Below are 90996 nucleotides of genomic sequence, written 5' to 3' on the forward strand. Positions count from 1 at the left end.
AGGTTTTGGGTTGGACTTAAAATAAGCCAGTTGATTGTGGCGAGAACGAACAGCTTTCTAGATTACCGAATTTGCTTGGCGACCATAGCGCTTTGGACCCACCTGACTCCATGCCGAACTCAGTAGTGAAACGAAGCAGCGCCGATGGTAGTGTGGGGTCTCCCCATGTGAGAGTAGGACATCGCCAGGCTTTGATTACAATTGATTAAAGCAAAGAGATATAAGTCTTTAGTCATACAGAATTGGTGCGGAGTGGTAGTTCAGTTGGTTAGAATACCGGCCTGTCACGCCGGGGGTCGCGGGTTCGAGTCCCGTCCACTCCGCCACTACTTAGAAACCCTAGCTGAAAAGCTGGGGTTTTTTGCGTTTAAGCACCAGCATCATTGTGTTGGGGCTTTTGTGTTTATCGCATGACATCGAGTAGAGCGTTGAGTAAAGGTTCTTTTGCGCGGGAAGCTTTACAACAAAGGCCTAGTTCGAGAGGTTGCACAATTTCTTGGCGTAATCGCTCAACCTTGTCTTTTACTGGGCTGTTATCAATCACCACATCTGGCGCGACACCAATACCACAGCCCAATGCCACCATACTGACAATCGCCTCATGGCCGGCTATTTGTGCGTAGACGTTTGGCTCGATACCTTTACCGGTCAACCATTGATCAGCGAGTTCGCGCGCTGTCCCTGCTTCGGGCAAGATTAATGGTGTGAGCTGCCAGTCAATGGCTTGTAGGTCAATGCCACTGCTGGCCATTGCCGGTGCGATAACCGACAAACTGACCGTATCAATCGGTTGAAACACCAAGCTGGATGACAAGCGTTTGGGTTTAGCGGCAATAGCAATATCGGCGCTATTGTCTTGCACCTTCTCTTCTGCTTGAGCGGGGTCGCCGGTTAGCAGTTGTAGCTCGATATTTGGGTATTGTTGACGAAACCGCGCGAGGAGCTCAGGTAAATGGCTATAGCTTGCCGTGACTGAACAAAAGAGCGTGAGCTTACCGCCGAGCAAAGAGGCATGTTCATTGATACTGGCTTTAGTGGTGTGCCAAAGCTGCAGGATATCGCGTGCGACGGGAAGCAGCGTTTTACCTGCTGGGGTGAGATCGACCGCTTTATTGGTGCGAATAAACAGAGGCTGACCAATATCTTCTTCGAGACGTTGGATGATTCGGCTCAGCGCAGAAGGGCTGACGTGCATTGCTTGTGCGGCTCGGGTATAGCTTTTGGTGTCACAGAGGTGGAGAAAGCCCGTGAGTTGCTTTGCATTCATGATTTTATTGTTGCTGTAATTGCAATGTTATGTTGTGAATATATCACTTTAGGCAATATAGTGGTTAGGGTAGTATCAAAAATACGCGGTGAAAACACACCCAATCACGGATTTGAATCAATGGAGCACCCCATGGCGAACTACTTTAATACCCTGAATTTGCGTCAACAATTGGAACAATTAGGCGTATGCCGATTTATGGATCGTGATGAATTTGCCACCGAGGCCGAATTTCTCAACGGTAAAAAAGTGGTGATTGTCGGCTGTGGTGCGCAAGGGCTCAACCAAGGCTTAAACATGCGCGACTCGGGTCTTGATGTGGCTTATGCACTACGTCAAGCTGCTATTGATGAAAAACGTCCTTCTTATCAGAACGCGGTCGAAAATGGATTTGAAGTGGGTAGCTACCAAGATTTGATCCCACAGGCAGACTTGGTGATTAATCTTACGCCAGATAAACAGCACTCCAACGTGGTTGAAACCGTGATGCCATTGATGAAAGAGGGCGCTGCGCTCGGTTACTCACATGGCTTTAATATTGTCGAAGTCGGTCAGCGTATCCGTGAAGACATTACTGTGGTTATGGTGGCGCCAAAGTGCCCGGGTACCGAGGTACGTGAAGAATACAAACGCGGCTTTGGTGTTCCGACGCTGATTGCCGTTCACCCAGAAAATGATCCTAAAGGTGAAGGCTTTGAGATTGCGAAAGCATGGGCCGCTGCAACCGGTGGTCACCGTGCTGGCGTACTCGCATCCTCATTCGTAGCAGAAGTGAAATCCGATCTGATGGGAGAGCAAACCATCCTGTGTGGCATGCTGCAGGCAGGCTCGGTCGTTTGCTATGAGAAAATGATCGCAGAGGGCGTTGAGCCAGGTTATGCGGGTAAGCTTATTCAGTACGGCTGGGAAACCATTACGGAAGCGCTGAAGTTCGGGGGCATCACCCACATGATGGATCGCTTGTCCAACCCAGCGAAAATCAAAGCCTTTGAACTGTCGGAGTCGCTTAAAGAACTGATGCGTCCTCTATATAACAAACATATGGATGACATCATTTCTGGCCATTTCTCCGCGACCATGATGGCCGATTGGGAAAACGGCGATAAAGACTTGTTCACATGGCGCGAAGAAACGGCACAGACCGCGTTTGAAAACTATCCCGAGTCGGATGTAAGCATCAGTGAGCAAGAGTTCTTTGATAACGGTATTTTGATGGTTGCTATGGTGCGTGCAGGGGTCGAGCTTGCTTTTGAAGTTATGGTGTCATCCGGCATTATCGAAGAGTCAGCGTATTACGAGTCATTGCATGAATTACCTTTGATTGCCAACACCATCGCGCGTAAGCGTCTTTATGAAATGAACGTGGTCATTTCCGATACGGCTGAGTACGGCAACTACTTATTTGCAAACGTCGCGACACCGCTGCTGCGCGAACACTTTATGCCAACAGTGGGGGCTGATGTGATTGGTAAAGGACTCGGAGAAGCCTCTAATCAGGTCGACAACGCCACCTTAATCGAGGTCAATGATCGTATCCGTAATCACCCGATTGAGTATATCGGCGAGGAATTGCGCGGCTATATGACTGATATGAAGCAAATCGCGATTAATAACCACTAACGACACAGTATGAGATGAAAGCCTGGCCAGTGGTCAGGCTTTTTTAATGATGAATTTAGGCGTCAGTGTCTTGGTTGAGCTTTTTTTCCATCTCTGCGAGTTTGGCTTCAAGCTCGGTCAACTTTTGACGGGTGCGTAGTAGCACCTGAGTCTGCACATCAAACTCTTCACGGCTTACCACGTCGAGCTTGGTCAACTGGCCTTGAATGGCTTGGCGCACACGGCTTTCCATATCCGTGCCTAACTCTTTGACAGGCTGAGGCATGGCGTCGTGAATTTGCTTGGCCACTTGCTCAAGTTTTTTGGGGTCAAACATGGAATACTCCTTCATTAACTGCCTTTATTCTATGTAAATACGGGCAGCTTGTCGAAAGATGACAAAAGAGAAAGGGCCCGAAGGCCCTTTAATTAGTGTGACGCGTGATAGTCTTTATCGAGCTTGTCGAGCTCATCGTCTTCGACAAACACAGGCAGTGGTTTGTGTTTGCTGGCCAGATAGGTGTAAATCACTGGCAAAACGAATAGGGTAAACAAGGTACCGATAGCAAGACCTGCCACGATCACAATCCCGATGCTAAAGCGTTGCTCGGCACCTGCGCCGGTCGCGAACATCAGAGGGATCAGGCCAGCAATCATTGCTGCAGTGGTCATTAAGATCGGGCGCAAGCGAATTTTAGCCGCTTCTTTGACCGCATCCATCCGACTGGCTTGATGATGCAGCTGCTGCTCTTTGGCCACCTCACAGATCAAAATACCGTGTTTGGTAATCAGACCTATCAAGGTGATCAACCCGACTTGCGAGTAGATATTCATCGACGACAGCCCCCATGCGAGTGCAATTAATGCACCACAAATGGCGAGTGGTACAGAGACCAAGATCACCAGTGGGTCGAGCAAGGATTCAAACTGAATCGCAAGGACCAGATAAATGATCGCTAAGGCGAACAAGAAGGTGGCATAGAGTGCGCTACCTTCTGTGACGTATTGGCGAGATTCACCGAGGTAATCGTGTTGATAGCCCTTAGGCAACTCTGCAGCTTTGCTTTCAAACCAGTCAACAGCGGTTCCCATGGTCACGCCAGGCGCTGCCACTGCACTGATTGTGGCGGCATTCAATTGGTTGAAATGCGGCAGTGAACGTGGCTCTGCGGTAATGTCGATATCAATCAGCGAACCGAGTGGAATCGACTCACCATTTGCCGCGCGTACGTAATAACCTTCGATAGACTCAGGGTTGAGGCGATATTTACGCTCAACTTGTGGGATCACTTCATAAGAGCGTCCATCAAAGTCGATACGATTCACATAGCCATCCGCCATCATGGTGCCAATGGTGGCACCGATGTCTTGCATGGTCACGCCGTAAGAGCCCGCCTTGTCTTTATCAATGCTGATGTTCATGGTGGCCGAGTCAAAGTTAAGGTTCAGCTCCGAATAGACGAAATTCGGACTTGATTGAACCTCTGACATGATTTCAGCCGTCACTTGATAGAGACTTTCGAAGTTATTCGGCGTCGTCACCACGAATTGGATTGGCAAGCCAGACGAAGCGCCGGGGAGCTCTGGCATCTCAAAGGTGGTGACCTTCATGCCCGGAATGTCTTTCACTTCCTCGGCCATGCGCTTCACGACTTCTGACTGGCTGGCGTCACGCTCACTCCATGGCACCAGAGAAGCAATACCAAATGCCTGATTCGACTTAGGTACGCCAGAAAAGACTTGAGAGAAGGCCACTTCTGGTTGTTCGTCGAGCTTTTGGTTCACTTCTGCCATGGTGTTTTGGATGTAATCCAAGTTTGCGGTCGAGGGGGCAGTACCCATCATCACGACCACCCCTTTATCCTCTGAAGGCGCAAGCTCGCTGGGGATAAAGCTGAACAGAACTGGCAAGGACGCAAACACGATCACGGCGAAAGACAAGATCACCGGACGACGTTGCATCACCTTATCCAGCATGCCCGCGTAGCGCTCTGTCATACCGTCTAAGAATCGATGGACCGTCAATTCAAAACGGCTTGGCTTTGCGTGGGCTTTTAGCATCGATGAACACATCACTGGTGAGAGAGTGAGTGCCACAATCCCAGAGACAAACACGGCCCCGGCAAGTGTAAGCGCAAACTCCTTAAACAGTGAGCCAGTGATCCCGCCCATCATGGCAATAGGCGCATACACAGCCGCCAATGTCAGTGTCATTGAGATAACCGGCACGGCAATTTCCCGCGTACCAATAATGGCCGCGCGGAAAGGTGATTCACCCAGCTTAATATGTCGGTCGATGTTTTCGAGTACCACGATCGCATCGTCAACCACCAAGCCGATGGCCAATACCATCGCCAGTAGCGTCATCAAGTTCAGCGAGAAGCCAATCATCTCCATGACCAAGGCCACACCAATCAATGACAATGGAATAGTGATGATAGGAATGATCACGGCGCGGAATGAGCCCAAGAACAAGGTAATCACCACCAATACGATAATGGCCGCTTCAATGATGGTTTTTACTACCTCATGAATGGACTCATTAATCGCTTGGGTGGAGTCATACAGTATGTTCATTTGGATATTGCCCGGCATGTTGCGCTCTATTTCGGGGAGCATTGCAGTCACGTCTTCGGCAATATCAATGGGGTTGGCGGTAGGCGCAGCATTGACCGCCGCGACCACTGCCTCTGAGCCATTCGCAATGGCGCGGAAGCGATCGTGGCTTTTCTCTAGCGAGACTTTGGCAATATCCCCAAGGCGCACCACGCGACCCTCTTGGGTCTCGACCACCAAGTTACTGAGCTCCTCTGGGGTCGACACTTGGGTGTCAGCGCTACCGTTGTAAACCATATAGGTACCGATAGCTTGACCGGTGGCGGATTGGTAGTTATTGGCACTCAGTACCGACATGACATCCGTGGCCGTTAGGTTAAACCCGGCCATTTTCTGAGGATCCAGCCAAACACGTAGACCGTATTTCACCCCGCCGTATAAGTCGATTTTCGACACCCCATTCACGGTAAACAGCTGAGGCTTCACGACCCGTTCGAGGTAATCAGTGATCTGGCTTGAATCGAGCTCCGGTGAAGTAAAGCCGATGTACATCACCGCAGTGGTTGAACCCGTCGACATCGATACCGAGGGGTCTTCTGCCTCAGTCGGAAGCTGCGCACGTACCGAATTGACCTTGGCAAGAATATCCGCCAGTGCCGCGTTCGGATCTGTGTTTAGCTTCATGTTGACGGTAATCGTCGAGGTCCCCAGCACCGATTCTGAGGTCATAAAGTCAATATTGTCAGCTTGGGCTACTGCCTGTTCGAGTGGGGTGGTGATAAACCCCTGAATCAAATCAGCACTGGCACCATAGTAGCTGGTTGTGATGGTGACCACGGTATTGGTCATCTCCGGGTATTCCCTGACTTGCATCTTAAAGAGCGACTGCAAGCCTAGCAGCGCAATCAGTATACTGATTGAGGCTGCCAGTACTGGGCGCCGGATAAAAATATCAGTAAAGCGCATCACATCCTCGTCTTACAATTGAGGTAATTGTTCTGGTGGTGTGAGAGCGTCATTTTCGACGATTTTCACTTTTGAACCGTTGCTCAAGCGCACTTGGCCGGACGTTACCACGAGATCGCCAGGTGCGAGACCATCGATGATTCGGACTTGGTGGCCACGACGCTCGCCCACTTTAAGCACTTGCTGATAAGCACGCTTTTCGCCATCTTCTTCACGGATCACGTAAACACTTTCGCCATACAAAGTGAAGTTAATCGCGGTTTGGTCAATCACGATTTGATCTTCAATGGTGGGCAAAATGATGTCTGCACGGGCAAACATTCCTGAGCGCAGTTGCCCATCGTTATTGGGAATGTTGGCTTCCACTTTAATCAGGCCGCTTTGACTGTTGACGGCTGGCTCGATAGCACTAATTGAGCCGATAAACTCCATTTCTGGATACGCATCAACGGTGATACGCAGTGGCTGACTGAGACGGATTTTAGCAATGTCCGTTTGTGGCACGGTAAAGCGAAGCTTCATTACAGAGGTATCTTCTAAACGAGCAATATCGGTACCTGGCTGCAAATATTCACCCATGAAGACATTACGCAAACCAATGACCCCATCAAACGGCGCTTGGAGGTTACGACGGGCGATGGTGGCTTTCAGCGCCGTGATATCCGCTTGTAACGAACGATAATTCGCCTCGGCTTCATCGAGTGCTTCTTTGGAAATGGATCCTTTGGCAAACAGACCCTGGTAGCGTTTAAATTTCGCTTCCGCAGCAGGCAGGCGCGCTTGGGTGCTGGCGAGGTTGGCTTTTTCAACACTGGAGTCAAGTTCCACCAAATTTTGACCCCGTTCGACGGTTTGGCCTGATTCGAAATTGATCACATCGACGACCCCAGCAATCTGCGTGGTCAGGGTGATCCCTTGATTTGGCTCGATAAAACCAATTGCGTCGATGGTGGGGGTCCATGGCTCAGCGTCAACCGCCAAGGCCGTGACCGGATGGGTTGGTTCCGGCATACTTGCCATGTATTCCGCTATCTTTTGCTGCTTGAACAGGTTAAAGCCAATCACACTGCCAAACAGCAGCAGTGCAAGGATCAGCATGACAAAAAACCATTTTTTCATCGAAGTTAGCTCCGAACGTCGTTAGTGAAGAGAAATTGCATCCCAGCAAGCGTGAATTGCATCTGCGATAGCATCATCGCTCAGGGTTATAACACCCCTAACCTGTTTGCGAGCTAAACAAACCGCCGGTTCTAGCCCGAGAGCGATCAAAACTTCATCGTTCATGGGTTTGAATAGCCCTTGGTCTTTACCTTGTTGAATCACATGATAAAGATCAGCAAATGCAATGCGTTCCTGCTGAGTGTGTGCATGGTCATCACGTGGTAGTGCTTCGAACTGATCACGTGATAACAGGAGATGGTCGCGCTGTAACATCATGTGCCACGTATTGCGCCATAGGCGTTCAAATTGGTCGCGCAGTGTTGGTTCATCCTTAACCCCATGTTGAATGTGTGTCGCGCATTGCATCATCAGATGCGCCGATAATTGACGGAGTAAGTCATCCTTGTCATCGAAATAGCGATAAATGGTGCCAGCTGCTACGCCAGCATGCTTGGCGACTTGCTGCATCGAGACTTTATCGAGCCCACGTGTCGCAATGAGTTGCTCAGTGGCTGACAAAATTTGGGTGCGTTTATCCATACTGTGCATGGTATCAATAGTGAATGAACGTTCATTCATTTTAGTCGGTTTTTTGCACGAATGACAAGGGCAAAGTGTAGTCAATCTTTGCGACAATCGCGCGGTAAGATAGACATGTGAGTGTTTCCCTCTACAATGCCAACTCAGGTTAAAAAGAGGCGTTGTCACCATGAAACTTAACCCCGCGCAGTCTGATGCGGTGCGCCATATTTCCGGTCCTTGCTTGGTTTTAGCGGGTGCTGGTTCAGGAAAAACACGTGTTATTACCCACAAGATCGCCTATTTGGTGCAACAATGTGGATATAAAGCGCGTCATATCGCGGCGGTAACCTTTACCAACAAAGCAGCGCGAGAAATGAAAGAACGTGTCGCGCAAACGCTCGGTAAACAAGAGTCGCGCGGCCTGATGGTGTCAACTTTCCACACCCTGGGTCTGAATATAATTCGACGAGAATACAAAACCTTGGGGCTCAAGGCGGGCTTTTCTCTCTTTGATGACCAAGACCAATTAGCTTTGCTCAAAGCCTTGACCGAAGATGAGCTGGATAATGACAAAGATTTGCTGCGTCAATTAGTGCATACCATCTCGAACTGGAAAAATGCCATGCTGGGACCTGATGAGGCGCAGGCACAGGCACAAGGTGAGCGCGATCAGCTATTCGCTGCTTGCTATGCGCGTTATCAAAAACAAATGCGGGCGTATAATGCGTTGGATTTTGATGACTTGATTTTGATGCCGGTGGCGTTACTTAGTCAGAATCAAGCGGTTCGGGAGCGCTGGCAAGCACGCATTCGTTACCTGCTCGTGGATGAGTATCAAGATACCAATACCAGCCAGTATCAGTTGGTAAAACTGCTAGTGGGCGAGCGTGCGCGCTTTACGGTGGTTGGGGATGACGATCAGTCGATTTACTCATGGCGAGGCGCCCAGCCGAAAAATCTCGTTTACCTGCAGCAAGACTTTCCTCGCTTGCATGTGGTGAAATTGGAGCAAAACTACCGCTCAACCAGTCGCATCCTCCGCGCGGCCAACATCTTGATTGCCAATAATCCGCATGTTTTTGAGAAAACGCTTTTCTCAGCATTACCCGATGGGGACATGCTAAAGGTATTGACGGCGAAAAATGAAGAGCATGAAGCCGAGCGTGTGGTGGGTGAGCTGATTGGCCATCGCTTTCTTGGGCGCACCCAGTATAAAGATTACGCCATCCTTTATCGCGGAAACCACCAATCGCGTTTAATCGAAAAAGCGCTGATGCAAAACCGCATCCCTTACAAAATATCGGGCGGCACCTCCTTTTTTGCTCGCGCAGAGATTAAAGACATCATGGCTTATTTGCGCTTGCTGACCAACCAAGACGATGACAACGCCTTTTTACGTATTGTGAATACCCCGCGACGCGAAATCGGCCCTGTCACGCTGGAAAAACTGGGTAGCTACGCAAACCAGCGAGGCAAAAGCTTGTTTGCGGCGAGCTTCGAGTTGGGGCTGACACAGCATTTGTCGGGCCGAGGGTTGGCCTCGTTGCAGGCGTTCACACGTTGGGTTGTTGAGTTGTCAGATCAGGCTGAACGTGGTGATACAGTCGCCGCAGTACGGGCGTTATTGCGCGATACCCATTACGAAGACTGGCTATATGAGACCTCATCCAGCCCCAAAATGGCGGAAATGCGGATGAAAAATGTCTCGGATCTCTACAGCTGGATAGTGGCTGACTTAGAGGGCGATAACCCGGATAATGTCGAGCGCAGTTTACGAGAAGTGGTTCAGCGCCTTACGCTGCGCGACATGATGGAGCGAGGCGAAGACGATGATGATGCCGATCAAGTACAGCTGATGACCTTACATGCGTCTAAGGGGCTCGAGTTTCCCTATGTATATATGATTGGTATGGAAGAAGGCTTGTTGCCTCACCAGTCGAGCATCGACGAAGACAATATCGATGAAGAGCGGCGTTTGGCGTACGTGGGGATCACGCGGGCACAAAAAGCGCTGACTTTTGTAGTCTGTAAAGAGCGTCGCCAATTTGGCGAATTGATAAAACCGCAGCACAGCCGTTTTCTTGACGAATTGCCGTTTGAGGATGTGGAATGGGAGACGAACAAGAAGCCCGTTTCACAACAAGAGCGCATGGAGAAGGGACAAGCCGCGATCGCGAACCTAAAAGCGATGTTAAACCAAAATAAATAAGCGCCGTTGATACGGCGCCTTTTATTACTCAGTCGAACGCAATAACCATTCCGTCTTAGAGCGCGTCTAGCATGTGCTCAATCGCGGCAACGATCTCGTCGTCAGAGCAGTCCATACAGGTGCCTTTAGCAGGCATCGCATTAAAGCCATTGATAGCGTGTTTGGTGAGGGTTTCCATGCCTTTGTCGACACGAGGCCCCCAAGCGGCGGCGTCACCGGTTTTTGGTGCGCCTGCTGCGCCTGTGCTGTGACACGCAGTGCAGTAGGTATTATAAACCTGATCGCCGGTACGCGGACCCGTCGGTTCAGCGGCAGCCGTTTCGACCGGGGCTTGGCCGTCAAGGTATACATCACCCACTGGGGCAATGCGCTCGGCAATGGCGGATTTTTCACTCTCTGAGACTTCAAGCGCCTGTGCGGCTGAAGCAAACATGAAGGCAGCCACAGAGGCAACCATGATATGACGTAGACTCTTTCCCTTTGCGCTCACAATGACACTCCCACATTACTGGTGGCTTACGCCTTTTTCGTCTTATTTTGTCGCCAACCTCAAAGGGTGAATCAATGAAGACGTGATTCGGCCGCGACATTCATATTTCTCTACGGGCTCACCCAAACAGGGTAGGTTAACCCCGTGTAAAGATTAGGTGATTATAGCGCTTTAGATTGTTACGTTAAACCGTTATAGTAGAGACCTAACTGACGATTTCTACGCAATTTGTCCAAAAAGAGACCAGTCAGTAAAAAAATTAAAAAAAGTGCTAGACGGCTGGTAACGATATCCGTAATATTCGTCACCGCCAACGGGGCAAGCGCCCGTAGCTCAGTTGGATAGAGCGTTGGCCTCCGGAGCCAAAGGTCACAGGTTCAAATCCTGTCGGGCGCGCCATTCCGGGATAGAAATAGATGGCAAAAAATCAGTGGTGGCTGTAGCTCAGTTGGTAGAGCCCTGGATTGTGATTCCAGTTGTCGCGGGTTCAAGTCCCGTCAGCCACCCCATTATTCTCGCTGAAAGCGAAAATGTCGGTGAATAGCGCAGTTTGGTAGCGCATCTGGTTTGGGACCAGAGGGTCGGGGGTTCGAATCCCTCTTCACCGACCACTATTACAAACCCTAGCCTAACGGCTGGGGTTTTTTCGTTTCTAGTCCTGCTTATCATGATAGGTGCGTCTGTATAGACCCCTGTCTGATTTACCTACTTTTCCTGCCTATTTATTATGTCGCGATGATGCGGCTTCATGAAGAAAAAGTCAGAAATTAGAGCTTAATCAAGAATCCCACACAGAAAAAAGCATGAATCTGCCCTATATCAGCGGCCACGCGATACTGCTGCTATACCTTAGATTAAGCAGGGTAAAACACTGCTTATTTTGTTATTGATAAAATAGATAACAATTTACGCCGTGATTATCAGCGTAAAGCACTGACAATGTATTATGAGTGTTAATAGGTTGGGCTTTATCTTATGCGTAATTTGTTTTACAACTGTGACACAGTGACGAGTCTGTATTTCACTGATATGAAATGTGTTTTGTATCTTTTGACGTGAATTTACAGAGAGTGGCTGTGAATGATTATTCGACCCTTAAGCAGGATTATGGCATATCCTGCTGTGTTGTTGATTTTTTGTGAAATGTTTGCCAGATTGGAATCCCCCTATTTTTTACTGGGTATCGGTTAAACAGGGCTCAGTCTGGACAAGGAGTACATCGTCACATTCGACGATGCCAAGGATGATAAATGGCACTGCTAGAAGTAAATAACCTACGAATAGAGTATCCGTCTCGTCATGGCGTTCATGCGGCAGTGAAATCACTGTCATTTACCATTGAACGCGGCGAGATCGTTGGTGTGGTCGGTGAGTCCGGTGCGGGTAAGTCGACGGTTGGTAACGCGGTGATTGACTTACTGAGCCCTCCGGGACGGATAGCCAACGGCGATGTATACCTCGACGGCAAAAAGATTTCTGGTCTGACACCCAATGAGATGCGCAAGGTTCGCGGGGATAAGATTGGCTTTATCTTCCAAGACCCCATGACATCGTTAAATCCACTGTTCACGGTGGAGCAACAGCTGACTGAAACCATTCATACCAATTTAAATGTGACTCAGCAGCAAGCCTATCAGCGGGCGTTGACCTTGATGGAGCAAGTGGGGATTCCAGAACCAGAAATCCGCATTAAACAGTACCCCCACCAATTCTCTGGCGGAATGCGTCAGCGTGTGGTGATTGCTATCGCCTTAGCCGGTGAGCCCGACTTAATCATTGCCGATGAGCCCACGACTGCATTGGACGTCTCAATACAGGACCAAATCCTGACCCTCATCCGTGACTTGTGTCAGCAGAAAAACGTTGGCTGCATGTTGGTAACCCATGATATGGGTGTGGTCGCGAATGTCACTGATCGCGTTGCGGTGATGTATCGCGGTGATTTGGTGGAAATTGGCACCACCCAACAAGTACTCGGTGAGCCACAACATCCTTACACGCAAAGTCTGATTTCAGCGGTACCACGCTCAGATATCAAGCTGGATCGCTTTCCGCTGGTTAACTATATCGAAGAAGCTGGCGAAACCGTCGAGCTGGATATTAAAAACCATTGGCTGGGGCAAAGCCAAGATCAACGCGCTTATACCGGGCCGTTATTGCAAGTCAAAGACGTATCGCTGCGTTTTGTTACCAAAGATTCGTTATTTGCCAGCCGCCGCGAATATGTTCAAGCGTCTGATCATGTCAGCTTCGATATCGTCGAAGGTGAAACATTTGGACTGGTAGGCGAGTCAGGGTCGGGTAAGTCGACCATTGCCCGTGCGATTACGGGACTGTATCCGCCCAATACCGGACAAATCATTTTTGAAGGCATTGATCTCACCGCGATTAAAAGCGAACGGGCGCGACGGCCGATTCGTCGTCAAATGCAGATGGTGTTTCAGAACCCGTATTCGTCGATGAATCCGCGGATGAAAATCTATGACATTATCGCAGAGCCTATTCGCTTCCACCGCTTGGCAGACAATGAGTCTCAGATCCGTCAGATCGTGGGGGATTTGTTGGATCATGTTGGATTAGGACGTGGCGCGGGGATCAAATACCCTCACGAGTTCTCTGGTGGCCAACGTCAGCGGATTTCAATTGCCCGAGCACTGGCAACGCGCCCGCGCTTATTGATTTGTGATGAACCTACGTCGGCGCTGGATGTGTCGGTGCAGGCCCAAATTTTAAACCTGCTTAAAGACCTACAAGACGAGCTCAATCTCACCATGCTGTTTATCAGTCACGATTTGCCAGTTATTCGACAAATGTGTGATCGCATTGGTGTGATGCGCAAAGGTCAGCTGTTGGAAGTGGCACCGACCGAGCAATTATTTACCGATCCTCAGCATGAATACAGCCGCAAGCTGATTTCATTGATGCCGGAATTTAAGGGAATGAGCACGGAAGGTTTGCAAACGGCATAGTTAGCCTGTGCCGTCGCGGCCAGATGGCCGAAATTGATTACCGATGCAACACAGCAGGGGACACTCCCCTACGCATAAAGGAGCTATGCAAATGAAAACAATGAAGAGCAAGATTGCCGTGGCGCTGATGGCCGCAGGCCTAAGCTTTAGCGCAGCCGCGGCGGATATCACCATTGCTTACGATGCGGATCCTGTCTCACTTGACCCGCATGAGCAACTGTCTGGCGGCACGTTACAGCTTTCTCATATGGTCTTTGATCCGCTAGTCCGTTTCACCCAAGAGATGGACTTTGAGCCACGCCTCGCCGCCTCTTGGGAGCGCATGGATAACAAAACGGTGCGCTTTAATCTGCGTGAAGGTGTGACGTTCCACTCTGGTAACCCATTTACTGCTGATGATGTCGTATGGACGTTCAAGCGCCTCAAATCCTCGCCAGACTTCAAAGGGATCTTCACCCCGATTGTTGATATCAAAAAAGTCGATGCGCATACGGTAGACGTGATCACGGATGGCACCTACCCATTGGTAGAAAACGTGATGACCTATGTCTTCCCGATGGACAGCAAATACTACAGTGGTAAAACCGAAGACGGGCGTGACAAAGCAGAGCTGAAGAAAAATGGCTCAACCTATGCGTCAACACACCTGTCAGGGACCGGTCCTTACGTGGTTGCCGAGCGTGAGCAAGGCGTTGTCGTGGAATTTAAGCGCAACGAAAACTACTGGGACAAAGAAAGCGAAGGCAATGTCGACAACATCACCCTACGCCCAATCAAAGAAGACGCCACCCGCGTCGCTGCCCTGTTGTCGGGCGATGTGGATATGATTGCGCCGGTGTCACCGAATGATTACCGCCGTATCGAACGCTCTGATAACTTGCAGTTGGTGACCATGCCAGGGACGCGCGTGATCACTTTCCAAATGAACCAAAGTGTTGTTGATGAGTTTAAAGACCCGCGTGTTCGTCAAGCGGTTGCTTATGCAGTCAATAACGAAGGTATCGCGCAAAAAATCATGAAAGGTGCCGCCACACCAGCTAGCCAGCAAAGCCCAGTCGGGTATGCAGGTTACAATGCCGATCTAGAGCCGCGTTATGACTTGGCCAAAGCGAAAAAATTGATGGAAGAGGCAGGTTACCCAGATGGCTTCTCGGTCACCATGATTGCGCCGAATAACCGTTACGTGAACGATGAAAAAATCGCTCAAGCGGTTGCGGCAATGATGGCGAAGATTGGGATTAAGGTCGATCTGCAAACCATGCCAAAAGCGCAATACTGGCCAGAGTTTGATAAGTGCGAAGCAGGCATGCAAATGATCGGCTGGCACCCAGATACCGAAGACTCCGCCAACTTTACCGAGTTCTTGACCATGACCCGCAATGCGGACACAGGTAAAGGCCAGTACAACTGTGGTCACTACTCAAACAGTGAAGTCGACAAACTGGTCACAGCGGCGAACTCTGAGACCGATCTCGAGAAGCGCAGTGCCATGCTGCAAAAAGTCGAGAAGATCCTGTATGACGACGCTGCTTTCCTTCCTCTGCACTGGCAGGATCCATCATGGGCCGCCAAAAATAACGTCAACATCAAACCGATTGTTAACGGTATGAACTTCCCTTATTTCGGCGATTTGGTCGTCGAGTAAGGGTGTAAAAGGGGGCCTGATAAGGCCCCTTCATCTCCAATCGCTTAGAGGCAAACATGGTAACGTTTTTAGTCAAACGTCTGGTTCAGGCACTGGTAGTGATGTTTGTGATCAGTCTGGTGGCGTTTGCTATCCAGGACAACCTCGGCGACCCCTTGCGGGAGCTGGTGGGGCAATCAGTATCAGAAGCGGAGCGTAACGCGCTGCGCGATGAGATGGGACTTAACGATCCCTTTATTACCAAGTACACCCGTTTTATCGGTAAAGCGGTACAGGGCGACTTGGGAAATTCGTACTTCTTTAAACGTCCCGTGGTGGACGTGATTTTAGATAAGCTGGTAGCGACACTGGAGCTCGTCGCTGGGGCGGCGTTAATTATCGTTGTCGTGTCGATCCCACTTGGGGTGTATTCTGCCATTCATCCCAATAGCATTCTCACCAAAGTCATCATGGGCTTCAGTATTGTGGGGATCTCGATACCTGTTTTCTTAACCGCCATCATGTTGATGTATGTGTTCTCGATTGAGTTAGGTTGGTTGCCGTCGTATGGGCGAGGTGAAACGGCCAATTGGCTTGGTTGGGAGTCCGGCTTTTTCACCTTGGATGGCTTGGCGCACTTGGTGCTGCCCGCGGTCTCGCTGGCATCGATCATGTTACCGCTGTTTATTCGCTTAGTGCGCTCTGAAATGCTGGAAGCGCTTGGCACTGAATACGTGAAGTTTGCGCGTGCCAAAGGCTTGCCCCAGAAAAAGGTGTACTACCAGCATGCGTTGAAAAATACCATGTTGCCCGTTGTCACCGTCGGTGGGGTACAAATTGGTACCATGATTGCCTATACCATTTTGACGGAAACTGTCTTCCAATGGCCTGGCACGGGCTTTCTCTTCCTTGAAGCGATTAACCGTGTGGATACGCCACTGATCACCGCTTATGTGATTTTTGTCGGCTTGATATTTGTGGTCACGAATACCTTTGTTGATCTGCTCTATGGCCTTATCAACCCAACGGTCAATCTTACAGGTAAGGAGGCATAGGCAATGACACAAACAACCACTCAGCCAAACCGTTGGCAGCGCTTTTTAGCCTCAGACTTTCTCTATCACTTTAAGCGTGACAAAGTCGCGATGGCGAGTTTTACCGTCTTTGTCCTGTTCGTCTTATTTGCGCTATTTGCCCCGCTTATTGCGCCGACCAATCCTTACGATCTGACCATGATTGATATTATGGACTCAGAATTACCCCCGGCATGGATGGAGTGGAGCGATCCGCGTTTCCTATTAGGGACGGATAACCAAGGGCGCGATATTTTATCGACCATGATTTATGGTCTGCGTATCTCCCTGACCATTGGTCTGTGTGCGGTCGGTTTACAGCTCCTATTGGGTACTGTGATTGGGCTCAGTGCGGGCTATTTTGGTGGACGAATCGACAGCTTTTTCATGCGAATTGCCGATATTCAGTTATCGTTCTCGACCATGATGGTGGCGATCATTGTCTCGGCTATTTTTAAAGCCAGTTTTGGCAGTGAGTTTTATAGCCAATATGCCATCTTAATGCTGGTGGTGATTATCGGTATTGCAGAGTGGCCACAGTATGCCCGCACCATTCGTGCGTCTGTGCTTGCTGAAAAGAAGAAAGAGTACGTCGAAGCGGCGCGAGTGATGGGCTTTCGCTCCCCGCGGATCATGTTCCGCCATATTTTGCCCAACTGTCTTTCGCCCATTTTGGTGATTTCGACGGTACAGGTTGCCAACGCGATTATGTCGGAAGCGGCGCTATCCTTTTTGGGTTTGGGCATGCCGGTCGATCAGCCGTCCTTGGGCTCACTGATCAGTATCGGATTTAACTATATCTTCTCGGGGTCGTGGTGGATCACCGCCTTTCCTGGCATCGTACTGGTCTTGCTGGTATTAGTCATCAACTTGCTGGGCGATTGGCTGAGGGATGTTTTCAACCCCAAAATCTATAAAGGGTGAATAAAATGGCTGCGTTTGCAGCCATTTTTGTTGGAAGCTAACAGGCTGAGCAGCGCTCGCTTGAGTCGCCGCGTCACTTTGCTTAAGCTGACAACATTCGGTTTTCAGGAGAGCAAATCATGAGGTGGTTGCGACGTCTTGCGGTGAGTGCCGTAGCAACATGGGCGATCAGTGCGCCAGTGAATGCGGCGCAAACGCCGTGTGCGGTGATTGACCACCAACAAGGCTGGCCCATTATTGGTGAGCAGTGCGATATTGGTGAAGGATTATGGGGCAACCAAGCGCTTGACCCAAATAGCCATGCGTTTTGGATCCAGTGCGGGGCAACGGAAGGTGTGCCATCGCGCGCGTTTTTCCAGTCGCTGCGTCAAGGGTTGCCAGACTTGCCGTTTCAGGTGCATCTCCGTGATGGGCGCGGGCGTTGCCTGATTGGTCCGTATGATAATCCTGACGTGGCCCGTTTGGTGTTACAGCGTGTGCGCCAGTTCGGACCCACCCAAAAGGCTGTTATGCGTCAAACACGTCAGCCATTATCGGAACCGGCCGTTATTCGCTTACCCCCTTTAGCGACGCAGGCGAAGTCTATGGCGTCATCATCGACGATGGCAAAATCAACCATGTCAGCGAGCGCGTCCACCATTAACCTGAATCATTTTGGCTTGCCTGAGCCGGAAGCCGGCGATCAGCAATATGTGGAAAAGGATATCAATTGGTTGCGTATTGACTATGCAGGCGCGATGGCACGGTGCCAAAAAGAGGGCATGATGCTGGCAAGCCAAGCCGATTTAGCCGCGGTATCTAAGGCCACCGATCAGTTGCCTATGCGTTTACCTTATTGGGTGCAAGGAGCAATGGGCGTGGATGCCCGCACTGGGAAAGTGGTGACGCGTAATGCCGATGCGGCGTTAAACGTATTGTGTAAAAAGCGTTGACGCTCGGATGAAGAATAACAAACGCCCCGCTTGAAGCGGGGCGTTTTCGTTTGCTTGTGTCTCACTTTCCACGATTAAGCGGCAGGTGGTTGCTCGGGTAGCGCAAGTTTGAGTGCGGTGCGAGAGACATCGCTGGCCGCTTTTCCTTGATTGAGCTTATCCAATACATCGGCGAGATACGCGTAGTCGGTCACGTCCGCACGATACTCGAGGGCTTTCTCAAAGTGGCTACGCGCGTCTTGCCACTTCCCTTGTTGCATCAGCAACTGTCCTAACGCGCTATGGGTCACAGGATTACGGGAGTCGTACCTGAGGAGCTCTTCGAGCATGACCACGGCGGGATGAATGTCAGGCAGCTTTAAGCTGGGAAGCAGCGCAATCAGGCTGTCCTCCGGATGTTTTTTCAAGGCTTCTCGCAGCAGAATATAGGCTTCAGAGTCCGCGTTGCGCGCCACTAAGTGGCGTACCAGCCCCACCAACAGAGCGGGTTGGCTGCGTTTGGTTTTCGAGAGTCGATTCCAGTGGGTTAGCAGTCCCTCGGTGCCTTGTTGGCTGGCAATGTGTTCCATGACACCGAGTTCCGCACGCTCACTGAGTGCTTCCAATTGCGTCCCATCTAGAAGCTGAGCTTTTTTCAGCGTGGGCAGCAAATTCAATAACGCCGACCAATCTTCCAGCTGAATATAGGTGTCTTTAAGCAGGGATAGCATCACCGGGTTTCGAGGGTGTTGGCGCTTAATGGCACGCAACGACGCCAGTGCTTCTTCGTACTGACCGCTTTGGCTATGTAGTTGTGCACGGGTCAGGGCAAGTGCCAAGCTGTTGGCGTTAAGGTCGGCGGCTTGCTGGAGGTATTGATCTCTCGCATGAAGATCTTGACGCTGCTGCGCCGCTTCTGCAGCGGCCAGTAAATTATGCATGGGCGCGTCACTGAAAGGACGGGCTTTTGCTAATAGCTTCTCCGCTTGCTTCCATTCGCCTTCGCGTAATTTCATCAATCCCGTTTGGGTTTGCTTGCGTGCTTTGCGTTGTTTACGTCCTGATAACCAACCGCTGGCGGTGCTACTGAGCGAGAGCAGCTTGCGCAGCACCCACTCGAGCACCCATAACACCCCAATCAATCCAATAATGAGGATAATCAGAGTGGTAACACTCATCTCAAGTGTCTGTTCGGCAGCAGAGATCAGCACATACCCTTGTTGACCAGCAAGCTCCGGGCCGACGAGCAGACCGGCAAACAGTGCCAAGACAAGCAGTAGGAGTTTAATCATGACTGACCTCCTGTGAGTGGAGCGATGTCTCGACGCAGTCGAGTGTCGATTTCATCACTGACCAAGGCTTGGCTTTTGAGCTTGTTAGGTAAATCGATGCCGATTCTTTGCTGGTCGAGTGCATCGATTTGCTCGACAAAGCGTTCCGTCACGGTCGCATCTTGGTTATAAAAGCGAAGCGTCCAATCTTTGGCCATACCCAAGGCCTCATGATACAAGGCGTCATTACCTTGATAGACCGCGCGCATCGCTTGATCGAGCTTGTTCTTGACGTTCTCTTGCAAATAGTAGCTTTGCGTTGGCGACAACAGTGGGACAACATTGCCATCACGTTTTCGGTAGGTGACAAAGTTATCGACAAAATCTTTGACGGAGGTGGTGAGGTTGGTTTGCCAGTCATTAACCGATTCGCTCACCACCGGCTTTTCGGTTTCAATCGCGTCAGGGATCACCGCATTGGCAAGCGGTAAGGTTTCGACTTGCTGTTGCATACTGGTTAAACGCAGCACGATGCCGTCGCGATCAATACGTTTCACTGCTTTTAGCGCCGTAATATCGTCGGCCATCGCCTGACGAATGGGCATCAAAGAAGGATCGTTAAGCTGGGCAATGCGATGGTCGGCCGCCTCCATCAGCGCGGTGGCGCTTTGCGCGTCATGCTCGAGCCAAATCTTGCGTCCGGCCATACGAATTAGGTAATCCGCTTCGGCAAGCAGCCAGTCATTCGGACGGCGCCCTTTCACTTCGGCTACCGCTTTTTGCAAGCTCTTCAAGGTATTGTCTTGCTGCGCTAAGCGTGTTCGGGTGTCATCAACCACTTGCGCCCGCGCTTTTTCTGCTGCCTGTTGCTGGTCATTCAGGGCTTGCTCAAGACGTGCAATCTGCGCTTGCTGCGCGGATAGCGTGTTTTGCAGCACGGTGGCTTGTTGGTGGCCGTGGTAGAAAAGCCAACCACTCGAGCCCAGTGCAATGGCGATGGCAACCGCACCTAATACCAGTCCACCTCGGCTGCGTGTGGCAGGTTTAGACTTATTAGGCGCCGCTTTATTGTGCGAGGCGTGCGTATCTGGTGAAGAGGGAGTCGTGGCCTTGCTTTGCTTGGTGTCGGTGTTTTTGTTGTCAGTCATCCGAAAGTCCCGTTTTTCTTAACCTCAGCAGCGTGTAAACCAGTGCGTCATTGGCCACGCTGTCAACGGTCGTAATCGTGTCAAAACCGAGCGCAGTCGCTTGATCTTGAATCCTTTTACTGGGCACCAGTATACGGCATTGGCGCAGCCAGTGCTGTCCGCTCAGTGTGATAAGTTGATCAAAGTGGGCTAATTGTTGACCACTGGTTACCACCACGGTGGTAATCGTGTCTTGTGGCCAGCTTACTACTTGCGATACTAAAGGCTCAATCGCCCATTGTCGTAGATAGGCCTCGCAATAGTGAACTTGCCCGCCTTGCGACTGCAAGGTTTGCCCCATCATATCGCGTCCGCTCTCTCCGCGAAGAATGACCACCTGCTTCCCTTTTATCACGTTAAAAGGCGCCAATGAGAGCATGCCTTCGCTGTCTTCTCGGGTAGGATACTGTACCGGCTGGTTGGCAACCTGCTGCCATTCGTTGGCCGTGCGCTGACCGACGGCCACATAATGACAATGACGCGGCCACGCCATCCCCTGTTGTTGCAGAGCTTGATGGGTAAATGCGACCGCGCGGGGGCTAACGGCCACTAACACACTGCCAGCGGGGAGAGAGGAAAGTAGCGCGGGCAGTGACGGTAAACCTCGCCCCGGCGCAAAGCTAACCAGTGGGCAAGGCAAGGCCGCCAGCTTGTGTTGGGCAAGCTGGTCGACTAATTGGCTGCAATCCGGCTCGGGGCGAACAACAACAATGGTCATGCGTCGTCTTGATAAAGCTTATCCAAGATTTGACGTGCGCCTTGGGCGAGCAGTTGCTCGGCGAGATCGGTGCCCAGTTGTTCGCCTTTTTCGAGCGGTCCTGTAATTTCGCCGCGCAGAATGGTAGAGCCATCGGGCTCACCAACTAAGGCACGTAGCCAGATTTTGTCGCCTTGGATTTCTGAATAACTGCCAATCGGAACCTGACAGCCGCCTTCGAGGCGATTGTTCATCGCGCGTTCGCACAATACGCGTTGAGTGGTGTTGGCGTCAGACAGCGGGGCCAACAAGGTACGAATACGTTCATCATCCAATCGACATTCAATTCCTACCGCGCCTTGGCCAACCGCGGGTAAGATCACTTCTGGCGGGATTTCGCTGCGAATGCGATCGTGCAAGCCCAGTCGTTTTAACCCAGCTGCTGCGAGGATGATGGCGTCATATTGGCCATCGTCGAGTTTACCGAGACGCGTGCCGACATTGCCGCGCAATGTATTGACCACCAAGTCGGGGCGGCGCTCACGAAGCTGGGATTCTCGACGTAAGCTGGAGGTGCCTACCACCGCCCCTTCGGGCAATGCATCAATGCTGTCGTAATGATTAGAGACAAAGGCGTCACGCGGGTCGCCACGTTCACAAATGGTGACCAGCCCCAGTCCTTCAGGAAATTCGACCGGGACGTCTTTCATCGAGTGCACGGCGATGTCGGCGCGACCGTCGAGCATGGCTTGCTCGAGCTCTTTAATAAACAACCCTTTACCGCCAATCTTGGCGAGCGGCGTGTCCAGAATCACGTCACCTTTTGTGACCATCGGCACCAGCTCGACGGATAAACCTGGGTGTGACTGCTCAAGAGCCGCTTTAACAAACTCCGCCTGCCACAAGGCCAGAGGGCTTTTGCGTGTCGCAATGCGTACGGGGGTTGAATACATGATTTGCTTTCCTTCTTACACAATGGCGCCCATCCTATCATTGGCGTTGCGCTGGACGTAATCTCTCCTGACGCGTTTGCGCATTTATGGCGTGCTGGTCGCGATATAGGTGAAAAAATGTGATCAATCGCTTATTATTACAGCAAATTGTTACTTGGAAAGACGGCATTTTTGCTGGTCTACGACTAAGGTTGTAGAGCGAAAAAGATTGATGTTGGTCTCAAAAATCGCCTATAGTGCGGCACAGATACCACCACACAGGCATCGGGGTTATTGGCTTTACCCGAGTTGTCTAGAGTGTTACATTGATCACGTTTTGTTATCTGCAATTGGGCGGATACGGTGAAGACAGTAACGTCGACCTGTTGACCGGGATGTCAACGAATCTGGATGATTGCCTTGCAAACATACGTTGAACAGCAAACTGAACGCATCGAAGCGTTTAACCGTGTGAGAATGGATCGCGCGCGGTCAGCCATGAGCCGACAGGCTCAAGCGGTTTTCGATGTGCTGCCAGTGCTTTTACATCTAAACCATCCGGCTTTACCGGGGTTTTTTGACGACAGCGTGCCCTTTGGCATTGCCGATTACGAGCTTGATGAGACACAACGTCAGTTTGTCTCCGATTGCCTGATCCACACAGACACCCGTTTCTCCTCTCTAACTGCGCGTTTTGAGCACGATCAGCGCCTGCCGATTAAAGGCATGTATACCATGGGCAGTACCGGCTCCATGGGACAAAGCCTTACCAGTGACCTCGATATTTGGGTATGTGTGGATGCCTCCGTCAGCGCGGCGCAGCGCGAGATGCTGGATGCCAAGTGCACCGCTATTTCAGAGTGGGCCCTCAACCAAGGGGTAGAAGCGAACTTCTTTGTGGTCTGCGAGGGGCGTTTTCGCCATCACTTGTCACAGGCGATGACCAGTGACAACTGTGGCACCAGTCAGCATTTTCTTTTGCTGGATGAGTTTTATCGCTCCTCCATGCGACTCGCTGGCCAAAAACTGTTGTGGTACATGGTGCCACCAGAGATGGAGGCGTGCTACGAGGACTATGTGGATACGCTGGTCGCTGACCATGGCCTTGACCGTCGTGATTGGGTCGACTTTGGTGGTCTGCCGACCATCCCAGCCGAAGAATATTTTGGCTCAAGCTTGTGGCAACTGTATAAAAGCATTGATTCACCGTATAAGTCTGTCCTCAAAGCGATTTTGCTCGAAGCCTACTCATGGCAGTATCCCGGCACCCAGCTTCTGAGTGTGGATGGCAAACGCCGTTTCTATGCTGGTTGGGTCGATGTGTATCAGTCCGACGCCTATTATTTGATGCTGGAAAAAGTCACCCGTTATTTGGAATCCATTGGTGACACCCGTCGTCTCGACCTTGTACGTCGTTGTTTTTATCTAAAAACCCATGAGAAATTGACCCAGGCGCCGTCGACTGGCTCGGTCGCATGGCGTCGTGACGTGTTGCGATTGCTAACTCGTGAGTGGGGCTGGGATGAACAGGCGCTGGCCTACCTCGACAACCGCCGTTACTGGAAAGTCGAGGAGGTAAAATACGCGCACAACGAGCTGCTTGACGCCTTGATGCAAAGCTATCGGAACCTGATCCGCTTTGCCCGCCGCAACGATATTACGTCCGCGATTAGCCCACAAGACATCAGTATTCTCGCTCGTAAACTGTATGCCGCCTTTGAAGAATTGCCGGGTAAAGTGACCTTATTGAATCCGCAAATTTCGCCGGATTTACACGAATCGGATCTCACCTTTATTCAGGTCTCGGAAGGGCGCACCAATGCGCCGGGTTGGTATTTGTATAAGCACTCGCTTGACCCGGTCGATATCATTGGTCGCGCGCCGCTAGAGCACAATGCTTATTTATCCAAACTGGTGGCGTGGGCGTTTTTCAACGGCTTGCTGACGGAGTCAACCCATTTGCACACCGTGGTGCGCGATGCGGATGTTGATATTGATACCTTGTATCAGCTGGTCAGTGACATGCGGAACACCTTCTCCTTGCGCCCACCGCGCCCGACATTGGATGCGCTGTCGAGCCCATGTGAAATTCGCCAGCTCGCGCTGTTTGTCAATTTAGAGCAAGACCCGACATCGGCATACAAAAAACCGTCGATGCGTTTTGACTTCAAAAACAGTGATATTTTCAGCTACGGTCCCGAACAAACTTGTTTGGTGGGGAGTGTCGATCTCGTTTATCGCAACTCGTGGAATGAAGTTCGGACCCTGAATTACCGTGGCGATGATGCCATTTTGGAAGCATTGAAAACCATGCTGGGCAAAATGCACCAAGATGCGCTTCCCCCAGAGTCTGTGGACGTGTTCTGCTATTCTAGCAAGATGCGTGGCTTAATTCGTAATCTGGTCTACCAATTGGTCGCTGAGTGCATTGAATTGCGCTTAAAACCGATTGAAAAGGAAAAGCGCCGCCGCTTTAAAGCATTACGCATCGGCAAGCAGACCCATGGTTTGTTCTTCGAGCGCCGTGGCGTGTCAGTACAGCGGTTAGAAAACTCGGTGGATTTTTATCGCTGTATTTCCACCAATAAGGTCAACGGCACGCCGGTGATGGTGGTCGATAACCCACAAGATGTGCATCCGCCTGAAGTGGTTGATGCTTACGCCAGTGAAGGCTTGGTGCAGTTTTTCTTTGAAGATTGTACCAATGGCTACAATCTCTATATTCTCGACGAAAACAATCGGGTGGAAGTGTATCGCCAGTGCAGCGGGGATAAAACCGAAATGGTACAGGGCGTAAACCGTTTCTATACCTCTTCTCATGACCGCTACAGCTACAGTGCCAATTTTATCAACTTTAACTTGCCGCAGTTTTATCAAATCGTGACCGATGAGCAGGGTGAAACCCAAGCCTTGCCGTTTAAATGCGATCCACAATGGCAGCCGCCGCGACAGCCGCCACATCAAGGACTAGCCGGTCAGGTAGCGTCATTTAAATAGTCAACGAGCGCGGCCCGTGTGAGGCTCGCGCTGTGTCGATTGTCCACCAAGATCACCAAGAAACAGGTTCGCCTGCGTGCTTGCTGCACTCTTGCTGCACCAGATCCATCAACACGAGTCCCGTTTTGCTGCAGGTCCATTCGCCGTCTTTGAGGGCAAAGTGGAATCCACCGCTTTTCGACGCGAGCCAGATTTCTTGCATCGGCTCTTGGCGGTTAATGATGATTTGGCTGCCATCATCGAACTCCAGCGTCATTACGTTGCCAACGCTCTCATAATCGATGTCGGCGCCTGAGTCATCGATACCTTCTTCAATGGCCTGCATTTGTAAATCGACCAACTGATGATATTCCGTTGTGTTCATCCCGTTACATCCTATTGCTTTTCATGGTTGTGATGCGATTATAGAGGGCATTGACTCGATAATCACTGGCATTCACTATGCGAAAACTCGTCATTTTACTGATGCTCACTGGCATCATGACACTGACCGGCTGTGGCCAACAAGGGCCCCTGTATTATCCGGACCAACAACCGACGCAAAATCAATAACCAACGACGACAGGGAAGAACACCTTGGATTATTTCAATTATCAGGACGACGGCCAGCTGTGGGCCGAATCATTGCCTTTGACCCAGCTTGCCGATAATCACGGCACACCCTTGTACGTCTATTCACGTGCAACCTTTGAGCGCCATTGGCACGCGTTTGATCGCGCCGTAGGCGATCATCCGCATTTGGTATGCTATGCCGTTAAAGCAAACTCCAATATCGGTGTGTTAAATGTGCTGGCACGCTTGGGGTCAGGATTTGATATTGTCTCTCAAGGTGAACTCGAGCGCGTGCTCGTCGCCGGTGGTGATCCCGCGAAAGTGGTGTTTTCTGGCGTGGGGAAAACGGCCGCAGAAATGCGTCGTGCACTGGAAGTAGGCATCAAATGCTTCAATGTGGAATCACACTCTGAACTCGATCGCTTAAACCAAGTGGCGGGCGAGTTGGGTGTGCAAGCGCCGATATCGTTGCGTATTAACCCTGATGTGGATGCCAACACCCACCCCTACATCTCAACGGGCTTAAAGGAAAACAAATTTGGTATTGCCTTTGCGGAGGCGTTGAATAGTTTTCGTTATGCAGCCAGCTTGCCACACCTTAAGGTCGAAGGCATTGACTGTCATATCGGCTCACAACTGACCGAACTCGCACCTTTTATTGAATCTACCGACCGCTTGTTGGCGTTGATTGATACCTTGGGCGATGAAGGTATTACGATTCGTCATCTGGATGTGGGTGGCGGATTAGGCGTGACCTATAGCGACGAGAAACCGCCTCAGCCATCGGAGTATGCCAGAGCGTTGTTGGCGCGTTTGGACAATCATCGTCATCTTGAGCTGATTTTTGAGCCGGGCCGTGCGATTGCCGCCAATGCGGGGGTGTTGCTGACCAAGGTTGAGTTTCTCAAGCACAGTGAGCATAAAAACTTTGCCATTATCGATGCGGGGATGAACGATTTAATTCGTCCGTCACTGTATCAAGCCTATCAAGAAATCATTCCCGTGGTGCCGCGCCAAGGGGAACCACAAACCTATGATTTAGTAGGACCAGTTTGCGAAACGGGTGATTACTTGGGCAAAGACCGCTCGCTGGTGTTAGAAGCGGGTGATTTACTGGCGGTACGCTCAGCCGGCGCATATGGCTTTGTGATGGCGTCAAACTATAACTCACGCTGCCGCCCCGCCGAGGTCATGGTCGATGGCGACCAAGCACACCTTGTGCGCGAGCGCGAAAACTTGGCGTCGTTATGGCAGCTTGAACAGCGCCTACCAGAATAAGGATTGGCATGCAGGTACAGTTTGCAAAAATGCACGGGCTGGGCAACGACTTCATGGTGGTTGACTGTGTCACGCAAAACGCGTTCTTTTCGCCGGATCTGATTCGGCGTCTGGCCGATCGTCATCGTGGCGTCGGCTTTGACCAGCTATTGGTCGTGGAGCCGCCCTACGATCCTGAGACAGATTTCCATTATCGCATTTTTAACCCTGACGCATCGGAAGTATCGCAATGTGGCAATGGTGCGCGCTGCTTTGCGCGTTTCGTGCGAATGAAAGGGCTGACCAATAAGCATCAGATCAGCGTGAGCACCCAAGCCGGTAAAATGCTGCTGCACATTGAAAACGACAATCAGGTGCGCGTGAACATGGGCGAGCCGGAATTCACGCCGGGGAAAATTCCGTTTCGTGCCAACTCACAAGAAAAAACCTACTTGATGCGGGTGGCGGAACAGACCTTGTTTGTCGGCGCCGTGAGCATGGGCAACCCGCATGTGGTGACCGTGGTTGAGGATGTCGACCACGCCGACGTGGACACCTTGGGACCGCTACTTGAAAGTCACGAACGCTTCCCTGAGCGGGTCAATGCCGGCTTTATGCAGATCCTTTCCCGCAATGCGATTAAGCTTAGAGTGTACGAACGCGGTGCCGGTGAAACCCAAGCCTGTGGCAGTGGCGCGTGTGCCGCGGTTGCGGTCGGGATTATACAAGGCGTGCTTGATGAGCAAGTAACGGTGAGTTTACCCGGTGGAGATCTACGCATTCGCTGGCGCGGGCCGGGCCATCCCTTATCAATGACAGGCCCAGCGACACATGTATTTGATGGACAATTGCAATTATGAATGATGGGGTAGAAGCCTCGACACTGGAAACCATGCCGCTGAGCGAAGAGGCGGTGGCGGCGTATTTAAAAGACAATCCAGATTTTTTTATTCGCCATCGCGATTTGCTGACGCAGCTGACCGTGCCACACGGTGAGCAAGGCGCGGTATCGCTGGTGGAAATTCAACTTAAGCGCCTGCGTGAGCGGGTAGCGGAGTTGGAAGAAGACATTACCCAACTGATGAGCCTAGGGGCGAAAAACGATGCCCTTTTCCGTGCTTTTGCTGAAGCGCATCAGGCACTGTTGCGTGCCAACACGCCACAGGCGGTGCAAGCGGCGTTAACGGCACTTAGCGAGCAACTGCAACTGACCGTTAGCTTACGGGTGTATGCGCCTATCGACGGGCTGCAGACCATGCCGCGTCAGGCGGTGGATCAATTAAAAAGCCATCATTTTGCCGGACGTCGTTGTTATCTCGGGCGCTTGCGCCGTGTGGATGCGGAAGCGGTGATGGCAACGCCACCGGAGCTAGGCTCTTTTGCGCTGGTACCGATTAAAGGGGAAGGCAAAGAGTGGGGACTGTTGAGCTTTGCGAGCGCAGATGGCGGGCACTTTCAGCCAGACATGGACACCCTTTTTATCGAACAGCTGGCTGCACACTTGGCCATCTTATGTAGTCAGTGGACAAACAAGGGTGAGCGTCAGTGACAGCGATAACGCCTGACCAAGCAGCTCCCCGCTCACTGACGGTCCCGCTTGACCGCTTTTATCAATATCAGCTCAGCGAACGGGGCCTCAGTGCCCATACGCAACGCAATTATCAGCGCCAGTTAGATAAGATTGTCGACTTTCTGACCGCGCGGGGCATCGCCCATTGGCAAGATGTGGATGCTGACTGGGTGCGACAAATTTCGAGCCAAGCCAAACGCGATGGCCTTAAACCGGGCAGTATTGCGTTGCGGTTGTCCGCGTTGCGTAGCTTTTTCGACTACCTCGTTCTCACTGAGCAGCTCGCGGCTAATCCGGCCAAAGGGGTCGCCGCGCCTAAGCAAGGGCGCCAGTTGCCGAAAAACCTCGATGTGGATGAAATGAATCAGCTGCTCGAGGTGGATCAAGACGACCCGCTGTCGGTGCGGGATCGGGCAATGATGGAACTGATGTATGGCGCAGGATTGCGTTTGGCCGAGCTGGTGGATCTCGACGTGCGTGATGTCTCGGTACGTAAAGGGGATTTGCGTGTCACCGGTAAAGGGGAAAAAGAGCGCATCGTGCCTTTTTCCGGCATGGCCAAAACTTGGGTGATGAACTGGCTGAAAGTGCGCAACCAGCTCCTCAAAGGGCCAGAAGAGGCGCTATTTATCTCTAAACTTGGCCAGCGAATTTCGCACCGTAGCGTGCAAAAACGTATGGCGGAGTGGGGACAAAAGCAGGCGGTGAATAGCCACATTAATCCTCACAAACTGCGCCACAGTTTTGCCACTCACATGCTGGAATCGTCCGGGGATTTGCGCGCAGTGCAAGAGTTGCTTGGCCATGCCGATTTAAGCACCACACAAATTTATACCCATTTGGACTTTCAACACCTGGCGAAAGTATATGACGCGGCGCATCCCCGTGCCCGCAGCACAGGGGCTAGCAAACCTCGCGCAGGTAAAAAAAACAACTCGGAGTCGTGATATGAAATTTTATCGTCGCTTAAACGCGTTTGATGCGGTGAGTTTTGACTTGGATGATACCTTGTACGATAACTGGCCGGTGATCGCACGTGCGGAGGCGGCGCTAAACGACTATTTGAGTGAGCACTGCCCGCCGCTCGCCGCGCTTGATAAAGCCACCCTTGCGGGATTTCGCCGCCAAGCCCGTGACCAGAACCCTGCCCAACGCTTTGATGTTACCGCGATGCGGGTTGCCCAGCTGACGCTTGCCGGTGAACATGTTGGTTTAACTGCGGAGAAGGCGCGCGCACAAGCCCAAGCGGCAACCACCTTCTTTTGCGGATATCGCAGTGACTTTACTCCGCCGGCGCAAAGTTTGGCTTATTTAAAAGCCTGGTCCGAGAAACTGCCATTGGTGGCCATCACCAACGGTAACGTCGACACCGATGCGATTGGCCTGACGCCGTTTTTCCAGCATATTTTCCGTGCCGGTGAACACGGGGCAGCCAAGCCGAGCCCAGAGATGTTTGATAAAGCCGCGCAGGCCTTGGGCATCGCCCCGGCGCGTATTTTACATGTGGGCGATCACTTAAGTTCGGATGTAGCTGGCGCGCGCCAAGCGGGCATGCAAGCATGTTGGATCCGCCCAGAGCGCCAATCCCCCATGATGCATAAAGGACGCACCTTACCGGATGTGGCGATCGACGATTTATCTGAGCTCGATACCCTTATTCAGCAACGGCACCGCTAATAGGTGCCGCTTGGTTTGCGGGTTAGCCAGTTATCGAGGTTAAGCCAACCCGGCCCCCACACACTGACCACCAACAAGATCACGCCCCACATAATGTGGTCATCATAGCCACGCTCCCATAGCAGTGGGTAGGAGGCGACCGCGACAATGTTGAACACAAATAACGCCAACGTCATTGGCCGTGCGAGCAGGCCCAAAGCAACAAATATCGGCAAAATCAGCTCCGTCGCGGTCCCTAAATAAGCGGCCAGCTGCCACGGCAGCAACGGCACCTGATACTCATACTCGAACAGGTATAGAGTGCTGTCCCAGTTTTGGTATTTGATCAGCCCGGATTGAAAAAAAATCCACGCCACGTAGACGCGACCCATTAGCAGAAGTAACGGCTGCAGTGGGGTAAGCGCGCGGGCGAAGGTGTGATTGATTGTGGTTAGCCACATGGCTTACTCCTTAGCATTGCAGGCAGTCGTTGGGGTGGTAAATGCATTCATAGCCGCGAGCTCAGACACACACGCAAGTTGCGCCTGTGACAGGGCGCCTAATGGAGTGTGTGGGCAGGCGTTGAGCACACTGACATGATGGGTATTGAGCGCGTACCAATGCACCTTGTCTTGGTTAGCAACCAGTAATAAAGCTTGCGGCTTCTCGACCACCAAGCCTTCGAACTGCTCCGTGGCGATCGCTTGCCACACGTCACTGACTGCGTAGTCGCTTTCAAATAGACGCGCTTGATGGTTGAGCGGTAAACAAACCTGCGCTTGTTGCTCAGGGCTTAGCGACGCGAGCGCGCTGCCTTCAAACGTCGGAGAGGGAGGGGTGAGAGTGAGCACCACTTGCGCCCACTCAAAACGGGCAAGTTCGGCGCAACAAGGCACGGGCTCGATAATATTGGGCAGGGCGCGCAAGGTCGCATCGAACTGTGCGCCATAGTCTTCCATCACCCCGGTTTGCGGGGGATGCACCATCGCATGATGACGCGCTACCGCATCAAAACACGCCTCACCCAGTAGTGCACAGGTCTTGGGATACACGCATTTTAGCGTGTCAGTGAGGGTGACCACATAATGGTTGCGATAAATCTGCAATCGCTTGTCAGCGGCAAGGCGACCGCCTTTTATCGGCAGCGGCTGAGGGTCATCTCGCAATGTGGCAGCAAAGGCCTGCTGCAGGACTGCCAGCGTCATACCGCCTCCTTATGTCGAGCCAGTCGATGGTGGGCTTTGGCCGCTTCTGCTAACAATCGCTCGGGTGCGGGCAAGTCAGTATCCCACTCAATGAGGGTGTGGCGAGGGCCGTGGCGGTCAATCCAGTGTTGATAGAGCGTCCATACTGCCTCGCTAACCGGTTGGTTATGAGTGTCTATCCAAATTTCTCCTGCGGGGGTGTGCTTGACGGTAAACCCAGCAAGGTGAATTTCTTTCACCGCATGGGCGGGAATCGCGTCAAGGTAGGTGCTGGCGCTAAAATCATGGTTAAACGCGCTGACATGAACGTTGTTTAAATCGAGCAGTAAATCGCAGCCCGTGCGAGCGTGCACTTCGGCGAGAAATTCCCATTCGTGGTAGTCACCCTGAGCAAAGCTTAAATAGCTCGATGGGTTCTCAATCAGCAGAGGACGCTGCAGCGCGTCTTGAACCTGTTGCACATTGGTGCAAAACACCCGCAATGCCTGCTCGGTGTAGGGGAGGGGGAGTAAATCGTGAAAGTGCTGCCCGTCTATCCGGCTCCAACTTAAATGGTCAGACACAAACAGTGGCTCGACGTGTTTGACCAGTGTACACAGTTTGTCTAAATGGGCCCGATCAAGCGGCTCGTCGCTCCCCAGCGATAATCCCACGCCATGACAGCTGATGGCGTAATCCTCACGTAACCGCATCAGGGTTGAGAAGGCAGGACGGTGGGGACGGAAATAGTTTTCACTGTGAATTTCTAACCAGCCAAGCTTTGGGCGATATTGGTCGAAGTAGGCGAGATGTGGTTGTCTGAGCCCCACGCCGGTCAAAACGGTTGCCTCATCCATGGTTGCTCCTTGTGGTCAAATGACAAAGCCCGGGGTTAGCCCGGGCGCGCCATATCACGATGACGAGGTACTGCCGCCGGCTAAGCGATCGCATAAGCCTTTTGGTACCATCACAAACGCATCTTTTTGGCCGTCTTCGGTGGAGGTGCCCGCGCAGGAGCTGGTGTTGGTGGCGCAGTCATTTTGTCCGGCTTTGGCGACGCCATAGCATTTTTCTTTTTCTGCCGCATGGGCCGGTGCGCTAGTGAGTGTGGTCGCGCCTACGGCCAGCAATCCTGTGACAGCGGCGGCAACCGCTAGGTTAGTATGTTTCATCATGCTTCCTCTTCTTGTTCCGTGTTGGTGTTATCAGCCCACTGATTGGTGGTGGGCCTATAAACCAAGATAGGAAAACACTGCGCAATCTTTCACCACTTAAGCGATTTTTTTGCGTGCTGGTGGCTAACCTGCTGAATTATTGTTTAAAAAAGTTGCGTCGGGATCGGGCGCGCAATTTAGTGGCGAGCTGGTATAATCGCTAACCAGTGTATAAATACCCAGTAAAATGGCAGGTGGCGATGGACGTATCAACTCTTCTTGACGGACTCAACGACAAACAGCGTGAAGCCGTGGCCGCGCCGCTCGGCAACCATTTGGTGTTGGCAGGTGCTGGCAGTGGTAAAACCCGGGTGCTGGTTCATCGTATGGCTTGGCTGATGCGGGTCGAAGAGGCATCGCCGTTCTCGGTGATGGCGGTCACCTTCACCAACAAAGCGGCAGCGGAAATGCGCGGTCGTATCGAGCAATTGATGCAAGGCACCGCCTCTGGCATGTGGTGTGGCACCTTCCACGGCATTTGCCACCGTATTCTCCGTGCCCACTATTTGGACGCCAACCTGCCACAAGACTTCCAAATTCTTGATTCAGACGATCAGCAGCGTTTGCTACGTCGGTTAATTAAAGCGCAAAACTTGGATGAAAAACATTGGCCCGCCAAGCAAGCGAGTTGGTACATCAATGGCAAAAAAGACGAAGGGTTGCGTCCCAAGCACATTGATACCCGCCATGATCCGGTTGAGAGCACTTGGCTGCGGATTTATCAGGCTTATCAAGAAGCCTGTGATCGCGCCGGTTTGGTGGATTTTGCCGAGATCTTGCTGCGAACGTTAGAGTTATTGCGCGATAAAGCGGTGATCCGCGAACACTACCAAGCGCGTTTCCAGCACATTTTGGTGGATGAGTTCCAAGATACCAACAACATCCAATATGCTTGGTTGCGCATGATGGCGGGCCAACAGGCGCATGTGATGATTGTGGGGGACGACGACCAATCCATTTACGGCTGGCGTGGCGCGAAAGTGGAAAATATTCAGCGTTTTCTGGATGATTTCACCACCCCGCAGACCATTCGTTTGGAGCAAAACTACCGCTCAACCAGTACGATTTTGCAAGCGGCGAACACCCTGATTGAAAACAATGCCGACCGGATGGGCAAAAGCCTGTGGACCGAGGGCAAAGAGGGTGAGCCCATCTCTGTGTATGCCGGTTTTAATGAACTGGATGAAGCGCGTTTTGTGGTCGGGAAAATCAAAACTTGGCAGGACGAAGGCGGCGCGCTCACCGACAGCGCGATTTTATACCGCAACAACGCCCAATCTCGGGTGCTGGAAGAAGCCTTAATTCAAGCCGGTCTCCCTTATCGTATCTACGGCGGCATGCGCTTTTTCGAACGTCAGGAAATCAAAGATGCGCTGGCCTATTTACGTTTGATGACGAATCGCAATGACGATGCGGCGTTTGAGCGGGTGGTAAACACGCCCACTCGGGGGATTGGTGATCGCACCCTTGAGACGCTTCGTGGCGCGGCGCGCGATCGTGGACAAACCTTATGGCACACGGCCGAGCAAATCTTGGCAGAAAAAGCACTGGCAGGACGCGCAGCCAATGCGCTGGGCCGGTTTATCGAGCTGGTCAATGCGCTAGAAGATGACACCCGTGACATGGCACTGTATCAACAAACCGATGCGGTGATCCGTCACTCCGGCTTGCGCGCCATGTACGAGCAAGAAAAAGGTGAAAAAGCGCAAGCGCGTGTCGATAACTTGGAAGAGTTGGTGACGGCTACGCGCCAATTTACGCCTCCTGAAGAGGCGGAAGCGGAAGGGATGACACCGCTGTCGGCGTTCTTGGCCCACGCCGCCCTTGAGGCCGGTGAAGGCCAAGCGGACGAGTTTGATGATGCGGTCCAATTGATGACCTTACACAGTGCCAAAGGCCTCGAATTCCCCTTAGTCTTTATGGTCGGGGTGGAAGAGGGTATGTTCCCCAGCCAGATGTCAGCCGAAGAAGCGGGCCGCTTAGAAGAAGAGCGTCGCCTTTGCTATGTCGGCATGACGCGAGCGATGGAAAAGCTCTATCTGACCTACGCAGAAATGCGCCGTGTGTACGGCAAAGACATGTTCCATAAGATCTCGCGCTTTATTCGTGAGCTGCCCGAGGCCTGCTTGGAAGAAGTGCGGATGCGTGCCAATGTCTCACGCCCTGCCGCAAGCGGTGGTCGTTTTTCCAAAACGCAGACTCAGGAGAACTTTAACCAAACCGGGTTTAGTTTGGGTCAGCGGGTTCAACACCCTAAATTTGGTGAAGGCACCATCATCAACTTTGAAGGCAGTGGCGGACAAAGCCGCGTGCAAGTTGCCTTTAATGGGGAAGGGATTAAGTGGTTGGTGACTCAGTACGCCAAACTGGAAGCGCTTTAAGCTCGACCGGTTAACGCCAAAAAACGCCCAGCCTCGGCTGGGCGTGTTGGTATTTATCCTATCACCTGCGTTTTTCAGCTGCATCGTTAGCCGAACACGCCGGCTTGCCAAACGACCGCACCACCTAGCAGCAAAAACAACAGCGCACACAGCCCATCGATAATCGGGGCGACTTTGGTGAGCACTTGCTGTACGCGACTGCCTGATAGCAGCCAGGCGAGTGACGAAAACCAGCCTAATGAGAGCAGAAACACCACCGCCACGGCCATGGCTTTGCCGCTGGCAGACATGCTCGCCGGTACCAAGGTACTCATCAACGAAATAAAAAACACCAAGGCTTTCGGATTAAAAAGGTTGGTCAGCACCCCTTTCCAAAAGGCCTGTTTTTGGCCGCGTACCGCAGGCGCATCATTGGCGGTTTGCACTGGCGATGTGGTGGCGGCGAGCAAACCTTTAATCGCGCTAAGACCTAAATACATCAGCACACTGCCCCCCGCCACCTGCACCCACATAAAGAGTTGTGGGTGCTGATGTACCAACAGGCTGATGCCGGTAATGCTCAGTATTGTGTGCGCCAAAATACTCAGCGATAACCCCAGCGCAATCGCCAAGCCAGTGGCACGGCCATAACGGGTCGCATTTTGGAGCACCAAGGCAAAGTCGGGCCCGGGGCTGAGCAGCGCAATCATATGTACCCCCGCCAGCGTGGCGAGAATAGTCAACTCACTCATCCTGATTTTCCCGCTGACAAAGGTGTGGTCTCTATCTTGGCCTCTTTCTGTCGCTTAGCTCGATAGGCATCAAAGCTAAATATTGCCAAGGCGGCCCAAATAAAGGCAAAGGTAGTGGCTTTATCTGGGGTAAAGGGTTCGTCATACAAGCCGACGGCAAGTAAAAACATTAAGCTGGGGCCGATATATTGGAAAAAGCCCAATACTGTTAAGGGTAAGCGGGTGGCGGCGCCGGTAAAGCACAGTAAAGGCACCGTCGTGATCAAACCGGCAGCGGCCAGTAACATATTCAGGCTGATAGGATTATCGAGCAGGTTGGCGCTGGGTGTATCGGCAAACTGCCACAGATAAATCAGCGCAACGGGCAAGAGTGTGCAGGTCTCCACAAACAAACCCGGCACCGCAGGGAGATTGATTTTTTTGCGCAGTAAGCCGTAAATCGCAAAACTGGTGGCCAGCACTAACGCAATCCAAGGCAGTGAACCAAAGGTGATCAGTTGTACCAATACCCCCGTCAACGCCAGCGCCGCTGCAAGCCACTGTAGACGGCGGAAACGCTCACCAAGAAAGATCATCCCCAGCGCCACGTTCACCAGTGGATTAATGTAGTAGCCAAGGCTGGCATCCAGCATGCGGTTATTGACTATTGCCCAGATAAAAATCAGCCAATTACAGCCAATAAAGCAAGAGGTGAGCATCAACATCAACAGCTTTTTCGGCTCGCGGACAATCGGCTTGAGCTGATAAAAACGACGGGTGAAAAAAAGCAGCAATGCCAAAAAAACAAACGACCACAATACCCGGTGCGCCAAAATTTCCGGCGCCGGAATATGGTTGACCGTTTTAAAGTACATGGGGGCGATACCCCACATAATGTAGGCCGCAAGGGCCAGTAACACGCCTTGGCGTGTGCGTTTTGGATCAGGAATCACAGCGCAGTCTCGTTATAAGTGTCGGTCAGGGATGAACACGAACGTGTGCATGTTGACTAGATGTAACAAGTTGTAAGGGCGGGCGCAAGCACCTTTCTCTGTGCTCAGGGTTTCATCGCTTACGGGGTGTCGGTAGAATGAGCGCCAGTTTGAGTAATGAGCTTGATTATGTCCGCCACTCCCGCCCATGCCGATGCGTCCGAAACTGACGTCGCTACTGCTGATCCTGCCATGAGTCCTGCCCATCAGGTACTCAAAGCGGTGTTTGGTTATCACCAGTTCCGCGAGGGTCAGCAAGCGGTGATTGATGCGGCGATTGCGGGGCGTGACGCCTTGGTGATTATGCCGACCGGGGGAGGGAAATCACTGTGTTATCAGATCCCCGCATTGGTGCGCACTGGCCTGACCGTGGTGATTTCACCTTTGATTTCATTGATGAAAGATCAGGTTGACCAGCTTAATGCTAATGGTGTTGCCGCGGCGTGCTTAAACTCAGCGATGACGCCTGAGGCGCAAGCAGACACCTTGCGCGCGTTAAATCAGGGGGAGGTGAAGCTACTTTATGTATCGCCTGAGCGCGCGTTAGGGCGCGACTTTATCCATCGCTTAACCGAGTGGCAACTGGCGTTGATTGCGGTCGACGAAGCGCACTGTATTTCCCAATGGGGCCATGACTTTCGCCGCGAATATGCCTCTTTAGGCCAGCTCAAACAGCACTTTCCTGATGTGCCTGTGATGGCGCTGACAGCCACCGCGGATGCCACCACGCGCGAGGATATTTTATCCCGCCTTGCTCTGCACGATCCCTTGGTGCATCTGGGTAGCTTTGACCGCCCTAACATTCGCTACACCTTGCTGGAAAAGCACAAACCTTTGGCCCAATTGGTGCAGTTTCTGAGCGGTCAACGCGGCCAATCAGGGATTGTCTATTGCAATAGCCGTAAGCGGGTTGAGCAGGTCACTCAAAAACTGTGTGATAACAATATGCTCGCCGCTGCCTACCATGCGGGAATGAGCACTGAGGCGCGCGGCTCTGTGCAAGAGGCGTTTCAACGTGACGATGTCAACATTGTGGTGGCGACTGTGGCGTTTGGGATGGGGATCAATAAGCCCAATGTCCGCTTTGTGGTGCACTATGATGTGCCGCGCAATATTGAATCTTACTACCAAGAAACCGGCCGTGCCGGACGAGATGGGCTACCTGCTGAAGCGGTGTTGTTGTACGACCCCTCCGACATGGGATGGCTCCATCGCTGCTTGGAAGAAAAGCCGGATGGGCCCCAAAAGCAGGTCGAAAGCCATAAACTGACCGCGATGGGCGCGTTTGCTGAAGCGCAAACCTGTCGCCGTTTAGTGCTCCTAAACTACTTTGGCGAGAATCGCCAAACCCCATGTGGCAACTGTGATATTTGTCTCGACCCGCCCACCCATTTTGATGGCACCGAACAAGCACAAAAAGCGCTGTCGTGCGTGTACCGTGTTAACCAAAGTTTTGGGGTTGGATACGTGGTGGAAGTGTTGCGCGGGATGCAAAATCAGCGCATTAAAGATCATGGCCATGACAAGCTCTCTACCTACGGCATCGGACGAGAGTGGAGCCATGAATACTGGGTAAGCATTATTCGCCAATTGATCCATCGCGGTTATCTGGTGCAAAACATTGCCCGTAGCTCGGTGCTGCAGTTAACTGAACAAGCGCGACCATTACTGCGCAGCGAGATTGCCCTCGAACTGGCGGTACCGCGTATTGGCCTCAGCCCTCGCACCAAAGCCAACAAGCTGAGCCAGCGCCATTACGATAAAAAACTGTTCGCCAAGCTGCGTAAGTTACGTAAAGCCATTGCTGACGAAGAAGATATTCCACCTTATGTGGTGTTTAACGACGCAACCTTGATGGAAATGGCCGAGATGCTGCCGTCATCGCAAGCGGAGCTCCTAGCGGTCAGTGGCGTCGGACAGCGCAAGCTAGAAAAATTCGGCGATGCGTTTTTGGACTTGATTGACGATCACTTGAGTTTGAGCGAGTACGGCTATGGCACCGAGTAATTGGCAATTGATAGCGTCCGACAACACCTTGGCGTTTTATCAGCCGCAGCTTAATGCGGATAATGGCAAAGAAATCTGTCAGCCATTGCTGCAAGCCCTCGAAGCCTCTGTGATTGAGTGCCAACAAGACGCGGACATGATGACTTGGCTGATTGATTTTGAAGGCGCGCGTTTGATGCTCAAAGCAGCACATTACACCCAGAGCGTGTGGTTAGAAGCGTTGGATGAGGAGGGCGATGAGGTGATTAGCTTTTTGCGCCGCTGGTGGACGCGTCATCCGCCTCTTTAAATTGCGCTGGCACCGTTTCTTGATTGCTGTATAATTCGCCACCTCGCGCTGCCTGTAGACGGGTAGCTAAGTATTTTGGGTTCCCTCGCCCCCAATGACAAAAAGGTGCACTATGAGCCACTTTTCTCTTGCTCAGCAGCGTAAAGCGCTGGGTTACCTCGTGATTTTTCATCTACTGATCATTGCCTCCAGTAACTATTTGGTGCAGATCCCCTTTACGGTTTGGGGTTTCCACACCACGTGGGGGGCGTTTACCTTTCCGTTTATTTTCTTGGCCACTGATTTAACCGTCAGGATCTATGGTCCGGCATTGGCACGCCGTATTATCTTGCTGGTAATGGTCCCCTCGCTGCTGATTTCCTACGTGTTATCCGTCTTGTTCTATCAAGGCAGTTACCAAGGGTTTGCGGAGCTGGGCACATTTAACCTCACCGTCGCTCGGATTGCGATTGCCAGCTTTATGGCTTACTTACTGGGTCAGATTTTAGATATTCATGTGTTCAATCGGTTACGCCAGCAGCGCCAATGGTGGGTGGCACCGAGTTGTTCCACTTTGTTTGGTAATGCGTCAGACACGCTCGCGTTCTTTGCGATTGCATTTTACCAAAGCCAAGATACCTTTATGGCCGAGCACTGGGTTGAAATTGCTTTGGTAGACTATGCCTTTAAGCTGATTATTAGCTTGGGGCTGTTTATTCCTATGTATGGGGTATTGCTCAACCTGATTATTCGACGAATCACACAGGTGACGCCGTCGGCGACGGTGCAGCAAACGTCCTAATCAGTAGCAGAATAAAGAGTCGCATCGCGGCTCTTTTTTTACGTCAATGCGGGGAGGTGAGATGGAAATTCGTGCCGGGCACTTAGAGGTGGCGGTAACGGTGCTTAACAGCGTGCCCGAGTTGGATGCGGGTGTATCCTTGGAACAATGCCACGCGCGATTAGCGGGACGCACAGCATTGGTATTGGTGGCGTATCAAAACGGTGAGCCTGTCGGTGCCAAAATAGGCTATGCCACCAGTAAGACGCAGTTTTATAGCTGGCTGGGCGGGGTGACCAAAGCGGCCCGAGGTCAAGGGGTGGCGAAAGCCTTGTTACAAGCACAAGAAGCGTGGGTAGCGGCTTCTGGCTATCGAACGCTTGCGGTCAAATCACGTAATCGCTTCACGGCGATGGTGTGCATGCTGATGCGTCATGGCTATCAGATTGTGGCGTTGGAGCAAAAAGGTCAGCCTGCCGACTATCGCCTTTATTTTGAGAAGCAGATCAATAAATGTACAGCGAGTGGAAAATAAGCGTATTTTTTTCTTGATAAACGATAATGAGAATGGTTATTATTAACTTGCACTCAGGGCCAAGCCCACATGCTCAGCTCTGAAGGCACGACATTGCTCACATTGCTTCCAGTGTATTAGCGGGGCGCTTATCAAACAGTGATTAAGTTAGCCTATTTTTGCTAGGCGACACCTTTCGGGGTGTCGCTTTTTTCTTTTCTGGACACTGGCTTTTCGAACCAGAGTTGTTGGCGTGATGGCGGTGGGTGCAATGACAGTTTGATGACAACGAGTGAGTCTGAGCACAAGATCAATAAATGAAAAAGATTCTCAACTAAGTGTTGAAAGTGGGAATGAGAATGGTTATTGTTAACTTGCGTTCGGGGCAAAGCCCACATGCTCAGCTCTGAAGGCACGACATTGCTCACATTGCTTCCAGTGTATTGGGGCCAGCAAACTGTTCTGATAACAGCTTTGTTTTTGCGCTCACTTGTTATAGCGACGCCCATCTCGGCGTCGCTTTTTTCTTTTTCTCTGCTGCGTTTCTGTGCGGATGAGAGTGTTTTAGGCGAGCTCCACCAATTTTTTCACCATCCGATTGATCCCACCGGCGGCATCCAGTACTGATGTCGCGAGCATATAAGCGGGCGTAGAAAGTAGGTGATGGCGCTGATCTAACACATAATCCGATACCGGACACTCAATGTGCTCACCGCCCATCCGGTTAAAGGCGGCAGCGATATCGGGCTCATTACCAATGGTACCTTTGACGCCTTTTGGATAGATCTGCGGGATCATGATAGGGGCAATACACATGTAGCCGGCGGGCTTTTCTGCACGGGCGAAGGCTTGGCAAACCGCAAACATCTCTTGGTTGACTTGCACCGGATCGCCATTGTAAGCAAAGTCCGATAAGTTTTTCGCCGCGCCAAAGCCGCCGGGAACCAGTAAGGCGTCGAAGTGGTCGACGTTTAAATCCGTTAGCGGAAGAATCTCCCCACGAACAATACGGCTGGCTTCGGTGAGTACATTGCGTGTCTCGTTCATCGCTTCGCCGGTACGATGATCGATCACATGGTGCTGATCGATATCTGGTGCGAAGCATTGCCATTGGGCATCGTTTTGCTCGAGGGCAAGCAGGGATAGGACCACCTCTTGGATCTCGGCACCGTCAAACACGCCGCAGCCAGATAAGATAACAGCCACCTTTTTCATGATGCTCTCCTTGTATCGAGATTAAAATTATCGCAATCAATATGGATAATCGACCAAACGCGTCTACGCTTAATTGCGTTCAACAGTGTCGCATTGGTGCTGGGTTAAGCGAAATAGTAGCCAAGTTCGATAACCAAATTGGTGATTATCTCCGCAGTTTGTGATGACTTTCTCTGCAACCTCATGCAGAGAAAGTGATTTCTTTTTCCACACCTAAGGATCCTTTTTCGATCAAGATCCTTTTTGTGTGTCATGATATAAGTGTTTGTTTTTAATCCATTTAAAAATCAAAATTCATGTTTATTTAGACGAAATCAAAACCCTATAAAATATTTACCAACAAACTTATCCACAGCTCAGGCTATGGATGTGAAAAACCGTGGTTAACAGGAATGACGACTCGTGGCATGCTTAGCAGCTAACGTGTTTAACTGGCAACCAAGATTCTGATATGGCAACTCTTCCCGACAATCCGTTAATCCTTGTGGATGGCTCTTCGTACCTTTACCGGGCATACCATGCGTCTCCTAACCTCACCAATAGCCAAGGTGAACCCACTGGAGCCGTCTTTGGGGTGGTGAACATGCTGCGTAGTTTGTTGCGACAATTTCCCCATTCACATGTGGCGGTGATTTTTGATGCCAAAGGGAAGACATTTCGTGACGATATGTACGAGCAGTACAAAGCCAACCGTCCACCCATGCCAGATGACCTACGCGGGCAAATTGAACCTCTGCATAAGATTATTAAAGCGATGGGGCTGCCTTTACTCGCGGTAGAAGGGGTGGAGGCCGATGATGTGATTGGTACACTCGCCACTCAAGCTTCAAAAGCGGGAATGCCGGTACTGATCAGCACCGGTGATAAAGACATGGCGCAGCTGGTGGATGAGCACGTCACCTTAATCAACACCATGACTAATGTGGTGATGGATCCTGAGGCGGTGCGTGAAAAGTATGGCTTTGGTCCTGAGCATATTATTGATTACCTTGCCTTGATGGGCGACAAAGTCGATAACATTCCTGGCGTACCGGGTGTCGGCGATAAAACTGCGACCGCGTTGATTGCCAATCTAGGCGGCTTGGATGATATTTACGCTAACCTCGATAAGATTGCAGAGCTCAGCTTCCGCGGCGCGAAAAGCATGGCGAAAAAACTGACTGAGCATCAAGACTCGGCCTACCTGTCTTATCAGCTCGCCACGATTAAATTGGATGTTGAGCTGGATTTCACCCCTGAACAGCTGGTCAAGCAAGTGCCAGATAATGACACCTTGGTGGCCATGTATCGTGACTTGCAATTCCGCCGCTGGCTCAAAGAGCTGGATGAAGGCGATGCGCCAGAAGAAAGCATTTCGGATGAACCCATCCCACAAGAAACCACGATTGATCGCAGTGGCTACCAGACGCTATTAACGCGGGACGCACTGGACACTTGGCTGAAGAAAATTCGTGACGCTGAGGTGGTGGCGGTCGATACGGAAACCGATAGCCTCAACTATATGGAAGCCAATCTGGTTGGAATTTCATTTGCCGTCGCGCCGGGTGAAGCGGCGTATGTACCGGTGGCTCATGATTATCTGGAAGCGCCTGCTCAATTATCGCTGGATGAGGTGCTGGAGGTGTTGCGTCCTTGGTTGGAAGATCCTTCAGCCGCGAAAGTAGGCCAGAATCTGAAATATGATGCCAGTGTGTTTGCGCGTCACGGGATCACCTTAAAAGGGATCGCCTATGACACCATGCTGGAATCGTACGTCTATAACAGTGTGGCGGGACGTCATGACATGGACAGCCTCGCTGAGCGTTACTTGCAGCACACCTGCATCAGCTTTGAAGAGATAGCGGGGAAAGGCAAGAAACAACTGACCTTTAATCAAATTCCTCTTGAGCAAGCGGCACCTTATGCGGCGGAAGATGCCGATATTACGTTGCGTTTGCATCAATACCTGATTGGTAAAGTCACCAGTGACGAGAAACTGAAAACTATCTTTGAGTTCTACGAGATGCCGCTAGTCAGCGTGTTGTCGCGCATGGAACGTCATGGTGTGCTAATCGACAAAGACAAGCTGGCGACCCAATCAGATGCGTTACATACTCGCTTGATTGAGCTTGAGCGTGAAGCGTTTGAGATTGCCGGCGAAGAGTTCAACTTAAGCTCGCCCAAGCAGCTACAAGCGATTTTGTTTGAGAAAATGGGCCTGCCGGTGGTAAAGAAAACCCCATCAGGCAGTCCCTCAACCAATGAAGAAGTGCTGCAAGAGCTCTCACTCGATTACCCGCTGCCAGCGCGGATTTTGGAATACCGCGGATTGGCAAAACTCAAATCGACTTACACGGACAAATTGCCGCGCATGATCAATGCGCAAACCGGCCGTGTGCATACCTCGTATCATCAAGCCGTCACAGCGACGGGGCGCTTATCGTCCACCGATCCGAACTTACAAAATATCCCCATTCGTAACGAACAGGGTCGTCGTATTCGAGAAGCCTTCACCGCGGAACCGGATCACACCATTTTGGCGGTCGATTACTCGCAAATCGAATTGCGAATTATGGCGCACCTATCCGGCGATAAAGCCTTGCTAGAAGCGTTCCGTGACGGCAAAGATATTCACGCCGCCACCGCAGCGGAAGTGATGGGGGTGAGCCTCGACGAGGTCACCAGCGAGCAGCGCCGCCGCGCTAAAGCGATCAACTTTGGTCTGATTTATGGCATGAGTGCTTTTGGTCTGTCCCGTCAGTTAGGGATTGGCCGTCAAGAAGCACAAAGCTACATGGATACCTACTTTGAACGCTACCCAGGCGTGAAGGCCTATATGGACCGCACCCGTGAGCAAGCGGCGGAAAAAGGCTATGTAGAAACCATTTTTGGTCGTCGTCTTTATTTGCCGGAAATTAAATCGCGTAATGGCATGCGTCGTAAAGGGGCAGAGCGCGCGGCAATCAATGCGCCGATGCAAGGAACCGCGGCTGATATTATCAAGCGTGCGATGATACTGGTTGATCAATGGATTCAAGCCAATGCCGCGGATGACGCCCGCCTGGTGATGCAAGTTCACGATGAACTGGTGTTGGAAGTCAAAACGTCATCTTTATCCAAAGTTGAAAGTGAAGTACGGAAACTGATGGAGTCGGCGGCGGACTTGGACGTGCCGCTGATTGCTGAGTCTGGACACGGTAATAACTGGGGTGAAGCCCACTAAATCACGGCTTTTCCTGTGGTTTAATAACAAAAAAGCTAAAGCCGACACCCTGTCGGCTTTTTTTTCGTCCGTTTATCTTGCTGTTTTGGCGTCTTTTTGCACATTTCGATACAAATTTATGAAAAAAAATTACGTARGATACTTTTCAACGCTGTGCATTTGATATACAGTTATTGGCGTAGGGTACAGAGGTAAGATGTTCTATCTTTCAGACCTTTTGTTTCACGTTATTGGATTTGGCTGATTCAGCAGCCCCAGTCAGGATACTGACTGGGGCTTTTTTTATTGGCAATTTCCCAACCGATGAAGACACCCTGCCACTGCCTTTTTATGTTTCGCTGGCTCGCCTATTCCCATTCTTTTCAAAAAAATTAGAGTAATTACTTTAATTTTAACGATGAGCTTGGTTATAATGCGCGCAGCTTCTTGTTCTTTATGTGTCTATGGGGTCTTATCAGATCGCTTACGCACAAAGGTTCGCCGATCCTGTCTTAGGGTCGGCTTTTTTTTGGGCAATTTTGCCCAAAGTGATGGTTTTGTGACCTTGAGGCAGGAATCAAAGTGAATGTGCGGCGAGACTAATGGTTCGACAAAGCGATACTTGCGTTATGGGCGATTGTCTATAAAACTTGTCGCGATAATAAGATAAATCCTATTTCTCTCCCGTTGCCCCACCTGTTCAGGTGGGGACTTTATTTTCTCTGCCATCTTCAGGCGAAGCGAGCTTATTAAGGCATCTTGTCCTGCTTATAAGAGGCGATCACTCCGGCTCGGCATCAGGGGAAGTCTCGTCGAGAACGGTCTCCTCAGGCGCTTGGTAGTACCAAGTGTCGAGCTTGCGGCGAAGCTTATCGACGCCAATGCCTTTTAGGGATGAGAACAATTCAATCTCTACATCGCCACAAAACGCCAGTGCGGCTTCACGGATTTTCATCAGTTGTTGCTTACGGGCGCCAGATTTTAGTTTATCGGCTTTGGTCAGTAACACCATGACAGGCAGGTTGGATTGCACCGCCCAATGAATCAATTGTTGATCAAGATCCTTCATGGGATGACGAATATCCATCAACACCACCAGTCCGCCTAACTGCTCGCGTTTTTGTAGGTATTCACCCAGTGAGCGTTGCCATTTTTCTTTCATCTCCAGTGGAACTTGGGCAAAACCATAGCCGGGCAGGTCGACAATATGGCAACCATCGTCCACCTTAAAAAGGTTAATTAATTGTGTCCGCCCCGGCGTCTTACTAGTCTTTGCAAGGCTCTTTTGGTCACAAAGACGGTTAAGGGAGCTAGACTTGCCGGCGTTGGAACGACCAGCAAACGCGATTTCTATCCCAGTATTATCAGGCAGATGGCGAATATCGGGTGCGCTGGTAACAAATTGGGTGTTACGGTAATTAAGCGATTGCTCCACTGTTAACTCCGTCTCGTCTTGGTGTAGTAGACTGATTACTTTTGTGTGAATTTGTGTAAAATAACCGTGCTCGGTTTTTGATCGGTTATTGTACCATGACGGTAACGAAGTAGTGGTACTGGAAGCTTGATAATTATAAATGGAATGTCATGAAGAAATTAGCGCTAATATTGACCCTCCTCGCCAGCGCCTCAGCCTGGGCCCAAGGAGATGCTGAAGCGGGCAAAGCAAAAGCCAATACCTGTGCCGCCTGTCACGGTGCCGATGGTAATAGCATTTTGCCTGACTACCCCAACTTGGCGGGTCAGCACGCCAACTACATTGAAAAGCAATTAAAGGAATTTAAGCTCGGCGCGCAAAGCGGCGGAGAGCAAGGTCGTTACAATGCTGTGATGGCAGGCATGGTTGCACCGCTTTCAGAGCAAGACATGGCTGATCTCGCGGCTTACTATGCGACCTTGACGCCAAAGCCTGGCACTACGCCTGAAGGCTCGGTGGCGATTGGCCGTCAGCTTTATATGGCAGGTGATCCTGAGCGTGGCATTGCAGCCTGTACTGCGTGTCATGGTCCGCGCGGTAATGGTACGCCTTCTTCTGGTTTCCCCAAAATTTCTGGCCAGCCCGCGAAATACCTAGCGAGTCAGCTGAAAATGTTCCGCGATGGTGATCGTCATAACGATATGAATCAAATGATGCGCTCTGTGGCGGCGAAGCTGACCGACAACGAGATTGATGCGTTGTCGAAATATCTTGGTGGCCTGCACTAAGACAGCATCGCCTCGCAGCGACACGCACACATATCGAAAGCGAAAGGGGCGCAGGCCGCTTTCGCTTTTTTGTTGTCTGAAGCCTTACCGGCTTATATTCTTTCCTTGGTATTTTGTTCATGACAACCGACTCCGTCCAGCTGACCCATTGACGCAGACGGCCTTACCGCGAAAAGAGCGACTTTTTTTGTAAGAGATCGCCCATAGATTGCCGTGAAAATAGATAAAATTTATGCGAGATAATAAAAAATAAACAATAGAATCAAAATCTTAAAAATAAATCTTATTCTTGTGCTGATTTGTTTTTGGCTGCAATTCTAGGCAGTGGGCGTGGTTGTAGTATTCTATCCCCATCGACAGGACGTTGATGCATCACCCGCACGGAGCGCGGGGGAAACGCCAGGAAGGTGACGCCACCAAGGTAGTGCGCATGGAGCGCGTTAGCACAAGGAGTGTGATGCATGAGGACAGTGCCGTGGTTGTCATGATGACAAGGACGCAGGAGGCGACGGTTAGGCAGGTAGCCACCACAGCAACAGGACGTTGATACAAAGGGCGCACAGCGCCACCAAGCAGGGACGAAAGACGTACCAGGACGGACGACACCCGCTTATATCGCTCAGGCGATACCGCGACAGGCTTTATGCCTGTCGCTTTTTTATTGACCCACTTTCTGCTACATTCGCGCCAGCTTCTGGCATTAAAGAATGATATGCAGCATTGCCCATTATGTGCGCACCAAGGCGTACACCCTTACCATAGTGATAAACAGCGAGCGTACTTTCAGTGTGCAGTGTGTGAGTTAGTCTTCGTTGACCGTGATGCGTTGCTATCGGCGGATGACGAGAAGGCGATTTACGACTTACACCAAAATCATGCTGAGGATGAAGGCTATAAACGTTTTCTGTCCCGCCTGTTCACACCGTTAATGGCACGGTTACCCCAACATGCTTACGGGCTCGACTTTGGTTGTGGACCGGGGCCGGTGTTGGCGAGGATGCTGACTGACGCAGGGCACACTATGGCCTGCTATGATCCCTTCTATGCGCCAGATGCACAGGTCTTAGAGACGCAGTACGACTTTATTACCTGTACAGAAGCTATCGAACACTTTTATCAACCCGACGTGGCTTGGCAACAATGGCAAGCCATGCTGAAGCCCGGTGGATGGCTCGGGGTGATGACCAAGTTGGTCACAGACCAAGCGGCATTCTCACGTTGGCATTACAAAAATGACCCCACTCACGTGAGCTTTTTTAGCCGTCATACTTTTGAGTTTTTAGCCACACAATCGGGCCTTGCGCTTGAATTTGTTGGCAACGACGTAATTTTAATGAGGAAACCACTGTCATGACGCGTAAAAAGAAAACGCGCCGCGTAGGATCGGAAGGCCCGGCGCAATACGTAGATAAAAACCAGAATGAACAAGATCGCATTGCGCGCATGCTGAAAAAGCAGAAAAAGCGCAAAGGTAAAAAAGCCGGCTCGCGTCATTCGGAAGAAAGTAAAACGCAAACGCGCCGCAGCGGTGGTAATAAAGATCCGCGCATTGGCAGTAAAAAGCCTATCCCACTCGGGACGGATGCGGTGAAACCAAAGCAGCCTAAACTCACGCCTGAGCAAGAGCTTGCCAAACTCGAGCAAGACCCACAACTGAATGTGTTGTTGGATCGTATCGAAAACGGTGAGAAGTTAGGCTCTGGTCTGCAAGCGTATGTGGATGAAAAGCTCGATCGCATTGAAGTGCTGATGGATAAGCTTGGCTTACTCAATGACTACGACACTGATGAAGACGACCTGCTGGCAAAATTTGAACAACAGGACGACTAACGAGGAGTAACAGGTGCAGGATTGGATCTGGGTATTAGCCGGACTAGGCGGATTAATTATTCTCGGCCTATCCATTTATGCGGGGGTGTTGCTGGCTAAATTAAAACGCCAAAACACCTTACAAGCGCAGCAAAAAGAGGCTGCGCTTGCCAAGCGCAACGATAAAATTGTCGAGAGTGTCGACGTGATTGCGTTTGCCGCACTTAACGATCAGTGTGATTTATCGGAAGCGGCGATTCGGCTCTATATGATCATGGATCATTTGCAAGGCGATAAACGGGTCGAGTTTGATAGCCGTTACCCCGCATTGTTTGAGCTGTATGAAGCGGTGAAAGATACCCCACGCGGCGAGGCGCGCAGTGCGCTGAAAAAGAAAGAGCGTATGAAGTTTGACCTAGAACGGGCGAAACACGAAGCGCGCCTTGAGCAAGCGATTAAGGCCGAGTTGGCCGAGATTCTCGCGTTTACGGGCGGTCGCCATATCCCTGATCATATCCTGACCCATTAAAGCCAGTCGCGCGGTCTATCTTCTGACCGCGCAATACCCCTATAATTATTGGGCGAAACTCGATCTCACCGACATTTTCGCATCGCTAGCGCCGGTTAGTGCTCAACACATCACCAAAAGCTGTGGCACACTAGGCGCTGTTGTCCTGAGCGCTCTTTGCGGAATTGTAAGCCATGTCCTCACCACAAGTTATTTGGGATCAAGCCCTTATCAATAAGTACAACTATTCAGGGCCCCGCTATACCTCGTATCCTACCGCGTTAGAATTTCACGAAGCCTTTACGGCCGCTGAATTTGATATGGCCTGTAGCCAGTATCCTGACCGACCCTTATCGCTCTACGTGCATATCCCGTTTTGCCATAAGCTTTGTTATTACTGCGGATGCAATAAAGTGGTGACGCGCCATCAGCATAAAGCGGATGAATATCTGGATGCGCTTGAGCATGAAATTCGCCAGCGTGCGTTTTTGCTGGGTTCACGCCGAGTGACTCAGCTGCATTGGGGTGGGGGAACGCCGACATTTTTAACTAAACCGCAAATATCCCGCTTGATGAGTTTGCTACGCCAAGAGTTTCACTTTGAGGCTGAGGCAGAAATCAGCATTGAAGTTGACCCGCGTGAAATCCCATTGGATATGCTTGATCACTTGCGCGGTGAGGGGTTTAACCGCATTAGCATTGGCGTGCAGGACTTTGATAAAAAAGTGCAGCAGTTGGTCAATCGAGAGCAAGACGAAGACTTTATCCACGCCTTGGTTGAGCGTGCGCGTGAGCTGGGATTTCGCTCCACCAATCTTGATTTAATTTATGGTTTACCCACACAAACGCCAGCGGGTTTTGCCAAGACCTTAGAGCAAGTGCTAGCGATGCGTCCGGGTCGTTTGTCGGTGTTTAATTATGCACATTTGCCATCGCTGTTTGCTGCGCAGCGCAAGATTAAAGACGACGATCTCCCATCGCCAGATGCCAAGCTGACTATGCTGCAAGAGACCATCACCACATTAACCAATGCTGGCTACCAATTTATCGGCATGGACCATTTTGCTCTGCCCGATGATGAATTGGCTGTCGCGCAGCGCGAAGGGCGTTTGCACCGCAATTTCCAAGGCTACACCACGCAAGGTGATTGTGACTTACTGGGGTTGGGCGTGTCGGCAATTTCGATGATTGGTGATTGTTACGCGCAAAACCAAAAGGACATGAAGCAGTATTATCAGCAAGTGGATGCTGAGCGCCATGCATTGTGCAAAGGCGTAATGTTAGAGCGCGATGACCGGATCCGCCGTGATGTGATTAAAGCATTGATGTGTAATTTTTACTTGGATAAAGCCCAGATTGCTGCTCAGTATGACATCGACTTTGATGACTACTTTGCCGAGGATCTGAAACTCTTGCAGTGTTTTGTCGATGATGGTTTGGTCGCCTTGACCGACACCAGCATTGCTGTGACCAAAACGGGGCGCATGTTGATTCGTAACATCTGTATGAGTTTTGATGTTTATTTACGGGATAGGGCTCGCCAACAACAGTTCTCGCGAGTGATTTAAACAAAAAAACCGCCAAACGGCGGTTTTTTTGTTGGCGCTTGGTTCGCGAATTAGCGGGCCGCGGCTTTAGCGGTCAGTGCTGCTTTCTCACTGTCAGACAAGAAGGCAATGGTCAGGCCATTTTCTTGCAGTGTGTGGATTTGTGCAGCCGTTAAACCCGCAGCTGGGGCAGCCACTTCGTATTCATACGGGAGCTCAATGCCTTCTACGGCGGGATCGTCGGTATTTAACGAAGCTAGAATGCCGTGATCGAGGAACTGACGTACCGGGTGCTGAGACAAATCCGCCACCGTACTGGTTTGAATGTTCGACGTCAGGCAGCTTTCAATCCCGATACGGTTTTCGGCCAAGTAGTCCATCAGTTTTGGATCCTCAATCGCTTTAACCCCGTGCCCGATTCGGGTGGCGCCGAGCTCATTGATGGCTTGCCACATGCTGGCGGCGCCCGCGGCTTCACCTGCGTGTACGGTCACTTGCAGATCGCTGGCACGGACTTTGGCAAAGTGTTGAGTAAATTGATCGCCAGGTTGGCCCAGCTCATCACCGGCCAGATCGATGGCGACCAATTGATGTTTCTGGGTCAGCAAGGCATCTAGCTCAGCCATGCACGCTTGAGGACCAAAGGTGCGGCTCATGATGCCAATCAGGTTGGTTTTCACGCCAAAGTCACGGCTACCGGCTTGCACGCCATCGACAACAGCTTCCACCACGCCTTCGAGAGGCAGTTGATGCTTCATCGCCATGTAGTAGGGCGAAAAGCGTAGTTCCGCATAATCAATGCGTGCGTTCAATGCGTCTTCGACGTTCTCATACGCCACACGGCGCACTGCATCCAAATCACCCAGCACGGCGACACCCCAGTCCAGTTTGGACAAAAACGCGACCAGATCCGGCTCGTTTTCAACCACTTGCACATGTGGGCGCAATGACTCGATATCAGTGGCGGGCAGAGGCATCGCGAATTTTTGCCCCAACTCTAAAATGGTCTCGATACGGATATTGCCGTCCAGATGGCGGTGTAAGTCCGTCAAGGGTAGGTCTTTTCTTATCATCATCGGTTCCCAGCAGGTGAGTTGGCGCTCAGTATAGCGATTGACCATCACATCGTCAGTAGCCAGTATGCCGATGACGTGACAACTATCGCGTGGGGAGCTTATCCGTTACCCGTTCTGTTGGCAGTTCGGCCAAAGGAAGCGGCTTGGCAAACAAGAACCCTTGGGCGTAGTGGCAGCCAATTTCACGCAGTCGAATCGCTTCTTCTTGGGTTTCAATCCCTTCGGCAACCAGATGGACGTCCATGCCACGGGTCATGGCTACTACGGCTTCAATGATGCGCTGGTTGGTCACATTTTCAGTCATCGAATGCACAAAGCTGCGATCGATTTTTAAACTATCAAAGGCCATCTGGTGAAGGTACGCCAGTGAAGAATAGCCGGTCCCAAAGTCGTCAATGGCTATCTTGATGCCCAGTGCACGGATTTTCGTTAACCCTGATGTCGCCAGTTGCTCGTGGCTCATCAATTGAGATTCAGTGATCTCTAAGGTGAGGTTATCGGCGGGCAAGCGGGTACGTGACAGTACATCTTGTAACTTATCGATAAAGTCAGCGGATAAAAGCTGGCGGGCGGATAAGTTCACGTGCAGCTGAAAATCCGCTGCCCATACGCCTTTTTCGATTTGAGCAACGGTATCGTACGCGGCCTGTTCGAGCACTTGCATACCAATTTGGTTGATTAAACCGCTTTGTTCGGCCACCGGAATAAATTCGGCGGGCGATACCATACCCCGACTGGGACTTTCCCAACGGACAAGTGCTTCGGCGCCACAGAAACGGCCATCGACAAGACGCACAAGAGGTTGATAGTAAACTACAAACTCATGGTGCTGCACGGCATGATGGAGTTCGAGAAGCAAACGCGACTGTTCTTGCACGCGCGCTTGCATACTGGCCTCAAAGAAAACATAGGCGTCGGTTTCACTGCGCTTTGCCTCACTCAGTGCCAATCCAGCATGTTGCAAGCCTTCGTAAATGGCATCGCCAAAGGTGTGACCAAATACCACCCCAGCACATGCATCGACTAAGACCTCATCGTTACCGATTTTGACCGGACGCCTAAACAGGCTGAGTAATTGATTCACCAAGGCTTCTGACTGAGTGCGGTTGGTGGTATTGGGAGCCAGTACTGCAAACTCATCACCGCGAATCCGTGATACCAACATCCCAGTGCCATCCGCGAGATCGGTTAAGCGCTGAGCAATGGCGCATAGCAGTTGATCGCCGCCGTCTTGGCCAAGGCTGTCGTTGATATTGCGAAACCCGTTGATGCCGAGGATCACTAAGGTGTTGGGCGCGTGATAGCGGATGGTGTTGGCTTGTTCTAATAAGCCTTCTCGGGTGTACAAACGGGTTAAGTTGTCTTGACGGACCTGTAGACGTAATGCATTGAACGAGTCCTGCACTTTGTCGGACATGTTGTTAAAGGCATCTTTAAGAATGGCGATTTCTCGCAAACTGGCAGAGGTGTTGATCCGATACGTCAGGTTCCCTGAAGCAAGCTTGGCGGCAGCTTCCGCGGTATCGCGCAAAGGGCGGGTGAGCTGGCGAATAATCAAATACACCACCATTAACCCAACTAGCGCCATGGCTATCACGAGGTAGACACTGATCTTTTGTTGGTTGAGTAAGCTCTCCAGCAGTAATTGATCGGGCAAGGCCACCACCACATACCAGTCGTGCTGGAAAGGTGCTGCCATATCTACCTTCTTGATTGTGCCGTAAAAATTGCCCTGATCGGCAATCTTAAAATAAAAAGGTTGCCCCAATTGCGAGGGCGCAGGGGGCCAGTCATCGGAGATATTTCTGATGGTATTGTTGAGGACTGAGTTATTGGGGACGCCTGGAAAATGAAGAATATTGGTCGGACTGTCTTGGCCGCTATGTGCCAGCATGCGCCCTTCACTATCGACAATAAATAAGGCACCGCCCAGCTTTTGCTGACGCTCACTTAAAAACTGATTGAAAGCAGTTAGTTTGATGTCGCTGGCAACCACGCCCCATACTTTGTCGTTTATTTGAATGGGGGCAATGGCAGAAAGCGAGACTTCTCCCACTTCATCAGCATCGCGATAAATATCGGTCCAGCGAGGCTGCTCACGGTTAAAGGCAGGAATATACCAAGGACGCACACGGGGGTCGTAATCCCCATCTTGATAAATCACATTGGATAAAGGCGTACGCCCATCGAAGATGCGTAAGGCGCGGTTGGTATCATCACTGCGCTCCATGAGGATGTATTGGCCACTGGTGCTTTTGCGGTAGCCGTAATAGTCGCCGCGGGCATCGACACCAATACTCAACACCTGCATATGAGGCATAGCTTGGAAAAGGGAGGTATAGCTGTTGAGCAAGTAATTGCGAATGTCTTGTGGGGTGGGGTTGCGATCTTTCGCCCACGCCGCCACGCTGTCAGCGACAAAGACATTGGCGTAAAACGGATTTTCGAGGTATTGGCGTAAGTCGTGCTCAATCCCCTGAGAGTAGTCGGTAAGTAGCAACTTACCGACGAAACGCGAACTGGACTGGTAATGATTGTTGATTGTAAAAACGATCACAATCAGTGTCAGCGTGAGTACGAGAAACACGGGTAACATGACAGCTGCTCGAATCGAAAGGGGACGCATGTTTCTCATTAGTACAACAACTTAACTCTTCTTAAGAACCCAACACAATTGGCGGATTGTACCCCAATCACTGTTATTAAATTTAGCAGAGGTTCAAAGTGTTTGAGTTTTAATAATGAGTCATAACTCAATATTAAGCTCTTTTAGCTTGCGGGTGAGTGTATTTCGTCCCCATCCGAGTATTTTCGCTGCATCCTGCTTGTGACCATGGGTGTGTGCCAATGCTGACTCCAACAATATGCGCTCAACACTCGGTAGTGCCTGTTGCAAAATGCCGTGTTGGCCACTGGCAATCGCATGTTCTGCCCATTGCGCCAATGCGTGCTGCCAGTCTTGCTCTTCGTTCTCAGCGAGGTGGATGGGCTGGTGAAGCAGCTCACGAGGTAAGTCGCTGGGTAAGACCTCATTGCTACTGGCCATGACGGTTAACCATCGGCAGGTATTTTCTAGCTGACGTACATTTCCCGGCCAAGGTAGCTGGCTCATGATGGCCTTGGTATCTGGATGGAGCTGTTTGGCTTCGACGCCGAGCTCTTCCGCAGCGCGGGCGAGAAAATACTGACACAATTGCGGAATATCTTGGCGTCGGTCTTTAAGAGACGGTAAATGGACGCGAATGACATTCAGGCGGTGGAACAAGTCTTCTCGAAATGCGCCTTCCGCCACCAAGCGCTCTAAATCTTGGTGGGTGGCGGCGATGATCCGCACATCCACATCCACGGCGGCGTGACCACCGACGCGATAGAATTGGCCGTCCGCCAGCACACGGAGCAAACGTGTTTGCACATCCAGTGGCATATCGCCAATTTCATCGAGGAATAACGTGCCGCCATTGGCTTGCTCAAACCGTCCTTGGCGCACTGAGTTTGCACCGGTAAAGGCGCCTTTTTCGTGGCCGAACAGTTCAGATTCAATCAAATCTTTGGGAATCGCGGCCATGTTGAGTGCGATAAAAGCATGGTCAGCGCGGGGGCTATGGCGGTGCAATGCTTGCGCCACTAACTCTTTCCCTGTGCCAGATTCGCCGTTAATCAAGACTGAAATCGATGAGCGAGACAGCCGGCCGATGGCGCGAAACACTTCTTGCATGGCGGGCGCCTCGCCAATGATTTCTGGCATGTCCGCTTGAGAAGGCTGGGTGGTGTGCTGCTTTTGCTGTTCTTTGCGATGTGCCAGTGCACGCTCGACTAAGGCTAGGGCTTCATCAATATCAAACGGCTTGGGCAGATACTCGAATGCGCCCTTTTTGTAAGCATTTACCGCGGCATCCAAATCCGAGTGTGCGGTCATAATGATCACGGGCAAATCTGGATGCTGCTCATGAACGCGATGGAGAAGGGCGAGCCCATCCGTGCCCGGCATACGGATATCGGAGACCAACACATCGGGTGTTTGCTCTCGCAGCGCGCTTAACACACTGTCGGCATCACAAAATGTCTGACACGCTAAATTGGCGGCGCTTAAGGTGCGCTCCATGACCCAACGAATGGAACTGTCATCATCAACAATCCAGATGGTTCCTTTACTCATGCATGGTGTCCTTTTCAATAATCGGTAATTGGATGATAAAGCAGGTGTGCCCAGGCCAGCTATTGACCTCAATTTTTCCTTTGTGCTGATCAATGAGGTGGTGGGTAATCGCAAGCCCGAGGCCATTTCCGTTCACTTTGCTGGTGACCATGGGGTAAAACAAGGTGTCTTGCAGCTCGGGGCTGATGCCCGGCCCGTTATCGATAATCTCGATTTGTGCCACGACGCGATGACGCATGCCATGAATTACGGTTTGAAACCCTGTGCGTGTACGCAAGGTAATCTGTCCATCGGCTTGCTCGCGCACCGCGTCAGCGGCATTGGCCACCACGTTGAGAACCGCTTGCTCAAGTTGTTCAGGATCCATGTCAAAATCCGGCAAGCTAGGATCGTAGTCGCGAATGATGTTGACCGCGCCCTGCGTGTCGAGATTGACTAACTGACGGACCTTTTCCAGCACCACATGAATATTTTGCTTTTGTCGCAGCCCCGGACGCTGCGGGCCCAGTAGCCGGTCGACGAGGTTACGAAGCCGGTCCGCTTGCTCAATGATGATTTGGGTGTATTCGGCCAAACTGGCATCGGGCAACATTTTTTCCAGCAGTTGTGCCGCACCACGTAAGCCACCGAGCGGGTTTTTTATTTCGTGCGCTAACCCTCGGACTAACTCTTTGGCCGCCTGTTGCTGTGCTTTTTGGGCGAGCTCTTTACTGATCCGTTGCTGCTGGCTGACCACATTGACTTCGAGCAGGATTTTCCCGCCGTCTGGATCATCAAATAGTGGACTCGCGCTAAGCTGGACTTTTTGTGGTTGGCCGTCGACCACCCAAGTCACATCACTGTCGGTCAAGCTCTGGCCGGCTTGTGTGGTACTGACGATATGTGACCAATCCACACTGGCATGTTGAAGCTGTTCTGTGAGCGGTTGGTTAACTAAACGGCGGACACTTTGGTGCATCAGCTGCTCAGCGGCTGCATTGGCGTACAAAATGCGCCATTGTGTGTCGACCACGACAATGGCCGTTAGCAGATGATCGAACAGTTGCCCTGGCATCATGTGCGGCTGAATCCTTGTTTGCACTACAATGGTGCATTGAGTGTAATCAAACTCTGCGCACCGTGCAGCCCCCGTCAGTGGCTTTGTGAACTCAACCGGTTGTCATCAGGCGACAACCGCGTCGCTAGTGCGTCTGACGCGACGGTTGATTGAGATGTGCTCGGTGCAAAAAGAAACGATGAACTTGAGATGATGCAATAACCTTGCCGTTTTCAATGTATTGAACTTGCACCGTGTGAGTGCCCCGATCGACCGGCTCGATATGCCAATGCAAAGTTCGCTGATCTTGCTGTGTGGTTTGCTGGGGAGAAAGCGCTACCTTTGCACCATCGAGGAGCAATACTACCGACTCTGTGGCTGCATGGACGGGACGGACTGATGCCGAGACTGTGAGCTTACCGGGATTGCTGCGCAAGGTCGCACCTTCAGCAGGATGGAGCAGTGAGAGCGCCACGGCGACGTCCGACTCGGTTGAGGAGGAGGAAGGCGTCAGGTTCGATGAAGGCGAGACTGGCGTAAAGGATGTCACCGTATGCTCAGTGACCGACATCTCGCCAACGGGCCGCGTATCACTGAGATGCAGAACCCCTTGCGCATCGGTCCATTGATAGACGCTGGTGGCCGCACAAGGCAGTGTGATAAGCCACCAAGCTACGAGAAGCCATTTCATGTTTGTTGTGCCTCGTCACTGTAAAACATTGAGTGTAAAACGGCAGTAGTCGGGCTCAAGCATAAAAAAGCCCACCTGCGAGGTGGGCCGTAATTTCTGTTGGTGGGCGCTTTACACTGAGTAGTAAAGTTCGAACTCAACAGGGTGCGTGGTCATTTGGATACGCTCCACGTCACCGGCTTTGAGGCCAATGTAAGAGTCGATGAAGTCATCCGAGAACACGCCACCAGCCGTCAAGAATTCACGATCGGCGTCAAGGGCTTGCAAGGCTTCTTTCAAAGACTCGGCAACGGTTGGAATTTCTGCCGCTTCCTCTGCGGGTAAGTCGTACAAGTCTTTATCCATCGCATCGCCTGGATGGATCTTGTTTTTAATCCCGTCAAGACCAGCCATCAGCATCGCAGCAAAGCACAGGTATGGGTTCGCAGATGGATCGCCAAAGCGGACTTCGATACGACGTGCTTTCGGGCTCGGCACCACCGGAATACGGATAGACGCAGAACGGTTACGCGCGGAGTAAGCCAGCATGACAGGTGCTTCAAAACCGGGAACCAGACGCTTGTACGAATTGGTTGAAGCGTTGGCAAAGGCGTTGATGGCACGCGCATGCTTGATGATACCGCCAATGTAATAAAGGGCGGTTTCGGATAGGCCACCGTACTTGTCACCGGCAAACAGGTTTTGACCGTCTTTCGCGAGTGATTGGTGTACGTGCATGCCCGAGCCGTTATCGCCAACCAGTGGCTTTGGCATAAAGGTCGCGGTTTTACCAAAGGCGTGGGCGACGTTATGCACGACATACTTGTAGATCTGAATTTCGTCCGCTTTGGTGGTCAAGGTGTTAAAGCGGGTTGCGATCTCGTTTTGTCCTGCAGTTGCCACTTCGTGGTGGTGCGCCTCAACCACGAGGCCCATTTCTTCCATCACTAATGACATGGCAGAGCGGATATCTTGTGATGAATCCACAGGGGCAACTGGGAAGTAGCCGCCTTTTACGCCCGGACGGTGGCCTTTGTTACCGCCTTCCAGCGCCGAGCCTGAGTTCCAGCTCGCTTCGACATCATCAATTTTGTAGAAAGAGCCGGCCATATCGGTGGCGAATTTCACGTCATCGAACAAGAAAAACTCTGGCTCAGGACCGATCAGGACAGTATCAGCAATGCCAGTTGCGCGCATGTAGTCTTCGGCGCGCTTCGCAATCGAGCGAGGGTCACGCTCGTAGCCTTGCATGGTTGAGGGCTCGAGAATATCACAACGAATGTTGAGCGTGCTTTCTTCGGTAAATGGGTCCAGCACGGCTGAGCTTGGGTCAGGCATCATGATCATGTCTGATTCGTTGATGCCTTTCCAACCGGCGACGGATGAGCCATCAAACATTTTGCCTTCTTCGAAAAAGTCAGCATCGATTTGGTGTGAAGGAATAGAGACATGCTGCTCTTTACCCTTGGTGTCGGTAAAGCGCAGATCGATGAATTTCACCTCGTTCTCTTGGATCAATGCGAGCACGTTTTCTACTGACATGTGAAATAACCTCCGGTGTCAAAATAAAAGGGTAAGCTGGGTTTGCTCCTTGCACAGTACAAAGCGAAAACTGTGCCAACAATTTTAAACGAGCTAATTGCCCCATTGACGGGCAACGCGACGAGTAATGGGCACCGAAACACTGTTTGCATGCACCATTATTGTGCATCAATGCATTGCTATGGTGCAAATAACTCGGCAGTGGTGTTGGATTCGCACGACAGCCGTGCAGCCCTCGAAGTTATAGCAGACAAATGGCGGTGAGAGTGTGGTCTGCCTTTAAAAATTCATCTTGGTCTTTTTCTCACTGAGCTGTTGTATTTGCTTAATAATTCACCAGTGTGAACATAAGCGTTCGTCATTGTCTTTGCGCTGATTCACATATTTAGGTGGGTTTTGCGACAAAATCTGGTACATTACGGCCGTTTTTTTAATCAGGTGGCGGCACCGTCGTGGTAGGTGTGTTTAACCCAAGGTTCGGCGCGCGCCCCCGTCTATCGAGTGAAAAGAGAGTCCATGACCAACTTAAAGACTGATAAATTGAGAAATATCGCCATTATTGCCCACGTTGACCACGGTAAAACCACGCTAGTGGATAAGCTGCTGCAGCAGTCCGGCACGCTAGCTACCCGCGGTGAAGTGGAAGAGCGTGTCATGGACTCGAACGACATTGAGAAAGAGCGTGGCATCACCATTTTGGCGAAAAACACCGCGATTAACTGGAATGACTACCGCATCAACATCGTCGATACTCCAGGACACGCCGACTTCGGTGGTGAAGTAGAGCGTATCATGTCGATGGTTGACTCTGTGCTGCTAGTGGTTGATGCGGTTGATGGCCCAATGCCACAAACGCGTTTCGTCACCCAAAAAGCGTTCGCACACGGTCTGAAGCCAATTTTGGTTATCAACAAAATTGACCGCCCTGGTGCGCGTCCTGATTGGGTTATGGATCAGGTATTCGATCTGTTTGACACCTTGGGTGCGACCGACGAGCAGCTAGATTTCCAAGTGGTTTACGCCTCTGCATTAAACGGTTGGGCGAGCCTAGATGAAGCCACCGAAGGCGAGAACATGGAACCGCTGTTCAATGCGATCGTTGATAACGTTGCGGCGCCGGATGTTGACATCAACAGCCCATTCCAAATGCAAGTCTCTCAGCTGGACTATAACTCTTACAAAGGCGTTATCGGTGTTGGTCGTATTACTCGCGGCTCGGTGAAGCCTAACCAACAGGTGACCATTGTTAGCGCCGACGGCAGCAAACGTAATGGTAAAGTAGGTGGCGTACTGGGCTATTTGGGCCTTGAGCGTAACGACGTTGAGCAGGCGACAGCGGGCGACATCATTGCTATCACCGGTCTTGGCGAGCTGAAAATTTCAGATACCATCTGCGATCCAAGCAATGCAGAAGCGCTGCCAGCGTTGACCGTCGATGAGCCAACTGTAACCATGACCTTCCAAGTGAACACCTCGCCATTTGCGGGTCTGGAAGGTAAATACGTTACGTCGCGTAACATTCTTGAGCGTCTGCAAAAAGAATTGGTACACAACGTTGCACTGCGCGTTGAAGAAACGGATAACCCAGATAAGTTCCGCGTATCTGGTCGTGGTGAGCTGCACCTGTCTATCCTTATCGAAAACATGCGTCGTGAAGGTTACGAGCTTGCGGTATCACGTCCAGAAGTGATCATCAAAGAAGAAGATGGTCAAAAACTGGAACCGTTTGAAACCGTGACCATTGACGTACTGGAAGAGCACCAAGGCGGCGTGATGGAGAACATCGGTCTGCGTAAAGGTGAATTAACCAATATGTTGCCTGACGGCAAAGGCCGTGTCCGTATGGACTTTATGATGCCGTCTCGTGGCCTGATTGGCTTCCAGACTGAGTTTTTGACCCTGACCTCGGGCTCTGGCTTGATTTATCACACGTTTGACCACTACGGCCCATTTAAAGGCGGTGATATCGGTCAACGTGTTAACGGTGTACTGATTTCTAACGCGGCGGGTAAAGCACTGACTTATGCTCTGTTTAACTTGCAAGAGCGTGGCCGTCTGTTTGCTGAGCACGGTGATGAAGTGTACGAAGGTCAAATCATCGGTATTCACAACCGTTCTAACGATCTGACCGTTAACTGCTTGAAAGGTAAGCAGCTGACCAACGTGCGTGCGTCTGGTACCGATGATGCACAGGTACTGACACCTGCCATCAAGTTTACCCTTGAGCAAGCGCTTGAGTTTATCGATGACGATGAGCTGGTGGAAGTGACACCAGAAAGCATCCGTATTCGTAAGAAGTTACTGACTGAAACTGAGCGTAAGCGTGCAGGCCGTAAAGGCTAAATCGTGAATGCGAAGCGTCAAAAAGGCACCCTCGGGTGCCTTTTTTTGTGCCTATGGATTAATTAAGGGTTTGAATAAACCGATCGGACGCTTGAATGGCACGCTGCATATCGGCAATAGCGCGATCGATATCGCCGGCGAGATTTTTGAATTCGCCTTGGAGTGCACCGATGGCGCGTGCATTCAGATTGTGTTTCAGATATAAGCGGTTATCTTGCAGCGTATTTAGCACGGGTGTCATGGTGCGTTCGGCGCGTTGCATGGCATCATACAAGCGCTGATACTCGGCTTGTGTGGCTCGCAAACGCTGGGCACTCTCGCGTTTGAGGCGTGGATTGGTGTATAGCGCCAGCTCCTCGTCCCACTCGGAAAATAAGGCCTGCGCCACAGCGTCCAAGGCATCAATGCGGTCACGCACCTGAGTCACTGCTGCTTCGCTTTTTTGATAGTGCTTATTGACCGTATCGTAAGCCGCTTGTAACTCGCCGCCATCAAACTGCGTCAATGCGGTCAATGCTTCAAGCGCGTTGTTAAACTGGGTTTGTGCCTCTTGCTGCGCACTGGCAGCATCTTCAACACGATCGACCATGATATCGCGCTTATGAACGCCGACTTGCTCCATCGCGGCGTAATAGGCAGACTGACAGCCGGTCAGCAGGGTTAAACTGGTCAAAAATAGTAGCACGGCCCGCACAGGCAACTCCTCGGTTATAAATCATGTACACTGAATAAGCGTAAGGCTAACACAAGGTTAGGAACAAGGTATGCTCGATAATCCGCTGCGTGACATGCCCTCGTGGCAATGCTCACGTGACTGGCTACAGGCCATGGTTCGGCATTTGTGGCAACGAATGGGAGACGATAGGCTCACTGTGAGTGCCGGCTATATGGCTTATGTCACCTTGTTGTCCTTGGTCCCGCTTGTCACTGTGGTGCTGTCTGCGTTCTCGAGTTTTCCCGGCTTTTCGCAAGTGGGCGAAACACTGCAGCAATTTGTGATCAATAATTTCGTCCCAGCGGCGGGCGAAATCGTCGCGCATTACCTCAATGAGTTTGTCGCCAATGCGGGCAAGATGACCGCGGTGGGGGTCAGCTTTTTGTTCGTGGTCGCCATTATGCTCATTTCTGCCATTGATAAAAGTTTGAACCACACCTTTAAGATTAAGACCAAGCGACCAATGATGATCGCCTTTTCAATTTACTGGATGGTGCTGACACTGGGCCCTATCTTGATTGGTACCAGTATTGCTTTGAGCTCGTATTTGACGTCGCTATCGCTCTTACAAAGCGGTGTCGCCAGTGATTTATTTACTACATTGCTGCGTGGATTGCCCTTTGTATTAACCACGCTCACGTTTATGGGACTGTATACGCTGGTGCCGAATACCCGAGTGCGATTACGCCATGCGTTAGTGGGCGCGGCAGCTGCCAGCATTTTGTTTGAATTGAGCAAAAAAGTGTTCGCGTTGTACGTCACGCACTTTCCCTCGTATCAGCTGATCTACGGTGCACTGGCCGTGGTGCCGATTTTATTTGTTTGGGTGTATTTTAGTTGGTGCATTGTGTTGTTTGGTGCGCAAGTGACWGCCACCTTGCATGAGTCAGCACTGTGGCGGCCCCAAGGGGATGCGGCGTCGCAAGACACACCTGTCCCTGCTGTGATTGAAAATGAAGACAATAAGGAGCGTTATGATCGCCTTAATTCAACGCGTGAGTGAAGCGAACGTCACGGTTGAGGGCAATACCCTCGGTACCATCGGCAAAGGGCTGGTGGTGCTATTAGGCGTAGAAAAAGGGGATACCGATGCGCAGGCTGCCAAACTGGCGCACAAAGTCACTGGCTATCGGGTATTTGAAGACGATGCCGGCAAAATGAACCTCAACGTTGCTCAGGCTGGAGGAGAGCTGCTGGTGGTTTCGCAGTTCACCCTTGCAGCGGATACTAAAAAAGGGATGCGGCCGAGTTTTTCAGGCGCGGCGCCGGAAGAGGCGGCACGTTTGTACGATTTGTTTTGTGAACACTGTCGCCAAGCGGGGCTTCAGACCCAAACTGGGCAGTTCGCCGCAGACATGAAAGTGAGTTTGGTCAATGATGGACCGGTCACATTTTGGCTTCAGGTTTAACCAGCCTAACAGGGAGAGACAGGCATGTTCCGAATGGTGACGCCACAAACAGAGCAAGATCTGGCGCGTTATTACGATTTTCGTTATCGCATGCTACGCGAGCCTTGGCATGCACCGCGTGGCTCTGAACGCGACGCGTATGACGTGAGTGCTTGCCATCGAATGATTGTCGATGGCAATGGCGAGCCTGTAGCGATTGGCCGGTTGTATCTGACCCCAGATAACGACGGTCAAATCCGTTATATGGCGGTTTCACCGGATTATCGCAGCCGAGGTCTGGGCGCGTTGGTGCTGATGGCATTAGAGTCCTTAGCGCGCCAAGAAGGGGCCAAGCGCTTAGTCTGTAATGCGCGTGAGGACGCGGTCAGTTTTTACGCCAAGCATGAATTTATTAGCCAAGGTGAGTTGAGTGATGAGCGTGGCCCTATCCGACACCAACAAATGGTGAAGCATCTAGACCCACTGTCGGATGTGGTGCGTCGACCTGAATGGTGCGCTGAGCTACAAAGGCGCTGGCAGCACCAGATCCCCATTAGTGACAAAATGGGGGTCAAAATCAATCAATTTACTGGCTATCGCTTCGAAGTATGCGCCAACCTCAATGCCAACTTAAACCCGCATCACACCATGTTTGCAGGCAGCATTTTCAGTCTTGCCACGCTCGCTGGTTGGGGCATGGTGTGGTTGCTGATGAAAGAGCGCCAGTTGAGTGCTGATATTGTGCTCGCAGACAGCCATATTCGCTATCGTCGTCCGGTGGCAGAGCGTCCCCGCGCCAGCGTGTCTTTAGACAGTTTAAGCGGCGATCTAGACCGACTCGAAAACGGGCGTCGAGCGCGGGTGACGCTAGAAGTGGCGTTTTTCAGTGGTGACGAACAGGCTGGGGTGTTCACGGGCACTTATGTTTTACTGCCATCGGATGATGCGGCAACCACGCAACCGGCCCCGCAACTGGCTCTGCTGCGTTAGCGCTTTATTCGCCGACGTTAGGCTCTGTCGCTTGATAAATCGGCCAGCGAAGTGACAGGGTTTGCTCGCCGCTGAGCGTGGCGCGAATGTCACCGCGATCGGCATTGAGCGTCAGCGATGCAAAGGGCAACGGAACTAGGTGGCTTTCCACAGGTAGGGCAGCCTCTCCTTTCAACCAGTGTGCAAGCCGAATAGACCATGGCTCGTCCACAGATGGGTCTGTTTGCGCCGCTGCGCTGTCGAGGAAAGTCACGGCTAATTGACCGTTCAACCCCACCTTAAAGCTGTGTGCGTCTCCTGCCAATCCTGACCATTGCCCCTCAATATCGTGAAAGCCCTCTAGCGGCAATGGCCATTCAAACCAACCATGGTAAATGGACAAGGGAATTTGCAAACCGTCAACGGCCAGCGACCAAGGTCGGCTTGGTGCGGCGAGATTGATCTGTCCAGATAGCGCCAGTTGGCCATCGGGAAACCCCAACAATAATTGGTGTAGCTGAAGCTTGCGATCATGAGCCTCAAGACGCAGGTAGGGCTCTGCGAGCCACTGCTGGTTAATACTTGCATGGTTGGCGCTGGCTGTGATGAGACCATTGACCAGCTCGCCGTCGCGGATCTCAAGAGACTGGCCATCCACATCAATACCACTGATTTTGGTGGCAAAGTCAGGGGATAAGTTGAGCCACTCGTTATGCTTTAGCTGTAAACTGGTGATACTCAGTTGGGTTGGCATACCGGGTAACAGGGCTTGAATGGGAGCAAGTTCTTGGCGAGAGAGGGTTAAACCGTTGGCTTGAAAACGGTCTATTTGCCAATTGTTCTGGGCGAATTGGCCAGACACAGCAAAAAAGCCCTCCTGCAATTGGCTGGTGAGCTGATTGACGATCACTGTGTTATCTCGCCACTCGATATCGCCCAGCGGTTGTTCCCAAGTTTGGCCTTGCCAGCGTAGATAATCGGCGTTGAATGACAATCGCATCGCCGGTTGATACCACCAAGGCGCGTCGGGTGCGAAACGAAGATTTTGTGCCGAGAAGGTTAACTGGTTCACCGACAGGGGATGCGTTTCTGCGCTGAGTTGCCTTACGTCGGCACGGGCGACGGTTAACACGGTATCGCCAGGCCAAGCCGCGAGTGCTTGCGCGAGCGTCTGGCGGGTTTGCTCGCTATCAATCACCGCATCGCTGATGGTGAGTTGCTCGAGCGCGAGGGTACCGGGTTGCCAATGGCCTTGCGCACTGATTGCAGCGCGTTGCCACTGCATCGAGGCTCCTAGAATGTCCCATCCTTGGTCGCTCGGTTTCGCATCCAGTAGTAGCTGGGTTAAGGCGATATCTTGTCCGTTAAGCGATCCTATTTCCCATTGTGCTCGTCCTTTCACTGTGCCATAGGCTTGGGCGCCTTTTTGCCAGTTATCGAGTTGTGCTCGCACATTGGTGGCGTGCCAATGCGGCGTGCGCAGGGTGACATCACTCAGTAGCACTCGACCAATGGTCAGCCCTTGAGGTAATTCCCGCAATGGGTTGGCGTCCAGCGCCTCCAAGGCAATGTCCATACCATCAATGCGTAGCCAAGCAATGTGTGGAAAGGTGGCGGGGTCTATATAGAGTTGTAGTTTGTCCGCATGCCAATCGGTTTGGGAAGCTTGATAATCCGGCTGAATCAATGTCAATTGCAGCGGTGAGCGCCAGTGATACCCCACTTGTGCCGCGGTGAGTTTCCCGGGTAACAGAGTCTGGGCGAAGGCATTAAAAACAGGTGTACTGTAACGGGTATGCAGAAGCACCACGACCAAGAAAAGCGCGGTGACAATCAGGATGATCAAGCTGGCAAACAGTTTGGCCAGGATGCGCATGGACAAATCCTATCGAAGCGGAAATGGTGACGATGAATGGATTAAGACTGGCGCAAAAATGGCGTAAATTCAACTGCTAGGCAAGAAGTGCGCCCCATATCGCTATGGGGCGCAAGTGGGATGGTTTAGTCGAGCTGAGGCCCGGCTGAAACCAGAGCGGCCCCTTCTGGGGTGTCGGTATACTTGTCGAAATTATCGATAAAGCGTTGGGCGAGATCCTTCGCTTTGCTTTCCCACTGGAGTGGATCGACATAGGTATCACGCGGGTCAAGGATGCCATCGTTGACCTCGTCGAGTGAGACGGGCACGGTGAGATTGAAGATGGGAATTGTCTTCGTTTCTGCTTTCTCAATCGAACCGTCTAAGATAGCGTCAATAATGGCGCGGGTATCTTTAATCGAAATACGCTTGCCTGAGCCGTTCCAACCAGTATTCACTAGGTAGGCTTCTGCACCTGCCGCTTCCATACGTTTGACCAACACTTCTGCATACTTGGTTGGGTGCAAGGTCAAGAATGCGGCCCCGAATGCAGCTGAGAAGGTAGGGGTTGGCTCTGTAATACCACGCTCAGTGCCGGCCAGCTTGGCGGTAAAGCCAGACAGGAAGTGATACTTGGTCTGCTCAGGCGTCAGTTTAGACACCGGCGGTAGCACGCCAAATGCATCCGCGGAGAGGAAGATCACCTTGTTGGCATGTCCGCCTTTCGACACGGGCTTAACGATATTATCGATGTGATAAATCGGGTAAGACACTCGGGTGTTTTCGGTTTTGGAGTTGTCGTCAAAGTCGATACGGCCATCGCCACGTACGGTCACGTTTTCAAGCAGCGCATCGCGGCGAATGGCATTGTAAATATCGGGCTCTGCTTCTTTGGACAGCTTAATGGTTTTTGCATAGCAGCCGCCTTCAAAGTTAAACACACCATGATCGTCCCAGCCGTGTTCGTCGTCGCCAATCAGCTGACGCTTCGGATCGGTGGAGAGGGTTGTTTTACCCGTGCCAGATAGGCCGAAGAAAATCGCGACGTCGCCGTCTTTGCCCATATTTGCCGAGCAGTGCATGGACGCGATGTCTTGCAAGGGCAAGAAATAATTCATCATCGCAAACATGCCTTTTTTCATCTCGCCGCCGTACCATGTACCGCCGATAAGCTGCATGCGCTCGGTGAGATTGAAGACCGTGAAGTTTTCTGAGTTCAAACCCTGCTCGCGCCATTTATTGTTGACGCATTTAGCACCGTTCATGACCACAAAGTCGGGCTCAAAGTCTTTTAGCTCTTCATCGGTAGGGCGGATAAACATGTTTTTCACAAAGTGCGCTTGCCACGCCACTTCGGTGATCACACGGATCCGTAAACGCGTGTTAGGGTTGGCACCGCAGTAGCCATCAATCACAAACAGACGTTTGCCAGAGAGTTGCTGGGTGACTAAAGCTTTTAAATCTTTCCAAACGGCGTGATCAATCGGCTTGTTATCGTTTTTCCCTTGATCGGACCACCACACGGTATCGCGGGTGGTGTCATCACGCACAATGTATTTATCTTTTGGTGAACGGCCAGTAAAAATACCGGTATCCACCGCCACAGCGCCGAGCTCAGTCACCACGCCTTTTTCGTAGCCTTCCAGCCCAGGTTTGGTTTCTTCCTCGAACAGCTGTTCATAAGAGGGATTGCGAATGACTTCTTTGACATTTTCCAGACCATGACGGGAAAGATCGATGCCGGCGACTTCGGATTCGACGTTCAGGACAGTCATAGGTGCTCCTTGGGGTAAGATGTTGTTAACTGTCTTTATGCTAGCAACCTGAATAGTGCCATTCAGGGAGTTACTGCAAAAAATTACCGCACGCACACTAGGGCTATTTTGATTGTAGGGTACTGACCACCAGGTGACGTGACTCCCTCTATGGTAACGCTTAGTTAAACGTTTGCGCTACCCACAGAGCTCTTATTGTTTGTACAAAATTAATGCGCAAAAAAATGTGAGATGTGTCCGAGGAGACCAAGAAAAAAGCCAGCTTGATGCTGGCTTTTGAACTAAGTTGGGTTTCTTTGTTTTATGCAACTAAATATGTAGCACGTTTTTCACTGCATTTGTGACGATGAATCGGCGTTCTGCTCAAAGATGGCTGCGACATCGACGCTGTCAAACGCATAATCACTGCCGCAATAATCACAGTGCAAACGAATTGTGCCCATTTCTGCAATCATTTTATCGACTTCGCTGCGTTCAATCGCGGCTATCGCTTGTGCGCTGCGCTCGCGTGAGCAGCTGCATTTAAAGCATACTGACTGAGGATCGAAAACGGWGACGCTTTCTTGGTGATATAGACGATAAAGGACGTCTTTTGCATCAAGGCCAAATAATTCATCATTTTTAACCGTTTCAGTCAGCTTCGCCAAATGGTCAAAGTCGTTATCGTCTCCTTTGCCATCCGGCAGCACTTGCAGCATCATCCCGGCCGCGTGGCGTTTGCCTTCAAGCTCACCGGTACGCAACCAAAGCCGTGTTTCCAGTTGCTCTGAACGCGCAAAGTAGTCTTCAAGGCAGCCTTGTAGGTGATCCGAGTCTAAGCCCACAATACCTTGATAGCGTTCGCCGTCGACTGGTTCGATGGTGATAATGAGCTGCCCCTTACCGAGCATCTCAGGTAAGGTTGCATCTGCTTTTATATCGCCCTTCAAGCGTGCGGTACCACGCAGTTGCTGCTGGTGATCACCATTGATCACCGCCAATGATACTGGACCATCACCTTGCAGTTGAACGGTAATCGAGCCTTCAAATTTTAAGGTGGCAGTGAGCAAGCTGGTGGCGACAAGCATCTCCCCCAGTAGCGCTTGGACTGGCGCAGGGTAGTCTTGGTTTTCCAAGATGCGTTGATAGGTTTCATCGAGCTTGACCAGCTCACCACGCACAGACACATCTTTAAATAGGTAACGGTGTAGTTGATCGTTTGACATGCAATCTCTCTCCGGCTTAGGGCCTGGTTAGTGGGATCGGCCTTACTCTATGCCTTGTTTAAACTTACGAATATCTCGGCGTTGTTTCTTATCCGGCCGGTTTTCTGGGCGCGGATTGTGTGCGTGTAAGCGACGCATTTCCGTGTTGTGCTCACGCTGTTTGATACTGTTTTGGGTTTCTTGATACAGCGTCTGCGCAATCGGCGCGCCCTGACGCTGCTCTGATAATTCTAATACAGTAATGGTTTTTTCTTCGTGTCCTTGCCGAAGTCGGATCTCAGCACCTACTTCAACCATTTTGCTAGGTTTGGCGCGCTGGCCATTGTAATGTACCTTGCCGCCGTCAATCATGTTGCGCGCGATTGACCGTGTTTTGTAAAACCGTGCGGCCCATAGCCACTTGTCTAGCCTGACTGCCGTCAAGGGCGCCGATGCGTGTGTTTTCATGACTCAACTCCTGCGCAATCCGGATGGGCGACATTAGCACAAAAATTCCTTTAGAGCAGTATCACAGCATCGAGGTACAATCCGACCTAAATGCGCTGGCTTGGTTAGGATGTGGGGTTACGACAAAAATGAAAAATTCTCAATATCACATCGTGTTTTTGCTAGTATGCCCAGCTTTTCGTAATCTAATGATGGAACTTGATGGCAAAAAAAGCCATCAATGGACACTCGGTGACTCAATTTGGTTTGGAAGGGATGATGCGTAAGGCAGGACGCCAGCATGGCACGTTCACGGTGTCACCGCAGCAAGTGACACGGCTCGCGACGTGGCTAAACATTTTACTATTCCTCGTACTGGCTTGGTTGGCTGGGCGAATGGTGTGGGCGTTTTATTCGCCTGCACCTGCACCTGTATTGCCTGCAGCAAGCCAGTCGGCGTCGTCCTCTCGTGCTGCGACGGATCCTTTTTCGTTGACTCCTATCGTTAATGCCCAATTGTTTGGGCGTTACCAAGCGGCCGTCCAACCCACGCAACATGCGGTGACCAATGTGCCCGAAACCCGGCTACGCCTAACTTTGGTTGGGGTGGTGGCCAGTAACGATCCTAAGCGTGCATTGGCCGTGATCGCGAACGGCGGTCGTCAAGTGACTTACGGTGTGGGTGAGCAGGTGAAAGGGACCCAAGTTAGTGTCGATCAAGTCTTATCCGATCGGGTGATATTACGCCAAGGGTCAAGACGCGAAGCGCTCCTTATGCCGGGGGTCGATGCAGATAGTACACCGCAGACCGTTTTTTCTTCTCCTACTGATGCATCGACGCCCCCAAAGTCGATGGCGACCAAGCGGCAGACCAGCCCTGACTGGCCTGCCGACTTAGCGCAGCAGCTTAGTCAGAACCCGCAACGCTTATTTGACTTTGTACAGCTGTCACAAGTGCGCGAAGGAGATCAAATGAAGGGCTTTCGCCTCACACCGGGACGCAATCCAATCTTTTTTGAGCAATCCGGCTTACAGGCAGGAGATATTGCTGTCGCTATCAATGGGCTGACGTTAAGTCAGTCCGCAGCACTGCCTGATATTCTAGGACGCATTCAACAACAGGGATCGCTTGACTTGGTTATCGAGCGACAGGGACAACAACATGACATCTCGATTCAACTTTAATCCACAGCATTCGCCGTCAGCGGCAATAGGAGTGTGACGTGAAGGTCAAACAACGACTGATCCCCTATCTGATGGCCGCGAGCCTTCTCTTTACTGGTATCCCAGCCGGTGCCGCTGAGTTTAGTGCCTCTTTTAAGGGCACAGATATTCAGGAATTTATTGAGATCGTTGGCCGTAATCTCGAAAAAACCATCATTGTTGATCCCTCGGTTCGTGGCACCATCAATGTCCGCAGTTACGATACCTTGACTGATGAACAGTACTATCAGTTTTTCTTAAACGTACTCGAAGTGTATGGCTTTGCCGTGGTCGAGATGGAAAATGGTGTCGTTAAAGTGGTCCGCGACAAAGATGCCAAAACCTCACCGGTACCTGTGGTCGGTGAAGACGATAGTGTGGTGGGAGATGAAGTTGTCACTCGCGTAGTCGCGGTGAAGAATGTGTCGGTACGTGAGCTATCCCCTTTGCTACGCCAGCTGATTAATAATGCGGGAGCGGGTAACGTAGTCCACTACGATCCGGCTAATGTGATCATGATTACTGGGCGTGCAGCGGTCGTGAATCGCTTGACCGATATTATCCGTCGTGTGGACCAAGCCGGTGATAAAGAGGTAGAAGTGGTGCGTTTAGATCACGCCTCTGCCGCAGAAATGGTGCGGATTGTTGAAGCGTTAAACGAGCGAGATAACGCCAATAATGCCCCCGATCTCCTTAAACCACGCTTTGTTGCTGATGAGCGCTTAAATGCCGTTTTAGTCTCAGGTGAACCTAAAGTGCGCGAACGAGTGAAAAAGCTGATCAGACAGCTTGATCAGGAAATGGCGACCACAGGCAACAGTCGAGTCATTTACCTGCGCTACGCCAAAGCGGAAGATGTGGTTGAAGTTCTCCAAGGTGTGTCAGATAACTTACTGAAAGAAAAAGAAGAGAAGAGTAAACCGGGTGCCCAGAAGCAAGCGGTACAAATATCTTCGCACCAAGGCACTAACTCGTTGGTGATCACTGCGCCACCCGATATCCTCAAAACCTTGGAAAGCGTGATCTCTCAGCTTGATATTCGTCGTGCGCAAGTACTGATTGAAGCACTAATCGTAGAGATGTCAGAGTCCGATGGCGCCAATTTAGGTGTGCAGTGGGGCTCGCTTGAAAATGGTGGCATTCAATTTAGTAACACAGGGGTTGGGATCACCAATTACCTGACTGGCCAAAAGGCAACCGAAGACAAGACCCGTACAGAGGTACGCTATAAGAGTGATGGTACGCCATACAATGTGCCAATCACAGAGTCTGGTGACTACAGCGCTCTTTCGGATGTACTAGGTGGCGTCAATGGCCTTGCCGCCGGAGTCATTATGGGGGATTGGACTGCGTTGGTGACTGCGGTGGCCTCGAATAACGAATCCAATATCCTTTCGTCACCCAACCTGATGGTGCTGGATAATCAAGAAGCGTCGTTTATTGTCGGTGAAGAAGTTCCCGTTATTACCGGATCGCAAACGGGCTCGAATAACGATAACCCGTTCCAAACCGTTGAGCGTAAAGATGTGGGCATCAAGCTAAAAGTTACCCCACAAATCAATGAAGGTTCTGCGGTTCTCTTGGATATTGAGCAAGAGGTGTCGAATGTCTTGGGGGCCAGTGGCGCCGTGGATGTGCGCTTTGGTAAACGCCAATTAAACACGTCAGTGATGGTGGGCGATCAGCAAATGATTGTGCTCAGCGGTTTGATTGACGAGCGTACTGTAGAAAGTGAGTCCAAAGTGCCTTTATTGGGAGATATTCCGGTGTTGGGTCATCTGTTTAAATCCACTTCCACGGGGACAGAAAAGAAAAACCTGATGCTGTTTATCAAGCCCACCATTATTCGTACCGGCTTAACCGCAGATGGTGTGACACAGCGTAAGTATAACTACATCCGTGCCGAACAACTGCTGCGCGCACAAGATGGGGTCAAATTGATGCCAGATGCGCAAAAGCCTGTGTTACCTGATTATAAGAGTGATGCGGTGATGCCGGCTGAAGTACGTGCATTACAAGCGGAGCTAGCAGGATGACGGATCGAACGGTCGCACTCGCGAACGAGCCAGAAAACAAATGGCAGTTACCGTTTGGTTTTGCGCGTCGTCATGGGGTGTTAATTCAGACTGATGCCTCGCAGGCACGGTTATTGTGTTTACCGTCGGTAACCCCTGAGACCTTGGTGGAAGTACAACGGTTATGGGGCGCGCGCTTAGTGCCAGAAACCGTGGATGAGGCCTATTTTGAGCAGCAACTGACGGTACTCTATCAGCGAGACAGTGCGGATGCGCAGCAGCTGATGGCTGACATTGGCGCCGATGCAGACAGTGATGATTTCTTCTCATTGGCTGAAGAGTTGCCGCAGAGCGAAGATTTGCTTGAGTCCGAGGACGATGCCCCTATCATCAAGCTGATTAATGCCATGCTGGGTGAAGCGATCAAGGAAAGTGCTTCGGATATCCATATAGAAACCTTTGAGCATGCATTGTCGATCCGTTTTCGTGTCGATGGGGTGCTGCGCGAAGTCTTATCGCCGAGCCGCAAGTTAGCCCCTTTGTTGGTATCACGTGTCAAAGTGATGGCCAAACTCGATATTGCCGAAAAGCGCGTGCCACAAGATGGACGCATCTCGGTCCGCATCGGCGGTCGCGCCGTCGATGTCCGGGTATCGACCATGCCGTCCTCTCACGGTGAGCGTGTGGTGATGCGTTTGCTCGATAAAAACGCGGTACAACTCGACTTGGCTCAGTTGGGGATGGTGCCTGCGTTGCACGAGAGCTTTCGTCATCTTATTCACAAACCGCACGGGATCTTACTGGTCACCGGCCCAACGGGCTCGGGTAAATCGACCACGCTGTACGCGGGCTTACAAACCATTAACAGTGAAGATCGCAATATTCTCACCGTAGAAGATCCGATCGAATTTGATCTCGCTGGTATTGGGCAGACTCAAGTTAACCCTAAGGTCGATATGACCTTTGCCCGGGGACTGCGAGCCATGCTGCGTCAAGATCCTGACGTCGTTATGGTGGGGGAAATCCGTGACTTAGAAACCGCACAAATCGCGGTGCAAGCCTCGCTAACCGGTCACTTGGTGATGTCGACCTTACACACCAATACCGCCATTGGTGCGGTGACGCGTTTACGTGATATGGGTATTGAACCATTCTTACTTTCATCATCATTGCTCGGGGTATTAGCACAGCGCTTGGTTCGCACCCTTTGCAGCGATTGCCGTATCCCTTATCAAGCCGATGCCAGCCAGCAGCAATTGTTTGTGGATGTGGGGCTGGCTCAGCCTGGCGATAACGTCACCTTGTATAAAGCAGGGGGCTGTTCGCGTTGTCACCACAAAGGTTACAAGGGCCGAACGGGGATTCATGAACTGCTGACGGTCGACGAGAAGGTGCAAGCACTGATTCATCACGATGCGGGTGAGCACGCCATTGAACAAGCGGTGCGCGCACAGAGTCCGAGTATCCGCTACGACGGACTGGCTAAAGTGCTGCAAGGAAAAACCACGCTTGAAGAAGTGATGCGAGTCACCAAGGAGACCTGATGGCGGCGTTTGATTACCAAGCTTTAGATACGCGAGGGCGTAAACGCAAAGGTGTGATTGAAGCGGATACGCCTCGACAGGCCCGGCAGCAGCTCCGTGACAAAGGGCTGACGCCATTGGTGGTCAATGCGACCACACGTAAGCGTAGCCAGCAAAAGGCCGAGACGTCGCGGCCTTTGTTTTCATCTCGCAACCGCGGTATTAGCACCCAAGAGCTGTCATTGATCACGCGTCAATTAGCGACCTTGATTGAGGCTGCGATGCCACTGGAAGAGTGCTTAAGGGCGGTGGCGGAGCAAGCCGAAAAGCCGCGTATTGGCAGTATGATGACCAGTGTGCGCGCGCGGGTGATGGAAGGCTATACCCTTGCTGATGCACTAGCCGATTATCCGCAAGTGTTTGATGAACTGTATCGTGCCATGATTGCGGCGGGCGAAAAAGCCGGTCATTTGGGCACGGTATTGGAGCGATTGGCGGACTATGTAGAAAATCGTCAGCGCATTCAATCAACCCTACTACAAGCGATGCTGTATCCCGCCATTTTGACGTTTTTCTCTGTGGTGATTGTCGCCTTTTTGTTGGCGACCGTGGTGCCTGACATCGTTGGCCAGTTTGTTCAAACCGGCCAATCCTTACCCGCATCGACACAGTTTCTCCTAAACGCCAGTGATTTTATTACCCAATGGGGAATTTGGGTCGTGGGTGGCCTTGTCTTACTCAGTGCGGGAATACGTACATTGCTGAAGGACAAGCAACGGCGACTGGCATGGGACAAACAAAAGTTGTCGTTACCGGTCTTGGGGCGTGTTGCACGTGGCCTCAACACATCGCGCTTTGCACGCACACTCGCGATTTGTACCGCCAGTGCGATCCCGCTTTTGGATGGCATGAAGGTCGCCGCACAGGTGATTACCAACCAGTATGTGCGTACCCGAGTGCTCGAGGCTGCGGATAAGGTGCGAGAAGGTGCCAGCTTGCGAGTGGCACTGGATCAATCTGGGCTTTTTCCGCCGATGATGTTGCATATGATTGCCAGCGGTGAACGCAGTGGGGAACTTGAACCCATGCTCACACGGGCGGCCGATAACCAAGATAAAGATTTTGAGGCGCAGGTGAACGTGGCATTAGGTGTGTTTGGGCCGCTGATGATCGTGCTCATGGCAGGTCTGGTGCTCTTTATTGTCGTCGCCACTTTGATGCCAATTATTGCCATGAACAACATGGTGGGGTTGTGATTTTATGATAATAAACAAGGAGAACAAGATGCGTCGTCAACAAGGTTTTACGCTTCTCGAGGTGATGGTCGTGGTGGTCATCATTGGTTTGCTAGCCAGCTTTGTCGCCCCGAACTTATTGGGCAACAAAGATAAAGCGGCAGTGAAAAAGGCGATCGCAGATGTCAGCGCGCTCGAAAATGCGCTGGATATGTACAAACTGGATAACAACCAGTACCCCACCACTGACCAAGGACTTGATGCACTTGTGACCAAGCCACAAAGTGAGCCCGTGCCACGGAACTATCCGGCACAAGGTTATATCAAGCGTTTGCCTAAAGACCCTTGGAACAATGACTATCGCTATGTGAGCCCAGGTGAGCATGGTGTGATTGATGTGTTCTCGCTAGGCGCGGATGGGCAAGAAGGCGGTGAAGGGATCAATCAAGATATTGGTAACTGGAACCTGAACGAGCTGCAATAACATGCGTCAGGCGGCGGGCTTCACGTTACTCGAAATCCTGTTGGTGGTGGTGATTATTGCCGTCAGCGCTTCAGGCGTGGTGATGGTGTGGCCCGAGCCTGTTGATACCCGGACCGAGCAAGCCGGCCAAGCTTTGTATCAACGCATTAAGTTGTGGGCAGAGCAAAGTTGGCTGGAAGGACAGACTTACGGGGTGCGGATCAACAACCATGATTATCAGCTGCTGAAGTTAGGCGAAGAAAACTGGCAAACGGTGAGCAGTGATCGTTGGGCAACCCAAGGAACCTTGCCTGAACAAAGCCGCTTTGCGTTGAGTATGGATGGCTTTGGTTGGCAGCAGCAGGATCGGTTATTTGAAGACAAACCGCTGTTCGAAAACATGTTTGAAGAAGACGGTGAAACCGCCGTGGCGCCCCCTCAGATTTGGCTATTACCGAATGGCGAAATCACTCCCTTTACGCTCACCATCGAAACCGACGGTCGTGCCATGTGGCAATTAAAGGCCAATGAACTGGCGCAATTTCGCTGGCAGCGTGCCGAGGAGGATGGATGATGCCTAAGACTCAACATGGGATGACGCTACTGGAGGTGCTGGTTGCAGTGGCCATTTTTGCGGTAGCCGCGCTCAGTGTGATGAAAGCTACTGGGCAGCATACCCGCTCACTAAGTCGCCTTGAGCAAAAAACCTTGGCGGCGATGGTGGCTGACAATCAGTTGGCTGAGGTAGTGCTGAGCGGCAAGGTGCCCGACAAAGCCACCCAAGGCACCACGGAGATGGCGGGGCAGCGCTGGCAGTGGCAGTTGACGCCGATTGCGACTAACACGGGACCACTGCGAGCGGTGGATCTCGCCGTTGCAGCGGCAGAATCGACAGACAATCCACTGGTAACCGTGAGGACCTATGTCGCCACGCGCTGAAAAGGGGTTTACCTTACTCGAAGTGTTGCTGGCGCTGGTGGTCTTCGCCAGCATTAGCCTGACTGCGTATCAAGTACTACAGACGGTGCAGCGCAGTGACGAGCAATCGCGCCAAGTAGGAGAAACGCTGCAACAATTACAGCGTGCACTGGTGATCATGGACAGTGATTTTCGCCAAATGGCCGCGCGACGCCAGCGTATGGATGGCCAACTCCCTAGTGAGCAATTACTGACCGCAGGTAAAGAGGTACTGGGCGGAGATGCCATGGGCGTGCGCTTTACCCGTACCGGTTGGATTAATCCCCAGTATCGTTTTCCGCGTAGCGAAGTGGTGGCGGTGGGGTATCGCCAACGAGATGGTAAGTTGGAGCGGTTACGTTGGCGCTATCCGGATCAAGCGGCAGGTGAACAACCGGCGGTGATGACATTGCTGGACGATATTGATGATCTCACCTTCCGCTTTAACGTGAAGGGGACTTGGCAGAGCAGCTTTGATACCCCTCACGCACTGCCCGATGCCATTCAATTGCGTTTTACCCATCCTCGCTATGGCCAGCTAGTACGGACTTATTTATTGGCTGGGCAAACGCTGCCTGCGGCGCTACAGCGGGAGGCAGAATGAGTCGTCAACGTGGTACAGCGTTATTGATCGTGATGTTGATTATGGCGTTAATGACAGCGATAGCCGGTAGCATGGCATCGCGGTTATTCACCAATTACAACCGCGCTGAAAATCAGCTTCATTTTCAGCAAGCATATTGGTACGGCATGGCCGTCGAAGGGCTTGCCGCAGCGGTGTTGCGAGACAGTTTATCTGGTAGTGAAACGGTGAATTTAAGTCAAAGTTGGGCCGAGAAAGAGCGCAGCTTTCCGCTAGAAGGTGGCACAGTACGTGGTCACTTACGAGATGCACAAGCCTGCTTTAATTTGAATAGTTTGCAGCTGCGAGGCGCGACCCTAGGCAGTGCGGTGCCCTATGAAGTGACGGTACTCAGAGCCTTGGTCGGCAGCGGGGTTGATGATGACTACCAAGCGGATGTGATTGCCCAATCTACGCGAGACTTTGTGGATGAAAACAATCAACTGGACCAGTCGCTCGGGGCCGAAGATGCCCACTATGAGAGTTTACGTCCTCCCTATGTGACGGCCGATGCCGTGTTGGCCGATCGTAGCGAGTGGCGTGCGGTCAAAGGAGTCAATGCGCAGGTCTTTATGCGTTTATCCGCTCAGGTTTGTGCGATCCCCAGTGCGGAGCTGAAAGTTAATGTCAACACACTGACGGATAAGCAGGCGCCTTTGCTGGCGGCGCTGTTTACCCCTGCACTGTCGATAGAACAAGCTAAACAGGTGATCGCCCAGCGCCCTGATGCTGGGTGGAAAAATGTCGACGCCTTTATGGCGGTGTTAAACCTGAGTGAATTCGATGACAAAGCCCGTGAGCAGGTGATCCCACATCTCACGGTGACCAGCGAGTTTTTTTTATTACAGGCCGATGTGACCGTGGCGTCTGCCCAACGTCACATTCAGGCGTTATTGCACTATCAAGACGATGGCACCACAACCGTGGTGCGTCGTCGCTTTGGAGGAATGCGTGAGCGAGCGACTGATAATAAGGATCAGTGATGCCAGCCAGCCGATCTTTTGGGCCCAGGTGCGTGTGAGTGACAATCAGGTCACCGCGACCGGTGAATGCGATCATCTGTCAGCCTTGACGGAGCAAGCGCAAACGCGGCGTGTGGTGATCTTAGTGGATAGCACTTGGGTGACCCTCAGGTCGGTGACCTTGCCGCCCGGCTCTCGGCGTCAGCGCGATAAAGTGGTGCCTTACTTACTTGAAGAGGCATTGGCCGATGATGTGGATACGGTACACGTAAGTATTTTGAGTGTCGCGGGCAGTCTTGCCCACGTAGCGGTGGTGGCCCACGACAAAATGCAAGCCTGGCAGCAAGCGCTGACGGATGCAGATATCCATGCGCGGCAATGGTTACCCGATGTGCTGTGTTTGCCGTGGCAGACAAACCATTTGACGGTAGCGCCACTGGGTGAGCAATGGCTGTGTCGGCATCATGACAGTCAAGGTGTGGTGGGATCGCGTGACTGGCTTCGTTTCTGGGCGCACGCGTGGCGAAGCCAGCAACAAAAGGCGCTGGAACAAGATCCGGTGGACGCAGATAACGAGGACAAAGCCCCATCACTCACCTTGCATGGATATTGTCCGTCCCATCTTGACCTTGATTGGCCAGTCAGTGGACTGGATGAGGCGGAGGCTAAGTGGCATCCCTGTGACACCGTGATAGGGCTGTTAGCGACACAAAGTCATACTCTGTCTGCGAACTTGCTAACCGGACCTTATCGGCCACAAAGCCAGACTAAGCAAACGTTCAAACCTTTATTGCCTGCTGCCTGTTTAGTGTTAGCCATTAGCGCCTTATTGGGCGTTGAACAATGGCTGACGATTCGTGATACCCAGCAGCAGGCTCAAGCGCTACGTGCACAGAGCGAGTCTGTCTTTCGCCAAACGTTGCCACAGTACCAGCGCATCCCGACGCAATCGTACATGGTTCGACAGATGGATGCGGAAATTGCGCGTCTTGAAGGGCAGCAACACAATGCTGCGCTTTTGCCTTGGTTAGCTAAATTAGCGCCGATGCTAGAAGAAACGCCCGGAATTCACCTGCAAGCGTTACGTTATCAAGCAGCACGTGAAGTCTTAGTGATCCGAGCCTCCGGCAGCGATTTTGCCCAGTTTGAGCGACTGCGCGGCTTGCTAAGCGAACACTATACGACTGAGCTTGGGCAGCTCAACCGTAATGGTGACAGCGTGAGTGGTGAGTTTACCTTGAGGAGCGAATCATGATGAGTCAGTTAAAAGCACGCTGGCAATCGCTCAGTGAACGTGAGCAGCGTTTATTGATGGTGGCTGCACTGGTGATGCTGCTCAGTGTCTTGTACTGGGGGATCATTGCGCCGATTCAAGCCGAGGCGAACAATGCCCGAGCTGCGCTCACTAGTGAGCGACGTTTGCTGAGTGATGTACAGCAAAAGCATCAGCAAATTGTTCAGTTGCGCGCACAGTCAGGTGCAAGCAGTCGCGCTCCGACAAGCAGTAATCAGCCATTAAACCAAGTGGTGGCGGCCAGCGCAGGGGAGTTTAGTGTCACCATTACCCGCTTGCAGCCCGGTGAGGCGAGTGTCCAATTGGGTGTCGAGCCTTTGCCATTTAACCAACTTTTGCGTTGGCTCGACCAACTCGCTCGTTTACATGGCATTCAGGTCGTGCGTCTTGATACGGAAATGACAGATAACGCTGGGGTTGTGAAGGTTAATCGCCTGCAATTAGAACGATAGTCATGAAGAAAAAAATAGCCTTGGGTTTAGCTTGTACGCTGGTTTTTGTACTCAGCGTCGTGATCCACGCACCCGCATCGCTATTGCGTCTGGCCCCCTTGCCGCCTGAACTTAAGGTGGGCGCGATTGAGGGGACAGTGTGGAAAGGACGCATTGCGCAAATACGCTGGCAAGATTACACCGTCGGTCCACTTCGCTGGGATATTCAAGTACACCGTTTATTCACCGCGGCAACGTTAGAAGCGAATATTCGTCTTCGCAGCTCAGATGGGGTGAAAGGGAAAGCAACTGTGGGCTTTGATGGTCATGCTGTTTCTTTATCCCGTGCGCTGGTGTCAGCACCGGCCGATTTGCTTGCCAGTTCTGTGGCACTCCCTGCCAATGTGGCGATTGAAGGCCATGTGGATCTGGTATTACGCGATCTGGCCTTTACCGAGGCGGGCTGTCAGCGACTCGATGGTCAGCTGCAGTGGCAACAAGCCGCATTACGCTTGCCAATGGGGCGTTTAGCGGATATCCCAGCCAGTGCCACACTCCGTTGTGAGCAGCAAGGTATTCTCGCCGAAGGACAAGGTGCGTCGTCCTCGCTGAGTAATAAGTTTTCATTGTCAATCACACCGTCGGGGCGATACTCTGTTTCAGGATGGCTCAAGCCGGAAGCCGCGTTCCCTCCGCCAATGAAAGAGCCACTTGCTTGGCTGGGTGCGCCGGATCAACAAGGGCGCTATCGCTTTTCTTTTCGAGGCTAATCAAGCCTGTTAGGCTTATCAGTAAAGGGTGCAAATAGGATATGACGCAGCGAAAACCTCCCCAGATCCTTTCTAAGCAAGTGGTTGCCGCTTCTCGTTTATTTAAGGTGGAATCGCTCGACCTCCAGTTTAGTAACGGTGTAAATCGTACCTATGAGCGCATGAAGCCTTCGGGCCGCAATGCGGTCATGATGGTGCCGCTGACCGAACATGGGGATTTGTTGCTGGTGCGGGAATATGCAGCCGGCACGGAGCGATATGAGCTAGGCTTTCCAAAAGGCTTAATTGATAAAGGGGAAGTGCCAGAGCAGGCAGCGGTGCGTGAATTGAAAGAAGAAATAGGCTTGGGCGCTCGCGAGCTTATTCCACTCAAAGAGGTCGTACTGGCTCCGTCGTACTTCTCCAGTCGTATGACACTGATGTTGGCACGTGATTTGTATCCTGAAACCTTGGAAGGGGATGAACCCGAACCACTTGAGGTGATCCGTTGGCCATTAGCTCAAGCGGAGGAGTTGCTGACCCACGGCGATTTCTGTGAAGCGCGCAGTATCACCGCACTAATGATGGCGCTGAAGTACTTACAATCTGAGAGGTGAGGCATGCCACTGCCTGAGTTGTTGCCCGATGTGATTGAAATTACCCGTGCAGCGGGACAAGTGATTCTCGATATTTACCAAGACGGTGATTTCGAGGAAATGACCAAAAGCGATGAAACACCCGTCACCAGCGCGGATCTTGCCGCACATAAAATGATCAGCGAGAAACTGACGGCATTAACCCCGGATATTCCGGTGTTATCGGAAGAAGATTGTGGTGTGCCGCTTAGTGATCGCCAGCAATGGCAACGTTACTGGTTGATTGACCCACTGGATGGTACCCAAGAATTTATTGCGGGGAGTGGCGATTTTGCCACCATTATTGCGCTGGTGGAAAATAACCATCCGGTGATGGGAGTGGTCTATGCCCCGGTCTCGGGTGTGACTTATTATGCGTGCCAAGAAAAAGGGGCGTGGAAAATTACCCCCGATGGCGAAATGCATCGCATCTCGACAATGAAGCGAGAAGAGGCTATTACCTCGCTCTCGATTGCCATTAGCCGCCGTCAAGATATTCATGCCGTGACAGAAAAGCTCGCCCCTGAGATCAACTATGATTTGGTGCCACTAGGGTCCGCAGCATTGAAAGCGTGTTTGGTCGCTGAGGGCGCGGTAGATTGCTATTTGCGTCTAGGTCCGACAGGGGAGTGGGATACGGCAGCCACCCAATGCATTGTCGAACAAGCTGGGGGGCGGATTTTAAGTACCGAGTTGGACCCCTTGTCATATAACGAGCGTGACTCGTTACAAAACCCCAACTTTATTGTACTGGGTGATGAATCGCTCGCTTGGTCTTCGATATTGCGTGCATCGTAACAGTCGCGCGAAACGGCACCGTCAGGTGCCGTTTTTTGGTAAGAGACAGCGATTGGTACCGCTTAGAACAAGCGATTTAAGCCGTTGAGTGCAGCAACGCGGTACGCTTCGGCCATGGTCGGGTAGTTAAAGGTCGTGTTGACGAAATAGTCGATGGTATTACCGGCGCCTTTTTGCTCAAAAATCGCTTGGCCGATGTGAATGATTTCCGAGGCGCGTTCACCAAAGCAGTGGATCCCCAAAATCTCACGGGTATCGCGATGAAAGAGGATCTTTAAACTGCCAACATCCATCCCGGCAATTTGGGCGCGAGCGAGATGTTTAAATTGCGAACGCCCGACTTCATACGGGACTTTCTCTGCCGTGAGCTCTTGCTCCGTTTTCCCCACAGAACTGATTTCTGGGATGGTATAAATGCCGGTGGGAATATGTTCAATGAGGCGTGCATTGGCATTGCCTTGGCTAATTGCTTCTGCGACGACCCGTCCCTGATCATAGGCCGCGCTGGCCAAACTTGGATAGCCAATCACATCGCCAACCGCATAAATATGGTCAACCTCGGTCGAGTAATTGTCGTCGACGCTCAGCTGGCCGCGAGAGTCGGGCGTCAGGCCTACCGCACCAAGATTCAACGTATCTGTGTTACCAGTGCGACCGTTGGCATAGAGCAGGCAGTCGGCTTTCATTTTTTTACCCGAGGCGAGATGGACAATCACGCCATCATCTGTGCCCTCAATGCGCTCATAAGTTTCATCATTGCGAATAAGAACACCGCTATTCCAGAAATGGTATGACAGGGCATCAGAAATTTCGTTATCCAAGAATGAAAGCAAGCGATCACGGGTATTGATTAAGTCGACTTTGACGCCAAGCCCACGAAAAATAGACGCATATTCGCTGCCAATCACGCCTGCGCCATAAATAATCACGTGGCGTGGGTCATGCTTGAGTGACAGAATTGAATCACTGTCGTAAATGCGTGCGTGGCTAAAATCGACATCGGCTGGCTGATACGGGCGTGAGCCGGTGGCAATCACAAAATGATCGGCGGTGTAATGTTCTTTGCTGCCGTCAGGGTGGCGAACGGCTAAAGTATGTGCGTCAACAAATTCCGCCATACCATGGAGCAGCGTGCACTGATTGCGATCGTAAAAACCCTGACGAAGGCGCGTTTGTTTGCCAATCACGGAATCGGCATGGCTCAGGATTTGAGAGAAGGTGCTGTGAATACTTTTGGTGTTCTGGGTGTAGATCGGACTTTGATTAAACTCAATAATCCGGCTAACGGTGTGACGCAGTGCTTTGGAAGGAATGGTGCCCCAATGGGTACAGCCACCACCGACAGTGCTTTCGCGTTCTATCACGGCCACGCGCTTGCCCGCCTTGGTTAGCCCCATTGCCGCGCCTTCGCCGCCTGGGCCACTCCCTATTACGATCGCATCAAAATGATCAACAGGGCGAGGATTCGACTTGCTCATAGGATTCAAACCTTATTTTCATTATTGCAACATCCATTTATGACCAGTTTAACGCTTATTGGCAGTAAGGTTAACTTTCCTGCATGATCTGGACGTGAGCAGGGGAAAGGCAAGGCGCTGTTCAAGAGGGTGTTTGGCTGATTTAGGACGTAAAAATGCGTATAGTGGCGCCATGATGACTGCAGGTTGAGTGTGATGGGTATTCGAGCCGAACAAAAAGAAAAGACGCGTCGCTCATTGATTGATGCGGCCTTTAGCCAATTAAGTGCAGAGCGAAGCTTCTCGAGTTTGAGTTTGCGAGAAGTCGCGCGAGAAGCAGGCATTGCGCCAACCTCATTTTATCGCCACTTTAAAGACATGGATGAGTTGGGATTAACCATGGTTGATGAAGGGGGGCTCCTGCTTCGTCAGCTGATGCGTCAAGCCCGTCAGCGTATTGCCGCAGAAGGTAGTGTGGTGCGTACCTCGGTCGAAACCTTTATGGAATTTGTTGAAAGCAGCCCCAACGTTTTTCGCTTGCTGCTTCGCGAACGTTCAGGCACCTCAGCGGCGTTCCGTGCGGCTGTAGCACGTGAAATTCAGCACTTTGTCGCAGAATTGACCGAGTATTTGCAGTCTCGCACGCAGCTCACCTATGAAGAAGCGTACAATCAGGCTGAAGCCTGCGTGATCTTGGTATTCAACTCCGGCGCGGAAGCGTTAGATCTTGATACACATTCACGGGCAGAATTGGCCGAGCGAATGGTGATACAATTGCGCATGATAGCCAAGGGAGCTTACTGGTATCGTAAAGACCGTGAGCGGCGGGCATTACAGAAAAAGCTGTCATAACAGGTGAAAACATGGAACATGAGCAAGTTAAATCTGAGCGTAAATTCTTAGTACTGTCATTGATCACAGGTATTTGTGGCAGTGCCACTCTCGCTACGCTTTTTATCGGTGGTGTGGCGTTTTCTATCTTTCCCATTCTAGCGTTTGTGTTGGCGGTACATGCTTGCTACCAATTGCATGAGCGCCAACCCCTCACTGAAGGTACGCCGCTGATCGCGTTTGCGTGTTTCTTAGTGGGTGCGTTTGGGTACTCTGCGTTTATGCGTATGCAAATGCCAGAATTGGGCGGTAACTTCTTCTCGATTTTGGTTGCCATGGTACTGGCGTTTTGGGTGGGTCATAAGCTGGGCTTTTTCAGCCGCAAAGCAAAAAACGATACTGCCTCTGACGTATAAGCCCCGCGCGGCGAGTCGCACACTAAAACGAGTGAATAAAAAAGGCGTCGAAAGACGCCTTTTTACGTTGTAACGAACTCGCTTCCTGTGACTATTTACGCTCCAACCACACACCCGCTTCGGTATGATGGGTGAACGGGAATTGATCGAACAGCGCACAGCGGCTAATGCGGTGTGTTTGGCTGAGGCGTTCTAGGTTCTCGACCAAAGTCTCAGGGTTACAGGAGATATATAAAATCCGATCGTAACCTTGCACCATTTTACAGGTTTCATCATCCATGCCCGCACGAGGGGGATCGACAAAAATGGTATTGCACTGATAGTCACTCAGCGTTACCCCTTGGTCTTTTAAGCGGCGGAATTCGCGCTCGCCATTGATCGCTTGAGTGAACTCTTCGGCAGACATACGAATAATCTGCACATTGTCGATGTGATTCGCGGCAATATTGTATTGCGCCGATTGTACCGAGGGTTTCGCCAGCTCGGTGGCGAGGACGCGGCGAAAGTTTTTCGCTAGTGCCAGTGAGAAGTTGCCATTCCCACAATACAGCTCTAGCAAATCACCTTGGCTATCTCGGGTGCAATCAATGGCCCATTCCAGCATTTTCTCCGCCACGGGTCCGTTTGGTTGGGTAAAGCTGTTTTCAATTTGCTGGTAGATCAATGTCTGCCCATCAGCATTGAGTTTTTCCAAAACGTAGTCGCGGTCTAGCAATTTCTTTTGCTTGCGCGCACGGCCAATCAGGTTGAGGTTAAAGCCCTCATCGTTCAATCGTTGTTTAAGCGCTTGCGCGGCCTCATCCCACTCTTCGTCTAGCTGGCGGTGATAAAGCAAAGACACCAAGATCTCACCGCTTAAAGTGGAGAGGAAGTCAACTTGGAAGAGCTTACGTCGCAACGCGTCGTTAGGCTTGATGGCATCCATCAATAGCGGCATGAGGTCATTGATCAAACGGCTTGCGGCAGGAAAGGTATCGACCCGATATTTCTGCTTAGTCGCAGGATCAAACATGATGTAATACAGGTCGTCGCCTTCATGCCATACTCGAAACTCTGCGCGCATCCGATAGTGGGTTTCCGGTGAGCGAAAGATCTCTAGCTCAGGCGCATGAAACGGCGCGAGTTGGGTAGTGAGTCGTTGTACTTTCTCAGCAAGCTGTGTGTCGTAGTCAACGGCGGTGTGAGCCTTGGTCATGATGGCTGCCTCAGCGATTGGAAAATGAGCGCAGATTTTAGACAAATCCCCAGCCATGTCCACCCTTGCTCACGATTCTCCTTTATTCGATAGGGTTATCAATGGACAATATCCATCTAGACGGCTACTATCCGTGAGCGGGTACGTGATCAGCAAGTATAAGCCTGTTGGTCACTGGAATGCGGTGAGAATCCGCAACTGACGCGCAGCGGTGTAAGAGAACGACCCTAACCCGGCGCTAGGCCAGACACTGTCACCAATACTGATCAATAGTATGCGATGGGAAGTCGTTAGCAGTAGGCGGCGAAAGCCACGCTCTTAAGTCCGAACACAGCCCGCCCCGCAGCACAATGCTGCATATTCTCGCGATAGAAAGGAATAACCAATGAATAAACAGATTGTGGCGAGCCTAGTGGCGGCGTCATTACTCCCTGTGAGCGCGTGGGCCGAGCAAAACACCGAAACGGTGGTGGTGACGGCAAGTCGGTTTGAACAGTCCGATGCCTCAGTGTTGCAATCAGCAACCATTTTGACACGTCAAGACATTGCACGCTTGCAGGCGCGAAGCCTTGTCGATGTATTGCGTACGGTGCCGAGCATTGAGATTGCGCAAAGTGGAGGCCGTGGACAAATTGCCTCTATTTTTATGCGCGGCACGGAATCAGACCACTCTTTAGTCTTGATTGATGGCATGCGTATGGCGTCATCCATCAAAGGCTCGGTGGATTTTAATCAGATCCCAGTAAACAGTATCGAGCGTATTGAGATTATTCGCGGCGCACGCGCCACACTTTATGGGTCGAGCGCGATTGGTGGGGTGATCAATATCATCACCAAAAGCAATAAAGAGCGAGCCAATGTTTCTGCGACCGTGGGCAGTTTGGATCATCATGCTGTTAGTGGTGCATGGGCAACAAAATTGGGCGATAACGGTCACTTCTCTGGTATTGCTGGGTATGAGTCGAATGATGGATACAATGTTCATCCAACGGCGAGCAACTGGGGAGATCAGCATGGTTTTACCGGCCGCAATGCGCAGCTTGGCTACAGTCATCGCTGGAATACATCTTGGTCGGCCGATATCACGGGGCGCTGGTACCAGAATGAGTACGATTACGATAATTTTGGTAGCTTAAAACATGGTTGGTTAGAAAGCCAAGCACTGGCCAGCACGCTGAACTATCGCTCTGATACTTGGAGTGCAACACTCAGCGCAGAAATTTCCCAACAAGAAAACTTCGACTACAGCCCTGGCAGTGACCGTAAAAACAATAAAACCTCAGATGTTGAGCAAGTCTCTACCTCGTTGGGATTCCAGTACCAAGCCACGGAAGATTGGCTTCTTGGTGGCGGCGTAGATTATCGACAAGACACCTTCAATGAAGGAAGCTTGATTACCAACCCCGATGATATTGCAATCAATCCGCGCGATAACCTGGGCACTTACCTTTTAACGCAATTTAGCCCAGTAGAAGCACTATCTATTGAGGCAAGTGCTCGTTCGGATGATAACGAGCAATACGGGCAGCATACGACTTGGCAGACGAGTGCGGGTCTTGCGATAGCGGAAGGGTATCAATTGGTCGCCAGCTACGGCACCGCTTTTAAAGCCCCAAGTCTGACTGAACTTTACGGATGGGGCGGTAATGCAACGCTCAAGCCGGAGGAATCATCCAACACCGAGCTTGCTCTTCGTGGCGTGACGGCTGACGTTGATTGGTCACTCACCGGCTATATCAATCGCATTGATAATCTCATTCAGTATGCAGGTAGTTACCCCAACGGTCAGAACCAAAACGTGGGCAAAGCTAAGATCGAAGGCGTTGAGTTTATTGCCAATTTTGATGTGCACGCTTTAAATAACCGTATATCGTTAGAATATAAAGATCCTAAAAATGAACAAACAGGTGAGCAGCTTGCACGTCGTGCTAAACGGATAGCGAAATGGGATGCATCCTACCAATGGGAGCGACTGCAGCTCGGTACTCAGTGGCAGTATCAAAGTGAACGTCTGGATTATTCCGGTGGAGAGATGTTGGGAAGCTATAGCCTGTGGACGATTACTGCTTCCTATCAGGCGACCGATAATCTGACCGTAAAAGGTAAAGTCGATAATGTATTTGATAAAGACTACGAAACCGCGGGTGGCTATCCGTCAGCTGAGCGCGGCTACTTTATAACGTTAGACTACCAGTACTAGTACCTGTTTCACGGCGAAACTAGCTTTAATCACGCCTTTATCGTTATGATAAGGGCGTTTTTTTATTGAGTGGCTGGATCATGGCGCAACCCCATATTCTGATCTTTGACTCCGGTGTCGGAGGCTTATCTGTCTACCAAGCGATCAAAGCAAGCTTGCCGAGCGCTCAATATACCTACCTGTTCGACAATGCCGCTTTCCCTTATGGCGAATTAGAAGACCAACGTCTAGTGCATCGCGTGCTCACTCTGATCAAAGCGACCTGTGAGCGCCATGCAGTCGATATCATCGTCATTGCGTGTAATACAGCCTCGACACTTGTGCTGCCGACACTGCGCGACGCACTCTCTATACCGGTTGTTGGCGTGGTGCCGGCGATCAAACCCGCGGCGGCTTTGAGTCAACACAAAGCTATCGGTCTGCTCGCGACCCCAGCCACCGTCAATCGGCCTTATACGGCACAACTGATCGCAGATTTCGCCAAAGATTGCCGGATTGTCTCGGTAGGGACAACAGCATTAGTACATATGGCAGAGCGTAAACTGCGTGGGGAAGCGGTGAATCAGCAAGACCTTAGCGCCATACTTGCACCGTTTGATTCGCACATCGATGTCTTGGTGCTAGGCTGCACCCACTTTCCACTCTTACATGATGAAATACAGGTGGCGATGGGTAAACAGGTCCAGTTGATTGACTCCGGCAGCGCCATTGCACGTCGTGTTGCCTCATTAGTCACGCCGCAAGCATCTATCACCAGCGATAACAGTGATGGCAATCGCGCATACGCGACGGCGACGCCTATAAAAGCCGCCGCCTTGTCTGATTATATCCGCTCGATTGGACTAGAGTGCGTTAGCTATGCTCCCGCTTTTTTGGATCGTTCGCTTCACGCACTTTGAGTGTTCGCTCGCCGTAAACATTGTTGTTTAGGGCATCGATAGCATCATCTGCATGCGCAGCCGCCATCACAACAAAACCAAAGCCACGACGTTTACCGGTACGCTTATCCTTCATTAACCGTACCGCAAACACTTCTCCATGCTCGCCAAACAGGGACTTCACATCATTTTCATTGGCGCGATAGGGCAGGTTGCCGACATAAATTGTCTTACTCTGAGGGGGCTCTTCCTCTTTTGTCGCAACTGTCACTGTAGCTTGGGGAGCATACAAGCAGGCAATACCACTGATAACTGCACCTGCAGCGAAAGCCAAAGCGGGAGAAACCGTACTCATTAGGTTGACCACAATGGCACCGAGGATGGCGATGGTGATAATCAATACAAAAGCAATTGGTGATTTCATAAGCGTCATAAGCGTTAATACAAGTAATAAAGTGATGGTACGCAAGACAATTTGGCAGCGGCGTACCCTTAAATGGTTCTTAGAAAATCAACCAGCGTTACTTCTTGGTAAAAGGCGCGTAGCTATAATGTTTCAAATCGCTGGTTATTCATCATTTTAGGTGGATTATTGTCCACTCGAAATAAAAAACGCGAAAAACCCTTGTCAGTGTGATCCGGGTCGCTATAATGCGCCCCAACGACACGGCACACAGGGCAAGCGCTCAGCGGCCATGTCGGGGCAAAAAATCAAATAAAAATAAACGCTTGACGTCAGTTTTTAAATGATTAAGATAGCCCACCTACTTAACGCCGACAACGCGTTAGGGGAGTCAAGAAGAGGTTTTGTTTTCGCCRGTTGGCATCAACAAAAAGATAAAATTTCTTCTTGACTTCATCGGCAAGGCGAGTAATATACGCAGCCCTGACCGAGCGAAGCAACGCTTCGCAAGTCAACGCTCTTTAACAATTTGACCTATGCAATCTGTGTGGGCACTCGTTGAGAATAGACAAAAAGATTTATTCGATGAACTGAGTGACCAAACGATAACTTTTAGTTATTCGGCACAGTCAATTCGTTTTTCTCTTCGGAGAGAAACAGTAATCAGTAT

81 protein-coding genes, 4 tRNA genes, 1 rRNA gene and 1 riboswitch are annotated in these 90996 nt (G+C 51.4%); of the genes, 53 read left to right on the top strand and 33 right to left on the bottom strand.

Going from position 1 to position 90996, the window contains the following annotated elements; all coding sequences use genetic code 11:
* Positions 1-74 precede the first annotated feature (74 nt).
* Together rrf and BZJ19_RS10740 are read left to right on the top strand one after the other, a co-directional pair.
* Positions 75-190: ribosomal RNA gene (gene rrf / locus BZJ19_RS10735) — 5S ribosomal RNA — on the top strand.
* Between the two features lie 59 nt (positions 191-249).
* A tRNA-Asp gene (locus BZJ19_RS10740) sits at positions 250-326 on the top strand.
* A gap of 77 nt (positions 327-403) precedes the next feature.
* On the opposite strand, the gene ilvY is transcribed toward BZJ19_RS10740, so the two are convergent.
* Positions 404-1267 (bottom strand): HTH-type transcriptional activator IlvY, encoded by an 864-nt coding sequence (gene ilvY / locus BZJ19_RS10745; protein WP_077675633.1) that lies wholly within the window; start codon positions 1265-1267, stop codon positions 404-406.
* A gap of 132 nt (positions 1268-1399) precedes the next feature.
* On the opposite strand from ilvY, the gene ilvC reads away from it, so the two are divergent.
* Positions 1400-2887: a ketol-acid reductoisomerase gene (gene ilvC, locus BZJ19_RS10750; protein WP_077675634.1), complete on the top strand. Its 1488-nt coding sequence runs from the start codon at positions 1400-1402 to the stop codon at positions 2885-2887.
* 55 nt (positions 2888-2942) lie between these two features.
* On the opposite strand, the gene ubiK is transcribed toward ilvC, so the two are convergent.
* From ubiK to BZJ19_RS10770, 4 genes are all read right to left on the bottom strand, one after another.
* Positions 2943-3203, bottom strand: a complete 261-nt coding sequence (ubiK, locus tag BZJ19_RS10755) for a ubiquinone biosynthesis accessory factor UbiK (protein ID WP_069590334.1) — start codon at positions 3201-3203, stop codon at positions 2943-2945.
* 92 nt (positions 3204-3295) lie between these two features.
* Entirely contained in the window at positions 3296-6388 is a 3093-nt protein-coding gene (locus BZJ19_RS10760; RefSeq protein WP_077675635.1) for a multidrug efflux RND transporter permease subunit, read from the bottom strand.
* A 12-nt stretch (positions 6389-6400) separates the two neighbouring features.
* Positions 6401-7507: an efflux RND transporter periplasmic adaptor subunit gene (locus tag BZJ19_RS10765; RefSeq protein ID WP_077675636.1), complete on the bottom strand. Its 1107-nt coding sequence runs from the start codon at positions 7505-7507 to the stop codon at positions 6401-6403.
* Between the two features lie 21 nt (positions 7508-7528).
* Positions 7529-8128, bottom strand: coding sequence for a TetR/AcrR family transcriptional regulator (locus tag BZJ19_RS10770; protein WP_235608209.1), 600 nt, complete (start codon positions 8126-8128; stop codon positions 7529-7531).
* Positions 8129-8258: 130 nt separating this feature from the next.
* Here BZJ19_RS10770 and rep point away from each other — a divergent pair, with 130 nt between their 5' ends.
* On the top strand, positions 8259-10280 hold the full coding sequence (gene rep / locus BZJ19_RS10775) for a DNA helicase Rep (RefSeq protein WP_077675638.1): 2022 nt from the start codon (positions 8259-8261) through the stop codon (positions 10278-10280).
* 55 nt (positions 10281-10335) lie between these two features.
* On the opposite strand, the gene BZJ19_RS10780 is transcribed toward rep, so the two are convergent.
* Positions 10336-10770 (bottom strand): c-type cytochrome, encoded by a 435-nt coding sequence (locus BZJ19_RS10780; protein WP_069590326.1) that lies wholly within the window; start codon positions 10768-10770, stop codon positions 10336-10338.
* A 322-nt stretch (positions 10771-11092) separates the two neighbouring features.
* Here BZJ19_RS10780 and BZJ19_RS10785 point away from each other — a divergent pair.
* The 8 genes from BZJ19_RS10785 (at position 11093) to BZJ19_RS10820 (ending at position 18292) form a co-directional block, all read left to right on the top strand.
* Positions 11093-11169: transfer RNA gene (locus BZJ19_RS10785), tRNA-Arg, on the top strand.
* A 34-nt stretch (positions 11170-11203) separates the two neighbouring features.
* A tRNA-His gene (locus BZJ19_RS10790) sits at positions 11204-11279 on the top strand.
* Positions 11280-11304: 25 nt separating this feature from the next.
* Positions 11305-11381: transfer RNA gene (locus BZJ19_RS10795), tRNA-Pro, on the top strand.
* 639 nt (positions 11382-12020) lie between these two features.
* Entirely contained in the window at positions 12021-13739 is a 1719-nt protein-coding gene (locus tag BZJ19_RS10800; protein WP_077675639.1) for an ABC transporter ATP-binding protein, read from the top strand.
* A gap of 91 nt (positions 13740-13830) precedes the next feature.
* The gene (locus tag BZJ19_RS10805) at positions 13831-15384 is read left to right on the top strand and encodes an ABC transporter substrate-binding protein (RefSeq protein ID WP_077675640.1); all 1554 of its coding nucleotides are present in this window, start codon (positions 13831-13833) and stop codon (positions 15382-15384) included.
* A 56-nt stretch (positions 15385-15440) separates the two neighbouring features.
* Complete coding sequence (locus BZJ19_RS10810) at positions 15441-16418, top strand: ABC transporter permease (RefSeq protein ID WP_069590320.1); 978 nt, start codon at positions 15441-15443, stop codon at positions 16416-16418.
* A gap of 3 nt (positions 16419-16421) precedes the next feature.
* Complete coding sequence (locus BZJ19_RS10815) at positions 16422-17360, top strand: ABC transporter permease (RefSeq protein ID WP_077675641.1); 939 nt, start codon at positions 16422-16424, stop codon at positions 17358-17360.
* A 119-nt stretch (positions 17361-17479) separates the two neighbouring features.
* Positions 17480-18292, top strand: coding sequence for a hypothetical protein (locus BZJ19_RS10820; RefSeq protein ID WP_077675642.1), 813 nt, complete (start codon positions 17480-17482; stop codon positions 18290-18292).
* Between the two features lie 74 nt (positions 18293-18366).
* Here BZJ19_RS10820 and BZJ19_RS10825 read toward each other — a convergent pair whose 3' ends face one another.
* Genes BZJ19_RS10825 through hemC form a run of 4 tightly spaced genes read right to left on the bottom strand, consistent with a single transcriptional unit; the run spans position 18367 to position 22379 of the window.
* Positions 18367-19563: a heme biosynthesis HemY N-terminal domain-containing protein gene (locus BZJ19_RS10825; protein WP_077675643.1), complete on the bottom strand. Its 1197-nt coding sequence runs from the start codon at positions 19561-19563 to the stop codon at positions 18367-18369.
* Positions 19560-20690, bottom strand: a complete 1131-nt coding sequence (locus BZJ19_RS10830) for a uroporphyrinogen-III C-methyltransferase (RefSeq protein ID WP_077675644.1) — start codon at positions 20688-20690, stop codon at positions 19560-19562. The genes BZJ19_RS10825 and BZJ19_RS10830 overlap by 4 nt, the downstream gene beginning before the upstream one ends.
* Complete coding sequence (locus BZJ19_RS10835) at positions 20683-21447, bottom strand: uroporphyrinogen-III synthase (protein WP_077675645.1); 765 nt, start codon at positions 21445-21447, stop codon at positions 20683-20685. Before BZJ19_RS10835 ends, BZJ19_RS10830 begins: the two co-directional genes overlap by 8 nt.
* Positions 21444-22379, bottom strand: coding sequence for a hydroxymethylbilane synthase (hemC, locus tag BZJ19_RS10840; protein ID WP_069590307.1), 936 nt, complete (start codon positions 22377-22379; stop codon positions 21444-21446). Before hemC ends, BZJ19_RS10835 begins: the two co-directional genes overlap by 4 nt.
* A 399-nt stretch (positions 22380-22778) precedes the next feature.
* Here hemC and BZJ19_RS10845 point away from each other — a divergent pair, with 399 nt between their 5' ends.
* Positions 22779-25355 (top strand): class I adenylate cyclase, encoded by a 2577-nt coding sequence (locus BZJ19_RS10845; RefSeq protein ID WP_475141777.1) that lies wholly within the window; start codon positions 22779-22781, stop codon positions 25353-25355.
* A 52-nt stretch (positions 25356-25407) separates the two neighbouring features.
* Here BZJ19_RS10845 and cyaY read toward each other — a convergent pair whose 3' ends face one another.
* Positions 25408-25719: an iron donor protein CyaY gene (cyaY, locus tag BZJ19_RS10850; RefSeq protein ID WP_077455777.1), complete on the bottom strand. Its 312-nt coding sequence runs from the start codon at positions 25717-25719 to the stop codon at positions 25408-25410.
* 77 nt (positions 25720-25796) lie between these two features.
* Here cyaY and lptM point away from each other — a divergent pair, with 77 nt between their 5' ends.
* From lptM to BZJ19_RS10880, 6 genes are read left to right on the top strand one after another with little or no spacing between them, the layout of a single operon-like run.
* Positions 25797-25907: an LPS translocon maturation chaperone LptM gene (gene lptM, locus BZJ19_RS17005; protein WP_101494787.1), complete on the top strand. Its 111-nt coding sequence runs from the start codon at positions 25797-25799 to the stop codon at positions 25905-25907.
* Between the two features lie 24 nt (positions 25908-25931).
* On the top strand, positions 25932-27185 hold the full coding sequence (gene lysA / locus BZJ19_RS10860) for a diaminopimelate decarboxylase (protein ID WP_077675646.1): 1254 nt from the start codon (positions 25932-25934) through the stop codon (positions 27183-27185).
* Positions 27186-27193: 8 nt separating this feature from the next.
* Positions 27194-28024 (top strand): diaminopimelate epimerase, encoded by an 831-nt coding sequence (gene dapF / locus BZJ19_RS10865; protein ID WP_077579518.1) that lies wholly within the window; start codon positions 27194-27196, stop codon positions 28022-28024.
* A complete protein-coding gene (locus BZJ19_RS10870; RefSeq protein WP_077675647.1) occupies positions 28021-28713 on the top strand; it encodes a DUF484 family protein in 693 nt (230 codons plus the stop codon). Before dapF ends, BZJ19_RS10870 begins: the two co-directional genes overlap by 4 nt.
* Positions 28710-29681, top strand: a complete 972-nt coding sequence (gene xerC, locus BZJ19_RS10875) for a tyrosine recombinase XerC (RefSeq protein ID WP_276526537.1) — start codon at positions 28710-28712, stop codon at positions 29679-29681. Before BZJ19_RS10870 ends, xerC begins: the two co-directional genes overlap by 4 nt.
* Position 29682: 1 nt before the next feature.
* Positions 29683-30411, top strand: a complete 729-nt coding sequence (locus BZJ19_RS10880) for an HAD-IA family hydrolase (protein ID WP_157891182.1) — start codon at positions 29683-29685, stop codon at positions 30409-30411.
* On the opposite strand, the gene BZJ19_RS10885 is transcribed toward BZJ19_RS10880, so the two are convergent.
* The 4 genes from BZJ19_RS10885 to BZJ19_RS10900 are packed head-to-tail and all read right to left on the bottom strand — an operon-like array spanning position 30408 to position 32746.
* Positions 30408-30851 (bottom strand): DoxX family protein, encoded by a 444-nt coding sequence (locus BZJ19_RS10885; protein WP_077675648.1) that lies wholly within the window; start codon positions 30849-30851, stop codon positions 30408-30410. The two genes, BZJ19_RS10880 and BZJ19_RS10885, sit on opposite strands and share 4 nt — an antisense overlap.
* A gap of 3 nt (positions 30852-30854) precedes the next feature.
* Positions 30855-31595 (bottom strand): HvfC/BufC N-terminal domain-containing protein, encoded by a 741-nt coding sequence (locus BZJ19_RS10890; RefSeq protein WP_077675649.1) that lies wholly within the window; start codon positions 31593-31595, stop codon positions 30855-30857.
* Positions 31592-32431: an MNIO family bufferin maturase gene (gene bufB / locus BZJ19_RS10895; RefSeq protein ID WP_077675650.1), complete on the bottom strand. Its 840-nt coding sequence runs from the start codon at positions 32429-32431 to the stop codon at positions 31592-31594. The genes BZJ19_RS10890 and bufB overlap by 4 nt, the downstream gene beginning before the upstream one ends.
* A 54-nt stretch (positions 32432-32485) precedes the next feature.
* A complete protein-coding gene (locus BZJ19_RS10900; protein ID WP_046074463.1) occupies positions 32486-32746 on the bottom strand; it encodes a BufA1 family periplasmic bufferin-type metallophore in 261 nt (86 codons plus the stop codon).
* A 242-nt stretch (positions 32747-32988) separates the two neighbouring features.
* Here BZJ19_RS10900 and uvrD point away from each other — a divergent pair, with 242 nt between their 5' ends.
* Positions 32989-35169 (top strand): DNA helicase II, encoded by a 2181-nt coding sequence (gene uvrD / locus BZJ19_RS10905; RefSeq protein WP_077675651.1) that lies wholly within the window; start codon positions 32989-32991, stop codon positions 35167-35169.
* An 86-nt stretch (positions 35170-35255) separates the two neighbouring features.
* Here uvrD and BZJ19_RS10910 read toward each other — a convergent pair whose 3' ends face one another.
* Positions 35256-35900 (bottom strand): LysE family translocator, encoded by a 645-nt coding sequence (locus BZJ19_RS10910; protein WP_077675652.1) that lies wholly within the window; start codon positions 35898-35900, stop codon positions 35256-35258.
* Complete coding sequence (gene rarD / locus BZJ19_RS10915) at positions 35897-36829, bottom strand: EamA family transporter RarD (protein WP_077675684.1); 933 nt, start codon at positions 36827-36829, stop codon at positions 35897-35899. The genes BZJ19_RS10910 and rarD overlap by 4 nt, the downstream gene beginning before the upstream one ends.
* 234 nt (positions 36830-37063) lie before the next feature.
* On the opposite strand from rarD, the gene recQ reads away from it, so the two are divergent.
* The 4 genes from recQ to BZJ19_RS10935 all read left to right on the top strand — a co-directional run bounded on the left by recQ (position 37064) and on the right by BZJ19_RS10935 (position 40462).
* On the top strand, positions 37064-38878 hold the full coding sequence (gene recQ / locus BZJ19_RS10920; protein WP_167370409.1) for an ATP-dependent DNA helicase RecQ: 1815 nt from the start codon (positions 37064-37066) through the stop codon (positions 38876-38878).
* Positions 38865-39167, top strand: coding sequence for a DUF3630 family protein (locus tag BZJ19_RS10925; protein WP_077675653.1), 303 nt, complete (start codon positions 38865-38867; stop codon positions 39165-39167). The genes recQ and BZJ19_RS10925 overlap by 14 nt, the downstream gene beginning before the upstream one ends.
* Before the next feature lie 112 nt (positions 39168-39279).
* Positions 39280-39948: a 7-cyano-7-deazaguanine/7-aminomethyl-7-deazaguanine transporter gene (locus tag BZJ19_RS10930; protein ID WP_077479941.1), complete on the top strand. Its 669-nt coding sequence runs from the start codon at positions 39280-39282 to the stop codon at positions 39946-39948.
* A gap of 61 nt (positions 39949-40009) precedes the next feature.
* Positions 40010-40462 (top strand): GNAT family N-acetyltransferase, encoded by a 453-nt coding sequence (locus BZJ19_RS10935; protein ID WP_077675654.1) that lies wholly within the window; start codon positions 40010-40012, stop codon positions 40460-40462.
* Between the two features lie 543 nt (positions 40463-41005).
* Here the strand turns inward: BZJ19_RS10935 and elbB are convergent.
* Entirely contained in the window at positions 41006-41656 is a 651-nt protein-coding gene (gene elbB / locus BZJ19_RS10940) for an isoprenoid biosynthesis glyoxalase ElbB (protein ID WP_077675655.1), read from the bottom strand.
* Between the two features lie 451 nt (positions 41657-42107).
* On the opposite strand from elbB, the gene polA reads away from it, so the two are divergent.
* Positions 42108-44858: a DNA polymerase I gene (gene polA / locus BZJ19_RS10945; RefSeq protein ID WP_077675656.1), complete on the top strand. Its 2751-nt coding sequence runs from the start codon at positions 42108-42110 to the stop codon at positions 44856-44858.
* Between the two features lie 196 nt (positions 44859-45054).
* A complete protein-coding gene (gene spfP / locus BZJ19_RS17500; RefSeq protein WP_438616993.1) occupies positions 45055-45102 on the top strand; it encodes a small protein SpfP in 48 nt (15 codons plus the stop codon).
* Positions 45103-45618: 516 nt separating this feature from the next.
* Here spfP and yihA read toward each other — a convergent pair.
* Positions 45619-46272, bottom strand: coding sequence for a ribosome biogenesis GTP-binding protein YihA/YsxC (gene yihA, locus BZJ19_RS10950; RefSeq protein ID WP_077675657.1), 654 nt, complete (start codon positions 46270-46272; stop codon positions 45619-45621).
* 149 nt (positions 46273-46421) lie between these two features.
* Between yihA and BZJ19_RS10955 the strand changes: the two genes are divergently transcribed.
* The 5 genes from BZJ19_RS10955 to hemN all read left to right on the top strand — a co-directional run bounded on the left by BZJ19_RS10955 (position 46422) and on the right by hemN (position 50924).
* A complete protein-coding gene (locus BZJ19_RS10955) occupies positions 46422-47039 on the top strand; it encodes a c-type cytochrome (protein WP_069590267.1) in 618 nt (205 codons plus the stop codon).
* A 712-nt stretch (positions 47040-47751) separates the two neighbouring features.
* Positions 47752-48393: a class I SAM-dependent methyltransferase gene (locus BZJ19_RS10965; protein ID WP_077675686.1), complete on the top strand. Its 642-nt coding sequence runs from the start codon at positions 47752-47754 to the stop codon at positions 48391-48393.
* On the top strand, positions 48390-48869 hold the full coding sequence (gene yihI / locus BZJ19_RS10970) for a Der GTPase-activating protein YihI (protein ID WP_077675658.1): 480 nt from the start codon (positions 48390-48392) through the stop codon (positions 48867-48869). Before BZJ19_RS10965 ends, yihI begins: the two co-directional genes overlap by 4 nt.
* Before the next feature lie 13 nt (positions 48870-48882).
* A complete protein-coding gene (locus tag BZJ19_RS10975) occupies positions 48883-49377 on the top strand; it encodes a DUF2489 domain-containing protein (protein ID WP_077675659.1) in 495 nt (164 codons plus the stop codon).
* Positions 49378-49550: 173 nt separating this feature from the next.
* A complete protein-coding gene (gene hemN, locus BZJ19_RS10980; protein ID WP_077675660.1) occupies positions 49551-50924 on the top strand; it encodes an oxygen-independent coproporphyrinogen III oxidase in 1374 nt (457 codons plus the stop codon).
* 50 nt (positions 50925-50974) lie between these two features.
* On the opposite strand, the gene add is transcribed toward hemN, so the two are convergent.
* The 6 genes from add to glnA all read right to left on the bottom strand — a co-directional run bounded on the left by add (position 50975) and on the right by glnA (position 59383).
* Positions 50975-51976 (bottom strand): adenosine deaminase, encoded by a 1002-nt coding sequence (add, locus tag BZJ19_RS10985; protein ID WP_077675687.1) that lies wholly within the window; start codon positions 51974-51976, stop codon positions 50975-50977.
* Between the two features lie 85 nt (positions 51977-52061).
* A complete protein-coding gene (locus BZJ19_RS10990) occupies positions 52062-54605 on the bottom strand; it encodes a bifunctional diguanylate cyclase/phosphodiesterase (protein WP_162274221.1) in 2544 nt (847 codons plus the stop codon).
* Between the two features lie 120 nt (positions 54606-54725).
* Positions 54726-56135, bottom strand: a complete 1410-nt coding sequence (gene glnG, locus BZJ19_RS10995; protein WP_077675662.1) for a nitrogen regulation protein NR(I) — start codon at positions 56133-56135, stop codon at positions 54726-54728.
* Positions 56128-57192 carry a nitrogen regulation protein NR(II) gene (gene glnL / locus BZJ19_RS11000; RefSeq protein WP_077675663.1) on the bottom strand — a complete coding sequence of 355 codons (1065 nt, stop codon included), beginning with the start codon at positions 57190-57192 and terminating at the stop codon, positions 56128-56130. The genes glnG and glnL overlap by 8 nt, the downstream gene beginning before the upstream one ends.
* Positions 57193-57316: 124 nt before the next feature.
* The gene (locus tag BZJ19_RS11005; protein ID WP_077675664.1) at positions 57317-57862 is read right to left on the bottom strand and encodes a DUF4124 domain-containing protein; all 546 of its coding nucleotides are present in this window, start codon (positions 57860-57862) and stop codon (positions 57317-57319) included.
* A 111-nt stretch (positions 57863-57973) separates the two neighbouring features.
* A complete protein-coding gene (gene glnA / locus BZJ19_RS11010) occupies positions 57974-59383 on the bottom strand; it encodes a glutamate--ammonia ligase (RefSeq protein ID WP_069591248.1) in 1410 nt (469 codons plus the stop codon).
* Between the two features lie 516 nt (positions 59384-59899).
* Here glnA and typA point away from each other — a divergent pair.
* Positions 59900-61726: a translational GTPase TypA gene (typA, locus tag BZJ19_RS11015; protein WP_077675665.1), complete on the top strand. Its 1827-nt coding sequence runs from the start codon at positions 59900-59902 to the stop codon at positions 61724-61726.
* Positions 61727-61784: 58 nt separating this feature from the next.
* Here the strand turns inward: typA and BZJ19_RS11020 are convergent, their stop codons facing one another.
* The gene (locus tag BZJ19_RS11020) at positions 61785-62420 is read right to left on the bottom strand and encodes a DUF2959 domain-containing protein (RefSeq protein WP_077675666.1); all 636 of its coding nucleotides are present in this window, start codon (positions 62418-62420) and stop codon (positions 61785-61787) included.
* A gap of 70 nt (positions 62421-62490) precedes the next feature.
* On the opposite strand from BZJ19_RS11020, the gene BZJ19_RS11025 reads away from it, so the two are divergent.
* From BZJ19_RS11025 to BZJ19_RS11035, 3 genes are read left to right on the top strand one after another with little or no spacing between them, the layout of a single operon-like run.
* Positions 62491-63444 (top strand): virulence factor BrkB family protein, encoded by a 954-nt coding sequence (locus BZJ19_RS11025; RefSeq protein WP_077675667.1) that lies wholly within the window; start codon positions 62491-62493, stop codon positions 63442-63444.
* Complete coding sequence (gene dtd / locus BZJ19_RS11030) at positions 63416-63850, top strand: D-aminoacyl-tRNA deacylase (protein ID WP_077675668.1); 435 nt, start codon at positions 63416-63418, stop codon at positions 63848-63850. Before BZJ19_RS11025 ends, dtd begins: the two co-directional genes overlap by 29 nt.
* A gap of 24 nt (positions 63851-63874) precedes the next feature.
* The gene (locus tag BZJ19_RS11035; RefSeq protein ID WP_077480053.1) at positions 63875-64819 is read left to right on the top strand and encodes a bifunctional GNAT family N-acetyltransferase/hotdog fold thioesterase; all 945 of its coding nucleotides are present in this window, start codon (positions 63875-63877) and stop codon (positions 64817-64819) included.
* Between the two features lie 4 nt (positions 64820-64823).
* On the opposite strand, the gene BZJ19_RS11040 is transcribed toward BZJ19_RS11035, so the two are convergent.
* The 4 genes from BZJ19_RS11040 to hslR all read right to left on the bottom strand — a co-directional run bounded on the left by BZJ19_RS11040 (position 64824) and on the right by hslR (position 70080).
* Positions 64824-66674 carry an AsmA family protein gene (locus tag BZJ19_RS11040; protein WP_077675669.1) on the bottom strand — a complete coding sequence of 617 codons (1851 nt, stop codon included), beginning with the start codon at positions 66672-66674 and terminating at the stop codon, positions 64824-64826.
* Positions 66675-66799: 125 nt separating this feature from the next.
* Positions 66800-68428: a phosphoenolpyruvate carboxykinase (ATP) gene (pckA, locus tag BZJ19_RS11045; protein WP_077675670.1), complete on the bottom strand. Its 1629-nt coding sequence runs from the start codon at positions 68426-68428 to the stop codon at positions 66800-66802.
* 329 nt (positions 68429-68757) lie between these two features.
* The gene (gene hslO / locus BZJ19_RS11050; protein ID WP_077675671.1) at positions 68758-69633 is read right to left on the bottom strand and encodes an Hsp33 family molecular chaperone HslO; all 876 of its coding nucleotides are present in this window, start codon (positions 69631-69633) and stop codon (positions 68758-68760) included.
* A 42-nt stretch (positions 69634-69675) separates the two neighbouring features.
* Complete coding sequence (hslR, locus tag BZJ19_RS11055) at positions 69676-70080, bottom strand: ribosome-associated heat shock protein Hsp15 (RefSeq protein WP_077675672.1); 405 nt, start codon at positions 70078-70080, stop codon at positions 69676-69678.
* Between the two features lie 201 nt (positions 70081-70281).
* On the opposite strand from hslR, the gene gspC reads away from it, so the two are divergent.
* From gspC to cysQ, 14 genes are all read left to right on the top strand, one after another.
* Positions 70282-71244 carry a type II secretion system protein GspC gene (gene gspC / locus BZJ19_RS11060; protein ID WP_077675673.1) on the top strand — a complete coding sequence of 321 codons (963 nt, stop codon included), beginning with the start codon at positions 70282-70284 and terminating at the stop codon, positions 71242-71244.
* A gap of 71 nt (positions 71245-71315) precedes the next feature.
* Positions 71316-73298 carry a type II secretion system secretin GspD gene (gspD, locus tag BZJ19_RS11065; RefSeq protein ID WP_077675688.1) on the top strand — a complete coding sequence of 661 codons (1983 nt, stop codon included), beginning with the start codon at positions 71316-71318 and terminating at the stop codon, positions 73296-73298.
* Complete coding sequence (gene gspE, locus BZJ19_RS11070) at positions 73295-74821, top strand: type II secretion system ATPase GspE (protein WP_077675674.1); 1527 nt, start codon at positions 73295-73297, stop codon at positions 74819-74821. The genes gspD and gspE overlap by 4 nt, the downstream gene beginning before the upstream one ends.
* Positions 74821-76056 (top strand): type II secretion system inner membrane protein GspF, encoded by a 1236-nt coding sequence (gene gspF, locus BZJ19_RS11075; RefSeq protein WP_077663212.1) that lies wholly within the window; start codon positions 74821-74823, stop codon positions 76054-76056. The genes gspE and gspF overlap by 1 nt, the downstream gene beginning before the upstream one ends.
* Positions 76057-76060: 4 nt before the next feature.
* Complete coding sequence (gspG, locus tag BZJ19_RS11080; protein WP_077480046.1) at positions 76061-76519, top strand: type II secretion system major pseudopilin GspG; 459 nt, start codon at positions 76061-76063, stop codon at positions 76517-76519.
* 1 nt (position 76520) lies between these two features.
* The gene (gene gspH, locus BZJ19_RS11085) at positions 76521-77072 is read left to right on the top strand and encodes a type II secretion system minor pseudopilin GspH (protein ID WP_069591229.1); all 552 of its coding nucleotides are present in this window, start codon (positions 76521-76523) and stop codon (positions 77070-77072) included.
* A complete protein-coding gene (gene gspI, locus BZJ19_RS11090; protein WP_069591266.1) occupies positions 77072-77437 on the top strand; it encodes a type II secretion system minor pseudopilin GspI in 366 nt (121 codons plus the stop codon). Before gspH ends, gspI begins: the two co-directional genes overlap by 1 nt.
* The gene (gene gspJ, locus BZJ19_RS11095) at positions 77421-78059 is read left to right on the top strand and encodes a type II secretion system minor pseudopilin GspJ (RefSeq protein ID WP_077675675.1); all 639 of its coding nucleotides are present in this window, start codon (positions 77421-77423) and stop codon (positions 78057-78059) included. Before gspI ends, gspJ begins: the two co-directional genes overlap by 17 nt.
* On the top strand, positions 78056-79060 hold the full coding sequence (gspK, locus tag BZJ19_RS11100; protein WP_077675676.1) for a type II secretion system minor pseudopilin GspK: 1005 nt from the start codon (positions 78056-78058) through the stop codon (positions 79058-79060). Before gspJ ends, gspK begins: the two co-directional genes overlap by 4 nt.
* Entirely contained in the window at positions 79029-80294 is a 1266-nt protein-coding gene (gspL, locus tag BZJ19_RS11105; RefSeq protein WP_157891183.1) for a type II secretion system protein GspL, read from the top strand. The genes gspK and gspL overlap by 32 nt, the downstream gene beginning before the upstream one ends.
* Entirely contained in the window at positions 80291-80785 is a 495-nt protein-coding gene (locus BZJ19_RS11110) for a type II secretion system protein M (RefSeq protein WP_077663208.1), read from the top strand. The genes gspL and BZJ19_RS11110 overlap by 4 nt, the downstream gene beginning before the upstream one ends.
* A 2-nt stretch (positions 80786-80787) precedes the next feature.
* The gene (locus BZJ19_RS11115; protein WP_077675678.1) at positions 80788-81534 is read left to right on the top strand and encodes a type II secretion system protein N; all 747 of its coding nucleotides are present in this window, start codon (positions 80788-80790) and stop codon (positions 81532-81534) included.
* A gap of 41 nt (positions 81535-81575) precedes the next feature.
* Entirely contained in the window at positions 81576-82130 is a 555-nt protein-coding gene (nudE, locus tag BZJ19_RS11120; protein ID WP_077675679.1) for an ADP compounds hydrolase NudE, read from the top strand.
* A gap of 3 nt (positions 82131-82133) precedes the next feature.
* Positions 82134-82946: a 3'(2'),5'-bisphosphate nucleotidase CysQ gene (gene cysQ / locus BZJ19_RS11125; protein WP_077480040.1), complete on the top strand. Its 813-nt coding sequence runs from the start codon at positions 82134-82136 to the stop codon at positions 82944-82946.
* 62 nt (positions 82947-83008) lie between these two features.
* Here cysQ and sthA read toward each other — a convergent pair whose 3' ends face one another.
* A complete protein-coding gene (gene sthA / locus BZJ19_RS11130; protein ID WP_077675680.1) occupies positions 83009-84424 on the bottom strand; it encodes a Si-specific NAD(P)(+) transhydrogenase in 1416 nt (471 codons plus the stop codon).
* A gap of 195 nt (positions 84425-84619) precedes the next feature.
* Here sthA and fabR point away from each other — a divergent pair, with 195 nt between their 5' ends.
* Both fabR and BZJ19_RS11140 read left to right on the top strand, forming a co-directional pair.
* Positions 84620-85255 carry an HTH-type transcriptional repressor FabR gene (fabR, locus tag BZJ19_RS11135; RefSeq protein WP_069586866.1) on the top strand — a complete coding sequence of 212 codons (636 nt, stop codon included), beginning with the start codon at positions 84620-84622 and terminating at the stop codon, positions 85253-85255.
* A gap of 11 nt (positions 85256-85266) precedes the next feature.
* Positions 85267-85650, top strand: coding sequence for a YijD family membrane protein (locus tag BZJ19_RS11140; protein WP_077480038.1), 384 nt, complete (start codon positions 85267-85269; stop codon positions 85648-85650).
* 91 nt (positions 85651-85741) lie between these two features.
* Here the strand turns inward: BZJ19_RS11140 and trmA are convergent, their stop codons facing one another.
* Positions 85742-86845, bottom strand: a complete 1104-nt coding sequence (trmA, locus tag BZJ19_RS11145; RefSeq protein WP_077675689.1) for a tRNA (uridine(54)-C5)-methyltransferase TrmA — start codon at positions 86843-86845, stop codon at positions 85742-85744.
* Positions 86846-86967: 122 nt separating this feature from the next.
* A riboswitch (cobalamin riboswitch) is annotated at positions 86968-87199 on the top strand.
* Positions 87200-87230: 31 nt separating this feature from the next.
* On the opposite strand from trmA, the gene BZJ19_RS11150 reads away from it, so the two are divergent.
* Together BZJ19_RS11150 and murI are read left to right on the top strand one after the other, a co-directional pair.
* Positions 87231-89045 (top strand): TonB-dependent receptor domain-containing protein, encoded by a 1815-nt coding sequence (locus BZJ19_RS11150; RefSeq protein ID WP_077675681.1) that lies wholly within the window; start codon positions 87231-87233, stop codon positions 89043-89045.
* An 80-nt stretch (positions 89046-89125) separates the two neighbouring features.
* Positions 89126-89944, top strand: a complete 819-nt coding sequence (gene murI / locus BZJ19_RS11155; protein WP_077675682.1) for a glutamate racemase — start codon at positions 89126-89128, stop codon at positions 89942-89944.
* On the opposite strand, the gene BZJ19_RS11160 is transcribed toward murI, so the two are convergent.
* Positions 89898-90347: an RNA recognition motif domain-containing protein gene (locus tag BZJ19_RS11160; RefSeq protein ID WP_077458406.1), complete on the bottom strand. Its 450-nt coding sequence runs from the start codon at positions 90345-90347 to the stop codon at positions 89898-89900. The genes murI and BZJ19_RS11160 overlap by 47 nt on opposite strands.
* Positions 90348-90996 lie beyond the last annotated feature (649 nt).

Source organism: Salinivibrio proteolyticus, assembly GCF_001996165.1.
Lineage (GTDB): Bacteria > Pseudomonadota > Gammaproteobacteria > Enterobacterales > Vibrionaceae > Salinivibrio > Salinivibrio proteolyticus.

Bases quoted from the DNA above. Each gene is read 5' to 3' on its own strand.
- BZJ19_RS10770 (WP_235608209.1), bottom strand. From the start codon at position 8,128: ATGAATGAACGTTCATTCACTATTGATACCATGCACAGTATGGATAAA.
- dapF (WP_077579518.1), top strand. From the start codon at position 27,194: ATGCAGGTACAGTTTGCAAAAATGCACGGGCTGGGCAACGACTTCATG.
- gspD (WP_077675688.1), top strand. From the start codon at position 71,316: ATGGCCGCGAGCCTTCTCTTTACTGGTATCCCAGCCGGTGCCGCTGAG.
- BZJ19_RS10765 (WP_077675636.1), bottom strand. From the start codon at position 7,507: ATGAAAAAATGGTTTTTTGTCATGCTGATCCTTGCACTGCTGCTGTTT.
- BZJ19_RS10820 (WP_077675642.1), top strand. From the start codon at position 17,480: ATGAGGTGGTTGCGACGTCTTGCGGTGAGTGCCGTAGCAACATGGGCG.
- polA (WP_077675656.1), top strand. From the start codon at position 42,108: ATGGCAACTCTTCCCGACAATCCGTTAATCCTTGTGGATGGCTCTTCG.
- gspH (WP_069591229.1), top strand. From the start codon at position 76,521: ATGCGTCAGGCGGCGGGCTTCACGTTACTCGAAATCCTGTTGGTGGTG.
- bufB (WP_077675650.1), bottom strand. From the start codon at position 32,431: ATGGATGAGGCAACCGTTTTGACCGGCGTGGGGCTCAGACAACCACAT.
- uvrD (WP_077675651.1), top strand. From the start codon at position 32,989: ATGGACGTATCAACTCTTCTTGACGGACTCAACGACAAACAGCGTGAA.
- BZJ19_RS10935 (WP_077675654.1), top strand. From the start codon at position 40,010: ATGGAAATTCGTGCCGGGCACTTAGAGGTGGCGGTAACGGTGCTTAAC.
- hslR (WP_077675672.1), bottom strand. From the start codon at position 70,080: ATGAAAACACACGCATCGGCGCCCTTGACGGCAGTCAGGCTAGACAAG.
- BZJ19_RS10880 (WP_157891182.1), top strand. From the start codon at position 29,683: ATGAAATTTTATCGTCGCTTAAACGCGTTTGATGCGGTGAGTTTTGAC.
- BZJ19_RS10955 (WP_069590267.1), top strand. From the start codon at position 46,422: ATGAAGAAATTAGCGCTAATATTGACCCTCCTCGCCAGCGCCTCAGCC.
- BZJ19_RS11140 (WP_077480038.1), top strand. From the start codon at position 85,267: ATGGAACATGAGCAAGTTAAATCTGAGCGTAAATTCTTAGTACTGTCA.
- BZJ19_RS10885 (WP_077675648.1), bottom strand. From the start codon at position 30,851: ATGTGGCTAACCACAATCAATCACACCTTCGCCCGCGCGCTTACCCCA.
- murI (WP_077675682.1), top strand. From the start codon at position 89,126: ATGGCGCAACCCCATATTCTGATCTTTGACTCCGGTGTCGGAGGCTTA.
- BZJ19_RS10900 (WP_046074463.1), bottom strand. From the start codon at position 32,746: ATGAAACATACTAACCTAGCGGTTGCCGCCGCTGTCACAGGATTGCTG.
- cysQ (WP_077480040.1), top strand. From the start codon at position 82,134: ATGCCACTGCCTGAGTTGTTGCCCGATGTGATTGAAATTACCCGTGCA.
- gspJ (WP_077675675.1), top strand. From the start codon at position 77,421: ATGTCGCCACGCGCTGAAAAGGGGTTTACCTTACTCGAAGTGTTGCTG.
- ilvY (WP_077675633.1), bottom strand. From the start codon at position 1,267: ATGAATGCAAAGCAACTCACGGGCTTTCTCCACCTCTGTGACACCAAA.
- BZJ19_RS10890 (WP_077675649.1), bottom strand. From the start codon at position 31,595: ATGACGCTGGCAGTCCTGCAGCAGGCCTTTGCTGCCACATTGCGAGAT.
- BZJ19_RS10805 (WP_077675640.1), top strand. From the start codon at position 13,831: ATGAAAACAATGAAGAGCAAGATTGCCGTGGCGCTGATGGCCGCAGGC.
- BZJ19_RS10965 (WP_077675686.1), top strand. From the start codon at position 47,752: ATGCAGCATTGCCCATTATGTGCGCACCAAGGCGTACACCCTTACCAT.
- glnA (WP_069591248.1), bottom strand. From the start codon at position 59,383: ATGTCAGTAGAAAACGTGCTCGCATTGATCCAAGAGAACGAGGTGAAA.
- BZJ19_RS10830 (WP_077675644.1), bottom strand. From the start codon at position 20,690: ATGACTGACAACAAAAACACCGACACCAAGCAAAGCAAGGCCACGACT.
- BZJ19_RS11160 (WP_077458406.1), bottom strand. From the start codon at position 90,347: ATGAAATCACCAATTGCTTTTGTATTGATTATCACCATCGCCATCCTC.
- dtd (WP_077675668.1), top strand. From the start codon at position 63,416: ATGATCGCCTTAATTCAACGCGTGAGTGAAGCGAACGTCACGGTTGAG.
- BZJ19_RS11005 (WP_077675664.1), bottom strand. From the start codon at position 57,862: ATGAAATGGCTTCTCGTAGCTTGGTGGCTTATCACACTGCCTTGTGCG.
- gspG (WP_077480046.1), top strand. From the start codon at position 76,061: ATGATAATAAACAAGGAGAACAAGATGCGTCGTCAACAAGGTTTTACG.
- ubiK (WP_069590334.1), bottom strand. From the start codon at position 3,203: ATGTTTGACCCCAAAAAACTTGAGCAAGTGGCCAAGCAAATTCACGAC.
- gspI (WP_069591266.1), top strand. From the start codon at position 77,072: ATGCCTAAGACTCAACATGGGATGACGCTACTGGAGGTGCTGGTTGCA.
- glnL (WP_077675663.1), bottom strand. From the start codon at position 57,192: ATGATGCCAGGGCAACTGTTCGATCATCTGCTAACGGCCATTGTCGTG.
- BZJ19_RS11040 (WP_077675669.1), bottom strand. From the start codon at position 66,674: ATGCGCATCCTGGCCAAACTGTTTGCCAGCTTGATCATCCTGATTGTC.
- BZJ19_RS10930 (WP_077479941.1), top strand. From the start codon at position 39,280: ATGAGCCACTTTTCTCTTGCTCAGCAGCGTAAAGCGCTGGGTTACCTC.
- BZJ19_RS10815 (WP_077675641.1), top strand. From the start codon at position 16,422: ATGACACAAACAACCACTCAGCCAAACCGTTGGCAGCGCTTTTTAGCC.
- typA (WP_077675665.1), top strand. From the start codon at position 59,900: ATGACCAACTTAAAGACTGATAAATTGAGAAATATCGCCATTATTGCC.
- fabR (WP_069586866.1), top strand. From the start codon at position 84,620: ATGGGTATTCGAGCCGAACAAAAAGAAAAGACGCGTCGCTCATTGATT.
- ilvC (WP_077675634.1), top strand. From the start codon at position 1,400: ATGGCGAACTACTTTAATACCCTGAATTTGCGTCAACAATTGGAACAA.
- gspF (WP_077663212.1), top strand. From the start codon at position 74,821: ATGGCGGCGTTTGATTACCAAGCTTTAGATACGCGAGGGCGTAAACGC.
- trmA (WP_077675689.1), bottom strand. From the start codon at position 86,845: ATGACCAAGGCTCACACCGCCGTTGACTACGACACACAGCTTGCTGAG.
- BZJ19_RS10800 (WP_077675639.1), top strand. From the start codon at position 12,021: ATGGCACTGCTAGAAGTAAATAACCTACGAATAGAGTATCCGTCTCGT.
- BZJ19_RS10910 (WP_077675652.1), bottom strand. From the start codon at position 35,900: ATGAGTGAGTTGACTATTCTCGCCACGCTGGCGGGGGTACATATGATT.
- pckA (WP_077675670.1), bottom strand. From the start codon at position 68,428: ATGACTGTCCTGAACGTCGAATCCGAAGTCGCCGGCATCGATCTTTCC.
- recQ (WP_167370409.1), top strand. From the start codon at position 37,064: ATGAGTCCTGCCCATCAGGTACTCAAAGCGGTGTTTGGTTATCACCAG.
- nudE (WP_077675679.1), top strand. From the start codon at position 81,576: ATGACGCAGCGAAAACCTCCCCAGATCCTTTCTAAGCAAGTGGTTGCC.
- BZJ19_RS10825 (WP_077675643.1), bottom strand. From the start codon at position 19,563: ATGATTAAACTCCTACTGCTTGTCTTGGCACTGTTTGCCGGTCTGCTC.
- BZJ19_RS10870 (WP_077675647.1), top strand. From the start codon at position 28,021: ATGAATGATGGGGTAGAAGCCTCGACACTGGAAACCATGCCGCTGAGC.
- BZJ19_RS11115 (WP_077675678.1), top strand. From the start codon at position 80,788: ATGAAGAAAAAAATAGCCTTGGGTTTAGCTTGTACGCTGGTTTTTGTA.
- gspC (WP_077675673.1), top strand. From the start codon at position 70,282: ATGGCAAAAAAAGCCATCAATGGACACTCGGTGACTCAATTTGGTTTG.
- gspE (WP_077675674.1), top strand. From the start codon at position 73,295: ATGACGGATCGAACGGTCGCACTCGCGAACGAGCCAGAAAACAAATGG.
- hemC (WP_069590307.1), bottom strand. From the start codon at position 22,379: ATGTATTCAACCCCCGTACGCATTGCGACACGCAAAAGCCCTCTGGCC.
- BZJ19_RS10990 (WP_162274221.1), bottom strand. From the start codon at position 54,605: ATGCGTCCCCTTTCGATTCGAGCAGCTGTCATGTTACCCGTGTTTCTC.
- BZJ19_RS10835 (WP_077675645.1), bottom strand. From the start codon at position 21,447: ATGACCATTGTTGTTGTTCGCCCCGAGCCGGATTGCAGCCAATTAGTC.
- sthA (WP_077675680.1), bottom strand. From the start codon at position 84,424: ATGAGCAAGTCGAATCCTCGCCCTGTTGATCATTTTGATGCGATCGTA.
- hemN (WP_077675660.1), top strand. From the start codon at position 49,551: ATGTCCTCACCACAAGTTATTTGGGATCAAGCCCTTATCAATAAGTAC.
- BZJ19_RS10925 (WP_077675653.1), top strand. From the start codon at position 38,865: ATGGCACCGAGTAATTGGCAATTGATAGCGTCCGACAACACCTTGGCG.
- BZJ19_RS11035 (WP_077480053.1), top strand. From the start codon at position 63,875: ATGTTCCGAATGGTGACGCCACAAACAGAGCAAGATCTGGCGCGTTAT.
- cyaY (WP_077455777.1), bottom strand. From the start codon at position 25,719: ATGAACACAACGGAATATCATCAGTTGGTCGATTTACAAATGCAGGCC.
- BZJ19_RS11110 (WP_077663208.1), top strand. From the start codon at position 80,291: ATGATGAGTCAGTTAAAAGCACGCTGGCAATCGCTCAGTGAACGTGAG.
- yihI (WP_077675658.1), top strand. From the start codon at position 48,390: ATGACGCGTAAAAAGAAAACGCGCCGCGTAGGATCGGAAGGCCCGGCG.
- gspK (WP_077675676.1), top strand. From the start codon at position 78,056: ATGAGTCGTCAACGTGGTACAGCGTTATTGATCGTGATGTTGATTATG.
- elbB (WP_077675655.1), bottom strand. From the start codon at position 41,656: ATGAAAAAGGTGGCTGTTATCTTATCTGGCTGCGGCGTGTTTGACGGT.
- rep (WP_077675638.1), top strand. From the start codon at position 8,259: ATGAAACTTAACCCCGCGCAGTCTGATGCGGTGCGCCATATTTCCGGT.
- BZJ19_RS11150 (WP_077675681.1), top strand. From the start codon at position 87,231: ATGAATAAACAGATTGTGGCGAGCCTAGTGGCGGCGTCATTACTCCCT.
- BZJ19_RS10810 (WP_069590320.1), top strand. From the start codon at position 15,441: ATGGTAACGTTTTTAGTCAAACGTCTGGTTCAGGCACTGGTAGTGATG.
- glnG (WP_077675662.1), bottom strand. From the start codon at position 56,135: ATGAGTAAAGGAACCATCTGGATTGTTGATGATGACAGTTCCATTCGT.
- add (WP_077675687.1), bottom strand. From the start codon at position 51,976: ATGATAAGAAAAGACCTACCCTTGACGGACTTACACCGCCATCTGGAC.
- lptM (WP_101494787.1), top strand. From the start codon at position 25,797: ATGCGAAAACTCGTCATTTTACTGATGCTCACTGGCATCATGACACTG.
- BZJ19_RS10760 (WP_077675635.1), bottom strand. From the start codon at position 6,388: ATGCGCTTTACTGATATTTTTATCCGGCGCCCAGTACTGGCAGCCTCA.